The 115,343-nt window shown below is 72.5% G+C and carries 86 protein-coding genes (2 of these 86 only partly in view); 47 read left to right on the top strand and 39 right to left on the bottom strand.

Annotated elements, in window-relative coordinates; genetic code table 11:
- The 6 genes from WMF20_RS31180 to WMF20_RS31155 all read right to left on the bottom strand — a co-directional run.
- A protein-coding gene (locus WMF20_RS31180) for an FkbM family methyltransferase (protein WP_437617189.1) crosses the window boundary here: on the bottom strand, positions 1 to 613 show its start. It extends 830 nt beyond the left edge of the window; the window shows 613 of its 1,443 coding nt (coding positions 1–613); it begins with the start codon at positions 611 to 613; the stop codon falls past the left edge of the window.
- A gap of 16 nt (positions 614 to 629) precedes the next feature.
- A complete protein-coding gene (locus tag WMF20_RS31175; protein WP_437605514.1) occupies positions 630 to 1,904 on the bottom strand; it encodes an alpha/beta fold hydrolase in 1,275 nt (424 codons plus the stop codon).
- On the bottom strand, positions 1,873 to 2,244 hold the full coding sequence (locus WMF20_RS31170; protein ID WP_437605513.1) for a cupin domain-containing protein: 372 nt from the start codon (positions 2,242 to 2,244) through the stop codon (positions 1,873 to 1,875). Before WMF20_RS31170 ends, WMF20_RS31175 begins: the two co-directional genes overlap by 32 nt.
- The gene (locus WMF20_RS31165; RefSeq protein ID WP_129577811.1) at positions 2,241 to 3,230 is read right to left on the bottom strand and encodes a chlorinating enzyme; all 990 of its coding nucleotides are present in this window, start codon (positions 3,228 to 3,230) and stop codon (positions 2,241 to 2,243) included. Before WMF20_RS31165 ends, WMF20_RS31170 begins: the two co-directional genes overlap by 4 nt.
- A gap of 17 nt (positions 3,231 to 3,247) precedes the next feature.
- Entirely contained in the window at positions 3,248 to 5,206 is a 1,959-nt protein-coding gene (locus tag WMF20_RS31160; protein ID WP_437605512.1) for an amino acid adenylation domain-containing protein, read from the bottom strand.
- A 999-nt stretch (positions 5,207 to 6,205) separates the two neighbouring features.
- Positions 6,206 to 6,634, bottom strand: coding sequence for a BON domain-containing protein (locus WMF20_RS31155; protein WP_437605511.1), 429 nt, complete (start codon positions 6,632 to 6,634; stop codon positions 6,206 to 6,208).
- A 96-nt stretch (positions 6,635 to 6,730) separates the two neighbouring features.
- Between WMF20_RS31155 and WMF20_RS31150 the strand changes: the two genes are divergently transcribed.
- Positions 6,731 to 7,987, top strand: coding sequence for a hypothetical protein (locus WMF20_RS31150; protein WP_437605510.1), 1,257 nt, complete (start codon positions 6,731 to 6,733; stop codon positions 7,985 to 7,987).
- Positions 7,988 to 8,542: 555 nt separating this feature from the next.
- Positions 8,543 to 9,331: a class I SAM-dependent methyltransferase gene (locus tag WMF20_RS31145; protein WP_129577809.1), complete on the top strand. Its 789-nt coding sequence runs from the start codon at positions 8,543 to 8,545 to the stop codon at positions 9,329 to 9,331.
- A gap of 68 nt (positions 9,332 to 9,399) precedes the next feature.
- Here WMF20_RS31145 and WMF20_RS31140 read toward each other — a convergent pair whose 3' ends face one another.
- The gene (locus WMF20_RS31140) at positions 9,400 to 9,900 is read right to left on the bottom strand and encodes a hypothetical protein (RefSeq protein ID WP_437605509.1); all 501 of its coding nucleotides are present in this window, start codon (positions 9,898 to 9,900) and stop codon (positions 9,400 to 9,402) included.
- A 150-nt stretch (positions 9,901 to 10,050) separates the two neighbouring features.
- Here WMF20_RS31140 and WMF20_RS31135 point away from each other — a divergent pair, with 150 nt between their 5' ends.
- Entirely contained in the window at positions 10,051 to 11,367 is a 1,317-nt protein-coding gene (locus WMF20_RS31135) for a DUF5690 family protein (protein ID WP_437605508.1), read from the top strand.
- Between the two features lie 80 nt (positions 11,368 to 11,447).
- Here WMF20_RS31135 and WMF20_RS31130 read toward each other — a convergent pair whose 3' ends face one another.
- From WMF20_RS31130 to WMF20_RS31120, 3 genes are all read right to left on the bottom strand, one after another.
- On the bottom strand, positions 11,448 to 12,809 hold the full coding sequence (locus WMF20_RS31130; RefSeq protein ID WP_437605507.1) for a CotH kinase family protein: 1,362 nt from the start codon (positions 12,807 to 12,809) through the stop codon (positions 11,448 to 11,450).
- Positions 12,810 to 12,933: 124 nt separating this feature from the next.
- Positions 12,934 to 13,629, bottom strand: a complete 696-nt coding sequence (locus WMF20_RS31125) for a hypothetical protein (protein WP_437605506.1) — start codon at positions 13,627 to 13,629, stop codon at positions 12,934 to 12,936.
- 199 nt (positions 13,630 to 13,828) lie between these two features.
- Positions 13,829 to 14,911 carry a sigma-70 family RNA polymerase sigma factor gene (locus tag WMF20_RS31120; protein ID WP_437605505.1) on the bottom strand — a complete coding sequence of 361 codons (1,083 nt, stop codon included), beginning with the start codon at positions 14,909 to 14,911 and terminating at the stop codon, positions 13,829 to 13,831.
- Between the two features lie 243 nt (positions 14,912 to 15,154).
- On the opposite strand from WMF20_RS31120, the gene WMF20_RS31115 reads away from it, so the two are divergent.
- The 3 genes from WMF20_RS31115 to WMF20_RS31105 all read left to right on the top strand — a co-directional run bounded on the left by WMF20_RS31115 (position 15,155) and on the right by WMF20_RS31105 (position 19,472).
- On the top strand, positions 15,155 to 16,255 hold the full coding sequence (locus WMF20_RS31115) for a PEGA domain-containing protein (RefSeq protein WP_437605504.1): 1,101 nt from the start codon (positions 15,155 to 15,157) through the stop codon (positions 16,253 to 16,255).
- A 221-nt stretch (positions 16,256 to 16,476) separates the two neighbouring features.
- Positions 16,477 to 17,895: a hypothetical protein gene (locus WMF20_RS31110; protein ID WP_437605503.1), complete on the top strand. Its 1,419-nt coding sequence runs from the start codon at positions 16,477 to 16,479 to the stop codon at positions 17,893 to 17,895.
- Between the two features lie 38 nt (positions 17,896 to 17,933).
- A complete protein-coding gene (locus tag WMF20_RS31105; RefSeq protein WP_437605502.1) occupies positions 17,934 to 19,472 on the top strand; it encodes a hypothetical protein in 1,539 nt (512 codons plus the stop codon).
- A 125-nt stretch (positions 19,473 to 19,597) separates the two neighbouring features.
- Here WMF20_RS31105 and WMF20_RS31100 read toward each other — a convergent pair whose 3' ends face one another.
- From WMF20_RS31100 to WMF20_RS31085, 4 genes are all read right to left on the bottom strand, one after another.
- Complete coding sequence (locus WMF20_RS31100) at positions 19,598 to 20,299, bottom strand: hypothetical protein (protein ID WP_437605501.1); 702 nt, start codon at positions 20,297 to 20,299, stop codon at positions 19,598 to 19,600.
- 163 nt (positions 20,300 to 20,462) lie between these two features.
- Positions 20,463 to 22,136, bottom strand: coding sequence for a glycoside hydrolase family 1 protein (locus WMF20_RS31095; protein WP_437605500.1), 1,674 nt, complete (start codon positions 22,134 to 22,136; stop codon positions 20,463 to 20,465).
- A 14-nt stretch (positions 22,137 to 22,150) separates the two neighbouring features.
- Positions 22,151 to 23,623: a hypothetical protein gene (locus WMF20_RS31090; RefSeq protein WP_437605499.1), complete on the bottom strand. Its 1,473-nt coding sequence runs from the start codon at positions 23,621 to 23,623 to the stop codon at positions 22,151 to 22,153.
- 364 nt (positions 23,624 to 23,987) lie between these two features.
- Positions 23,988 to 24,500 (bottom strand): hotdog fold domain-containing protein, encoded by a 513-nt coding sequence (locus tag WMF20_RS31085; protein WP_129577797.1) that lies wholly within the window; start codon positions 24,498 to 24,500, stop codon positions 23,988 to 23,990.
- Positions 24,501 to 25,170: 670 nt separating this feature from the next.
- On the opposite strand from WMF20_RS31085, the gene WMF20_RS31080 reads away from it, so the two are divergent.
- Positions 25,171 to 26,511: a sigma-70 family RNA polymerase sigma factor gene (locus WMF20_RS31080; protein WP_437605498.1), complete on the top strand. Its 1,341-nt coding sequence runs from the start codon at positions 25,171 to 25,173 to the stop codon at positions 26,509 to 26,511.
- A gap of 72 nt (positions 26,512 to 26,583) precedes the next feature.
- Here WMF20_RS31080 and WMF20_RS31075 read toward each other — a convergent pair whose 3' ends face one another.
- Genes WMF20_RS31075 through WMF20_RS31065 form a run of 3 tightly spaced genes read right to left on the bottom strand, consistent with a single transcriptional unit; the run spans position 26,584 to position 30,400 of the window.
- Positions 26,584 to 28,740 carry a hypothetical protein gene (locus WMF20_RS31075; protein WP_437605497.1) on the bottom strand — a complete coding sequence of 719 codons (2,157 nt, stop codon included), beginning with the start codon at positions 28,738 to 28,740 and terminating at the stop codon, positions 26,584 to 26,586.
- Positions 28,737 to 30,089 (bottom strand): hypothetical protein, encoded by a 1,353-nt coding sequence (locus WMF20_RS31070; RefSeq protein ID WP_437605496.1) that lies wholly within the window; start codon positions 30,087 to 30,089, stop codon positions 28,737 to 28,739. Before WMF20_RS31070 ends, WMF20_RS31075 begins: the two co-directional genes overlap by 4 nt.
- Positions 30,086 to 30,400 carry a hypothetical protein gene (locus tag WMF20_RS31065; protein ID WP_437605495.1) on the bottom strand — a complete coding sequence of 105 codons (315 nt, stop codon included), beginning with the start codon at positions 30,398 to 30,400 and terminating at the stop codon, positions 30,086 to 30,088. Before WMF20_RS31065 ends, WMF20_RS31070 begins: the two co-directional genes overlap by 4 nt.
- A 442-nt stretch (positions 30,401 to 30,842) precedes the next feature.
- On the opposite strand from WMF20_RS31065, the gene WMF20_RS31060 reads away from it, so the two are divergent.
- Positions 30,843 to 34,175, top strand: coding sequence for a protein kinase domain-containing protein (locus tag WMF20_RS31060; RefSeq protein ID WP_437605494.1), 3,333 nt, complete (start codon positions 30,843 to 30,845; stop codon positions 34,173 to 34,175).
- Between the two features lie 39 nt (positions 34,176 to 34,214).
- Here the strand turns inward: WMF20_RS31060 and WMF20_RS31055 are convergent, their stop codons facing one another.
- Positions 34,215 to 35,243 (bottom strand): helix-turn-helix transcriptional regulator, encoded by a 1,029-nt coding sequence (locus WMF20_RS31055; RefSeq protein WP_437605493.1) that lies wholly within the window; start codon positions 35,241 to 35,243, stop codon positions 34,215 to 34,217.
- 164 nt (positions 35,244 to 35,407) lie between these two features.
- Between WMF20_RS31055 and WMF20_RS31050 the strand changes: the two genes are divergently transcribed.
- Positions 35,408 to 35,863 carry a GFA family protein gene (locus WMF20_RS31050; RefSeq protein ID WP_129577790.1) on the top strand — a complete coding sequence of 152 codons (456 nt, stop codon included), beginning with the start codon at positions 35,408 to 35,410 and terminating at the stop codon, positions 35,861 to 35,863.
- Between the two features lie 78 nt (positions 35,864 to 35,941).
- On the opposite strand, the gene WMF20_RS31045 is transcribed toward WMF20_RS31050, so the two are convergent.
- Positions 35,942 to 37,303 carry an SGNH/GDSL hydrolase family protein gene (locus tag WMF20_RS31045; RefSeq protein WP_437605492.1) on the bottom strand — a complete coding sequence of 454 codons (1,362 nt, stop codon included), beginning with the start codon at positions 37,301 to 37,303 and terminating at the stop codon, positions 35,942 to 35,944.
- A 635-nt stretch (positions 37,304 to 37,938) separates the two neighbouring features.
- Between WMF20_RS31045 and WMF20_RS31040 the strand changes: the two genes are divergently transcribed.
- The 5 genes from WMF20_RS31040 to WMF20_RS31020 all read left to right on the top strand — a co-directional run bounded on the left by WMF20_RS31040 (position 37,939) and on the right by WMF20_RS31020 (position 43,588).
- Positions 37,939 to 39,102 (top strand): DUF6602 domain-containing protein, encoded by a 1,164-nt coding sequence (locus WMF20_RS31040; RefSeq protein WP_437605491.1) that lies wholly within the window; start codon positions 37,939 to 37,941, stop codon positions 39,100 to 39,102.
- Positions 39,103 to 39,277: 175 nt separating this feature from the next.
- Positions 39,278 to 40,021, top strand: a complete 744-nt coding sequence (locus tag WMF20_RS31035) for a hypothetical protein (RefSeq protein ID WP_437605490.1) — start codon at positions 39,278 to 39,280, stop codon at positions 40,019 to 40,021.
- Positions 39,985 to 40,560 (top strand): hypothetical protein, encoded by a 576-nt coding sequence (locus tag WMF20_RS31030; protein WP_437605489.1) that lies wholly within the window; start codon positions 39,985 to 39,987, stop codon positions 40,558 to 40,560. Before WMF20_RS31035 ends, WMF20_RS31030 begins: the two co-directional genes overlap by 37 nt.
- Positions 40,553 to 40,918 carry a HEPN domain-containing protein gene (locus WMF20_RS31025; protein ID WP_129577785.1) on the top strand — a complete coding sequence of 122 codons (366 nt, stop codon included), beginning with the start codon at positions 40,553 to 40,555 and terminating at the stop codon, positions 40,916 to 40,918. Before WMF20_RS31030 ends, WMF20_RS31025 begins: the two co-directional genes overlap by 8 nt.
- A 315-nt stretch (positions 40,919 to 41,233) precedes the next feature.
- A complete protein-coding gene (locus WMF20_RS31020; RefSeq protein ID WP_437605488.1) occupies positions 41,234 to 43,588 on the top strand; it encodes a hypothetical protein in 2,355 nt (784 codons plus the stop codon).
- 47 nt (positions 43,589 to 43,635) lie between these two features.
- On the opposite strand, the gene WMF20_RS31015 is transcribed toward WMF20_RS31020, so the two are convergent.
- The gene (locus WMF20_RS31015; RefSeq protein ID WP_437605487.1) at positions 43,636 to 44,574 is read right to left on the bottom strand and encodes a TetR/AcrR family transcriptional regulator C-terminal domain-containing protein; all 939 of its coding nucleotides are present in this window, start codon (positions 44,572 to 44,574) and stop codon (positions 43,636 to 43,638) included.
- 194 nt (positions 44,575 to 44,768) lie between these two features.
- Between WMF20_RS31015 and WMF20_RS31010 the strand changes: the two genes are divergently transcribed.
- Positions 44,769 to 45,983 (top strand): FAD-dependent monooxygenase, encoded by a 1,215-nt coding sequence (locus WMF20_RS31010; RefSeq protein ID WP_437605486.1) that lies wholly within the window; start codon positions 44,769 to 44,771, stop codon positions 45,981 to 45,983.
- 455 nt (positions 45,984 to 46,438) lie between these two features.
- A complete protein-coding gene (locus WMF20_RS31005; protein WP_437605485.1) occupies positions 46,439 to 49,738 on the top strand; it encodes a PKD domain-containing protein in 3,300 nt (1,099 codons plus the stop codon).
- Positions 49,739 to 49,962: 224 nt separating this feature from the next.
- Here the strand turns inward: WMF20_RS31005 and WMF20_RS31000 are convergent, their stop codons facing one another.
- The gene (locus tag WMF20_RS31000) at positions 49,963 to 50,550 is read right to left on the bottom strand and encodes a Uma2 family endonuclease (protein ID WP_129577778.1); all 588 of its coding nucleotides are present in this window, start codon (positions 50,548 to 50,550) and stop codon (positions 49,963 to 49,965) included.
- Positions 50,551 to 50,677: 127 nt separating this feature from the next.
- On the opposite strand from WMF20_RS31000, the gene WMF20_RS30995 reads away from it, so the two are divergent.
- The 10 genes from WMF20_RS30995 to WMF20_RS30950 all read left to right on the top strand — a co-directional run bounded on the left by WMF20_RS30995 (position 50,678) and on the right by WMF20_RS30950 (position 67,169).
- Positions 50,678 to 55,336, top strand: coding sequence for an nSTAND1 domain-containing NTPase (locus WMF20_RS30995; RefSeq protein WP_437605484.1), 4,659 nt, complete (start codon positions 50,678 to 50,680; stop codon positions 55,334 to 55,336).
- Between the two features lie 159 nt (positions 55,337 to 55,495).
- On the top strand, positions 55,496 to 56,005 hold the full coding sequence (locus WMF20_RS30990; protein WP_437605483.1) for a hypothetical protein: 510 nt from the start codon (positions 55,496 to 55,498) through the stop codon (positions 56,003 to 56,005).
- The gene (locus WMF20_RS30985; protein WP_129577775.1) at positions 56,002 to 56,379 is read left to right on the top strand and encodes a hypothetical protein; all 378 of its coding nucleotides are present in this window, start codon (positions 56,002 to 56,004) and stop codon (positions 56,377 to 56,379) included. The genes WMF20_RS30990 and WMF20_RS30985 overlap by 4 nt, the downstream gene beginning before the upstream one ends.
- A 16-nt stretch (positions 56,380 to 56,395) precedes the next feature.
- Positions 56,396 to 58,900, top strand: coding sequence for a SpoIIE family protein phosphatase (locus WMF20_RS30980; RefSeq protein WP_437605482.1), 2,505 nt, complete (start codon positions 56,396 to 56,398; stop codon positions 58,898 to 58,900).
- A gap of 72 nt (positions 58,901 to 58,972) precedes the next feature.
- Positions 58,973 to 59,491 carry a hypothetical protein gene (locus tag WMF20_RS30975; RefSeq protein ID WP_408022444.1) on the top strand — a complete coding sequence of 173 codons (519 nt, stop codon included), beginning with the start codon at positions 58,973 to 58,975 and terminating at the stop codon, positions 59,489 to 59,491.
- Positions 59,472 to 59,849: a hypothetical protein gene (locus tag WMF20_RS30970; protein WP_129577772.1), complete on the top strand. Its 378-nt coding sequence runs from the start codon at positions 59,472 to 59,474 to the stop codon at positions 59,847 to 59,849. Before WMF20_RS30975 ends, WMF20_RS30970 begins: the two co-directional genes overlap by 20 nt.
- Positions 59,850 to 59,865: 16 nt before the next feature.
- On the top strand, positions 59,866 to 62,343 hold the full coding sequence (locus tag WMF20_RS30965; protein WP_437605481.1) for a SpoIIE family protein phosphatase: 2,478 nt from the start codon (positions 59,866 to 59,868) through the stop codon (positions 62,341 to 62,343).
- Positions 62,344 to 62,566: 223 nt separating this feature from the next.
- On the top strand, positions 62,567 to 62,944 hold the full coding sequence (locus WMF20_RS30960) for a hypothetical protein (protein WP_437605480.1): 378 nt from the start codon (positions 62,567 to 62,569) through the stop codon (positions 62,942 to 62,944).
- 17 nt (positions 62,945 to 62,961) lie between these two features.
- Positions 62,962 to 65,436: a SpoIIE family protein phosphatase gene (locus tag WMF20_RS30955; protein ID WP_437605479.1), complete on the top strand. Its 2,475-nt coding sequence runs from the start codon at positions 62,962 to 62,964 to the stop codon at positions 65,434 to 65,436.
- 221 nt (positions 65,437 to 65,657) lie between these two features.
- On the top strand, positions 65,658 to 67,169 hold the full coding sequence (locus WMF20_RS30950) for a pyruvate kinase (RefSeq protein WP_437605478.1): 1,512 nt from the start codon (positions 65,658 to 65,660) through the stop codon (positions 67,167 to 67,169).
- On the opposite strand, the gene WMF20_RS30945 is transcribed toward WMF20_RS30950, so the two are convergent.
- The 5 genes from WMF20_RS30945 to WMF20_RS30925 form a co-directional block, all read right to left on the bottom strand.
- Positions 67,147 to 68,400, bottom strand: coding sequence for an SGNH/GDSL hydrolase family protein (locus WMF20_RS30945; RefSeq protein ID WP_437605477.1), 1,254 nt, complete (start codon positions 68,398 to 68,400; stop codon positions 67,147 to 67,149). The two genes, WMF20_RS30950 and WMF20_RS30945, sit on opposite strands and share 23 nt — an antisense overlap.
- Positions 68,401 to 68,721: 321 nt before the next feature.
- Positions 68,722 to 69,420, bottom strand: a complete 699-nt coding sequence (locus tag WMF20_RS30940) for a DUF4336 domain-containing protein (protein ID WP_129577766.1) — start codon at positions 69,418 to 69,420, stop codon at positions 68,722 to 68,724.
- Positions 69,421 to 70,060: 640 nt separating this feature from the next.
- Positions 70,061 to 70,258, bottom strand: a complete 198-nt coding sequence (locus tag WMF20_RS30935; protein WP_437605476.1) for a hypothetical protein — start codon at positions 70,256 to 70,258, stop codon at positions 70,061 to 70,063.
- A gap of 384 nt (positions 70,259 to 70,642) precedes the next feature.
- Entirely contained in the window at positions 70,643 to 71,305 is a 663-nt protein-coding gene (locus tag WMF20_RS30930) for an SDR family NAD(P)-dependent oxidoreductase (protein WP_437605475.1), read from the bottom strand.
- A gap of 94 nt (positions 71,306 to 71,399) precedes the next feature.
- Positions 71,400 to 72,074 (bottom strand): energy transducer TonB, encoded by a 675-nt coding sequence (locus WMF20_RS30925; protein WP_437605474.1) that lies wholly within the window; start codon positions 72,072 to 72,074, stop codon positions 71,400 to 71,402.
- Positions 72,075 to 72,209: 135 nt separating this feature from the next.
- On the opposite strand from WMF20_RS30925, the gene WMF20_RS30920 reads away from it, so the two are divergent.
- Positions 72,210 to 74,237, top strand: a complete 2,028-nt coding sequence (locus WMF20_RS30920; protein WP_437605473.1) for an ATP-binding cassette domain-containing protein — start codon at positions 72,210 to 72,212, stop codon at positions 74,235 to 74,237.
- 120 nt (positions 74,238 to 74,357) lie between these two features.
- Here the strand turns inward: WMF20_RS30920 and WMF20_RS30915 are convergent, their stop codons facing one another.
- Positions 74,358 to 75,665 carry a hypothetical protein gene (locus tag WMF20_RS30915; RefSeq protein ID WP_437605472.1) on the bottom strand — a complete coding sequence of 436 codons (1,308 nt, stop codon included), beginning with the start codon at positions 75,663 to 75,665 and terminating at the stop codon, positions 74,358 to 74,360.
- Positions 75,666 to 76,216: 551 nt separating this feature from the next.
- Between WMF20_RS30915 and WMF20_RS30910 the strand changes: the two genes are divergently transcribed.
- Positions 76,217 to 76,456 carry a hypothetical protein gene (locus WMF20_RS30910; protein ID WP_437605471.1) on the top strand — a complete coding sequence of 80 codons (240 nt, stop codon included), beginning with the start codon at positions 76,217 to 76,219 and terminating at the stop codon, positions 76,454 to 76,456.
- 656 nt (positions 76,457 to 77,112) lie between these two features.
- Positions 77,113 to 77,316 (top strand): hypothetical protein, encoded by a 204-nt coding sequence (locus tag WMF20_RS30905; RefSeq protein ID WP_437605470.1) that lies wholly within the window; start codon positions 77,113 to 77,115, stop codon positions 77,314 to 77,316.
- Positions 77,317 to 77,430: 114 nt separating this feature from the next.
- On the opposite strand, the gene WMF20_RS30900 is transcribed toward WMF20_RS30905, so the two are convergent.
- The 3 genes from WMF20_RS30900 to WMF20_RS30890 form a co-directional block, all read right to left on the bottom strand.
- A complete protein-coding gene (locus tag WMF20_RS30900) occupies positions 77,431 to 78,201 on the bottom strand; it encodes a YsnF/AvaK domain-containing protein (protein ID WP_437605469.1) in 771 nt (256 codons plus the stop codon).
- Between the two features lie 111 nt (positions 78,202 to 78,312).
- Positions 78,313 to 78,684 (bottom strand): DUF2382 domain-containing protein, encoded by a 372-nt coding sequence (locus WMF20_RS30895; protein ID WP_437605468.1) that lies wholly within the window; start codon positions 78,682 to 78,684, stop codon positions 78,313 to 78,315.
- A 473-nt stretch (positions 78,685 to 79,157) separates the two neighbouring features.
- Entirely contained in the window at positions 79,158 to 79,763 is a 606-nt protein-coding gene (locus WMF20_RS30890; RefSeq protein ID WP_437605467.1) for a hypothetical protein, read from the bottom strand.
- 240 nt (positions 79,764 to 80,003) lie between these two features.
- Between WMF20_RS30890 and WMF20_RS30885 the strand changes: the two genes are divergently transcribed.
- The 3 genes from WMF20_RS30885 to WMF20_RS30875 are packed head-to-tail and all read left to right on the top strand — an operon-like array spanning position 80,004 to position 83,807.
- Entirely contained in the window at positions 80,004 to 81,050 is a 1,047-nt protein-coding gene (locus tag WMF20_RS30885; RefSeq protein WP_437605466.1) for a hypothetical protein, read from the top strand.
- Positions 81,047 to 81,973 (top strand): S8 family peptidase, encoded by a 927-nt coding sequence (locus tag WMF20_RS30880; RefSeq protein WP_437605465.1) that lies wholly within the window; start codon positions 81,047 to 81,049, stop codon positions 81,971 to 81,973. The genes WMF20_RS30885 and WMF20_RS30880 overlap by 4 nt, the downstream gene beginning before the upstream one ends.
- Positions 81,960 to 83,807, top strand: a complete 1,848-nt coding sequence (locus WMF20_RS30875; protein WP_437605464.1) for a hypothetical protein — start codon at positions 81,960 to 81,962, stop codon at positions 83,805 to 83,807. Before WMF20_RS30880 ends, WMF20_RS30875 begins: the two co-directional genes overlap by 14 nt.
- Here the strand turns inward: WMF20_RS30875 and WMF20_RS30870 are convergent.
- From WMF20_RS30870 to WMF20_RS30860, 3 genes are all read right to left on the bottom strand, one after another.
- Entirely contained in the window at positions 83,797 to 84,717 is a 921-nt protein-coding gene (locus WMF20_RS30870; RefSeq protein ID WP_437605463.1) for a transposase, read from the bottom strand. The genes WMF20_RS30875 and WMF20_RS30870 overlap by 11 nt on opposite strands.
- Before the next feature lie 239 nt (positions 84,718 to 84,956).
- Entirely contained in the window at positions 84,957 to 86,132 is a 1,176-nt protein-coding gene (locus tag WMF20_RS30865; protein WP_437605462.1) for a lactonase family protein, read from the bottom strand.
- A gap of 458 nt (positions 86,133 to 86,590) precedes the next feature.
- Positions 86,591 to 87,373, bottom strand: a complete 783-nt coding sequence (locus WMF20_RS30860) for a MerR family transcriptional regulator (protein WP_437605461.1) — start codon at positions 87,371 to 87,373, stop codon at positions 86,591 to 86,593.
- A 98-nt stretch (positions 87,374 to 87,471) separates the two neighbouring features.
- Here WMF20_RS30860 and WMF20_RS30855 point away from each other — a divergent pair, with 98 nt between their 5' ends.
- Positions 87,472 to 87,960, top strand: a complete 489-nt coding sequence (locus WMF20_RS30855) for a GyrI-like domain-containing protein (RefSeq protein ID WP_437605460.1) — start codon at positions 87,472 to 87,474, stop codon at positions 87,958 to 87,960.
- Positions 87,961 to 88,238: 278 nt separating this feature from the next.
- Positions 88,239 to 88,994, top strand: coding sequence for a sensor histidine kinase (locus WMF20_RS30850; RefSeq protein ID WP_437605459.1), 756 nt, complete (start codon positions 88,239 to 88,241; stop codon positions 88,992 to 88,994).
- A 120-nt stretch (positions 88,995 to 89,114) separates the two neighbouring features.
- Here WMF20_RS30850 and WMF20_RS30845 read toward each other — a convergent pair whose 3' ends face one another.
- On the bottom strand, positions 89,115 to 90,938 hold the full coding sequence (locus WMF20_RS30845) for a sigma 54-interacting transcriptional regulator (protein WP_437605458.1): 1,824 nt from the start codon (positions 90,936 to 90,938) through the stop codon (positions 89,115 to 89,117).
- Between the two features lie 255 nt (positions 90,939 to 91,193).
- Here WMF20_RS30845 and WMF20_RS30840 point away from each other — a divergent pair, with 255 nt between their 5' ends.
- Positions 91,194 to 91,463, top strand: a complete 270-nt coding sequence (locus WMF20_RS30840; protein ID WP_437605457.1) for a hypothetical protein — start codon at positions 91,194 to 91,196, stop codon at positions 91,461 to 91,463.
- Positions 91,421 to 92,593: an amidohydrolase family protein gene (locus WMF20_RS30835; RefSeq protein ID WP_437605456.1), complete on the top strand. Its 1,173-nt coding sequence runs from the start codon at positions 91,421 to 91,423 to the stop codon at positions 92,591 to 92,593. Before WMF20_RS30840 ends, WMF20_RS30835 begins: the two co-directional genes overlap by 43 nt.
- A 1-nt stretch (position 92,594) precedes the next feature.
- On the opposite strand, the gene WMF20_RS30830 is transcribed toward WMF20_RS30835, so the two are convergent.
- Together WMF20_RS30830 and WMF20_RS30825 are read right to left on the bottom strand one after the other, a co-directional pair.
- Positions 92,595 to 93,053, bottom strand: a complete 459-nt coding sequence (locus WMF20_RS30830; protein ID WP_437605455.1) for a BMA_0021/BMA_0022 family TOMM bacteriocin — start codon at positions 93,051 to 93,053, stop codon at positions 92,595 to 92,597.
- 111 nt (positions 93,054 to 93,164) lie between these two features.
- Entirely contained in the window at positions 93,165 to 97,394 is a 4,230-nt protein-coding gene (locus WMF20_RS30825) for a TOMM system kinase/cyclase fusion protein (RefSeq protein WP_437605454.1), read from the bottom strand.
- Positions 97,395 to 97,949: 555 nt separating this feature from the next.
- On the opposite strand from WMF20_RS30825, the gene WMF20_RS30820 reads away from it, so the two are divergent.
- Positions 97,950 to 98,756 (top strand): hypothetical protein, encoded by an 807-nt coding sequence (locus WMF20_RS30820; protein WP_437605453.1) that lies wholly within the window; start codon positions 97,950 to 97,952, stop codon positions 98,754 to 98,756.
- Positions 98,757 to 98,823: 67 nt separating this feature from the next.
- On the opposite strand, the gene WMF20_RS30815 is transcribed toward WMF20_RS30820, so the two are convergent.
- Positions 98,824 to 99,825 carry a GDSL-type esterase/lipase family protein gene (locus WMF20_RS30815; protein ID WP_437605452.1) on the bottom strand — a complete coding sequence of 334 codons (1,002 nt, stop codon included), beginning with the start codon at positions 99,823 to 99,825 and terminating at the stop codon, positions 98,824 to 98,826.
- 679 nt (positions 99,826 to 100,504) lie between these two features.
- On the opposite strand from WMF20_RS30815, the gene WMF20_RS30810 reads away from it, so the two are divergent.
- Genes WMF20_RS30810 through WMF20_RS30790 form a run of 5 tightly spaced genes read left to right on the top strand, consistent with a single transcriptional unit; the run spans position 100,505 to position 105,060 of the window.
- The gene (locus tag WMF20_RS30810) at positions 100,505 to 101,089 is read left to right on the top strand and encodes a response regulator (protein WP_437605451.1); all 585 of its coding nucleotides are present in this window, start codon (positions 100,505 to 100,507) and stop codon (positions 101,087 to 101,089) included.
- Positions 101,090 to 101,129: 40 nt separating this feature from the next.
- Complete coding sequence (locus tag WMF20_RS30805) at positions 101,130 to 101,861, top strand: sensor histidine kinase (RefSeq protein ID WP_437605450.1); 732 nt, start codon at positions 101,130 to 101,132, stop codon at positions 101,859 to 101,861.
- On the top strand, positions 101,858 to 102,766 hold the full coding sequence (locus tag WMF20_RS30800; protein ID WP_437605449.1) for a hypothetical protein: 909 nt from the start codon (positions 101,858 to 101,860) through the stop codon (positions 102,764 to 102,766). Before WMF20_RS30805 ends, WMF20_RS30800 begins: the two co-directional genes overlap by 4 nt.
- Complete coding sequence (locus WMF20_RS30795; protein ID WP_437605448.1) at positions 102,763 to 104,298, top strand: sensor histidine kinase; 1,536 nt, start codon at positions 102,763 to 102,765, stop codon at positions 104,296 to 104,298. The genes WMF20_RS30800 and WMF20_RS30795 overlap by 4 nt, the downstream gene beginning before the upstream one ends.
- 27 nt (positions 104,299 to 104,325) lie before the next feature.
- Positions 104,326 to 105,060, top strand: a complete 735-nt coding sequence (locus WMF20_RS30790) for a response regulator (protein WP_437605447.1) — start codon at positions 104,326 to 104,328, stop codon at positions 105,058 to 105,060.
- An 84-nt stretch (positions 105,061 to 105,144) separates the two neighbouring features.
- Here the strand turns inward: WMF20_RS30790 and WMF20_RS30785 are convergent, their stop codons facing one another.
- A complete protein-coding gene (locus WMF20_RS30785) occupies positions 105,145 to 107,823 on the bottom strand; it encodes a serine/threonine-protein kinase (protein ID WP_437605446.1) in 2,679 nt (892 codons plus the stop codon).
- Between the two features lie 746 nt (positions 107,824 to 108,569).
- Between WMF20_RS30785 and WMF20_RS30780 the strand changes: the two genes are divergently transcribed.
- From WMF20_RS30780 to WMF20_RS30770, 3 genes are all read left to right on the top strand, one after another.
- The gene (locus WMF20_RS30780) at positions 108,570 to 109,943 is read left to right on the top strand and encodes a GNAT family N-acetyltransferase (protein WP_437605445.1); all 1,374 of its coding nucleotides are present in this window, start codon (positions 108,570 to 108,572) and stop codon (positions 109,941 to 109,943) included.
- Between the two features lie 241 nt (positions 109,944 to 110,184).
- Entirely contained in the window at positions 110,185 to 110,628 is a 444-nt protein-coding gene (locus WMF20_RS30775; RefSeq protein WP_129577738.1) for a hypothetical protein, read from the top strand.
- 38 nt (positions 110,629 to 110,666) lie between these two features.
- Entirely contained in the window at positions 110,667 to 111,275 is a 609-nt protein-coding gene (locus tag WMF20_RS30770) for an antibiotic biosynthesis monooxygenase family protein (protein ID WP_437605444.1), read from the top strand.
- A 38-nt stretch (positions 111,276 to 111,313) separates the two neighbouring features.
- Here WMF20_RS30770 and WMF20_RS30765 read toward each other — a convergent pair whose 3' ends face one another.
- Positions 111,314 to 112,183, bottom strand: coding sequence for a PAS domain-containing protein (locus WMF20_RS30765; protein ID WP_437605443.1), 870 nt, complete (start codon positions 112,181 to 112,183; stop codon positions 111,314 to 111,316).
- A gap of 830 nt (positions 112,184 to 113,013) precedes the next feature.
- Here WMF20_RS30765 and WMF20_RS30760 point away from each other — a divergent pair.
- Positions 113,014 to 114,255 carry an enolase C-terminal domain-like protein gene (locus WMF20_RS30760; protein WP_129577736.1) on the top strand — a complete coding sequence of 414 codons (1,242 nt, stop codon included), beginning with the start codon at positions 113,014 to 113,016 and terminating at the stop codon, positions 114,253 to 114,255.
- Positions 114,252 to 115,343 carry the 5' portion of a hypothetical protein gene (locus WMF20_RS30755; RefSeq protein WP_437605442.1) on the top strand. Its footprint extends 27 nt past the window's final position, so 1,092 of the gene's 1,119 nt are visible here — the first part of the coding sequence; its start codon is at positions 114,252 to 114,254; the stop codon falls past the right edge of the window. Before WMF20_RS30760 ends, WMF20_RS30755 begins: the two co-directional genes overlap by 4 nt.

The following is a 115,343-nucleotide window of genomic DNA, read 5'->3' as shown; positions in this document are numbered from 1 at the left end:
CCTCGCCCGTGAGCAGGTAGGCACGGAGCACGTCGCGATCCTCCGCGTCGGCGAAGCGGCCCGACATCACGGTGTTGTTGGGGTAGAAGGTGAACTCGGTCCGACCCGCCTCGCTCCCCATGGCGCAGTTCAGCACCGTGATGTCCGCGCGGTGGATCTCGGCGTTGGCGCGCACCGCGCGGCTGAGCTCGGCGATGGGCTCGACCGCGACGATGCGCGCGGTCGGGCAGGTCTTCGCAGCGAACGTGCTGAACATGCCGATGTTGGCGCCCACGTCGATGATGCACGCATGCTCCGGCAGCTCGATCCCGTGCCGCAAATAGGCGTTGTCGAGGAAGATCTCTCGGTATAGGAAGTCGGTCTCCGTGCGATTCCGCTGCGCGACCAAGAGGTCGGCGCTCGGCTCGTGGAGCGACAGCCCCTCGAGGCGGCCGTCTGCCTCGAGCGCGCACGCGCGCCGGATCTCCCCTGCGCGATGGGCATCCGGGACGATGTAAGCGACGAGCGCGCCAGAATCAGAGCCCCCCGACGCCACGACGGCGTCCTCGACCGCGGCATGACCGCGGAGGCAAGAGGTGAGCGCGCAGTTCACATCATTGTCATTGTGGTTCATGTTCCTGCCCGATTCTTCAGTTCGCTTCGCGAGCGATGAACGCAGCGGCCAGATCACCGAGGCGTGATTCGGCTTCGAACAACGACAGGTGATCCCCGTGCTCTCCCATGTACAACTCTGCGCGCCGCAACTTGCCGGCGACGTAGCGCGACCCATCCGGGTGTGCCGTATGGTCGTCATGGCTCGTGGCCACCAGGGCCGGCTGGTCTACCCGGTCGAGCAGCGACCTGCAGTCATGATCCATGATCGCGCCGTTCAGCCGTCCATAGCGGTAGAGGAGCTCGCCGCTCGCGTAGGGATACATCACGTGATGGGCCATGTCGGCGCGAATCTTGGCGAGCACGGACGGTCGCTTGAACATCTTCTGTAGCCCCGCGGCCTTAGCGCGCCCCCTGCCGGCCATCGTCATGAGCGTCTGCACGTCGCGCTGATGTTGCGTCTTCGGCGCGTCTTCGCCGAGCTCGTAGTCACCGTGCCAGAGGCTCAGCGATGAGATGCGCTCCGGCGCCGTCGCCGCCGCGGCGAGCGCGATCACCGCGCCGCCGCACAGCGCCGTGGCGTGGGCGCGCTCGACGCCGAAGTGGTCCATGACGGCGAGCATGTCGCGCGCCTGCGCCGACACGTCGTGCGCCCGCGCGTCAAACTCGTCCGCCGTGCCCATCGCGCCGAAGAGCCCGCGGCTCTCCCACGTGATGACGCGGAATTCCTGAGCCAGGCGACGCATCCACGGTTCGCACAGGCCGATCGGCATGCCGCACGCCTGAACGAGCACGACCGCCTTGCGGTCGCTCGACCCATCGGCGTAGACCCGCAGCCGGGATCCGTCCCAGGACTGCAGCTCCCGATGCTCGAGCGCCGCCTCGACGCCGTGCGCGCGCGTTCCCAGCGCGACGTCGTCCACGACCATGCGCAGCGCGCGGAGCACGTCAGGAGGCAGCTCAAGCATCGACGCGAGCGCCAGGCGATCGCTGACGATGAGCTCGAACGCGGACAGCGGCGCCGCGTCGCGGTGCAGCACAATACGCCGCGCCGTGGCGCCGTCCGCCAGCCGGTCGAGCAACGCCTGGATCTCGTCACCCAGTTCACCGAGCGTGAGGCCTGCGCCCGCGGGCGCGCCGGGCCCCGACACCGCGACGCGCACCGGCGCGTCGAGCGCGTTCACGAGCGGCGCGACGGATGACATCGAGGCCGCCAGGCGCCGCACCGCCGCGCGGGCGGACGCCTGGGGCTCCTCGTCGTCGCCTGCCAGCGCGCGGCGGTCAGATCCATTCACAGTCGGCAGTAAGGGCATGGTTTAGCTCACCCGTGTTCACCGTGCTCTTCGGCTCGAAGAGCAGGACCTGCGCCTCGCCCGCAGCCACTGGAAGGTGGAGGGTGCCGCGCGGCACGATGGCGAACTCTCCTTCGCGGAGGTTGATGTCGCGGCCCTCGAGCTTGAGCGTGAGCTCGCCCTTGATGACCAGGAACATCTCATCCTCGTCGTCGTGCTTGTGCCATACGAACTCGCCGCTGAACTTGGCCAGCTTGACATACTGGCCGTTCAGCTCGCCCACGATCTTCGGGGTCCAGTGCCGGTCAACAAGCGCGAACTTCTCTGCCAGCGACACGCGCGCGGCGGCCCTCTCGTTCATGCGTGCGCTTCCTGCTGCGCGGAAGCGGCCGTGATGTCCCGCGTGACGAAGCGGTGGCCGAGCGTGGTGCTCGTCGCGATCCGGTTGTGGGTGAACTCGTTTCGGCCGCTGACGAGCACGGCGCCGTACTTCTCCAGGCTCACCTTGCCGCCGTACTCCTCGATGACCTCGGTGTCCGGGTAGATCCTCACCGAGGTGGGCACGTAGCGCGAGACAAAGCCGAGCCGCATATCCTTCGTCTTGCCGCTGTGTGGGTGCGACGCGTGCATGAGCGTGGACCAGAACATAATGAACTGGCCTGGCCGCATCACCATCGACACCGCCTTCGACTCGTCCGGCTGCCAGTCCGGATCTTTCTGCAGCTGGCGGTAGTCGTAACCAAAGAAGCCGCGCCGGGTGCTCCCTTTGTCGACGCTGTTGATCAAGCTCGGATCGTAGTGCATCCTCTTGGTCTCGTCGTAGTACATGGTGCGATGGGTGCCCGGGATGAACTGCAGGCAGCCGTTGTCCACCGTGGCCTCGGTGAACGCCGACCACACCGTGATTGTTCCGCCGAACTCCCTGTCCTCCGGCCACACGATCTGGGGCGAACCGGAGGCGTTGGCGAACGTGTCGGCCTGATGCCAGTCCGTCCCCTCGTCGCCCGGATACTTCGGGAAGAACTCGGTGCGCCAGCACAGGACGTTCGGCCCGAGGATGCTCGCGACGCGGTCGACGATCTGCGGCCGGCAGATGTGCGACGCAAGGAAGGCGTTGTCGAGGTGGCGGTCGTAGTTCGCGATGTTCGTCACGCCGGACTTGGCCGCTTCGTCCTGATAGATGGCGGCGCTGCGGTCAAGCATCCTGAGCCGCTCGCGCCGCCACAGCTCCTTCATCTCCTCCGGCTCGTAGAGCGTGAACGGGCCGGCATAGCCGCGTCGGTGAAATTCGCTGGCCTCCTCGGGCGTCAATGAAAAGGTGGAAGCCTTCCCAGAAACAGTGCTCATTGCTTGACTCTCAACGGTTATTTGTTGTTCAGCGCCTTGTCGATGCTGCTGGCGAGCTGCGCGATCGTCGCGCCGTCGCCCATGACGGCGGGATCCAGATCCGTGCCGAACCGGTCGTTTACCCGCCCGAACATGCGGATGAGCGCGAGAGACGTGCCGCCAAGATCGAAGAAGTCATCGTCCTTGCCGACGCGCGGCACGTCGAGGATCTCCCGCCAGAGCGCCTCGACCCACATCTCGGTCGGGCTCGTGGCGCTGACCCCGGTGCTCTCCAGGCGCTGGCCCGCCGCAGGCGCAGGGAGCGCGGCTCGGTCGATCTTTCCATGGGCTGTGAGCGGCAGCGAGGCCATGGCCACATAGGCCGACGGCCTCATGTGGACCGGCAGCGCCGCGGTCGCTCGCGCCTGCAGATCGGCGCCGATCTTGCTCGCCCAGGAGATATCGAGCTGAACGCCGGGCCGTGGCACCAGATAGGCGACGAGCCGGACGTCCCCGTCGCCGTAGTCGTGGGGCACGACGACGCTCGCGAGCACCTCGGGGTGGCCGTTCAGGCACAGCTCGATCTCGCGCGGTTCGATGCGGAATCCGCGCACCTTGATCTGATCGTCGGTGCGCCCGAGATAGGCGTACTCGCCGTTCGGCCTGCGCACGACCCGGTCGCCTGAGCGGTACAGATGCGTGCCGTCGGCGTCCCCGAACGGGCTGCGCAAGAAGCGCTCGGCGGTCAACTCCGGGCGATTCAGGTAGCCGCGCGCCACGCCCGCACCGGCGACGTAAAGCTCGCCCGGCACGCCGTCGGGAACGGGCTGCCCTGCTTCATCCAGGAGGTAAAATCGCAGGTCCGGCAACGGGACGCCGATCGGGCTGATCTCGGGCTCGGCGAGATCTCCTCGGACGACGGGCCGGTACGACGCGTGGACCGTTGTCTCCGTGATCCCGTACATGTTGATCAGCTGCGGGTGCTGGTCGCCGCGGCGCGCCATCCACGGCGCGAGCTGCTGGGTGTCCAGGCGCTCGCCGCCGAAGATCACGAGCCGGAGCGACAGCGCAGCCGGCGAATCGCACGCCAGATCGGCCGCGACGAGCTGACGGAACGCCGACGGCGTCTGGTTCAGGACGGTGACGCGCTTTTCGTGGAGCAGCGCCAGGAACCGCGCCGGAGATCGCGACACGTCGAACGGCACGACGACCAGCCGCCCACCGTAGAGCAGCGCGCCCCAGATCTCCCAGACGGAGAAGTCGAAGCTGATCGAATGGAACATCGTCCATACGTCGCGCTCGTCGAAACCGAACCACGCGTGGGTCTGCTCGAACAGCCGGACGACATTGCGGTGCTCGACCAGCACTCCTTTCGGCTTGCCGGTCGAGCCGGAGGTGTAGATCACGTACGCAACGTTGCCGTCGGAGACGCTCGCCGGCGGCGAGCCGGAAGGCGCCGCTCCGACGGGCGCCGGATCCTGGTCGGCGAAGACGACCTTCGCCTCGCAATCGCGCAGGCCGAGCGATGCGATGCGCGATACGCTGACGATGACGGAGACGGCGCTGTCGCGAATCAGGAGCTGAACTCGCGCCGGCGGGTAGGTCGGATCGATGGGCACGTACGCGCCGCCTGCCTTCAATATGGCGAGCAGCCCGACGATCATGTCGATGCTGCGGTCGACGTAGAGTCCCACGAGTACATCCGGACCCACGCCCAGCGCTCGCAATGTGCACGCGAGCCGGTCGGCGCGCGCGTTCAGCTCGCCATAAGAGATGTCGTCCTCCGGCGTGCTGACGGCCACGCGCTCCGGATGGGCCAGCGCGATCGCCGTGAAGATCTCGTGCAGGCACTTCCCGGGCGACCGCTGAACCTGCTCGCCCAGCGCCCGTCCTCGCGACCCATTATTGGTCTCAAGCATTGGTATTTCCTCTAGAAATTGGCAATGGGCAGCAAGAGGGGCGCTGCCCCGTCGACGCATTGCCGGCGCGCCGCGCAACGCAAGAGGAGCGACGCCCTAAAGGCATTGCAGCGCGATGCGCGTTCACGTCGCGCCGCGAATGCCGATTGGCGTCGGTGTACTCTTGAAGTGCACGAGCCGATGCAAGCGGCGCCGCGGATTGAGCCCGCCCCCCGAGCGTATGGCTATTCCTGTCAGGGACAGTACTAAGTTCGTTGCTCTGGTTGGTCAAGAAACATTTTTTGTGTTCCGGTCGAGCGTGTTGTGGCGTGGGGGTGACGGGCTGGAAAATTGGCGTTGAATCGGAAAATTACAACGGCGCTCGTGACGCATTCGCGCGCTGATCGCGCGAATGCGCGGTGTTTCTGGTGCCCGCGCCGCGTACAGCCCTCGATCGGCGGTAGCACGAACGCGACGCGCGCGGGATCGTCATCGGGGGTGGGATCCATTGGATCGCCGCCATGGAGCATGGGTCGGCCGACGCTGCCGTGAAACCTGCCCGACACATTCGTCCGCTCGCTCAGCTCGGCGCGATTCGGTACGTCTATGCTGAATTCCGTGACCTCCTGGAAGAGCAGGTCGTGGTGAGCGGTGCGCGGACCCGCCCGGCTTCGCGCGTGGCGATGCGAGCGAACGCACTCTTGCGTTCCATGTGCCTGAGTTCCACACGGCGGGACCGCCGACCCCGAGGATGAAACGCGCGGCCTCGACGCGCGCAAAGACACGGTGGCCTGCGCGCGCGTCCTGATCGACGGCAAGGTGGAGCGGTCGTTACGGATGTTCGGGGCCACGGCGAGCGAGGTGTTGGCCCTGGCGGACTGGCTCGACGAGCAGGGCTGCAAGCTCGTGGCCATGGAGGCTACGGGCGTGTACTGGAAGCCGGTCTGGCCCGTGATCGAGGGGCGCTTCGGATCAGCAGAGCGTCGACCAGGCGCTCTGCTCGACGTCGTGCTGCCAGGGTTGCGCCGCGAGCTGCGGGAGGCGACCTACCCGGGCTCGCCGGGGTCGGTCGGAGGACAGATGAAGGGCAGCGTCAGGCTACGAGGCGTTCCGGCGCGACTCGTTGTTCTTCGTCTCCGACGTCGACGTGGCGCCGATCGAGGCCGCGCCGCCGGACGTGCCCGCGGCAGCGCCGGTCGAGCCCGCCGTCGAGCGCTCGCTCGACGACAGCCCGGAGCTCGTCTTCGCCTCGCCCTGCTGCTGCTCGCGGTAGAGTCGGATCTCGTTCCGCACGTCGGTCACGCCCGAGATCCGCTCGGCGAGCATCTCGAGCTGGTGCTTGAAGCGGCGCTCGCGGACGGTGCCGGTGAGGACGACCTCGCCGTTCTGCACCTTCACCTCGACGTCGCTCGCGTCGAGATCCGGGTGATCGGAGATATGGTCGCAGATGTCCTCCCGGATCCGCTCGTCCGAGCGCTTGTATCCCTTGGGCGGACGGCCGCGCGAACCCCCGACGTCTCCGCCCACGGTGCTGAGGAAGCTCCGGCCGCCGGAGCCCTGTCCGCCGGACTGGTAGCCTTGCCCGCCGGACTGGTAGCCCTGTCCGCCGGACTGGTAAGGGGAATGGCCCTGATCGCGGACGCGGGGCTCCTGGCCCTCGTACCCGCGGCGCTCGCTCCAGCCGCGCTCGTCGTCGGCCCACTGCCGGAGGCCGCCCCGGGCTCCGTAGCCTTCGCGCTGGCCGCCGCCGAAGCCTCCCTGACCACCGAAGCCGCCCTGGCCGCCACCAGATCCACCCTGGCCACCGAATCCACCCTGGCCGCCGTGGTAACCCTGGCCGCCATAGCCGCCCTGGCTGCCGCCGAATCCGGCCTGACCGCCATAGCCACCCTGGCCGCCGCCGTAGCCGCCCTGGCCGCCGCCGAAGCTGCCCTGGCCGCCGCCGAATCCGCCTTGCCCGCCGAAGTCGCCCTGGCCGCCATAGCCGCCCCGGCCGCCGCCGAAGTCACGCTCGCCGCCGAAGTGGCCCTGACCGCCAAATCCGCTCTGGCCGCCGCCGTGGCCGCCGAGTCCACCCTGGCCACCGAAGCCGCCCTGGCCGCCATAGCCGCCCTGGCCGCCGCCGAATCCGCTCTGGCCGCCGCCGTAACCGCCTTGGCCGCCGCCGAAGCCGCCTTGGCCGCCGTAGCCGCTCTGGCCGCCGCCGAAGTGACCTTGGCCGCCGTAACCGCCCTGGCCGCCGCCGACGCCGCCCTGGCCGCCACCGAAGCCGCCCTGGCCGCCGCCGTAGCCACGCCTGGAGCCAAGATCGTCGCGACCTCCTCGCTGGAAGTCATCGCGGTAGCCGCCCGACGCCTGGCGCTGGCCTCCGAAGTCCTCGCGCTGGGACCAGCCGCGATCCTGCCGGCCCTCCCAGCCGCGCTCGCCGCCGTAACCGCGCTCGCCGCCGTAGCCGCGCTCGCCGCCCCAGCCGCGCTCACCCTCGTGACCGCGGCCGCCGAGCTCCCGCTGAGCCCATCCGCCGCGGAAGTCCTCTTGGCCACCTCGGGCATGGCGCTGATCGTCTCGCTGGACGACTTGCTCGTAATTGCCACGATGCCCGTAGCTAGCATCGCCGGCGGCTCCGCGCTCGCCTCGATATCCCTCATCGCCTCGCTGCCCCTGGTGTCGCCCAAACCTCTCCTCGTCGCGTCCCCGCTCGTCGTTATGTTCCTCGTCGATCCATCCCTGACGATTCGGCATGACTCCTCCGCCTTTCTTGCGACACAGCAGCGAAACCGCGTCGCCCACGTTCGTGGTCCAGTCGACGCTCGAGGGCACGAGGGGCAACGGCGATCGGGCCGCCTGCTCTGCGCGCCTGTCCGTTGCCGCGTGACCTGAAGAACCGAGGCCTCGATGCCCCAGCGCGGCCCCGCATCGCAAGGGGTATTCCAGAACAGGCAGGGCGGTGTTTCGGTCCGTTTTCAGGAAGAACACGCCCGCCGCGCACGCGCCGAGGTGCAAAGTGCCTCACGTCAGGGCGGCAAAGCGTCCCATCGAGACGTTGTGCCACAGCGACATCGCGAGTTAGGGCTCCCCCCGAGAATGCCTAGGGAGTCCACGGATGCTCTCTCGCGCAGCGGCGCGGGCTCTGTCGATCGAGGCATGGATGGCCGCGGGCGACGACCCCGGGGCAGCTGCCCCGGACACCGATTCGCGCCGTCGACATGCTGTCGAGCTCGGTGTCCGACGCACGTGCTGCCGAGCTCGGCGCCCGATGCAAAGGCTCGGGCTGCCCGGTCACATTTCTAGCTCATTTCTAGCTCATTCCGTGCCGAGCCGCTCTCGCGGTAGAGCCCGGCTGCCGTGCCGGGCACGCCCCGCGACCTTCCGGACCGGGCGCGATGTTGCCGGGGCGTTGACTCCCAGCCGTCCGGACTCGACCATTCCGCGCGCATGAGCCAGCAGCATCGATCGTCGAAGGATGTCCTCGACCGCCGCACCCTCGCGGGCGATCACCGCCGCCTGGCCGAGCTGCTCCGGCCGGGCCAGTCGGTGCTCGACGTCGGCTGCGGGACGGGCGCCATCACCGCGGGCATCGCCGAGGCCGTGCAGCCGGGCGGCGAGGTCCTCGGCCTGGACCGGGACGCGGAGCTCCTCGCGCGGGCGGCGGCGCGCTTCGCCGGCCGGCCCGGCCTGTCCTTCGCGTGCGGCGACGTGCTCGCGTTCGACGCCGAGGCGCGCTTCGACGTGGTGACCGCGGCGCGCGCGCTCCAGTGGGTGCCTCGCCTCGACGAGGCGCTCGCGCGCATGGTGCGGGCGACGAAGCCGGGCGGCCTCGTCGTCGTGCTCGACTACAGCCACGAGCGCCTGCGCTGGGATCCCGAGCCCCCCGCGTCGATGCGGCGGTTCTACGCGGCGTTCCTCGCGTGGCGCGCGGGCCTCGGCCTGGACAACGCGCTCGCCGACGACCTCGCCGGGCGCCTCGCGGCGCACGGGCTCGAGGCCGTCCGCGTCACGGACCAGGACGAGCGCTTCCGGCGGGGCGATCCGGGCTTCGCGGCGGCGCTCGACATCTGGCTCCACGTCATCGACGGCTGCGGCCCCGCGATGATCTCGGCCGGCGCGCTCACCGAGCCCGAGCAGGGCGAGGCGCGGCGCGATTACGCGGACTTCTGCCGCGACGTCGCGGCGGGCCTGGTCATGGTCCTCCGCGCGGTCGAGGGGACGAAGCCGGGCAGGTGAGCGCCCTGAGCCGCCGGCGGTCGCCCGGAGCCCGCCGGCGGTCGCCCGGAGCCCGCAGGCGCCGCCGATCACCTCGGCGCGCGCAGCGCCTCGAGGATCCCGTCGAGCCGCTCGATGATCGCCCGGCCCTGGTCGTCCGCGCCCTGCGGCGCCCCGAGCGCGGAGGCCGCGAGCGCGGGGCCCATCGTCATCGCGAAGGAGGCGATCGCCTTGCCCGCGGCGGTCTGCGCGAGCCGGTCGGCGTAACCGCCGGACACGCAGGTCGAGATGAACAGGACCGCGTCCAGGAAGCTCGCGCACCGCGGGTTCTCGCCGTGCTCGGCCTGGTAGAACAGGGTCGAGCACCCGACGAGCATCACCGCCAGCGCGTCGAGGGGGTCGCGCGTCATCGCGCTCCGGAAGCGCTGCTTCAGCCGGTCGTACGAGAGCTCGCCCGCTCCCCCCGCGGCGAGGCCCAGCGCGAGCAGGGCGACCGCGCCGCGCAGCCGCTCGTCGCGGCCGAGCGGAGGGGCCGCGGCCGCGACGTCCTCCACGATCTTCCTCGCGGCGAGCGCTGATCGATCTCCCAAGGCGTGCCCTCCCGGCCGCGCCGCGGGTCACGGCGCAGGCTCCATGTCTCGCACGGACGCGGGCCGGAGGGAACCGGCCGCTCGCCTCACCGAAAATTCATGCGCGTGACACGCACCCGCGACTACCCTCGCGCCTTCCTCGGAGCTCCCATGCCGGCCCAGAGAAGCGTGACGAGATGGCTCGAACGGGCGCCCGCCCCGGTGTTCACCGCCTTCGCCGTGTTCGCCGCGTTCGCGACCTACTTCTGCATGTACGCCTTCCGCAAGCCGTTCGCGGTGGGGACCTTCAAGGGCGCGGTCGCGCTGCCGCTGCTCCCGGATCTCGATCTGAAGAGCCTCTACATCATCGCGCAGGTGCTCGGGTACTGCGCCTCGAAGTTCCTCGGCATCAAGGTCGTCTCCGAGATGCGGCCCGAGCGGCGCGCCCTCGCGATCCTCGCGTGCATCGGCGTGAGCGAGGCCGCGCTCGTCCTGTTCGGGCTCGCCCCCGCCCCGTACGCGGCGCTCTTCCTCGTGCTGAACGGGCTGCCGCTCGGCATGATCTGGGGGCTCGTCTTCGGCTTCCTCGAGGGCCGCCTCGTGAGCGACCTGCTCGGCGCCGGCCTGTGCGCCAGCTTCATCGTCGCCAGCGGCTTCGTGAAGACCGTCGGCAAGCTCACGCTCGGCTGGGGCGTGCCGGAGGTCTGGATGCCCGCGGTGACGGGGGCGCTCTTCTTCCCGCCGCTGCTCGTCTCGGTGTGGATGCTCGCGCAGATCCCGCCGCCCACGGCGACCGACGAGGCGCACCGGACCCGGCGCGCGCCGATGGATCGCGCCGCGCGGCGCGCGTTCGTGCTGGCGAACGCGGGCGGGCTCGCGACGCTGGTCCTCGGCTACATCGTGCTCACCGCGTACCGCGATTTCCGGGACAACTTCGCCCGCGAGATCTGGGACGCCCTCGGCTACGCCGATCAGCCGGCGATCCTGACGACGGCCGAGATCCCCGTGGCCATGGGCGCGCTCCTCTCGGTGGCGGTGATGATGGGGATCCGGAGCAACCGCAAGGCGCTGCTCGCGGTGCACGGCATCATGCTCGCCGGCGCGCTGCTCGCCGGGGTGAGCACGGCGCTCTACCAGGCGGGCGTCATCGGGCCCGTGGGCTGGATGATCAGCGTCGGGCTCGGGCTCTACGTGGGGTACGTCCCCTACAACTGCGTGCTCTTCGACCGGCTCATCGCGGCGGTGGGCTCGGTGGCGACGGCGGGCTTCCTGATCACCGCGGCCGACGCGTTCGGGTATCTCGGGAGCGTGGTGCTGCTGCTCTACAAGAGCTTCGGCCAGGCGAAGCTCTCGTGGCTCGAGTTCTTCCTCGGCTTCAGCTACGCGACCGCGTTCCTCTGCGCGGCGCTCTTCGCCGCGTCGGCGGGGTACTTCTGGCTGCGCACGCGCGCCCCGGCCGCGGCCCCGCGGCCGGCGCTCGACGCCTGAGGGGGTCGCGGGGTCGCGCCGAACAGCACGGTGCTGGTCCGCGCCGAGACCCGAGGCGCGCCGCCCGCGCGGCGGCCCCTTCAATCGCCGCGCTCGGTGCGCGCCGTGCCGTCGAGGAGGCGCGCCATGCGGCTCCGCAGCTCCGACAGCTCGCTCCTGAGGATCGCGACGTCCTCCTTCCACGTGAGCAGGGAGGGCCCGTGCTCGTCTTGCGCGACGGACGAGCGAATGAGCTCGGCGTAGCGGTCCACCTGCTCCTCGAGGCGCCCTTCGCGGAACGGGCCGTCGAGTAGGTCCCGGACCGCGCTCCGGTAGCCCTCGAGGTCCTGGCTCAGGGCGCTGAACAGCACGTCGCAGCCGGGCGCGCGAACGCGGGCATTGCCGTCCTGGACCGGGACGTCTTCGTCGCATGTGGCCGGCGTCTCCGTCCAGTGGGGCACCGTGCCGAAGAAGCGCGAGCCCCCCACGCTCAAGGTGTTGTCGAGATCCCACGGGACGATGCGGAACTTGCCCGACGAGGGCCCTTCGTAGACGAAGTAGTTGTGGTTTGCGGCGGAGCCGTCCGCGCCGACGTAGAAGGTCGTGATCCCGTCCCAGTTCAAGATGGCGTCGTCGACGGCCATGTAGCGCTGCAGCTCGTGGACATCCATCCACCGCGACAGGGCGGCGAGGCGCTCCGCGCCCTCGGCGGACGCGAGGTCCTCCGCGAACGCGATGAAGCGGTCGTGCGTGGCCTCTTCTTCGTTCGTCGTGATCTTCTCGGCGTAGTACTCGGGGTCGACCGAGACCGGCCAGGCTGCCTCGTACAGGCTGCCGTCCGGATCCTCGGAGAGCTCGTTCTCCGTGAAGCGGCCGTCGACGTCCTCCACCATCGCGAAGAGGCCCAGCGGCTCGCCGTTCACGTGCAGCGTGGCCCACGCGCTCCTCGGGGCGACCACGCCCATGTCCCTGTAGAGACCATAGCCGAGCCGCTCGTGGAGCTTCGTGCGATCGTGAATCATGGCGTGGAAGTTCAGGCGCTTCTGCCGGTAGAAGCGCTTGCCGTCGACGTACTCGTCGAACCTCACCTTCATGCTGAGCTTCGGGCAGGGGAACGGCTGCGGCTCCTCGAAACACAGCTCGAGGGTGCCGTAACCGCCTTTGAAGCGCAGGCCCACGGGGCCCAGGCTGCTCTCCCTGAAGCAGGCCTCCGCCTCGACGTACTCCTCATCGAGCGCGTTCGCCTGGAGCGCTGCCCAGACGTCGTCGCGAAGCCGGAAGTCGAAGCGCGGGACGTCGCTGGCCGCGTACAGCGCGCTCGGGTCGCCGTCGGCCATCGCGGGGTCCGCAGGATAGCATGGCAGCGTCGCCACCCGCCCGCCGTTCTCGGTAGCCTCATCCCCGCAGCCCGCGCCCAGCGTGGAGAGCGCCAGCGCGAGCAAGATGCGATACGTTGGTTTCATCAGTCGCTCCTGCGCCCTTTGACCGGCTTCACGGCGGGTGCGTAACCGAGGACACCGAGCACGTCCGCTGCCTCGGATCTCACGATCACCTCGGCATCACGCAATAAAAAGGGTTGAAGCGGATCTACGCGGCCTTCGCCGGCTTCGGATTCAGCTGGAGGAAGCGGCGCTGGTAGGCGTACGAGCGAAAGCGGATCTGCAGCGGCGGCTCGTTGCCGCTCTTGATCTCGAGCGTCGCGCCGTCGTCGTGCTCGGCGCAGTGCGGGATGCGCAGCGTGTAGCTCGTGCCGCCGCCGGTGCGCACCGCGATGCTCCCGAGCGCGAGCCCGGCCGCGGCGACGGCCACGTTGGTCCCGGTCTGGCCGTCGTGCGCCTTCGCCTCGATGCCGCGAGTCGCCGGCTTCGCGCACACGCAGCAGCCTTCCGGCCAGCGGATCGTCTCGCTCGTCACAGGCACCGGAAAGCCCGGCTTCGGGTGGACGTAGTCGTCGGCGAGCACGGTGAGGACGCGCTTGTCGACGAGGTACGCGGCCTGGCACTTGTCGCAGAACGCCGGGTCCTCGGTGTGGTTGAGCTCGATCTCCGCGAGCGTCGCCTGGCAGCGCGGGCACGTCGCGGTGCCGGCCAGGTCCCTGGCGACGAGGAGCGCCCCGAACGCGAACACCGCGAACCCGAGGCCGCCGACGAGACAGAGCAGCCACAGCGGACCGGAGCGGCCGATCATCGCGCGGAAACAGAGGAACGAGAGGCCGGCGAGCACCGCCGTGATGACGGCATACTTGATGGTGGAGCCCGTGTTGCGGGTCACGGTGGACGTCATGAGCGCGACTTTAGCGCCGGTCGACCCTCGAGCGCGCGCCGAACGCTGTCGCGGAAAGAGGGGACAGGGTAGGAGGGGTGCGCGTCCAAACGCCTTCCGGCAGTGCAGTGCCATCCTGCCTCACATGCCCGTCGACGTCATGCCGGAAGCGCGACGCCGTCTCGATGCGCCGGAAAACTGTCGAGGCGCAGCCGATGTGTCAGCGGATCTGCCTGAGCAGCGCTTCACGCTCGCGGGCGAGCCGGCCTCGCGGGAATTCCCGCGCGTGGGCCTCGAGCAGCCGGCGCGCTTCGAGGTCGGCGATGGCATTGTGCGCGTCCATCGCGCTCCGGGCGTCGCGGATCAAGCTCCACTCGCGCTCGCTGACGGTGCTGCGCGCCTCGCTTCCCGGGGCTGAGGCACGAGGAGCGGTCGCGATCGGCGGCGCGGGCGTCTGGTCGACGGCGGCATGAGCGCGCGCGTCGGCGCGGTACGTTGACGGCGAGATCTCGCGGCCGGCGGGTGCGACGGGCGCGGCGATGGAGCTCGTGCCGCCTTCTTGGGCGGGAGCGGCTCCCTCCTGCCCCATCGGCGCGGTCCCCGGAGCACGCATCGCTGCAGGCAACAGCCACGGCTCCAAGCTGGGCGATACCTCAGCGACGAGCGTGCCGGTCAGGACGACGAGCGCCCCCTGAACGATGATCCGCAGGATCCCGCGGCCCAGCGCGGTCGGCCACGAATCGCGATGGTGCCACCCGAACGCGAGCGGCACGCATGCATCCCCATCCCGCCCGCGCGCACGTTCCTCGGCGATCCAGCGGCGCTTCTCCTCTTTCAAGCGCTCGAGCGCCCGGCGGTGCTGCGTCTTCACCGCCTCCGTCGTGAGGCCCAGCTCGGCGGCGATCTGGGCGAGAGGGATCTCCTCGAGGTCGTGCCTGATCAAGAGGTGCCGGTACTTCGGGTCCACCCGGTCGATCAGGGTGCGCATGCGCGCGCGCCGCTGCCGCCCGCGGAGCAGCTCCTCGGGGTCCGGGAGCTCGGCTCGCGTTTCGCTCTGGTCGAGCGACGTCAGGACCTCTCCTCGACGGCGCGCCCTGCGCACGTGGTCGCGCGCTTGGTTGGCGGCAATCGCGACGCGGTAGGCCGCCGGGGCCCCACCCAGGTCGACCCGCCGGTCCGCTTCGAGCCCGCGCAGCAGCGCGTCTTGCGCGACGTCCTCGGCGTGGCGCGCAGGGACGCCCAGACGCCGTGCGATGCGCCGGAACAGCTCGAAGCCGCTGGAGAGGCTCGCTGGCTTGTCCATGCCGGTAGCACGCCTGAGCCGACCCCTCGGGGTCAGCAAAACGCATGGGCGAGATGACTTTGGTCAGATGATGTAGGTGTCGCTGCTGCCGTCCCTAACCCTGGTTGGCTACGGGATGACCAGCGCCCGGGGACGATCGGATCCCTTCCGCTATCCGTCCAAAAATTCTCGCCCATAGCGCTGCTTTCAGCATTGGGTCTCGGTTGACTGACGGAGCGCGCCCGGCGTAAGTACCGTCTCTACATGCGTTACGGCGGGCACCTGCTGTCCATTCTTCTGGCGTTTGGCGCTTCAACGGGCTTGGCCAGCTCGGCCGACGCGGAGGAACGGCATCCGACGCCGACAAGCACGGATGGATCGACGGTGAAGGACCTTGTTCGACGTGCTCGGAAAGCGCGCAAATCAGGAAAGTTGAACGAGGCCTACGACGCCTACAAGGCGGCTTTCGACGCTGCAGAGGCGGTGCCCAGCGCAAGCCAGGAGCGCGCGGAGATCGCCGGCGAGCTCGGTCTCTGTGAGCTCGCGCTCCGCAAGTACCGTGACGCGGCGGAGCACCTGACGTGGAGCCTCGAGCAGGGCCATGCGCTCACGGACGACGTTCGGACACGATTCGAAGCCGGACAGGCGAAGGCGGCGTTCTACCTCATTCGCGTCCTGCTGTCCGTCGATCCGCCCGACGCCGAGGTGTTCATCGATGGCAAGGCCATCGGTCGGACCGCGCGGACCTACAAGCTGTTCCTCGATCCCGGACGCCACATGGTGCGGGCCCGCGCGCCTGGCCGTGAAGACGCGCTGCATGTGGTCAGCGCCGACGCGGGCACGGAGATCGAGATCGCGATGCAGCTGCCGCGCGTGGCCGTGAGCGGCGCCAAGGAAGCGCCGGCGACGCCGAAGGCCTTGAGCGCTGCGCCGGCTGCGCGCCCGCGGGCCCCGAGCCCGTGGGCGTCCTGGCCGGGGACGCTGCGCATCGCGGGAATCACGGTCGCGACGGCCGGCGTGTCGGTGGGCGCCGTCCTCATGATTCGTGCGGGCAGGCTTGACGACGACCTGAGCGCCCGGCGTGACTTGCTCCTGAGCGAGCCGTCGTCGAGCTCGTCGATGTGCTGGCAAGCGCCTCAGAGCTCGCCGTGCGGCGAGCTGGCGCGCCTGCAGGACGCGCGCAACCTGTCCGGCCGCGCGGGTCTGGCGATGGTCATCGCCGGCGGTGTGGTCGGTGCGGTGACCGCCGCGTCCTTCTTCACGGACCTCTCCTTCCTGGGATCCTCGCCGGGTCGGGATCGGGTCCATGTCTCGCCCGTGGCGAACGGGAACGAAATCGGTGCGCGAATCGAGGGGCTGTGGTGAGCACACGGGGAGCCGGGGGGATGGGGGCGCTGGCACGCCGAGGCGCTGTGACGTCGGTCGCCGCTGTCGCGGTCTGCGTGTGGGGAGCGAGCACGCTGGCAGCTTGCACGTCCTATTCCGATGATTGCGGGGAAAAGCTGGCGTGTCCTCCCGGTCCGGAACTTCCCCCCGACCCGTGCGCGGGAGAGCCCGGCACGGCGCCGGCGCTCGACCAGTGCGGGGTGTTCGTCAGCGAGCGCGGCGACGACAAGAACCGTGGCACGAAGCGCGCGCCGGTGAAGACCTTGCAACACGCGATCGGGCTCGCCGCGAGCGGACGAGGCAAGGGCGAGGCGCCGACGCGACGCGTGTACGCATGCGGCGGGGAGTTCGAGGAGGCGGTCACGCTGCCCTCGGGCGTCGACCTGTGGGGCAGCCTTCGTTGTGAGGCCGGCGAGTGGTCGTACGGGTGGTCGCTCGACGGGCCGAATCACCCGACGACCATCGCTCCTCCGGTGGGGATCCCGCTGCGCGTGATCACGGGAGAGAAGGAGGAGACATCGACGATCCTCGGCGTGCGCGTCGTGGCGGCGGATGCGTCCGCGGTCGATGGGAAGTCGTCGATCGCGATGATCCTCAGCCCGGGAGCCAGGGCAAAGGTGGTGTCGAGCGAGGTCATCGCGGGCAACGGCAAGGACGGGGAGCCCGGGGACGATGCGCCTCAGGAGCGGGCGAAGGATGGCGAGGAGGGGAACCATGGCGCGTCGGCCTGCACGGCGGACTTCACGGTCGGGGCCCGGCCAGCCGTGACGGCGTGCGACGATGGCACCGAGTCCATCGGCGGATACGGCGGCGATGGCGAGCTCGATAGGGGCCGCGACGGTGCTCCAGGACAGCCGGAGCCGGCGGAGAACCCCGAGGGCAACGGCCTGGAAGGCAGCGGCGCGGACAGCTCGAGGTGCACGGACGGCGCACGCGGCGCGAAAGGCGCCGACGGAGGTCGCGCTGCCGGCGCTGTTGGCGCAGGCCAGCTGACCGTCAACGGATGGATCGGGGTCCGGGGTGACGATGGTGAGAGGGGCGGGGTCGGCCAGGGCGGAGGCGGCGGTGGCGGCAGCAAGGGGCGAGGCGACATGCTCGGGTGTCCGACGGGTCGCCCCCAGGGCGGTGCCGCCGGCGGTTCCGGGGGGAGCGGCGGCTGCGGCGGCCAGGGAGGGCAGGGGGGTGGATATGGCGGCGCGAGCATCGGCATCGTGGCGTTGCAGGGGAGCGCGTTGATGCTCGAGGCCACGGTGGTCACGGCGGGACGTGGCGGCCGCGGAGGGGTCGGCGGAACGGGCCAACCGGGCGGCATCGGTCGACCGGGTGGCCTTCACGGGCAGGGCTACGACGGTTCATGGGATGCGTGCGACGGCGGTCTCGGGGGCGACGGCGGCCGCGGCGGTGATGCCGGCGGTGGCCTCGGGGGCCCTTCGTACGGCGTGGCGTCCATGGCTGCCTACGTGAGCTTCGCGCCGGACGCATTTACAACCACCGGAAAAGCTGGGGACGGTGGTCCCGCAGGCAACGCGTCTGCCGGTGACCCCGTGGGCAAGGGAGGCCCTGGCCAGTCCCTGCCCTACGTTCAGTTCGCTGCAGCCGACCCTGGACCGCCCCGCTGAAGAGCCCGAGATACGCCGCGTAACATCGAGGGAAAGCCATGCGAATCACAAGAGCGCGCTACCTGTCCCCTGCGCTGCTGCTCATCGCCGGCGGCTGCGGCACCGCACCGGGCCCCAACGACACCGGCGGAACGGCGTGCGAGGGCGCATCGTCGTGTCAAGGCGAGGCGCCGCCGGAGTCGGTCTGCCTCGAGAGTCTCGCCGCCGGTGTGCTGGAGGACGGCTGCGGGGTGTTCGTCGGCGGCTTCTTCGGCAGCGGGGACGATGCAAACCCCGGCACGAGGGACAAGCCGCTGCGCACGCTGCAGCGCGGCGTGGAGCTCGCCCGTACCGGACGAGGACGCGTCTTTGCATGCAATGACGGGTTCTTCCAGCCCCTCACGTTGCCGTCGGGGGTGGACCTGATCGGGGGATTCCACTGCTTGAACTGGGAGCGCTTCCGCGCGGGGCGCCCGCTGCTTCAGGGTAACGATGAAAACATCCTCCTCACCGTCGTACCTGCGAGTGCCGATGACACGGGCGCCGCGGACGGGGTCTCGACGATCGTCGACATGGGGCTGCAAGCAGCTGGGCCGATAACCATGCTTGTTCAGTCCAACACGGTAGTGGAGTTCATCCGAAGCATGATTCACAGCTCCTCTGCATGGGGTGGCCGCGATGGCGAGGAATGGCCCTGGCCATACCAGGCAGCGACTGGCCTCGATGGCGTGTACGGTGGGGACGCGTGCTCCGCGGCCACCGTGGCCGGCGGGGCCGCAGCGATGCGCTCTTGTGACGATGGGCTTCCGAGCATGGGCGGCAAGGGCGGGGACGGAAAACCCGAGGACCCCGAGCGGGGGGACGACGGCATGCCGATCCCGATGCCGAACCCCACGAACTCCGGACGGGGTGGGAGTGCGGACCGCGAAAACGTTGGCTGCTCCCACGGGTTCGATGGGGCCCCCGGGGATTTGGGAACGCTCGGCGCGGCCGGCGAGGGTATCGGGCGCATCAGCGAGGCGGGATGGGAGGGGGGGCGCGCAGGCGACGGCAGCAGGGGCATGCCGGGCCAGGGCGGCGGCGGAGGCGGCGGCCGTCGAGGCGGTCTCGCCGCGTGCGGCGTGGCCTCGAAGGGAGGCGCGGGCGGCGGGTCCGGAGGCGCCGGCGGCTGCGGCGGGCGGGGCGGCCGAGGGGGCGAGAACGGTTACCCGACGATCGGCATCATTGCGCTGCACGCGAGGCTGACCGTGCGCGACAGCGAGATCATGACGCTCGAGGCGGGTCCGGGCGGCGACGGTGGGGAGCCCGAGCGAGGCGGCAAGGGTGGCCGAGGCCAACTGGGCGGCGCAGTGGGGGACGGCACGTGGTCCTGCTCCGGCGGCGACGGAGGCCCGGGAGGCGAAGGCGGCTACGGCGGTCCTGGGCGCGGCGGCGACTCGATCGGCATCGCCTACCTGGACGAGGACCAGCTCACGCTCGAGAACGTCACCTACGAGCTGGGCCCTCCGGGCAAGGGCGGGACCAGCTGGGATTGGTCCGGTACCATGGTCACGGGGGAGGACGGGATCGCCGTCGAGACGCTTCGTTTCCCTGACTGAATATCGCGCTCCTCACGTGCCCGCCCCGCGTCCTGGCCCTCGGCCAAGGTGCGCTGGCGAGCGGCGCGTCTGCGTGCTCCGTTACGCTGCAGGCCCTTGTTGGGCGGCGTACCTGGGCATCATCGTCATTCGAGAGACGTGTCAGACAGAGCGCCGCTGTGGGGAGCGGTTAGCTCCTCGATCGTGCAATTGCTGCGAAGCCACAGCGCAAACTGGTGGTTCAGCCTGCGCAGCTCTCGTAGGTTTCCCAGGCCGACCCCGCGCAGCTCCGCGATCGCGGTCCGGTCCGAGATGTCTCGCGTCGTGAGGGCGACGATCGGTGGCGTTGACGCCGGCGGCTCGGGCCGATTGACGACGTTCATGAACGTGTGTGTTCCCGGCTCTACCCAACCCATGAGGCTGACGGTCGAGAGCGTCAGTGAGGGCTCCTCGCGGCTCACGACGCAGCTGGCGTATTGCGTGTATACCGAGTGAAACCAGTGCCAAGCATCCTTCTTGCTCCGATCGTCGTCAAGAGGACCAACCGCCTCTTCATAGGCTTTCCACCCTGCGAGGACGACGCGACGCGCGCACGCGTCGAGCATGCTGAAGTCCTCATTCGTGAAGATGGCCCACTTCTGGTAAGGGCTTCCGAGGCTGGAATTCTGAAGGAACGGCTCGGCCAACGTGAGCGGGAAGTAGTCGCCCAGAGCGTGCTCGGCAGCGTTCACCATGTCCCCGAGCAGGTGGTAGACGACGAGCGCCAGCGAGCCGCAAGGACGCTTCCGGGCTACCGTGCTGATGCACATGACGTACTCGGACAGGGTGGGAAGCCCTTCAAGCATCATTCCCTCGCTCCCCGAGGTGCGCCGAGAGAGAGCTCCTCCATGTGCGAATGTGACCCGTGCATCCTTCGGCATTTCCTCCGATGCCCAACGGCTCGGGGCTGTGCACATCCTGCGGAAGCGCAGCTCAGAACACCTCTCGCCCGCCCCGCCCCTGGCCAACGCCTCACCACGTCCCGCCGCACCCCTCGAACCCCTCCGCCTCCGGCTCCGGCGCCATCGCCCCCTCGCCGCCGTACGCCGCCCGCAGCGCCCCCGTGAGCGCTCGCCCCCGCGCGATCTCGCCCAGGACCTCCGCGCCCTCCGTCGCCGTGCGCTCGTAAGACCCGTAATTCACGGTGTAGAGCCCGAACCTCGGCGCGAACCCCTCGGCCCACTCGAAGTTGTCGTAGAGGCTCCAGTGGTAATAGCCCCGCACGTCGACGCCCTCGCCGCGCGCGCGCTCGATCTGCTCGAGGGCCCGCACCACGACCTCGGCCCGCCGCTCGCCCACGCGCGTCGCGATCCCCGACTCGGTGACCACGAGCGGCAGGCCGGGATAGCGCGCGCCGAGGTCCGTGAGCGCGCCGTACAGGCCGGGCGCGTGGTGCTCGTAGCGCATCGCCGGCACGCAGAACGTCGGGTCGACCGGCGGCACGCACGCGCCGAAATCGAGCCCGTTCACGCACGGCGTGAGGTTCAGCACCGGCACGAGGCCGCCGTCGCCCGTCACGCCGGCGCGGAAGTAGTACTGGACCCCGAGCCAGTCGAGCGTGCCCCGCAGGCCAGGCAGCTCCAGATCGGGCGCGCCGTCGAGATCGCTGTCCAGCCTGCCGCTCACGACAGCGTCGACCACGAGATGGTTGTAGACATAGGCCATGCGGTCGCGCGCCGCGACGTCCTCGGGATCGTCGCTCACCCGGTGGCTCCGCGCCGGGACCCACTCGCCGACCGAGAGCGACAGCCCCACGTCCGCCGCGCTGCCGTCTCGGTCGGCGTCGACGACGTCCGCCTCCTTGAGCGCCCGGTACGCCGCCGCGTGCGCGAGCAGGTAGTCGCGCAGCACCGGGACGAACTCGCCGAGCAGGTCGCCGAGCAGGGCCTCCTTCCCCGGGGGAAACACGCCCACGCCGTAGGCGGCGAGCAGGTAGTTGAACGGCTCGTTCAGCGTTCCCCAGTCGTCCACCCGGTCGCCGAAGCGCGCGGCGAGCAGGGCCGCGTGCTCGGCCATCTCCTCGATCACGAGCGGCCCGCCCTCGGGGTGCCCGAGGCCGCAGAGGTTGTCGTCGCCCGGCCCGCCCGCGCAGTCCGTGCGCCGCGGATCGTCGACCCAGACCGGGTTCGAGAAGTGGTGCAGCGTGATCACGGGGCGGATCCCCGCGGCCACGAGCGCGTCGAGGAGCCGGTCGTAATGGGCGAGCGCCTCCTCGTCGATGACGTCCCGCTGCGGCTCGACCCGGGCCCACTCCACGCTGAACCTGTACGAGTCGAGCCCCATCTCCTGGAGCAGCGCGACGTCCTCGATCGCCTTCGAGAAGCCGCGCGAGGCGTCGCCCACGAACTCGGCGCCCCGGCCCAGGCCGCCCTCGGCCCTGGGCAGCGTGAACACGTACCAGTCGGTGGTCGGGTTCCGGTCCTCGATCTGGGTCGCGGCGCTGGCGGCGCCCAGGCGGAAGCTGCCCGCGCCGGGCGCGCCGGCGAGCGGCCCGGGGCCGGCGTACGCGATGTCGGGCAGCGGCGGCGGCGCCGGCGCCACGGCCTCCTCGGACGAGCAGGCCGCGGCGGCGAGCGCCAGCGCGGCGAGGGCGGAGAGGCCGCGGGCGCGGCGGGCGTCGCGAGCGCGCGTGCCGCGGGCGTGCATGGCGAGGACGGGGCTCAGTTGACCGGCGGGATCTCGGTCTTGCAGCCGACGTTGAGCTGGACCTGCCCGCCCGCCTGGAACCGGGTGCAGGTCGCGGGGCACATCACGATCTTCGTCGGCGAGCCGCCGGTCGCGGGGTCGACGTCGTAGTACCAGCCGCCGGCGGCCGCGTCGCAGCGCGCCTCTTCGGCCACGTAGAAGATGGTCGTCGGGGCGCCGCCGTCCGTCGGCGTGTGCTGGACGTTGAGCGTGTCGTAGTCGAGCGTCTGCCCGGAGGACGGCGCCGGGACCTGGTACTCGCACGCCAGGCTCTTGCCGCGGATCGCGGTGAGCGCGTCGAGGAAGGCCTGCGTCACGTCCGAGCTCGTGTCGATGAAGAAGGCCGACTCGGTCCCGCCGCCCACGGCGATGCGGTCCAGCGTGGCCTGGGCGCCGTCGTCGTCGCCGTCGAAGACGCCGATCACGAAGGTGGAGATGCTCGGCGTGCCGTTCAGCGCCCCGGCCGCGAGCCCCGCCAGGCCGTCGGCGTCCTTCGGGCTGCACTCGGTGGGCATGCCGTCGGTGGCGAGGACGGCGACGACCCGGTGGGTCGGGTTCTGCTCGGCGTGGGCGCGGGCCTGCGCGAGCGCGCCGGACAGGGCGCCGGCGGTGGGCGTGCCCCCGACCGGATCCTTCCGGCCGATCGACCGGATGAGCACCTCGGCCGACGTTGCGTCGAGCGGCGTGATGGGCACGGCGGGCGTCGCGTAGTCCTCGACGACGCACGAGTCCGGGTTCGCGCACTGGCTCCGGGTGACCCTCATGCACGTGCCCCCGTTGCCCTCGCAGGCCGCGCCAACGTCCGCGCACAGCCGGTTTCTCCGGGAGCAGACCCCGAGGTCCACGCATGTGTCGCCCGCGGCGCAGTCCGCGTTGGTGACGCAGACCTGGGTCTGCGTGGAGGTGGAGAACGCGTCGTGACAGACCCGGAGCGCGCACGGCCCGTTGTCGCCGCACTCCGCGTTGCTCGAGCAGCTCGAGGGTACGTCGTCGTCCGGCAGCGGGAAGTACTGGAGCCCGACGCCGAGCCCCACCGACTGCTCGTCGGTGAAGAAGGCCTCGAGCGCGTCGGTCACGGCGTCCCACTTGGTGACGCCCCTGCTGAGCGGCTCGTCCATCGACCCCGACGCGTCGAGCATGATGTAGAGGTCGAGCGGCACGAGCTCCGCGGTGCTCGTCTCGCCCGCGCACGAGGCGTCGCCGCCGGCGCCCTCGCCCGCGCCGCTGCTGCTCGCGCCGTTGATCCCTCCCGGCTCGTCGGTGCCGTAACCGGTCGACGAGCTCGGCCCCGAGCCGTTCTCAGAGCTCGTCCCCGAGCCTGCGCCGTCCCCCGTCGACGCGCCCCCGGTCCCGCCGCCGGAGACCGAGCCATCGGCCCCACCGCACGCCGCGAAGATCACGCAGATCCCTGTCGCGGCGAGCGCCACCATCGTTGAGCGGTTCTCCATGAGCAGAATCCAAACACCCTGACCGGTCCTTGTCGAGCGCATCGATCCGACCCTCGTCGGGATTCTGGCCCAATGTGGTGCGGGGTGAGACGTCTTCCGGCGAGGTGCGTGGAACCCCGCAATTCAAGGCTGGTTCAGCGCGCAGGAGAGCTCTGAAGCACGGATGGATCGAGGCCAGCGTGCTTTGGAGCACAGGGGCGCTCTGGCGCAGAGGCGAGCGCCCGAATCGGGGCTGCTCCGGAGCACAGGGGTGCTGTGGAGCGCTGGGCTGCCGCCGGCTCAGGGCTGCTGCCGGCTCAGGGCTGCTGCCGGCTCAGGGCTGCTGTCGGCTCAGGGCTGCTGTCGGCTCAGGGCTGCTGCCGGCTCACGGCTGCTTCTTCGGGCCCACGAGGCTGCGGAGGACGGCGCGGGCGACCTCGGCCCCCGTCGCGTCGAGCAGGCTCACGGGGATCTGGTACTCCCTGCGTTCGCTCGTGTCCGGGACAGGGCACTCGCAGACGGCGCGGATCGTGCCGCGGGCCTTCTTCAGGTACTCGATCGAGAGGCCCGCGACGATGAACCGGGCGTCGTCGGGCAGCGCGTAGGCCAGCGCCGTGTTCGCGGTGAGCTCGGCGAGGTTGACGAGCGCGACGGCGTGCACCGAGCGGAGGTGGTTGCGCAGCCCGGGCAGGTCGCGCATCCACACCTCGGCGCGGCCGCGCTCGAGGACCTCGACGTGGGCCCGGATCGTCCCCGTGTACGGCGCCATCGCGCCGATGAGCCGGCTGAACAGGCGCTTGCCCCCGGGCAGGAGGTGCAGCTTGTCCCAGAGGTCGCGGATGGTGTTGCGGCGCGAGATCGCCGTGATGGATGCGAGAGAGAAGTCGGAGAGGTTCATGCGCTGGACCCGCGTGGCAGCGGCAGAGTGCCTCAAGTCGCCCGCGCACGCACCCGGAATGTTGCTCCCCGGCGCTCCCGCCGCGGAGCTCGGCGACAACCCGTGCGACACGCCACGAACCGCGCAAAGGGGCCACGAGAGCGGCGCACTCGGCGCCACGAACAGCGCCGGCGCCCCGTAATCACGCCACGAGCAGCCCCGCGCCGCGGCGACGCCGCCGCGAGCGTGGTGGGCAGTGCCGCGCTCGAGCGAGCGACCGAGCGGCCGTGGCCGTCCGCCGCGCCCGCTCCGGACGGCGGCCACAAGGCGATCCGGCGGCGCTCGCGGGTCGACGCTCACGTCCCAAAGGCCCCCTTCGGACCGCTGAATCGGGCAGGAGAGAGCAATTCTCCGCGAGAATTGTACTACAAAAACTATTCAAAATTCGGATGGACCACGCGGCGCCTCGGCGCGCAGCCGGCGCGAGGATTCCGCGCGATCTTGAGCTTCCCAGGCGCCGGAGAGCGGCCGACAGGCCCGTGCGCCCGCCGCTCGCGGCCCGCGGCGGGCGGCAACGGCCCATCTGCGCCCGGAATTTTTCTTGTGTATGACGCGACCTCGCCGCCCGGGCCAAGGTGGTCCACCCGAGAAAGAGCGGGCCTTCGAGCTGCTCTTCCGCGAAAAGACATTCATGCTCATCTGGCGCTGGCTGACGCGCCTGGGCGTTCCTTTGCGCGACCGCGGAGACCTCGCGCAGGACGTCCTGCTCTCCGCGTACCTGAGCTTCGACAACTACAAGCCCGAGATCTCCCGGCCGGAGCGCTGGCTGAACCGGATCGCGGTGCACACCGCCGCGCACTACCGGGAGCGGGCCCAGCACCGCTACGAGGAGCTGGTGCCCGAGGAGGAGTTCCCGATCCTCGTCGACCAGTCCAAGACCCCGGACGAGCTGATGATCTCGGACCAGGAGCGCCTCATGGTGCTCGAGCTCCTGCATCACCTCGACGTGGACGCGCACTCGATCCTCGTAGCGCACGACCTCGACGGCATCCCGATGGCGGATCTCGCGCAGCAGCGCGGCATCCCGCTGTCCACGGCGTACAAGTGGCGCGCGCGCGCCCTGGCCATGTTCCACGATGTCGTCGCGAAGCGCCGGCGCGAGGAGCGGAAGAAAGAGGGCCCGCGCTTCGTGCTGCCCCTGGATCTGGCGGCGCTCTTCGCCACCGCCCGGCTCGCGCCGCGCGTGCCCGACGACGTGCGGCTGTCGATCCTCCGCGGCGTGCACGAGTCGGCGCGGGCGCTCAAGGAGGGCAACGTCGGGAAGGCCGCCGCCGGCGTCGGCAAGGCGCTGAACGACGCCGCGGCCTGGCTCAAGGGGGGCGTGAGCCTCGTCCAGCAGCTGCTGCCGACCGTGAACGCGGGCACCGTGGTCGCCGCGCCCGTCGCGGCCATGGCGGCCGCGGGGGCGCTCTGGCTGGCGCTCCAGGCCTCGGACCCGCCGCCGCCGCCGCCGCCGCCGACGACGACGACGGCGAGGCACCTCGCGCCGGCGATCATCAACGCGGTGCCCCCGCCGCCGGCCGCGGAGCCGGCGCCGCCGGCCGCGGAGCCGGCGCCGCCCGCGGCGGTTTCGCCGCCGGACCCGGAGCCCGTGGCGCCGCCGTCGAGGCGCGCCCCGGTCGAGCGGCGAGCGCCCGGCCGGGAGGAGCGCGCGCCGGCGCCGGTCGCGCCCGAAGCGCCCGCGCTCGAGATCGGGGTGCCCGGCGGCAGCCGGGACATCGACCTGTTCGAGGCGTGCAGCGCGGCGCTGCAGCGGCGCGAGCCCGACCGGGCGCTCGCGGCGCTCGAGCGCTACGAGCGCGAGGTGCCGCAGAGCGCCTTCGGGGTGGAGCGGAAGGTGCTCTGGATCCGGGCGCTCGTGCTCGCGAGGCGCTTCCCGGAGGCGCGCGCCCTGCTCGACGAGGCCCGGCTCGAGCCCGCGATGGACCGGCGCCTGCTCGACGAGCTGGACGACTCCATGCCCGATCCGTGAGGGCGCGGCCGGGGCCCGCGGCCGCCGGGGCGCGCGGCCGCCGGGGGTGCGCCGGAGCGGCGCCGCGGCGGCTCAGTCGCCCGCATACGTGCCGAAGCTCGCGCGGCCGCTCGTGGAGACCTGCGGGGCGGCCTGGCCCACCTGCACGACGGCGGAGACGAACGCGGCCGGCTTGAGCCCTTCGTCGGGCCCGGCCTCGTTCGTGATGTACTCCAGCCCGATCCCCGCCAGGAAGCCGAACGACGTGGTGTTGCCGCCCGAGCCGAGGATCGGGACCGTCGGCGCGACGCCCACGTAGCCGAGCAACCCGACCCGCCCCTCGCCGAGCGTCTGCACGAAGCCGCCGAGCTGCGCCGCGACCGGGAAGGCCCGGCGCTCCACCGGATCGTAGCGGTCGATCGCGAGCGCCACGCCGACCGCGCTGAGCACGCTCCGCGTGACGAGGGGCTTCTCGACCCACGGCGCGCGGGTGATCTGGAGGGTCGCGAGCATCGCCGGGACGGTCAGGTAGGCGCGGAAGCAGCTCCCCGCCGCCTCGAGCGTCTCGAAGTTGTCCTCGCCGCACAGCGGGACCGAGTGGATCGCCACCGAGCCCACGAGCCGCCGGGCGCGCTCCGGATCGCCGGGCTCGTTCGAGCGGAGCGAGCTCGCGACGCGGCCGGCGTCGGAGAGGAGCACCACCTTGCCCTGCGGGCTCAGCGGATCGCTGTAGACGGCCAGCCGGAGCCGCGCGTCCCCGTCGAAATCGTCGGCGAGCGGCGGGAGCGGGAACTCCGCGCTGCTCGGCGTAACGATCCACGTGCCGTCCTGGAGGAGCTCGATCGGCGCGCCGCCCCGCATCTGGTCGGTGCGCGTCAGCGAGACGTGCAGCGCGAGCGGCGCCACGAGCCGGTGCTTGGTCTGGCCCGTCAGCCGGATCCGGCAGTTGCCCAGCCGGAGCGGCGACGGCGAGATGACGACCGCGCCGTGCGCGAGCGGCTGCGGTCCGGGGCGCGACGGATCCACGGCGGGCGCCCGCCGCGGCAGGGCGGCGCGCGGCGGCGCCGGGGAGGGGGCCTGCGCCGCGGTTTGCGGCGCCGCCGGGCCCGCGGGCGGGGCGGCGGCGGGCGGGCGAGGCCCGGGCGGGCGGGGGCTCCCCGGCGACGGGGCGCCCCCGGGTTCGGCGCGGGGGGGCGCGATCGGCGTGGGGCCGCAGTCGACCTTCAGGTCGTCGGCGAGCGGATCGGGGAAGAGCAGCCGCGCGGGGTTCGACTCGACAAGGTTCTCGAGCGGCGGGATCGTGACCCGGTACGTCGCGTTGACCACGTTGCCCGCCGCGGGCGCGTGCAGGTTGAAGGCGGTGACGCGGAGCCAGCCGCCGCCCGGGAACACGCGGAGCACCTTGCCGTCGGGGCGCCCGCAGGCGCCGGAGGCGACCTCGAGGACCGGCACCGTGAACGTGCGCTGGAACGGCTGCACCCGGGCGTTGCCGCAGCTGTCGACGATGGCGAGGTAGTGGAAGTCGGCCATCTCCGACTGCTTCGGCCACTGCATGCCCAGCGTGAGCTCGCCCGCGTCGGCCGGCGGCGGCTCGGGCCGGCCGTCGCGGCACGCGTCGACGCGCTCGGGCGGCGGCGCGGCCGGCGCGCCCGAGGGCGACCTCGCGGGATCGACGACCGGCCGGTAGGCGCACACGTGCCGGTACGAGCGGCGGCCGAGGAGCACCGGATCGAAGTCGAGCAGGCGCTGGCCGTCCTCGCTGAGCCGCCCCCAGACCGTGAGTGGGAGGGGCAGCGTCGGGGTCTGGAGCTTGATCGAGCGCAGGATCTGGTCGCCGACGGGGCTCTGCCCGGGGTCGCCGGTCTGCGCCGCGCAGCCGCCGCCGCTGCACAGCCAGCGACCGCCGCGGCGCGCGGCCTCGATCGGGACCGGATCTGTGTCGCGGACGGTCATCCAGACGCGGCGCGCGTCCGGGAAGATCTCCGGCCCGCCCGCCGACGCGGTCGCGGCGCCGACCGCGCCCGCCGGGGCGCGGACGACCTGGAGGCTGCCGCCGAAGTCGGCGGGGACGGCCATGGGCGGCGCGGAGGGAGCGCTCCGCGCCGAGGCCGGCCCCGCCGCGGGCGCGCCGTCCTCGGCCTCGCCGGCGTCCGCCTCGGGCTCGTCCTGCGCCGGCGCGGCGGCGGGCGCCGCCAGCGCGAGCGCGAGCGCGGCGGCCGACAGGAGCATCGCGGGCCTGCGCGCGCTCACGGCGAGCCCTCCTCGTCTCCCGGCTCGGGCTCGGGCTCCGGCGCGACCACGGCGGGCTCCGGCGCGACCACGGTGATGGGCTCGGAGGAGCACTCCGGGCTCGCGAGCAGGCGGGGCGTGACCCGGAGCGCCGTCGTCCCCGGCGCCACGGCGACGCCCTGGATGATCGTCGCCTCGCTGTCCTCGCCGCGCAGGGTCACGGACGCCTCGCCGAGCGCGATCACCCGGTCGTCGCCCACGTCGAGGTCGACGGGGACGGCGATGCGCACGCGCTCGGCGTTGTAGGCGCTCACCTCGAAGAGATCGCCCGGGGTCCCCGCGGTCACGACGCTCCGGAGGGCGCGCACGCGGAGCAGGCGCGGCTCGGGATCGACGGTGAGGGAGGGGTTCGGCTCGAGCGCCTTCTGCCCCGAGCTCACGGCGAGCCTCACCTCCCCGCCGAGGTCGCTGAAGCACAGGGTGAACGGCGGGCTCTCCCCGGTCGCGCCCAGCAGCACGCGCAGGCGCGTGGTCCGCTCGCGGCAATCGGGGGCGAGCGAGAGGGCGGCCTCGCTGTGCAGCGACTCGATGATCACCGGGGCGTGCTCCACCACGCCCGGCGCGTTCTGGGGGGGCGACGCGCGGACGCGCGCCTCGCGCGACCGGATCGCGCCCGGCCGCCAGGTGGCGCCGAGGTCGTCCGGCAGGGGCCCGATCGTGCACGTGAGGGGCACGTACGTCGCGAGCACCCGGTCGCTCTCCCCGAGGCCCCCGGCGATGAGCGCGAAGTTGGTGGCGTCCCCCGGCAAGCCCGCGGGGAGCACCGTGATCGGGAGCTCCTCGGTGCGGTCGGCCCAGGCGACGACGAGGCGCGCCTCGCCGGACCAGTCGCCCTCGGAAGCGGCGGTGAAGCGGGCGTAGCCCTGGGTGCCGGCGGTGCAGCGGAACGCGCCGTCCTTCACGCCGCACGAGGCCCCGTCGCCCTCGGCGCTCTCCGCCGGGCGCAGCGCGAGCGCCTCGCTCGGGGTCACGCGGACCTCGACGTAGGCGCCGTACGCCGGCTCGTTCGCCTCGGTGAGCTTGAGCGAGACCTCGGTGCGCCACGGGCTCTGGCGGGGCAGCACCGGCCGGCCCGCCGCGTCGAGCGTGTCGGCCGCGAACAGCGGCCCGGCGACGTCGGCGCGGAGCTCGACCCGCCCGCTCCCGGCGAGCGGGTAGCCGCGCTCGATGCAGGCGGCGGAGAGGGCGAGCGCGAAGGCGCCGGCCGCGAGGAGCGGCGCTCCCGGTCGGCGACCGCGGCGCGCGCGGCGCGGGGAGGAGCGGGGCGCGCGCGGGGAGGAGCGGGGCGCGGCCGGTCGGGGGGCGCTCACTTCTGGTAGATCTCGGTGTACTCGGTCCCGAGCGGGTGGCGGTGCCAGGCGTAGGCGCTTTGCGGGAATCCGCTCTCGTCCGTGTAGTCGCAGGGGCCGAGCTCCCATTCGGTGTGCCAGACGCTCGCGCCCGTCGCGGGATCGACGGACATCCCGTGGGCGGTCACGTCGTCCTCCGGCTCGCCGGGGTCGTGCACGACGCGCGTACCGCCGTCGACGTAGCGCTCCAGGACCGCGACGGGGACGCGCGCCACGCGCTTGCCGGGCATCGGGATGAGGAACACGTCGCTCTTGTCAACGGTGCTGGTCATGGCGCTCTCTCCTGCGAGCGGCGGGGGCGGCGCTCCGGGGCGCGGGGCGCCGGCTCCCGGCATGCGCGCCGCGCCGGATGGAGCGCGGGCGCTTCCGGGGGCTCGGCGCCGTCCCCTCGCGCTGTCTCGAGCATACCCGCTTCGCGCGGCGCGCGGGAACCTTCCGCAGCGTGGGCGCGCGCGAGCGCCCGCGCTGCCCGCCGCGATCGTGGGCGCGCCCGCGTTCACGCAGAGGCCTGCTTCGCGCAGCGGAGGGCGACCGAGCTCGAGATCCCTCGACCGCTCGACGTCGCGCTCATGATGCGCTCATGATCGCCGCGCCCGCCGACACCTCACGCCTCACCGTCGAGCGGCGGCGGCGGCCGAGGGCGGGGCGCGGGCGCCGTATGGTAAAGTGCCGGCGCCGCGGCCCTCGCGAGATCGTCCCCACCGCGGCCGCCCCATGCGCTCCCCCGATCGCCCGACCGTCCTCGGTGGCCGCTACCGTCTCCTGAGCGAGATCGGCCGGGGCGGCGCGGGCGCGGTCTACATGGCCGATGACCTCGACGGAGGCGGCCGGGTCGCGGTGAAGGTCCTGCTCCGGACGCCGTCGGCCGGCGAGGCGGCGGCCTCCCGCTTCCAGCGCGAGATCCGGGCGATGCGGCTCCTCGACGCGCCCGGGTTCGTGCGCATCCTCGACGCCGGCGTCGCCCCGGAGCTCGACGGCGCGCCCTTCCTGGTGATGGAGCTGCTCCGGGGCCACGACCTCGAGCACCTCGTCGCCACCCACGGCAGGCGCTCGCCCGCCGAGGTGCAGCGCTGGCTCGGCGAGGTCGCCGACGCCCTCGAGGTCGCTCACGCGCAGGGCCTCTTCCACCGCGACCTCAAGCCCGCGAACCTCTTCCTCGCGATCGGCGACGACGGGCGGGAGCGCGTGAAGATCCTCGACCTCGGGCTGGTCAAGGAGCTCGAGCCCGGCGCGCTCGGCGCGTCGGGCGGCCTCACGGCGACGGGCACGGCCATCGGCACGCCCATCTACATGGCGCCCGAGCAGGCGCGCGGGCGCTCGGACCAGCTCGGCCCCGCGGCCGACGTGTGGGCGATCGGGCTCATCGCCGTGCGCCTCCTGACCGGCGACATCTACTGGACCGCGAACAGCATGGCCGAGCTGATGGTGGCGCTGCTCGTCATGCGGCTCTACCCGCCGTCGTCGCGCTGGCGGTGGCTCCCGCCCGCGTTCGACGCGTGGTTCCTGCGGTCGTGCGACCGCGACCCGGCCGCGCGCTTCCCTTCGGTCCGCGAGCAGAGCCTCGCCCTGCGCACCGCGCTCGCGTCGGCCGGCGCGCCCGCCGAGCCGCCCGGCGCGGGGGAGCCGTGGTCGCCGGGAGGCCCCGCGGCCACCGACATGCTCAGCACCACCACGATGGAGCTCGCGGGGACGGTCGAGGCGCCGTCGGAGCCGCTCGCCGGCGGCACGCTCCGCGAGGCCGCCAGCAGCCCCCGGGATCCCGGCCCGCCCTCGCCGGCGCTGGGCGCCTCGCCGCCGCTGGGCGGCTCGCCGGGGACCGAGCGGCCGCGCCACAACCTGCCGGTCCAGCGCACGCCGTTCGTGGGGCGCGCCCGCGAGCGCGCCGAGATCGCCGCGCTCCTGCTCGAGCCGAACGCCGGCCTGCTCACCCTCACCGGCGTCGGCGGCACCGGCAAGACCCGGCTCGCGCTCCAGGTCGCCGAGGACCTCGTCCCCGCGTTCTCCGGCGGCGTGTGCTTCGTCCCCCTCGCGTCGCTGCGCGAGCCGGCGCTCGTCCCCTCGGCCATCGCGCAGGCGCTCAGCCTCGGCGAGGGCGGCGCGCGGCCGGATCTGGAGCGCGTGGCGCACTTCCTCCGCGACCGGCGGCACCTGCTCGTGCTCGACAACCTCGAGCACCTGACCGCCGCGGCGCCGGTGGTCGCGCACCTCGCCGCGAGCTGCCCGCGCCTGTCGCTCCTCGTGACGAGCCGCGCCGCGCTGAACCTCTCGGGCGAGCGGCGCTACGTCGTGCCGCCGCTGGAGGTGCCGGAGCCGCGCGAGATCACCGCCTCTGCGGCGCTGGCCAGCTCCGCGGTGAGCCTGTTCTGCCGCCGGGCCGCGGCGATCAAGCCCGGCTTCCAGCTCGGCCCCGACAACGTCGCCGACGTCGTGGAGATCTGCGCGCGCCTCGACGGCCTGCCGCTCGCGATCGAGCTCGCCGCGTCGCGCCTCAAGGTCCTCACCCCCGCGGCGCTGCTCGCGCGCCTCCGCGACCGCGGCGCGGCCGGCCGCGCCTCGCCCGCCGCGGGCTCGTTCCGCCTGCTCACGGGCGGCGCGCGCGACCTGCCCGAGCGCCAGCAGACCATGCGCGCCGCCATCGACTGGAGCTACGGCCTCCTCTTGCCGGAGGAGCAGCTCGCCTTCCGCACGCTCGCCGTGTTCGCGGGCGGCTTCTCGCTGGCCATGGCGGACCAGATGTGCGCCTTCCGCGACCCGGCGCTCGACACGCTCGCGATCCTCGAGTCGCTGGTCGACAAGAGCCTCCTGCTCCCGGTCGCGGGCGAGGAGCCCCGGTTCCAGATGCTCGCGATCCTCCGCGAGTACGGCCTCGATCGGCTCGCGGAGGAGGGCGCCGCCGCGGCGTGCAACCGGCGCTTCGTGGAGCTCTCGCTCGAGCTCGCCGAGCGCGCGGCCGAGGCGCTCCGCGGGCCCGAGCAGGCCGCGTGGCTCGCGGCCTTCGAGCTCGAGCACGACAACCTCCGCCTCGCCCTGGAGCTCGCGCTCCAGCCGGGCGACGCGGGCGACGCGGGCGCCCCGGTCCGCCTCGCGGCCGCGCTCTCGCGGTTCTGGTACATCCACGGGCACTACCAGGAGGGCCGCGCGTGGCTCGCCCGGGCGCTCGAGGGCGCGGCGGGCGTCGCGCCCGAGCACGTCGCCCCGGCGCTCCGGGGCGCGGGGACGCTCGCGCTCCTCCAGTGCGACTACCGCGAGGCGCGCGCGCTGCTCGAGCGGGGCGCGGCGCTCTACCGCGAGCTCGGGGACGAGCGCGGGCTCGCCTCGGTGGTCCAGATCCTCGGGAGCGTCGCCCGCGAGCAGGGCGACTACGAGCGCGCGCTCGCGCTGCACGGCGAGAGCCTCGCGCTGGCCACGCGCCGCGGCGACACGCTCGAGGCGGCGCGCGCGCTCGGCTACTCGGGGTTCGCGGCGTGGCTCTCGGGCGACACCGCGCGCGCGGAGGGCGCGTGCCGCCTGGCGCTGCCCGAGCTCCGCCGCGCGGGCGATCGCGAGGGGACCGCGACGGCGCTGCTCTACCTCGGCTGCGCGGCGTTCTACCGCGGGGATCTCGACGAGGCGTCCCGCCTCTGCGACGAGAGCGAGGGCCTGTCGCGGGCGGTGAAGTTCAAGGAGGGGATCGCCTGGACGAGCAACATCCTGGGCCTCGTCGCGATCGAGCGCGGCGATCTCGCCCTCGCGGGGCGGCGGCTGCGGGCGAGCCTCAGGCTGCACCGGGAGCTCGGCGATCTCTGGCGATCGGCGAGCGTCCTGGAGGCGCTCGCGCGCGCGGCGGTGCGGGCGGGCAAGCCGGATCGCGGCGCCCGCCTGCTCGGCGGCGCGGCGGCGCTCCGCGAGGCCATCGGCACGCCGGTGCCGCCCATCGAGCGGCCGGCGCTCGCCGCGTGCGCCGAGGCGGCGCGGGCGGCGCTCGGGGCCGCCGTCCACGACGCGCGCTTCGCCGAGGGCCGGGAGGCCGGGCTCGACGCGACGGTGGCGGCGGCGCTCTCGGACTGAGCGGGATCGCGCCGCGCGGGCGAAGAGCGCTTCGCTCCCTCAGCGCGCGCCGGGGTCGTGCGCCTCCGCGCCCGGGTCGTGCGCCGCCGCGCCCGGGTCGTGCGCCGCCGCGGCCCGCCCCGCGGCCCGGCCGAGGCGCTCGGACAGGCGGCGGAGGAGGTCGACGAGCTCCTCCGGCTCGTGCACCTCGAACTCGAACCCCAGGAACCCGAGGTGGAACGCGAGCGCGTCGAGGCTCGCGCCGCCGGTGTGGACCACGCAGCGGTCCGGCCCGAGCGGCTCGACGCGCCACGCCACGCCGGAGAGCTGCGCCGAGGCCACGTCCGCGGCGGCGTGCACCGTCACGCGCGCGCGGAAGCGGTACGCGTCGGTCGAGACCGACTGCGACACGTAGGCGGCCACGTCCTCGGCGGGCAGCGGGCGCGGCTTGAACCGCCCCCCGGCCCTCGGCCTGCCCTGGATGCGATCGACGCGGAACGTCCGCCACTCCGCGCGATCGAGGTCGTACGCGAGGAGGTACCAGCGGTGGCTCGTGTGCACGAGCCGGTAGGGCTCGACGGCGCGCGCGCTCGCCGCGCCGCTGTAGCTCGTGTAGTCGAAGCGCAGGACCTCGGCGTCGCGGCACGCGTTCGCCAGCGCGGCGAGCGCGTCCGCGTCGAACGTGGGCCCGCCGTCGCCGAGCCGCACGCTCACGGCCGAGAGCGCGCTCACCTTGCGCCGGAGCCGCTTCGGGAGCACCTGCTCGAGCTTCGCGAGCGCGCGGACCGCCGCCTCCTCCAGCCCCCGCGCGGGGCCGGTCGCCGCCGCGCGCAGCCCCACGGCCACGGCGACGGCCTCGTCGTCCTCGAGCGGCAGCGGCGGCAGCTCCTTGCCGGCGCCGAGCTGGTAGCCGCCGCCGATCCCCGGGGCCGCGTGCACCGGGTACCCGAGGCTCCGGAGCCGGTCCACGTCGCGCCGGAGGCTGCGCTCGGTGATCTCGAGCGCGCCGGCGAGCTCCCCGCCCGTCCAGAAGCGCCGGGACTGCAGGAGCGACAGCAGCTTCAGCAACCGCGCGGAGGTCTGGATCACGTGCCGCTCCTCATCGTTCGACGTCGCGCAACGTCGCGCAACGTCGCGCAACGTCGCGCGACATTGCGGACCGAATCTGTCCGCAATGGAGTGTAGCTTCCTCTCATCCCGCGGGCGAGGCGCTCGGAGGCGTCCCGCCCCCCAAACCCCCTGGAGCCATCGCCATGAGCAACGCCGCTTCCGCGCACAGCACGACGACCCCCCGCATGGGCACCTACCGGGGGAGCTGCGCCTGCCGTGCGGTTCGCTTCGAGGCCGACTTCGACCCGAGCGCCGGGACGACGCAGTGCAATTGCACCATCTGCGCGAAGACGCGGTGGTGGGGCGTCATCGTGAAGCCGAGCGCCTTCCGCCTCGTCGCCGGCGAGGAGGTCCTCGGCGACTACTCGCGGTCCGAGGCCGGTCACTCCCGGTTCTGCAAGACCTGCGGCATCCGCGTCTTCGGGCACGGAAACCTGCCGGAGCTCGGCGGAGAGTACTGCTCGGTCAACCTGAACTGCCTCGACGGCGTGGACCTCACCGGGGTGCCGGTGATGTATCTCGACGGGCTGCACGACACCTGGGAGCAGCTCGCCATCGCGCCGTACGTGGATCCGGTCACGGCCGCGAAGAGGGCCTGAGTCGGGGGCCGGCGAGCCCCATCCCGCAGATGAGGCGGCTCGCCGGCCTTCGGAGCTGCGGCGCCCGGAAGGGTGACGTTACGGCGAGGTCCCCTTGAGGACGTCGCCGATGATCGCGTCGAGGTTCACCGCGTTCGCCATCGCCTGATACCCGGCGTCGTTCGGATGCAGCTTGTCGGCGTCGTAGGCCGGGAGCAGCCGGCTCGGGTCGGCCGGGTCGCGCACCGCCTTGTCGAAGTCGATCACCCCGTCGAAGGCGCCGCTCGTGCGGATCCAGGTGTTCAGCTTCTGCCGCTCCTGCTCGCCCTTGGCGGTTCCATAATCGCCCTTGTAGGTCCCGGTCGAGCCGGCGAACGGCACCAGGGTGCCGCCGTAGATCTTCAGCCCGGCGGCGCGGGCCGCCTGGATGATCTGCTGGTAGACCGGGATCAGATCCGCGGCCTTGGCGGAGCGATCGCCGATGTCGTTGATGCCGGCGAGCAGGATGACGGCGCGCGCGCCCGGCTGGGTCAGCACGTCGCGCGCGAGGCGGGCCGGGACCGGGTAGCCGAACTGGAGCTGGGGGCGGACGGTGAGCAGCTCGTTGCCGATGATGCCGGCGTTGACCACCGAGAGGGTCTGACCCTTCCGGCTGGCCAGGCGCTGCGCCAGGAAATCGGGGTAGCGCTGGTTTGTGTTCTTGGTCGAGAGGTATCCGTCGGTGATCGAGTCGCCGAGCGCGATCAGGGTGCCGACGACGTTCGGCGGGGCCTTCACGTCGACGCCCGACAGGAACATCCAGCACGAGATCGTCCGCGTGAACTGCTTGTCGGCGCCGGCGCCCGTCTGGTTGCCGGCGGCGAGGAAGCTGTCCTGCGCTGCGAAGTAGTGCTGCGTGGCCGGCCCGGTGTTGGCCGGCAGGTGGATGTTCACCGCCAGCGTCTGGAGGGCCTGCACGTTCATGGCCACGGGGTCGCTCACCGCCTCGCCGCCGGCGGCGATGACGATCGAGGCTTGGCCCGCGAAGCGCAGCGGCTTCGACGACCCGGCGACCGTGGCTGCGCCGCCCGCGGAGGCGGCGATTGACGCCGCGCCCACCCTGAGCGGCTCGCTGCCGCCGGCGTTGGAGATGCGCACGCGCACCGAGCTCCCGCCGGTGCTCAGGCGGACGATGTTCCGGACCGTCTGGCCGGAGAGGCCGACGTCCGAGGGGCAATCCTGCGAGTTGAAGGTGCCGCCCGGCGTCGCGCTGGCGTGCCATGCGGAGACCCATCGCCCGTCGGCCGCCTGATCGGCGGCCAGGGCGGGGCGGCCCCATGCGCCCGTGATCAGGGCGATCACCGCGGCGAGGAAGGAAGCGCGCGGCGGGCGGCCGAGCTTCGGCCTCGGCAGCTTGAGCGAGGTGCGCGCGGTGTTGCGGCGCTCTGGGGTGACTCCGTGGGATGTCTGTCGATCTGCCATCGGTTCTCTCTCGGTGGTTCGCGTGGAACGCGGGAAGCTCTCCCTGGTTCGGGGGGATGCAGGTTCATTCGCCCGGATCTGCACGAGCTGGGTCGGAGGTGTCGCCATGGGCGCGCCCGGGGGGCAGGATGCCGGCGCGGGGAGCAGGAGAGGCACACGTCACGGGGGCGTCAAGCCCGAGCTGGGCGAGCTGCCCTGGGTTGAAAGCACACGCGGTCAGCGACTCGACCTCTCCCATCGGCCTGGAAAAATATCGCCGTATAGAAACTGACCTGCGTATCCAGGGCGCCGCCGTCCACCCGGAAGCTAGCGCCGTCGACGCCGCCGAACCTCGTGGGTAGGGTGAAATCCTACCTTTGTCCACGCTGCGTTCGCGAGTGCATTGCGGTTGGCCGATCGAATTATCACCTTCATGGCCAAAAAACTTCGCCATGCCGCATGGGCCTCGATCGTGACTTACGTCTGAATGCATTGTCTTGTGAGGCGCAGGGTTTCCTAAAAAAGCGCGCGGGGCGATAAAAACATCGCTGGAAAGGGAATGCGCGTGTCTTGTCGGGGCAAGCCCAGCATTTGCGGCTTGCGCTTACAATGGTTCGATGCCTAGATACGCTCACTCTCGGAAGTGAGCGATTCGCGTGAAACGCTACGAGACGGTCACCGGACGGCTGCTTGCCGGCGCGGCCCCGCCGGATCCGCGGTGGCCCAGCGAAGGTACGCTTCGCGCTCCTTTCCGCCCTGAAGAAGCAGCGAAGGAGTGGCTCGGGAAACAGGTCGGGCGTCCCTGGCCATCCGAGGCCGGCCTGGAGGGCCGACGATCGCCAGGGGGCATCGAGGTGGCTCTGCCGATGCCCGACACCGGGCAGAGCTTTCGTCGGGGCACCGTGTCCGGCCTCCGCGATCGCGGAGCCGTCGCGGGCGGCTCGACGGCCGGGTGGAGCCGTTACAACGGCTTTGTCGAAGAGTTCGACCGGCTCCTCGGTTGCAGGCTCGCGAACATCCGCGCCAAGGTAAAGAACAACTTCGAGCTGGGGGACGAGTTCGAGATCGCGCTCTGCCGCGTGCTCCGGGAGCTCTTCCCAGATCGCATCGGCATCTGTCGCGGATATATCGTGGACAGGAACGGCGACTCTGCGGGCGACGACATCATCGTGTTCGATGCAGCACGCTTCCGGACGCCCCTCGCGCCCGAGTCCAAGGAGGAGGTGCCAGCGGAGGTCGTGTTCGCCTACATCGAGGCCAAGTACACCCTCTATGCGCATGCGAAGGTCCGCGCCAGCAACCTGGGCCAGTCCCTGGCGACGGCATGTAGGCAGATCGCCAACGTCAAGCGTCTGGTGCGCGCCGAGGTGCCGCTCGACGCGGTCACGTCGCGGTTCGGCCAGCCAGGGGTGGCTGTCGAGCGGCAGCCAGGGTTCCCCGTGATTCGCAATCCATTCTACGGGGCCGTCTGGGCGTTGAATCTCCAGATGGGCAAACTCCAGAAGAGCGGACGGGCGCATGCCATGTCGCTCCGGCTTCAGGAGATCGAGGACGAGCTGGTGTGGTCGGGGCACCCGCGCGAGCTCCTCCCCGATGCCATCGCCGCGGGCGAGCTCCTGGTGGTGCAGGCGGTCGCCGCACCCGGCGGCGGGCGACAGGTGCGGCCGTTCATCGCGCCTGACACGGAGCGCGCGATCCTCTGCGGCGTGTCCCGGCTCGCCACCGCAGCCGTGCATCTCCGGTGGGCCATCGATCGCATCGTGCTCGGCGAGGAGCCGTGGATGGATGGGTTCGATGCGCAGCTTGCGGCAGCCGACTGACGTCCGACGATCACCTCACGATGAGCTCGGGCGGCGTTCTTGACGCTCACACAGGACCACCTTTTCGGAGGACGTGCCCCGCACTACCACCAAAGGCAGATCGAACGACCGAATTTGGTGCTCCGGGTGGTAATTGCTTGCGGAAAAATACAAAGGCGAGATAGAACACCGCTCCGTGGTGGACGGTTCACCCTTGAAGGGCAACCCCGACGAGCGGCCGGCGCCGAGGGGGGGGCCTCGCGATGCTGGCAATGGCGCGGTTCTCGACTCCTTCGACGCGTGGATCCGCGGGAGGGCGCAGGTCGGGGCGTGGCGTGAGCTGGGTCGAGCGCTCGACAGCCGAGTAGACGCCGGCGCGGAGCGCCGCGGGGAAGAGCTCGACTACACCGCTCGGTTCTTCGCGCTTCCGGCCGCAACGGACCCAGATGGGCTGTTCATCACTGGCCTCCTCGGCCAGGTCGTGGGGGCAGCGCCGGAGGAGGGGGTGCTCCACCTGCGCTGGGAGCGCTTGCGGGACAGCCCGCCACCGCAGTTCATCGTGAGCTCGAGCAACTGGGTCGGAGGGTTGCCGGCGGTGCTGCAGCTCATCGCGGCGCGCTGGCCTGGACAGAAGCAGGTCACGGCGGAGATCAGCGCGACGTACGTGCTCAAGACTGCCGTGTACAAGCTGGGTGCGGGGATGGAGCTCTCGCCGGAGCGGTCGTCGTGGCAGGGATACCACGCGACGCAGACGGCGGCGGAGTGGCGCGTCGAGCCGCCCAGCGGTCCGGTGAGCCGCGTGTCGCTGGCGCGCATCAGCGCGGAGGAGCTCGTCGTCGCGACGTCCGGGGACCATGAGCTGACCCTCGGGTCGAACCTCGGAGCCGAGCTGGAGGGTGCGGTATGGGAGGGGCTGAGACCGCTCCTCGTGTCGCCGTGACGCCGGCGGGCCCCAGGGCCTCGCGCCGTCCGCCGAACGAGTCGTGGCCTGCCCCGAGGTCGACCCCCGGCGCGCCGCGCCGTCGCGACCCGTATTTCTACCTCATCCGCTGGGCGAGCGAGAGGGCCGAGGTCTGGATGGGCAGGGCCCCGCAGCCGCCCCTGGAGGAGTGCGTCCTCGACCTGAAGCGGCAGGTGGAGCGCCTGCAGGGCCAGATCGACCAGCTCGTCCGTGACGACCCGCGGGCCGCCCGGCGCCAGCTCCTCTCCACCTTGATCGCCTATCTGAGGGAGCACGTCGCGCCCCTGGACGAGGTCGACGCCGTCTTCCTCTGGACCGAGACCGAGCCGCTGCGGATCGTGGTCGTGGTCCGCGACCCGGGAGCGACCGAGCAAGAGCTCTACGATCTCTTGACCAAGTGCCTGTTCTCCTTTCCCGAGCTGGATCTGGATTCCACCGTCCTCTACCGGCGGAACATGCCGGATCTCGCGCCTCCCGCGGGCGCCCTGCGCATCACGCAGGAGGGGTGCCATGGCTGACGAGGCGACCCACCTCTTGCAAGCGGCGCACAACGCCGCGTTCCTGGACGCGCTCGACAAGGAGCGATATCCCGACTGGGCCGTCACGGTTGTGTTCTACGTGGCGCTCCACTACCTGGACGCGTTCCTCGCGCGAAAGGGCCGGATCGAGCCCGCGACGCACGAGAACCGCGAGCGGCTCGCGAAGACGTTCAAGGAGCTGAGGCGGGTGGTCCCGCAGTACTTGCGGCTGAAGAGCGCGAGCGTCCGCGCGCGGTACTATGGCGACAAGCCGTCGGCGCAGGACGTCCAGCGTCTGATCGACTCGCCCCTCTCCGAGCTGAGGAGCCATATCGAGGCGCTGCTCCAGCAGCCATGAGCCGGGCCGAGCGTCGCAGCTCGGGAGCGAGGGTCGCAACATCGCCGATGCGCGGGGGTCATTGCCCCTCCTCGAGCGCGAGTTGCTCCGGTGTACAGAGGATGGGCGGCGAAAGCCGCTCTGGCGGGCCGCTGCTGGCCGCGTGTCGACGGGGGGACGACGTCGCGGGCGAGGGCGCGAGGGGCGGGCGCGCTCGAGGAATGTGCCGCGGCGCATTTGCGTTGAATTTGCCGTGGCGCGGTGCGGTAATCGCCCGAAGGGCCCGCCGGGCGCTCGGACGGCGGGGCCCACGGGCATCATCATGGACAGGCACGCGTGACGGGCGCACGAGACAGCGGCGGGGGTCTCCCGGCGGGCGCGAGCCTCCCGCCCGCGGAGAGCCTCCCGCCCGCGGAGAGCCTCCCGCCCGCGGAGAGCCTCCCGCCCCCCGAGGCGAGCGCCCCCGACGGCGCGCCCGGGGCCGAGCTGCGCTCGGTCGCCGCGGGCGGCGCCACGCTCTGGCTCACGCAGTCGCCCGGGTTCTCGCTGTGGCGCGGCGAGGTGGCCGCGCCGGATCGGCTGCGGATCGAGGGGCGCGACGGGTACCTCCACGAGCTCCGGCTCGAGCCGGTCGGCGTGCTGCGGCTCGGCCGCGCGGAGCGCGTCGGCGACGAGCGCAACGAGCTCGTCTACCCCGACGTCGCCTCGCGGCTCGCGGCCACGCTGCGCCACGACGGCGTGCGCTGGTGGCTGCGCCGCCGCGACGAGTGCAGCGTGCCCGTGCAGGTCGGCGCGCGGCACCTCGCGCGCGGGGAGGAGTCGCCGCTCGTGCACGGCACCTTCGTCTGCGTCGGCGGCATGCGCGCGACGTTCTTCGACCGCCGGTACGCCGCGCTGTCGGTCCCCGCCGGCGCGGTCGACCCGGCGACGGGCCTGCTCGCGCGCGCCGGCCTGGAGCAGGAGTGCGCGTCGCTCCTCGCGCGGAAGGGCCAGGGCGCGCTCGTCCTGCTCCGGCCGATCGGGGCGGGCGCGCCCCCGCGCGCCGCGGCCGCGCTGGTCGCCGTGCACCGGCTCTGGCCGGACCTGCCGGTCGGCGACGCGGACGGCACCGCGGTCCTGCTCGCGCGGGGCGGCGCGGCGGAGGCGGCGGCCGCGGCCCGGCGCGCGCTGGAGGCCGTGGAGGCTGCCGGGCTCGGGCCGTTCGCGTGCGGCACCTTCGCGATCGCCGGGGAGGCGGACGTCGCCGGCCGCGAGGTCGAGCTCGGCCTGCACGCCATCGCCTCGCTCGCGGCGGAGCGCGAGCGGAGCGCCCCCGGGGCGTCCACCCCCGTGACGGAGCTCCGCGACGGCGCGGCGAGCGCGCGCTTCGCCGCGCCGATCGAGGTGCTCGAGGCGTCGCGGAGCGGGCGCCGGGCGACGATCCTGTTCGGCATCGAGGAGCAGAGCGCGCTCGCCGGCGTCGGGCCGCACGTCACCGGCGCCCTCGCGCAGGAGCTCGCGGCGGTCGTCGCGAGCCACGCGGGCGCGGGCGCGCTGATCGCGCCGCTCGCGCCCGGCGTGGTCGCCGCGTGCGTGCCCCGGAAGGCGGATCCGGCGGCGATGGCGAGCGCGGTGCAGTGCGACTGGCACGCCCGGCCCCCGATCCTGGACGGCCGGGTCGAGCACGCGCGGACGCTGTCGTGGGAGCTCCTGCACGGCGCCGACGCGGGCGCGCGGGCGGCGGAGATCGCGCGCGAGTGCGGCGATCCTCACGGGGTGCTCTCGGCGCTGAGCGGCGGCCTGCCGTACCCGATCGCGGGGAGGGTGCGGGCGGCGATCGGGGCGTCGAGCGCGATCGAGCGGGTGAAGATGCTGTTCGACGTGCTCGAGGGCACGTGGCGCTTCATCGCGACGGTGCTCGTGTCGGCCTTCTTCAGCGGCGGCAGCGCGCCGTCCGGGTCGGGGCGCGGCGGCGGCGCGGGCGGGGGGCCCGGCGCGGGCGGCGGTGCCGGCGGGTCTCCTCCCGGGTGGGGCGCGGTGCTCGATTTTTACGGCCGCACGCGCACGCGCGACGGCCTCGCGCTCGGCGCGTGGCGCGAGCTCGCGCGCACGGCCGCGCGGGCGTTCGGGGATCGCGACGATCCGATCGGCTCGATGGCGAGGGAGGTGCTCGACGTCAAGCTGTCGCACAACCAGACGTTCGAGACGCTCTCGAACCTGATGCAGGCCGAGCGCAACCAGTTCGCGCACGGCCATTACACCGAGGCGCGCGCGGCCGCGGATCTGCCCGACTTCGAGCAGATGACCCGCGCGCTCCTGCGAGCGCAGCGGCCGCTCTGCGCGTGGACCCTGGTGACGGTCGAGAAGACCGAGCCGGATCTCTATGGCGATCTCCAGACGGTGGAGTTCATCGACCACACGGGGCCGTTCGCGTCGGGGACGCGGCGGCGCATCGGGCTGAACTCGCCGGTGCGGCTGTCGAACGTGGTCTATCTGGCGCGCTTCCGCGAGGGGTTGATGCTGCCGCTCGAGCCGATGGTGCGGAGGACGCTGCACGAGGATCGGTACGACCTCTACTGGATGGATCACCTGCCGCGACAGGGGGTGTGCCAGATGAGCGCGGTGGTGGCGGGAAAGGCGGTGAAGGCGCCGTGCGATGCGCGGCGGATGCCGCCGCTCCTGCGGGCGATGGTGGGCGCGGCCGGCGGGTGAGGGCATGAGGGCCCCGGGGCGACGGTGCGCGACGGGCTCCGCCTGCGTCAGCGCGCGCGGGCTCCCTTCGGCGCGCGCTCGATCACGCGGGCGAACCCGTCGAGCAGGGCGCGCAAGCCGAGGGTGAACAGCTCATCGAAGTCGAGGCGGAAGCCGCCGGTCCCGGCGAACGCGTCGAGGACGCGCGCGAACGCCGGGTAGCGCCCGGACGCCGCGAGGGCATGAAACTGCGCGACCCGCCCCTCCATCCACTCGTCGTCCGTCATCCCCGTCGCGCTCGTTGCGTCGACCTCGGCCTCCAGGTTCGTCGCGATCCCCTGGAGAAAACCGTGGAGGATGATGTGGAGCTTCATCCGCTCCGCGGCGTCGAGGCCGTGGCCTTCGAGCGCCCGGAGGATCCACTCCGCGTGCGCGATGGCGTTCGGGAGCGGCTCGGGCCGGGTCACGTGGATGACGCGCGCGAGCCAGGGGTGCCGGCGGAAGGCGGCCCACTGGACGCGCGCCGAGACCTCGAGCTGGGCCCGCCAGCCGAGCGGCACCGTCGCCGGCAGCGCCGCCTCGCCGAGCACGGCGTCGGTCATGAGCGAGACGAGCTCCTCCTTGCTCGCGACGTGGCGGTAGAGCGACATCACCGGCGCCCCGAGCTTCGCCGCGACGCCGCGGAGCGACAGCGCGCCGAACCCTTCGGCATCGGCGATCGCGATCGCGGCCTCGACGATCCGCGCGCGCGTGAGCTCGTGCTCGCGCGGGGCCCGCTGGCGGACGTGGGCGACGACGGTGCCGACGCGCGCGACGCCGCGGACGAGGCCGGCGTCGGCGAGCTCCTTGAGCGCGTGGGCCGCGGTCGCGGTGGCGACGTGGTGCGCCCGCGCGAGCTCGCGCGTCGACGGCACCCGATCTCCCGGGCGGAGCTCGCCGGATTCGATCCGGCGCCGGAGCTCGGCGGCGATGCGGCGGTACGGAGGCTCGGCGCCTGTTCGTTCCATGGAGCACCTGTTCTAGTACAGACGGGCCGCGCAGGCATGAGCTTCTGCGCGCGAGCGAGCGGTATATCGAGCGCTGATCTAGCACAAATCCTGGAAATCGACGCGTATGCCTCACACGGCGGTGGCGGAGTCGAGGGCGATGCGCACAGTGTACCGGCATTCTGGTACAGCGTACGCATCTTGGAGGAACCCCGATGAACAGGCCCCATGTCCTCATCTCCGGCGCCGGGATCGCCGGCCCCGCCCTCGCGCTCTGTCTCGACCGCTTCGGCTTCGAGGTCACCGTCGTCGAGCGCGCGCCCGCCCTCCGTGAAGGTGGCCAGGCGGTCGACTTCCGCGGCCCGGTCCACCGCGCCGTCCTCGAGCGGCTCGACCTCTGGGAGCCGATCCACGCCCACCGCACCCGAGCGAGCGCGATCGTCCTCCTCGATCGCGCCGCGAGGCCGCGCGTGACCCTGCCCGCGGTGATGGCGTCGGGGGACGTCGAGATCCTGCGCGGCGACCTCGTGCGCATCCTCTACGAGCGCACACGGCGGGCGGTCGACTACCGCTTCGGGGAGCAGATCACCGGCATCGAGGCGCGCGGCGACCTGGTCGCGGTGGAGTTCGAGCGGGGCGCGCCGGCGACGTTCGATCTCGTGATCGGCGCCGACGGTCTCCACTCGAACGTCCGCGCGCTCGCCTTCGGCGACGAGTCGCGCTACCTCCGTCACCACGGCTACCGGATCGCGACGTTCGCGCTGCCGAACGTCCTCGATGGGGCGCGCGAGGCGCAGATCTTCAGCGTCCCCGGGCGCTCGGTCGGGGTATTTCCGACCTCTCCGGAGGAGGCGCGCGCGCTCCTCATCCACGCGGGGGGGCCGCTGACGCGCGCCGAGCGCCGCGACGGCGGCGAGCTGAAGCGGTCGCTCCGCCAGACCTTTGCCGGCATGTCCTGGGTGGTGCCTCGGGTCCTCGACGCGCTCGACCACGCGCCCGATCTCTACGTCGACGGGATCGCCACCGTCCACGTGGAGAGCTATTCCAAGGGGCGAGTCGCGCTGCTCGGCGACGCGGCTTACGGCGGCACGCTCGGCGGACAGGGGACCTCGCTCGCCATCGTCGGCGCGTACGTCCTCGCGGGCGAGCTCGCCCGCGCCGGCGATCCCGGCGCCGCCTTCGCGCGTTACGAATCGATGCTCCGCCCCTACGCGACGGGATGCCAGTCCGGCGCGCGGCGCGCCGGCTCGTTCTTCGCCCCGCGGACCAGCGCCGGCCTGTGGCTCCGCAACACCCTCTATGGCGTGCTCACGGGGCCGCGGTTGGTCGGCCTCTTCGAGCGCCTGGTGAAAGACGCAGCGACCGACTTCGTGCTCCCCGAGGATGCAGTCCGGCAGGCGCCCGGGGGGCGGGCGCTCGCGAGCTCTTGACCGGGCCTTCGGCACCGTCCTGTCGTTCACGTTGGCGATGGGAAGCAACGCGCCCGACCGGGAGGTCGCGGTAGGGGGCGAGCCCGGCGACTACCGCATTGCGTCGCGGAGCGTCGGCGAACCGTGGCCATTCCGGTGAGCGCGTCATCCCCTGCGCGAGCAGGGAACGACGCCGGTCATGGATCGACTCCGGCGTCCGCTCGCCGCCACGCCGCCCCCCCGCGCAGCGTTTTGCGGGATCCGGCAAAACCCTGACGCAAGAACGCGCGACCCCCTTCGCCAACTTGCGTACAACCCGCGCACCAGGCCGGACATTCCCAGGACGTTTCATGGCACACACGGTGCTTTCAGCTGCGCCGGGCGTCCCGGCAGCGACGAAGCCGCCCCGAGCCGCCGCAGCCCCGGGGGACTGCGGCGCTCGTCTTAAGTCGATCATCCTTGGACAAGGAGAGGCCATGGCACAGCGGTTTGATGCACGCGCAGGCGCGTGCGGATCGATGGTCATCGCGCTGGCATTGGGAGCTTCCGCGTGCGACGCGGACAAGGGGGGTTCCACAGCGAGAGAATCGGTCGAGAGCGGATCCATCCAGGCCGCGCTCACCGTCGGCGGCGCGCGGCACGACGTCACCGCCGTCCACTACAAGGTCGTGAGCGCGAGCAGCTCGTGCAGCGATTCGGCCATCGCCGAGACCACGAGCCCCCTCGAAGAGGAAGCGCTCCCCGGCGGCGCGCTCCCCCCGGGCTCGGGCACCCACGCCGGCGCCGACGGCCTGTTCGTGGTGCCGCCCGGCGACTACCGCGTCTGCGCGACCCCGATGGGCAACGCCGGACCGTCCGTCGAGTGCGGGCCCGCCGAGGGGATCGCGACCGTCATCTCCGAGGCCACGACCGAGCTCTTCCTCGTCTCCCAGTGCCTCGGGGCGGGCAACGGCGGGCTCGACCCGGTGGTCGCGCTGAACGATCCGCCGGCGTTCCAGGACCTCGACGTCGTGCCGAGCAAGTTCATCACCCAGTGCGAGACGGCCACGATCACCGCGGTCGCGGAGGATCCCGACGGCGACGCGATCTCGTACACGTGGGAGCTGGCCGCCGGCGCCGGCTCGATCTCCGGCGACGGCAACACCGCGACCTTCTCGCCGGACGGCCCCGGCGACGTCACCGTGCGGGTGAGGGCGACGGACGCGCTGGGCGGCAGCTCCTCGCTGACCTTCCCCATCCACGTCTCGGCCTCGGACTGCGGCTCGACGGACTGCCAGGTCTTCGGCTCCGACGCCTTCGGATACGTCGGCTGCTCGCGCGTCGAGGAGGTCCCGTCGTGCGATGACATCTCGTTCACCGGAAACCTCGCCTGCAACGAGGACGACTGCCTCAGCAGCGTCCCGCTCCCCTTCGCGTTCAATTACTACGGGACCCCGCAGTCGACCGTGAGCATCGTGTCGAACGGCAAGCTCGGCTTCCCGGGCACGACGTCCTACAGCAACAGCTGTACCCTCGAGCCGCAGACCATCGCGCCGTTCTGGGACGACCTTTACCCGCCGATCGGCAACGTCTGGTACGCGACGCTGGGCACGGCCCCGTCGCGCCGCTTCGTCGTGCAGTGGCTGACTCCGCACATCGAGGGCGGCGACCAGCTGGACATCCGCGCGGTGCTGTTCGAGGGCTCGAACGACATCCGCTTCTGCTACGCGAACACCGCGGTCAACAACCCGCCTGTCGATCACGGCGCGAGCGCGACCGCCGGGATCTCGGGCGATACGAGCAGCCTCGTGTACTCGTGCCAGAGCCCGGCGCTCACGAACGGCCTGGCCCTCGAGTTCGATTACCCGAGCGGCTCCGAGACGTGCAGCGACGGTATCCAGAACCAGGGTGAGACCGGCGTCGACTGCGGCGGCCCCTGCGCGCCCTGCGGTGGCACCACGGTCGAGTTCTCGGAGCAGTTCAGACAAGGCGAGTGGCCGACCGACCAGTGCGGCGCCTGGGACACGTTCCGCGCGTCGCTCACGGGCACGTACTCGTCCGTCACGCTCCGCGGCAGCCTGGACCCCGACGGCGTGACCTGCACGGGCGCGGCGGCGAACAGGCTCTGCCAGGCGCTCCACAGCGGGACGCCCACCGGGCCGATCATGTGCGACGGCCGGACCTGGACCGTCGGGACCAACTGCGGCCCCGACGGGGTGGTCGAGCTCACCGCGGACGGCGCGGAGTGCAGCTGCGGCAGCAGGTACGCCGCGCGGCCGTGCATCGGCAACGAGAACTGGGGCGGCGTGGGCAGCGACTCCTGCTTCCCGCCGAGCCAGACGATCTCGGTCGTGTGCGAGGGCGAGGGCGGCGCCGGCCCGACGTGCGACGACGGCATCCAGAACCAGGGCGAGACGGGCGTCGACTGCGGCGGCCCCTGCGCGCCCTGCGGCGGCGCCACGGTCGAGTTCTCGGAGCAGTTCACTCAGGGCTCGACGTCAACCGAGCAGTGCGGCGCCTGGGACGCGTTCCGCGCGTCGCTCACGGGCTCGTACTCGTTCGTGACGATCCGCGGCAGCCAGGACCCGGGGGGGGTGACCTGCACGGGCGCGGCGGCGAACACGCTCTGCCAGGCGCTCCACGACGGGACGCCCACCGGGCCGATCATGTGCGACGGCCGGACCTGGGCGGTCGGCACGGAGTGCGGCCCCCCCGGCGTGGTCGAGATCACCGCGAACGGCGATACGTGCATGTGCAGCGACGGGTACACAGCGCGGCCGTGCATCGGCAACGAGAACTGGGGCGGTGTCGCCGGCGCCACCTGCTGGGCGCCGAGCCAGACGATCTCGGTCCTGTGCGGCGGCGAGGGGGGCGCCGTCCCCACGTGCGATGACGGCATCCAGAACCAGGGCGAGACGGGCGTCGACTGCGGCGGCCCCTGCGCGCCCTGCGGCGGCACCACGGTCGAGTTCTCGGAGCAGTTCACCCAGGGCCAGACGCCGGTCGCGCAGTGCGGCGCCTGGGACGCGTTCCGCGCGTCGCTCACGGGCTCGTACTCGTCCGTCACCCTTCGCGGCAGCAGGGATCCCGACGGGGTGACCTGCACGGGCGCGGCGGCGAACACGCTCTGCCAGGCGCTCCACGACGGGACGCCCACCGGGCCGATCGAGTGCGACGGCCGGACCTGGACCGTCGGCACGGACTGCGGTCCGCCCGGCGCGGTCGAGCTCACCGCGGACGGCTTCGAGTGCAACTGCAGCAGCTCGTACGTCGCGCGTCCGTGCGTCGGCATGGAGGCCTGGGGTGGGGTGGGCACCGACTCCTGCTTCCCGCCGAGCCAGACGATCTCGGTCGTGTGCGCGGGCGAGGGCGGCGCCGCCCCGACGTGCGACGACGGCATCCGGAACCAGGGCGAGACGGGCGTCGACTGCGGCGGCCCCTGCGCGCCCTGCGACAGCGGCCTGTGCGATGCGGCGACCGAGGTCGAGTTTGGCGGGCGCTGCTACTACCTGGATGGCTCGGGCGCGTCGTGCCAGCCCGGCTACACGCTGGCTCCGCAGAGCGTGCTGACCAGCATCGCGGCCCGGTTCGTGGGCAAGACGTACAAGACCCAACCGTCGAGCAACTGCTGCATCGCGCACAGCGAGCAATCGACCGAGCTCCAGGACTGGGGCATGGATTGGGGTGCTTGCAACGCGCCAGGCCCGTTCACGACAGGCCCCATGCTGGGGGGCGCCGGCTGCTCCGACGTGCTGATCGAGAGCTCGACCCAGCTCACGCTGTGCATGAGCCTGTGAGCGGCTCGTGACCGGCTGACGCGCGGCAGAAGGCGGCGCGGGGCCTCCGGGCGCCGCGCCGCTTCCGACGCCGCCGCGCCGATCATCGTTCGGAACGCGACGAACGCATCGACGCGATCATGAAGGGCTCCGGTGAAGGTCGTCTTTGACACGTCGGTGCTCGCCGCGGCCCTGGTCGCCTCGCACCGGGATCATGCGCGCGCCATGGTGTGGCTGAGCTCACCTCAGCGGGCCACGCCGGCGGCCTCGAACACGCCCCGGTACGCCTCGTCCACCCCGATGTCGCACCCCACCGACGAGAGCGCAGCGCGATCGCCGGGGCCATAGACCCGGAGCACCCAGCTCCCGTCGGCCTGGCGCGCGAAGACCTCGATGCGCGGCGCCTTCTGCGACGCGAGGACGACCTCCCGGATCGACGCCACGGTCTGGTAATGCGCGAACTTGTCGCCGCGGTCGTACGCCTCGCTCGAATCGGAGAGCACCTCGATCACGAGGACCGGATTCAGGAGCGTGTCGCGCCGCTCGTCCTCGAACTCGGGGCGGCCGCAGACGACGGACCCGTCCGGGTAGACGTAGCGATCCGCGGAGGGGATCTTGATGCGCATGTCGGAATTCAGCGCGATGCACCCGCCCTCGCCCAGCGCGTTGCCGAGCAGCCGGCCGATGTTCGCGGCGACCGCGCTGTGCTCGAAGGTGCCGCCGGACATCGCGAAGATCTCGCCGCCGGCGTACTCGTGCCTCCCCTCCGATGCGCGCTCGAGCTCGAGGTACTCCTCCGGCGAGAGCTTCCGTCGCGGTGCCGCCACGCCCATGTGCGACAGTGTCGCGTGGCGGGCCGGAGATGTCCACGTGCAGCCGGGCGAGCCGCCGCGGGAGCGCCGGGGCGCAGGGAGCGGGACCGTCCACCTCTCCCGCCGCTTTTGATACCGTCGTTCCGCGATGGACCGCACGCTCGTCGACGAGGGCAGCTCCTCCCGCGATCCGGGCGTCGTGCCGCTGCCCCCGGGCGGGCTCGCGCACGTCCCCGGCGACGTGCTCGACCGCCGCTACCGGCTCCGCGTCCGGCTCGGCCGCGGCGGCTTCGGCGACGTGTGGCGCGCCGAGGAGCTCCTGCCCGACGGCGCCCCGTTCCGCGAGGTCGCCCTCAAGCTCCTCGTCTCGGACTTCGCCGACGCCGCGGACTGGGCCGACGAGGCCAAGCTCCTCGCCTCGTTCCGGCACCCCTCGCTCGTCACGATCTACGCCGCCGGTATCCTCCACGGCGCCCCGAGGACCCCGTTCGTCTCGATGGAGCTCCTCGAGGGCAGGAACCTCGCCGACCTGATCCGCTACCGCCGCCGCATCCCCTGGCGCCGCGTCGTCGCCTGGGCCCGCGACGTCGCCGGCGCGCTCGACGTCATCCACGCGCGCGGCGTCGTCCACCTCGACCTCAAGCCCGCCAACCTGTTCCTCACCCAGGACGGCGCCCTCAAGGTCCTCGACTTCGGCATCTCGCGGCGCGCAGGCCCCTCGCCCGGCGGCCCCCTGTCGCGCGCCCCCGGCGCGCCCCCGGCCGTCAGCGTCGGCGGCGGCAGCGGCCGCGTCGCCGGCAGCGACGGCGCCGGCGGCGGCAGCGGCGGCAGCGGCGGCAGCGACGGCGACCTCGGCACCGCCGCCTTCCTCGCCGAGCGCGACGTCTACGCCTCCACCCGCCGCGCCTTCGTCGGCGCGGACAGCCCCGCCGCCGCGCGCAACGTCATCGGCACGCCCGGCTTCATGGCCCCCGAGGTGCTCGAGATGGCCGAGCCCTCCGCCGCCACCGACGCCTACGCGCTCGCCGTCTGCATCGCGCAGCTCACGACCGGGCGCCTCCCGCACGACGTGCCCGACGAGCCGGCCGACGGCTCCGACGCGGCGAGCGTCTCCGCCTGGTGGACCGAGCTCCGCGCCGCGACCCTGCGCGGCGCCATGCGCGACCTCGCGGCCGACCCGGCGCGCCTGCCGCGCGGCCTGCTCGCGCTCCTCCGGCGCCTGCTCTCGGTCGACCCCGCGCACCGGCGCGTCGCGCCGGGGCGGCTGAAGCAGCTGCTCGACGAGGTCTGGGAGCGCCCCCACGGCGTCCCGGACCGGCCGTACAAGGGGCTCGCCCCCCTCTCGGCCACCGACGAGGGGCTCCTGTTCGGGCGCGACGACGACCTCGCGCGCCTCGGGCGCGAGCTCGAGTTCGAGCCGTGCCTCGTCCTCCAGGGGCCCCGCGGCTCCGGCAAGTCGTCGCTCGCCTCCGCCGGCCTCGTGCCCCGCCTCGCCCGCCGCCACGCCGACCACAAGGACGACTGGATCGAGGCGCGCGTCAGCCCCGAAGGCGACCCGGACGGCGCCCTCGCCCGCGCGCTCGCCGCCGTCTCGCCCGAGCTCGAGACCGCCGACCTCGCCGCGCTCACCCGGTTCTGCATGGCGTCCGCCGTCGGGGTCGCGCTCGTCGTCGACCCGATCGCGCCCCTCGGCGACGGGCGGCTCGCCGCCCTCGTGGGCGCGCTCGCGACCGGCGAGGCCCGGCGCGGGCTCCGGCTCATCGGCGTGCTCGACGAGGCCGACGAGCGCGCCGCCGCCCTCCTCGCCACGCCGGCCGGCGAGGGCCTCCGCGCGGCGCTGCGCTACGTGGGGCTGCCCGCCGCCGCCGCCGTGAAGGACCTCGTCGCCGGCCCCGCCAGGCTCGCCGGCGCCGAGGTGCGCGGCCTCGCCCAGGTCGAGGCCGAGGTGCAGCGCGAGCTCCGGAGCGGCGGCGCCGCCCTGTCGTTCGTGGCGCTCGCCCTCGCGGACTGGTGGGCGACCGCGCGCGACGAGCGCGGCGCCCTCACCGGCGAGGCGTGGCGAGCGCTCGGCGGCGTGCGCGGCGCCCTCGCGCGGCACGCCGACGCCGCCGCCCTGGCCCTCACCCCGGAGGACCGCGCGATCGCCGACGAGGCGCTGCTCCGCCTCGGCGCCGTGGACGGCTCGCGCGTCCGCTGGGTCGAGGCGGAGCTCGTCGAGGCCGTGGGCGCCCCGCCCGCCGACATGGACCGGGTCCTCGGCGCCCTCGAGCGCGCGCGCCTGCTCGTCCGCCGCGACCTTCGGGTCGAGCTCGCCCACGAGGCGCTCGTCGCGGGCTGGCCGCAGCTCGCGTCCACCCGCGCGCTGCACATGGACCGGCTCATCCTGCTCGAGCGCCTCCGCGAGGCCGCCGACGTGTGGGATCGCTCCGGCGAGAACCCCGATTTCCTGCTGCGGCGCGACCTGCTCGACCAGGTGAGCGCGGGCGCCGCCTTCGCCTCGCGGCTGCCGCGGCGCGAGCAGGCCCTCGTGCGCGAGAGCCTCCGGCGCGCCCGCCGCCAGCGCGCCAAGAAGCTCGGCGCGGCCGCGGCGCTCGGGCTCGCCGCCGCGTCGGCGTTCGCGGCGGAGCGGTGGGCCTCGGCGCGCCAGGCGAGCGCCGAGGCGGCGCGCCGCGCGGCCGAGGAGCGCGCCGACCTCGCCGAGCTCATCGGCAAGGCGCGCCGCACCGAGGACCCGTACCACCGCGCCGCGTGGATCGCCGCGGCGCTCTCCCGGCGCGCGGACGACGCGGCGCTGCCGCTCGACCTCGCGACCGCGGCCATGGACCTGCCGCGCGCGCACTTCCTGACGGTCGACACCGTGGTGGGGCCGGCGCTGCCGTGGGACGATCGCTGGGTCGTCGCCGGCGGCCCCGGCGGCGCCCTGCTCGTCGCCGACCTGCGCCCGCCCGACCCGGACGTCATCGACGACGTCGCGCTCGACGTCGACCCGGAGAGCGTCCCGCGCATCAAAACGCCGCGCGTGATCGCGCTCAGGCCGCACGACGCGCCGCACGTCGAGCGCGTGCCGTTCGCGTTCGACACGGCGGTGGCGACGCGCTCGGTCACGGGCGAGGTCCGCGTCTTCCGGCTGCGGGAGGACGGCACGGTCGCGCTCGCCGCCATCGCGCCGGTGCGGTGCAGCAGCGCCGTGCACGCGGCCGAGGCGGCGCCCGTGCTCGCCTGCTCGACCGACGGCGGGATCGCGCGCTGGGACTTGCGGCGCGGCGGCGGCGCCGGCGCGGTCGACCGCCACCCGTTCCGCGGCAACGTGCTCGGCGTCTCGCCCGACGGCGCCCGCGTGGCGGCGGTGCTCGGGCGCCGGGCGCTGCTCTGGGGGCCGGAGGGCGGCGCGGGCGCCGAGATCACCCTGGGCGCGCCCGCCGTGCTCGGGCGCTTCAGCCCGCGCGATCCCGCGATCGCGCTCGTGCAGCAGAGCAGGACGTCGATCTACGCCTTCGACCGGCCCGAGGCGCCGCTGCTCGAGCTCGACACCGACCCGGCGCCCGCGTCGGCGCGCTGGGACGCGGGCGGGCTCGATCTGGGCGTCTGCGGCGGCGGCGGCAGCGTCTGGCACTACCTCCGGAAGGGCGGCCGCGCCCCGGGCGATCCGCCGCCCGAGGGCTCGCCGTGCGAGGCGCCCCCGGGCCAGCGCGCGCCGCGGCCGCTGCGCGCGCGCGGCGAGGCGGCCGACATCGCCGACCGCGGCGTCGGCCCGCACGGGCTCGTCGGCGGGTGGCGGCTGCCGGACCGCCGCGTGCTCACGCGCGACCTCATCCTGTTCAGCCCGGGCCCGCCCGCCGCGGAGCGCTTCCTCCGGTTCGAGGGGCTCGACCCGGCGGGCGGCGCGGAGGTCCGCGAGCCGGGCGCCTCGGCCGCCGCGGTGCTGCGGCGCGGGAGCGCGGTGGCCTTCCAGATCGGCGGCGAGGTGCGCCTCTACGACGAGGGGTCGCGGCGCCGCGCGGGCGCGCAGCGGGGCCACCTGCTGCGCGCCTGCGACGACGGCCGCCTGCTCGCGTACCGCAAGGACGAGGGGGTGTGGACGCTGTTCGACGCGGCGACCGGGGCGACCGTCGAGGCGGTGCCGAGGGCGCCCGCGCTCGTGCTCGGCGTCGACGCCGCCTGCCGGACGCTGTTCACGCAGGAGCTCGACGGCAACCTCGTCGCGATGTCGCTCCGCGACCTCTCGTCGCGCACGATCGCGGTGACCGACGGCTACGTCTACGAGGCGCGCCCGAGCCCCGCGCGCGGCGGCGTCGGCCCGGGGCTGTGGCTCGCGTTCAGCTCGGGCGCGGTGGCGCGCATCGACGAGGCGCGGGGGGAGGTGCGGGTGCTCGGGTACGCGACGCCGCGGGCGACCGCGATCGCCGACGGCCCGCTGCCGGGCGACGTCGCGTTCGCGGACGCGACCGGCGTCGTCCTGGTCCGCCGCGCCGGCCTCGCGGAGCGGGTGCTCGAGGGCATGAGCGGCGCGGAGTGGGAGGACCTCTCCGTGGCGCCGGACGGCAGGACGATGCTGCTCGCGTCGGCGGATCGGATCGCGGTGCTCGACCTGGAGCGGCGCGAGATCGTCGGCGCCATGCCGTCGGACGGCCGTGAGCGGCTCGCGGCGTGGGACGCCGACGGCTCGGTGCTCTCCTGGTCGTTCGGCCGCGTGGGCGGGCCGGTCGGCGTCGTGGTGCCCCGGGGGCTGCCGCTGGCCCAGCGCGTGGGCGAGGCGGTGTCGAACCTCAGGGCCGAGGGCAAGCGGCTCGTGGCGCGCCACGAATGACCGTGACCCGCGTCACGGACGGCACGGATGTCACGGCTGGAGAAGGGGTCTTTGGGACCGCCAAGGCGCCAGCATTGTAGGGCGCGCGCTCACCTCCGGGGCCGCGAGGGAGCAGAAGGGATTGGCTCCCGTCCGCGATCGCCGTACGCTGCGCCCATCGTGCCCGCGTCCGAACCGAGCCAGGATGCTTCGCTTTTCCTCTGCATCACCTTCTTCCCGAGCGAGCGCATGGCCACCGCGGTGCTGCGGCTGGTGTCCAGTTTCTGCGGCATGGTGCTGGACGACGAGAACGTGAGCTCGCGGTTTTACATGGCCGCGCACGAGCTCGCCGAGAATATCACCAAGTATTCGACCGGCCCCCGGGTCAGCCTGGAGCTCGTGATGGAGGAGGCCGAGAGCTCTTATATCCTGAAGATCCGCGCGCGCAACGAGGCCTCTCCGGAGCGGCTGCGCGAGGTGGAGAGGCGGCTCTTCGCGCTGAAGACCGCGAGCGACCCGGTGAAGCACTATGACGATCTCATCAGCGAGACGGCGATGCTCGAGGGGGTGTCGGGGCTCGGCCTCGCCCGGGTGCGCGCCGAGGGCGGGCTCGACGTGGACTACAAGATCGAGGGCAACGAGCTGACGATCATCGCGCACGCGCCGGTCGAGAGATGGAGGGCAGATTGAGCAGCTTGAAGGTCGAGTCGGTCGTTACGGACAGCTTCGGGATCGAGCCGAGCCTGAGGGAGGACACCCTCAGCGTCAAGCTCACCGGCACGGGCGACATGGCGGCCGCCGCGCCGCTCGGCTCCTATTTCAGGACCCTCCAGGCGGAGGTGATACGCCTGTCCGTGAGCGCCGTCGAGTTCGACGTGCGGGCCCTCTACTTCCTGAACTCGAGCTGTCTCAAGGCGTTCATCAGCTTCATCTGCGGGCTCGCCGGCCAGGGGCTCAAGTGCAAGATACAGTTCCTCACGGACGCGAAGCTCGGGTGGCAACGGCGGAGCTTGACGGCGCTCGAGCGCATGTCCCCGGAGCTGGTCTCCATCGCCGATACCTGAGCCGAGAGCCAGAGGCATGAGCAAGAAGCGCCGGACGATCGCCCTCTTGATGGATTACGTACGAGGCGAGTACCAGTCCGAGGTGCGCTTCGGGGTCGAGCGCGCCGCCGAGGCGCACGACGTCAACCTCGTGATCGCCTTCGGCGAGACGCTCGCCCTGCCCGGGTCGTCCGGCGCGGCCCAGAACAGCATCTATCACCTCATCGGCCCGGAGACGGTCGACGGCGTCATCGTCGCCTCGACCACGCTGTGCCATCACGTCGGCGTCGACGGGATGCAGCGGTTCTGCCGGTCCTACGCGCCGCTGCCCGTCTGCAGCATCGGCGTGGCGATCGACGGCGTCCCGAGCCTCGTCGTCGACAACGCCCTCGGGATCGAGATGGCGGTCGGCCACATGGTCGAGCGCCACGGGCTCCGGCGCGTCGCGTACATCGCCGGGCCGGCGAGCAACGAGGAGGCGGACGTGCGCTCCGGCGCCTACTGGCGGGCGCTCGCCGCTCGATCGCTGCCCGCCGACGAGCGCCTGTTCGCGTGCGGCACGTTCTCGATCGACTCCGGGCGCGCCGCCATGCGCGAGATCCTGGATCGCGGGGTGGAGCTCGACGCCGTCATCGTCGCCAACGACGCCATGGCCCTCGGCGCGATCGACGCCCTCCGGGCGCGCGGCCTCGGCGTCCCGGAGGACGTCCTCGTGTGCGGCTTCGACGACGCGGTCATCGCGCGCTTCACGAAGCCGTCGATGTCCACGATCCGCCAGCCGATCAAGCGGCTCGGGGCGCGCGCCGTCGACACGCTGATGCGCATGGTCGACGGCGAGCCGGTCCCGGGCTGCGATCTCTTCCCGGTCGAGCTCACGCTGCGCGAGTCCTGCGGCTGCGGCAACCCGGCGGACGCGGCGGGCGCGCCCCGGAGCAGGGCGTCCGGCGCGGCGCCCCCGCCCGCCGGCGAGCGCGACGAGCTCTCGCGCGCCCTCGAGAAGAGCGTCGCGATCCCGGCGGGCTCGCTCCACGGCTGGGCCGGCGAGCTCCTGTCGGCGCTGGACGACGAGATCGCGGGCCAGGAGGGCCGCTTCCTGCGCGCCCTCGAGGCGCTCCTCGACGCGGCGGTGCGCGAGGGCGCGAACCTGGAGCACTTCCAGGGCGTCGTCACGCTGCTCCGCGAGCGGTTCAGCCGCCGCCTAGACTACCGGCCCGACGCGGCGCTGGAGGAGACCCTCGAGCAGATCTGGCACGCCGCGCGCGTGCTCGTCGCGGGCGCGTCCGTGCGCTCCGAGGGGCAGCAGCGGCTGAGCGTGGAGCTCGCGTCGCTCTACCTCAGCTGGAGCTCGCGGAGCTTCTCCACCTGCCTGAGCCTGCCCGTCCTGCGGCGCATGATGGCGTCGGAGCTGCCGCGGATGCAGTTCTCGCGGGTCGCGGTGTCGCTCTACGACGACCCGCACCGCGCCACCATGGTGCCGCTCTTCTTGATGAAGGACGGCCTCGAGGTCGAGCCGCCTCCCGCGAGCTTCCCGGCCCGCCGCCTCGCGCCCGACGGGTTTCTGGGGGACGGGGAGCGAAGGAGCGTGATCGCGCTGTCGGTCGCGTTCGGCGACACGGAGAAGTTCGGCGTCGCGGTGCTCAACAGCGGCGCGAACGAGCTGGTCTATGACGCGCTGCGGCTCCAGATCGGCTCCGCGGTCAAGGCCGCTGCGCTGCACTGGGAGGTCGTCCGGCAGGTGGAGCTGCGCGAGCGGCTGGAGCAGGAGAAGGTCCGCCAAGAGAGCGCCGTCGCGGCGCGGATCCAGACCACGCTGGTGCCGGCGCAGCTCGCGATCGAGGGGCTCGAGCTCGCCGCGGTCATGAAGCCGGCGGCCACGGTCGGGGGCGACTACTACGATGTCATCGCGACGCCCGAGGGCGGGTGGCTCGGGATCGGCGACGTCGCGGGGCACGGGCTCGCGGCGGGGCTCGTGATGCTGATGATCCAGAGCATGATCTCGGCCCTGACGCGCACCGACCCGAACGCCAGCCCGAGCGACATCCTCTCCGCGGTCAACGCGGCGGTGTACGAGAACGTCCGCAGCCGGCTGAAGCGGGACGAGCACGCGACGCTCCTGCTCCTCCGGTACGAGCGGAGCGGTCGGGTGACGTTCGCGGGGGCGCACGACGACATCATCGTCTACCGCGCGCGCACCCGCCGCTGCGTGTGCATCCAGAGCTCGGGCGTCTGGATCGGCGCGCTGCCCGCCATCGACGCGATGACGCGAGACGCCGAGTTCTCCCTCGAGGACGGCGACATCCTCGTGCTTTACAGCGACGGCGTGACGGAGGCGCGCAACTGCCACCGGGAGCAGTTCGGCCTCGAGCGGCTGTGCTCTACCATCGAGTCTTCCCAGCACGCCCCGTCCGACGTGATCCGCGACCGGATCCTGAGGGAGGTCGAGGGCTGGTGCCCGAGCCCCGATGACGACATCACGGTCGTCGTGGCGAGGTACAGCGCGCCCCGGGCGCTGTCGCTCCAGTCCGCCGGCTTTCCTACATGAGCGCTATCCCGCGCGAGGGCGGAAGGGATTGGATCCGGCCCGAGAACCACGTAGGCTGCGTCAATCGTGCCAGTGTCCGAACCGAGCAGCAGCGGGTCACTGTTCCTGTGCATCACGTTCTATCCGACCGAGCGCATGGCGGGCAGCGTGCTTCGCCTGGTGTCCAGCTTCTGCAGCATGGTGCTCGACGACCCGAACGTGAGCTCGCGGTTCTACATGGCCGCGCACGAACTCGCGGAGAACGTCATCAAGTACTCCTCCGGCCCGCGGGTCAGCCTAGAGCTCGCGCTGGAGGAGAGCGAGAGCGCGTGCGTCATGAAGATCTGCGCGCGCAACGAGGCCTCTCCGGAGCGGCTGCGCGAGGTGGAGCGGCGGCTCTTCGAGCTGAAGACAGCGACTGATCCGGTGAAGCATTATGACGACCTCATCTGTGAGACGGCGATGGTAGAAGGGGTGTCGGGGCTCGGCCTCGCGCGGGTGCGCGCCGAGGGCGGGCTCGACGTGGACTACAAGATCGAGGGCAACGAGCTGACGATCATCGCGCACGCGCCGGTCGGGAGGTGGAGGGGGGATGAGCAACTTAAGGGTTGAGCCCGTCGTCACGGACAGCTTCGGGGCGGAGCCGGTCCTGAGGGAGGACACCCTCAGCGTCAAGCTCACCGGCACGGGCGACATGGCGGCGGTCGCGCCGCTCGGCTTCTTCCTCAAGGAGCTCCAGTCCGAGGCGCTGCGCCTGCGCGTGGGCGCCGTCGCGTTCGACGTGAGGGCCCTTTATTTCCTGAACTCGAGCTGCCTCAAGGCGCTCATCAGCTTCATCTCCGGTCTCGCGGGCCAGGGGCTCAAGTGCAAGGTAGAGTTCCTCACGGACGCGCGGCTCGGGTGGCAGCGGCGGAGCCTGACGGCGCTCGAGCGCATGTCTCCGGAGCTCGTCTCCATCGCCGATGCCTGACCGAGAGCCGCGGGCCATGAGCAAGAAGCGCCGGACGATCGCCCTCCTGATGGACTACGTGGGCGGGGACTACCAGTCCGAGGTGCGCTTCGGGGTCGAGCGCGCCGCCGAGGCGCACGACGTCGATCTCCTGGTCGCCTTCGGCGAGACGCTCGCGCTGCCCGGGGAGACGGCCGCCGCCCAGAACAGCATCTATCACCTCATCGGCTCGCAGACGGTCGACGGCGTCATCATCGCTTCGGCCACCCTGTGCCATCACATCGGCATCGAGGGGATGCGCGAGTTCTGCCGCGCTTACGCGCCGCTGCCGGTCTTCAGCATCGGTATGGCGATAGAGGGTATCCCGAGCCTCATCGTCGACAACGCCTTCGGGATCGAGCTCGCGGTCGCGCACATGGTCGACGCCCACGGGCGCCGGCGCGTCGCCTACATCGGCGGGCCCGCCAACAACGAGGAGGCGAAGGCGCGCGCCGACGCGTACTGGAGCGCGCTCGCGGCGCGCGGCGTGCCGCTCGACGAGCGCCTCTTCGCGCTCGGCGCGTTCACGATCGACAGCGGCAGGACCGCCATGCGCGAGCTGCTCTCGCGCGGGGGCGACCCGGACGCCGTGGTCGCCGCCAACGACAAGATGGCCCTCGGGGCCATGGAGCTGCTCAAGGAGCTCGGGATCCGCGTCCCGCAGGACATCCTCCTGTCCGGCTTCGACGACGCGGTCATCGCCCGCTTCTCCAAGCCGTCGCTCACCACCGTCCGCCAGCCCATGAAGCGGCTCGGGGCCCTCGCGGTGGACAGCCTGGTGCGCATGCTCGACGGCGAGGAGGTCCAGGGCGTGGGGCTCCTGGAGGTCGAGCTGACGTGCCGCGAGTCCTGCGGCTGCGGGGTCCAGGCGAGCGCGTCGCTCCCGCCGCCGGGCAGCTCGACGCGGGGCGGGGCGTCGCTGATCGCCGGACAGCGGGAGTCGCTGGAGCGCGCGCTCCGGCGGAGCGTGTCGATCCCGACCGGCTCGCTCGACGGCTGGCCCGGCGATCTCCTGTCGGCGCTGGAGGACGAGCTCGCGGGCGAGGAGGGCCGCTTCCTGTATGCGCTCGAGGCGCTCCTCGACGCGGCGGGGCGGGCGGGGGCGATCCTCGATCACTTCCAGGGCGCGATCGCGGTGCTCCGCGAGCGGCTCCACCGGCCGGTCGAGGACGGCGGCGCCCTCCACGACACCCTCGAGCGGCTCTGGCACGCCTCGCGCATCGTCATCGGGAGCGCGTCGGTGCGCGTCGAAGGGGAGCGGCGCCTCAACGTGGAGCTCGCGTCGATGTACCTCAGCTGGAGCGCGCGGAGCTTCTCGACCTGCCTGAGCCTGCCGATCCTGAAGCGCGTCATGGCGTCGGAGCTGCCCGCCCTCGGGTTCTCGCGCGTCGCCGTGTCGCTCTATGACAGCGCGCCGGACGCGCTGGAGACCACCATGAAGACGCTCTTCCTCATGGAGGGCGGCCGCGAGGTGGAGCCGCCGCCCGCGAGCTTCCCGGCCTGGCTCCTCGCGCCCGACGGGTTCCTGAGCGGGGGAGAGCGCAAGACCGTGATCGCGCTCCCGGTCGCCTTCGGCGATCTCGAGAAGTTCGGTGTCGCGGTGCTCAACAGCGGCGCGCACGAGCTGGTCTATGACGCGCTGCGCCTCCAGATCGGCTCCGCGGTCAAGGCCGCGGCGCTGCACCGGGAGATGATCCGGCAGGTGGAGCTGCGCGAGCGGCTGGAGCAGGAGAAGATCCGCCAGGAGAGCGTCGTCGCGGCGCGGATCCAGACCACGCTGGTCCCGGATCGGCTCTCGGTCGAGGGGCTCGAGCTCTGCGCCGTCATGAAGCCGGCGGCCGCGGTCGGCGGCGACTACTACGACGTGCTCGCGACCGCCGAGGGCGGGTGGCTCGGGATCGGCGACGTCGCGGGGCACGGGCTCGCGGCGGGGCTCGTGATGCTGATGATCCAGAGCATGGTCTCGGCCCTGACGCGCCGGGACCCGGGGGCGAGCCCGGCCCGGCTGATCTCGGCGATCAACGCGGCGGTGTACGAGAACGTCCGCGGCCGGCTGCTGCGGGACGAGCACGCGACGCTCCTGCTCCTCCGGTACGAGCGGAGCGGTCGGGTGACGTTCGCGGGGGCGCACGACGACATCATCGTGTGCCGCGCGCGCACCCGTCGCTGCGTCTGCATCCAGAGCTCGGGCGTCTGGATCGGCGCGCTGCCCGCCATCGACGCGCTGACCAAAGACGCCGAGTTCTCCCTGGAGGACGGCGACGTCCTCGTGCTGTACAGCGACGGCGTGACGGAGGCGCGCGACGCCCACCATGAGCAGTTCGGCCTCGAGCGGCTCTGCACCGCCGTCGAGTCGGCCCAGTCCGCGCCCGTCTCGGCCATCCGCGATCGGATCTTGAACGAGGTCGAGGGCTGGTGCCCGAGCCCGGACGACGACATCACGATCGTCGTGGCGAGGTACCGCGCGCCCCAGTAGCCCCGGCGCTCGCGGTCGCGGGTTGGGTTACATGGTCGTACGGCGGACCCATGGGGATTGGCTCCAGGGCGAGAACCACGTACGCTGGCCGGGTCGTGTCAGCTCCCGGACCGAGCCAGGGCCGCCCCCCGTTCTCGTGCGTCACGTTCTTTCGGAGTGAACGGATGGCCAGCGCGGTGTCGCGGCCGACCATCGCGCGCGCCGGTCGGGAGACGGAGGGTCGATGAGCAGCTTACGGGTTGAGCCTGTCGTCACGGACAGCTTCGGGATCGAGCCGAGCCTGAGGGGCGACACCCTCGGCGTCAAGCTCAGCGGGACAGGTGACATGGCGGCGGCGCCGCCGCTCGGCATCTGCCTCAAGGAGCTCCAGGCGGAGGTCGTGCGCCTCTCCATCCCCGCCGTCGAGTTCGACGTGAGGCCCCTTTATTTCCTGAACTCGAGCTGCCTGAAGGCGTTCATCAGCTTCATCTGCGCCCTCGCGGGCCAGGGCGCGAAGAGCAAGGTGGTGTTCGTCACGGACGCGCGGCTCGGATGGCAGCGGCGGTGCCTGGCGGCGATCGAGCGCATGTCTCCGGAGCTGGTCTCGATCGTGGACGCCTGAGCCGGGGGCCAGAGGACATGAAGAAGCGCCGGACGATCGCCCTCGTGATGGATTATGTGCGCGGCGAGTACCAATCCGCGATGCGGGTCGCGATCGAGCGCGCGGCCGAGGCGCACGACGTCAATCTCGTGATCGCCGTCGGCGAGGTGCTGACCGGCCACAGCCCCTCCGAGATCGCGCAGAGGACCATCTACCACCTCGTCGGCCCCGAGGCGGTCGACGGCATCGTGATCGCCTCGCCGACGCTCGGCAATTACGTCGGCGTCGAGGGGGTGCAGCGCTTCTGTGAGTATTACGAGCCGCTGCCCGTGTGCAGCATCGGGATCCCGATTCCGGGCGTGCCCAGCATCCTCGTCGACAACGCCCTCGGGATCGAGCTGGCGGCCGGCCATCTGCTCGACGACCACGGCTGCCGGCGCGTCGCCTACATCGGCGGTCCGGACAGCAACGGAGAGGCGCGGCTCCGCGCCGACGCGTTCCGGAGGGCGCTCGCCGCGCGCGAGCTGCTCTGCGACGAGCGCCTCGTCGCGAGCGGCGCGTTCACGATCGAGACCGGCCGGGCCGCGATGGCCGAGATCCTGGCCCGCGGGGCCGAGCTCGACGCGGTGGTCGCCGCGAACGACAACATGGCCCTCGGCGCGATCGAGGTCCTGATGGCGGAGGGCCGCGCCGTCCCGAGGGACGTCCTCGTGTGCGGCTTCGACGACGTCGGCGTGGCGCGCTACGCGAAGCCGTCGCTCACCACGGTGCGCCAGCCGATCAAGCGGCTCGGGGAGCTCGCGCTCGAGACGGTCCTGCGCATGCTCGACGGCGAGCGCGTCCCCGAGCGGACCATGCAGGAGATCGAGCTCACGCGGCGCGAGTCGTGCGGCTGCTCGTACCAGGCCGTCATCTTCATGCGACCGCTCACGGACCCGCCGCCGCGCCTCGGGGCGCTCTCGCTCGGCGGCCGCCGGGACGAGCTGGAGCGCGCGCTGGAGCGCGCCGTGGGCGTCTCGGCGGCCTCGCTCCACGGCTGGTCCGGCGCGCTCCTGTCGGCGCTGGAGGAGGAGCTCGAGGGGGCCGAAGGGCGCTTCTTGCACGTGCTGGAGAGGCTCCTCGACACGGCGGCGCGCGAGGGGGTGTTCCTCGATCTGTTCCAGGGCGTGATCACCCTGCTGCGCGCGCGGCTCCGCCGGACGGCCGTGGACCCGGTCGGGGCCGCCGCGAACGAGACCCTGGAGCAGCTCTGGCACGCGGCCCGCATCCTCATCGGGAGCGCGTCGGTGCGCGCCGAGGGGCGCCATCGCCTCGACGTCGAGGTCGCCTCGATCGGCCTGAACTGGAGCGCGCGGTGGTTCTCGACGTCGCTGAGCCTCCCCCTCTTCCGGCGGATGCTGGCCTCGGAGATGCCGAGGCTGCTCTTCACGCGCGTCGCCGTCTCGCTCTACGACGACGCCCAGCGCGACACCCTGAAGACGCTCTTTCTGATGCAGGACGGCCGCGAGGTGGAGCCGCCCGAGGGGAGCTTCCCGGTGCACGCCCTCGCGCCGCCTGGGTTCCTGAGCTCGGGCGAGCGCAGGAGCACCGTCGTGATGCCGATCATCTTCGGCGACGCCGACTATTTCGGGATCATCGCGCTCAACAGCGGCGTGAACGAGATGGTGTACGACGCGATGCGGCTCCAGGTCGGCTCCGCGGTGAAGACGGTGTCGCTGCACCGGGAGATGGTCCGCCAGGTGGAGCTGCGCGAGCGGCTGGAGAAGGAGAGCGAGCGGCAGGAGACCGCGCTCGCGGCGCGGCTCCAGACCACGCTGGTGCCGGAGCGGCTCGAGGTCGAGGGGCTCGAGCTCGCCGCGGTCATGACGCCGGCCGCCGAGGTGGGGGGCGATTACTACGATGTCATCGCGACGCCCGGGGGCGGGTGGCTCGGGATCGGCGACGTCGCCGGGCACGGGCTCGCGGCGGGGCTCGTGATGCTGATGATCCAGAGCATGGTCTCGGCGCTGACGAGCCGGGAGCCTGGCGCGAGCCCGAGCGAGCTGCTCGCGGCGCTCAACAAGGCGGTGTTCAAGAACGTCCGCGACCGGCTGAAGCGGGACGAGCACGCGACGCTCTTGCTCCTCCGGTACGAGCGGAGCGGGCGGGTGACGTTCGCGGGGGCGCACGACGACATCATCGTGTGCTCCGCGCGGACGCGGCGGTGCGTGTGCATTCCGAGCTCGGGCGTCTGGGTCGGCGTGCTTCCCGCCATCGACGCGGCGACGCGGGACGCCGAGTTCTTCCTGGAGGACGGGGACGTCCTCGTGCTCTACAGCGACGGCGTGACCGAGGCTCGCAACGCGCACCGCGAGCAGTTCGGGGTGGAGCGGCTCTGCGCCGCCATCGAGGCCGCCCAGGCCGCGCCCGTCGAGGCGATCCGCGACCGGATCCTGCGGGAGGTCGAGGGCTGGTGTCCGAGCCCCGACGACGACATCACGGTGGTCGTGGCGCGGTACAGGGCGCCCGCGTAGCGGCCCCGGGGGGGTGCCGCCGCCGCGGCGCTGTCGCCTGGCGAGGGTCCTCTGTGACGGCGCCGCGGAGGGCCGGCGACGTCCCGCGGTCGCCGGCGCCGTGCGGGGTGGCGGCGCTGGACTGGCCGAGGGCGCGGTGCTGGACTCGCGCGGAGCGCCGCGCGGTGCGGCGCGCTGCAGCGGACGCGAGGATCCGCGCACTCTGGCCGAGAGATCGCGACATGGCAACTCCCGACCCGCAGGTAGTTGAGCAGGCCCTCGCCGCCGTGGAGGCGCTGCGCGCGAGCGCCGTCGAGCACGAGCAGCGCTACCGGCCCCTGCTCGAGGCGGTGCACCCGAAGCACCGGGCAGGGGCGACGAACCTGCTCCACTACCTCGCCGTCCGGCAGCAGGACATCCGCGGGCTCCAGCGGCGGCTCGCCGCGCTGGGGCTGAGCTCCCTGGGTCGGCTGGAGAGCTGCGCGCTGGCCTCCCTGGACGCGGTGCTCGGCGCGCTCGACGCGCTCGCGCGGCACCCCGAGCCGCGGGCGCCCGGCGAGTGCCCCACCTCGTTCGATTCGGGGGCCGCGCTGCTCGAGGAGCACGCGCGGGCGCTGCTCGGCGAGGGGAGGCAGGGGCGCCAGACGCGGGTGATGGTCACGCTGCCCGAGGACGCGCGGAAGGGCGAGCTGAAGAGGCTGCTCGAGGGCGGCATGGACATCGCGCGGATCAACTGCTCGAAGGGGGACGCGGACGCGTGGGCGGAGCTCATCGAGCGGCTGCGGAAGGCGGGGCAGGAGGTCGGGGTCGCCTGCAAGGTGCTCTGCGACATCGCCGGGCCCAACCCGCGGGTGAGCAAGATCGGCGGGGGGTCGGCGCGCGTGGCGCTCCCGGAGTCGGGCGAGCGGCCGAGGTTCTGGCTGTGCAAGGACGTGAAGGACGTGAAGAGGGCGCGCGCCGCGGCGGGCGACGCCGACGTCGAGGACGCGCTCGCCGTGAGCTGCACGATCCCGGAGGTCATCGACGATCTCCGGCCCGGGCACCGGGTGTTCTACGACGACGGGCGGCTGGGCGGCACGGTCACGCTGGTGACCGAGGGGGCCGCGCTGGTGGAGGTGGATCTCGCGCGGCAGGGCGGGGTGAAGCTGAAGCCGGGAAAGGGGTTGAACTTTCCGGACAGCGAGCTCGGGATTGCGCCGCTCACGCCGAAGGATCTCGAGGATCTCGATTTCATCGCGCGCCACGCGGACATGGTGGGGCTCTCGTTCGTCAGGGCTCCTTCCGATGTGGAGCGGCTGCAGGAGGAGCTCGCCGCGCGGGGGGCGGCGCACCTCGGGATCGTGCTCAAGATCGAGACGACCCCTGCGTTTCGGCAGTTTCCGCGGCTGCTGCTCGCGGCGATGCGCAGCGAGCACGTGGGGGTGATGCTCGCGCGCGGCGACATGGCCGTCGAGATGGGGTTCGTGCGGTTGGCGGAGGTCCAGGAGGAGCTTTTGTGGCTCTGCGAGGCCGCGCTGGTCCCGGCGATCTGGGCGACGCAGGTGCTCGAGAGCCTGAACAAGACCGGGGTGGCGACGCGCGGGGAGGTGACGGACGCGGCGATGAGCTCGCGGGCGGAGTGCGTGATGCTGAATCAGGGGGAGAACATCGTGGCGACGGTGGCGTTCGTGGTCGACGTGCTGAAGCGGATGCACGAGCACCAGGACAAGAAGCGGGCGCTGATGCGGCCGCTCAGCGTGTCGCGGCTCGATTGAAGATCGAGAGGGGCACGGCGTTCGCCATCGCCTCGTGGCCGGCGTCATTGGGGTGCAGGTGATCGCCGCTGTCGAACGAGGCGAGGATCTTCGCGGGCTGCTCCGGGTCACGCACGGCGGCCTCGAAATCGATGACGCCGTCGTAGGAGGTGTTGCCACGGATCCACGCGTTGACCTCCTGGCGTAGGACCTCCCCCTCGGGCGTATAGTAGGGCGGGAACGCTTCCTCGAACGGCAGGAGCGTGCCGACGAACGCCTTGACCCCCCTCGCTCTCGCCTTGTCGGCGAGCGACTTGAGCCCGTCGATCATCTGGGCGGCGGTCACCTTCTCGGCTTCGCCCAGAAACCCCGGCATCCCGATGTCGTTGATCCCGATCAAGACGATGGCGTGCGTCACGCCCGGCGTCCCCAGCACGTCGCGCTCGAAGCGCGACACGGCGCTCGGACCGATGTTGTCCCGGAGCAGCCTGTTCCCGCCGAGGCCTTGGTTCACGACCGCGATCATCCGCGTCTCCGGATCCGCCTGGAGCCGCGCGAAGAGCCGATCCGAGTAGCGCTTGTCGGCGTCGATCGTCGATGTCGAGCCGTCGGTGATCGAGTCGCCGAACGCGACGACGACCTTCTGGGGCTCGGTGGACTCGACGTCGACGCCCGCGAGCCAGTACGTGGATGTGATGTTGGTCGGTGACGCCAAGGTCTCGCTCGCCGCCTGGTTTCCCGTGGCGACAGCGTGCGTCGTGAAGGAGAACGGGTGCCACGTCGCGGGCTCCGACGTCGCCGCGCTGTAGATGCTCACGAGGAGGCGGTCGCCCGGGCTCACCGCGAGATCCACGCCGTCGCTGACCGCCTCGCTGGCCGGGGGGATCGACGCGCTCGGCTGGCCGGAGAACTGGACCCGTCGGTCGGTGCCCGGCGCCGAGACGAAGGGCGAGGCCTCTTTCGCCACGCGGACCTCGGCGAGCTCCAGCGGCTGGGTCCCGAAGAGGTTCGACAGCCGCAGCCGGACCCGATCGCCGGAGGCGGTGACGACGAGCCTCTGGCGCAAGGTCTCGTCGCTGAAGCTACGCGGCGTCGTGTCGGGGAACGGCGAATCCGCCCCCTGCATCGTCGTCCCCCATGCGGCTGTCCAGCTCGCTACGGGCGCCTCGTCCTCCGCGCCGCAGCCGGCGGCGGCGAGGGCCAACACGAACGCTCCCAGGGTCGCCCGACGGGGCAATCTCAAACCGATCATCACGGATCTCCTCCACACACGAGCACGTCATTAGCATCGGGTTGCGGCTCTTGCCCGCCATGCGCTACGCGAAGCCGGGCTCCCGGGGGCTATCGACCGGGTTGACGACCCTGGCTTCACTGGGGCGACGAACGAGCGCCGGCGGGATCGACAGCGCGAGACATTTTTTCGCGCCCCCTCGCGGCGCACGGCCGGGGCCTGGCCCGGTCGCCACGCTCCCGGCCAGCGGCTCTTGGGACCGTTTCGCTGTAGGTGTACGTAGGTCCCTGGAATCCTGCCTGCCGCGAGGCGCTCTACGCGAGCAGCTCGGACCAGGGGCCGTCACCCCGCGCGCACGAAGCGCCAGGCGTCGAGGAGCTTCTCGGACGGACGGTCTTCGATGGCATCCGTGTGGGCCACGAGGAGACGCTTCAACGGCAGCGCGGCCATGCGATCGATCGATCGCGCCGCAGCGTCGTTGGGCTTCGTCTTCGCCCACACGTCCGGCGGCGTTCGGATTTTGTCATAGCAACCCGTGAGCCGCGCGGCCCAGCGCCAACTCCAATGGTCCCGCGCGCACGCGCTGATCACGACGTCGGCGCCGATGAGCGAGCCCGTGGGACGATGGAAGAACACCGTCTCGTCCAGAAAGGGACAGCCATCGAGCGGGATCGCGTCGAGCTCCTTCACCGCGCCGAGGAACGCGTCGTCCCGCAGCCCCATGTGGAGCTGGATCTGCGGGTTGCGCGCTGTGGCCGAGGGCGGGCCGACCACCTTCGCCGACGCGAAGCGCGCGGCGGTGGCGCGCGCGCCGAGGTGATGGAAGCAGTTCGGCACGACGATCCAGCGAAGCTCGCCCAGCGCGCGGAGCGCCGCGCAGAACTCCTCCGTTGGCTCGGGCGGGCTGTGCACGAGGAGCCCGCCGCCTTCGAGTCGCAGCACCGTACTCCGCGCGCGCAGACGAACCCCGCTAAACCACACCGGCCGCTCGCTCACCCAGATCGCGTTCGGGACGACGACTGACAGCTCGCTTGCATCCATTCAGGGCCTCGCGGTGACCGTGCGTGCTGCCACGGCTCTCTGGGCACTGACGGTAGGGTCCAGCCGACGACCCGTCAATGGTTGAGATTTTGGCGATCACTGTCGCCTCCCATCACCGTAGAGGCCTACGAGGCGAGTGCGGCCCAAATCAGCGTAGGAGCCGGCGGTGAACGGTGAAATCCGGCGATCACGTGGCCGCCATCTTCACCGACCCGACCCGGGATGCGATGATCACCGACACGGCTCAGACCCGGGGTCTGCCCCGCCGGCTTGGTGCCGCTCGTGGAGTTCCGTGGAGCCCCGTACCCTCGCGTCACCCGCTGCGCCGGTTTCCGGTGGTCCAGCATACACCGTTTTCGCCCCAAATTTAGCGGCGTCAAAATTTGTCAGGTTACACGCAGATCACACGCACAAATAAAGACACGGCTCTCGCCGTGTCTTCGTGGTGGAGGCGCCGGAAATCGAACACGCGCCCGGATGCACGACGCGCCCGACCGCTGCCGACGTCTACCGTGACGAACCTGGTCAGGACGCGAGCCCGGCGCCGAGCCGGCTGTCGATGCGCTCGCGGCTCCAGCAGGTCTCGACAGCGCCGAGCATCAAGGTCCCGGCCGCAGAACGGCACGGGCACGGGCGGCGCTCAACGTAGACTTAGCTCTCGTTCCCACCGCTCCTGCTCCGCGATCGCGTCGTCGGCGGCACGCACGCCCTCGACGAAGAGGGCGGCGAACTCCGGGTCGTTCAGGTCGAAGCCGAGCCGGAGCATGATGAGGCGGTCTTTTGGGGGGACGGAGCGGAGGATCGCGGCGGCGGAGCGGGGGCGGCGGGCGGGGCGCATGCTGCGAGCGTACCAGACTGTGCGGGCAGACCGTAACGGCGCGCGGCTGGCTCTAGCCTAGCCCGACACAAACGGACGAGAGCGCGTCCGCGTAAGCGTCCTGTGCCGCGGCCCGGGCGGGCGGTTAACGGGCGGCAAGCGGCGCTGCTCGCCCGGCCGGCTCGGGATCCTTCGGCGGTAGCGCCGTGCTCCTCGGCAAGGCTGATGAGCTCCCGACCCCGCGCTCTACGGAGCTCAGCCCGCGCGACCCTGCCTCTCGCCGCCGGGGCACCTCATCACGCGCCAGCGGCGGAGCGCTTCGCGAAACCGCCTTCTGCCACGGTGGATCCGTCCAAGCGTCCGGTGACCTCGCCGAGCGGCGAGCGGCAGCGGAGCCGTCGTTGCTCATGGGCTCTCCCTGGGAAAGTGGGGACGCAGGGCGGCGGCAAAGAGGCGGTCGAGCGTCCAGTCAGGCAGGATGCGCATCAACGGGAGCAGCGCGGCCTCGCGGCCGATGGTGTAGCGCGTGCGCGGCTTGCGCGCCGTCACCGCCCTGGCGATCACCTTGGCCGCGGCGTCCGCGGGCACGCCCGACTTGGCGTGATACGCGGTCTGCGCGGTGATGGCTTGCACCAGCCCGCCGTAGCGCTGGCTTTGCTCGGGCGTCATGGTCGACGCCAGCTCACGGGCGGTGGCGATCGCCCGGCCGGGCATTTCCCTGCCCACGGCGCCCGGCTCGACCACGACCACCTGGACCCCGAACGGGGCGATTTCGCGTCGCAAGGAGTCGCCGACCGCTTCGAGCGCGAACTTCGTGCCTGCGTAAGGACCGTAGGTGGGCATGGCGATCTCGCCGCCCACGGAGCTGATGTTGACCACACGACCCTTGCTGCGGATCAGGGCCGGCAGGAGCGCTTGGGTAACGGCGATGTGGCCGAAGAGGTTGACCTCGACCAGGCGTCGCCACGCTCGGCCCAGGGCTCGAGCACCAGCTCCCCATCGGCGCCCCGACCATCTCGGCCCAGGGCTCGAGCACCAGCAGACGGCAGACGCCGAGCAAGCGCTCATAGACGCTCTCCGGGCCGTTGGCCGCCTCCTTCGCGGTGGGGCGCCGAGAGACGAGCCAGTCCACGAAGACGGCCCGGTAGAGGGCGCCGACGTGTCAGTCGACCGACGGCACGGTCGCGTCGACCCGGGTCGGCAGCCCGCGCGCGCCCGCCGGCGCGCGGAACGCGGCGCCGGACAGCTCCCGCCGCATGCACGTGGCCGCCTCGTCGTAGCGGGGGTCGGAGGCGCTCCCGATGATCGTCGGCACCACGATGTAGCCCTCGGCGTCGACGTTGAACTCCACCCGGACGGCATCGGGCGGCAGGATCTTGCCGTCCGGGCCGCGGCAGCGCTGCACGAGATCCCAGTAGAGCTGCGCCCGCGCCGCCTTCTCGATCGCGGGGCTCGACATGTCGGCCTGCACCATGGGCGCGCCGATCTCGACGCGCGACCGCGGGGCGGGGGCAGGGGAGGGCGCCGGGGCCGGCGGGGGCGCGGAGGGCGCCGGCAGGCCGGTGCTCGTGCCGATCTTCGCGAGGCTCGCGCGGTCGCCCGGCCTGGGCGCGGCCTGCCGCGCGGCGGCGAGGAGCTCCTCGAGCGCGCCCGGATCGGCGGAGCTCGCCGCCGGCGGCCCGCCCGACCGGGGTTGGGCGCCGCGCTCGCTCAGGGACGCCGCGGCGCTGCGCGTCCAGGGGGTGTGCGCCCCGGCGTCGGCCTCCGCCGGCGGCGCGGGCTCGGGGCGCCCGCAGGACGCGAGCAGCGGGAGCAGGACCACGAGCGCGGTGCGCACCCCGAGAGGGTCGATCGGATGGGCGTCGCGCGCAACGGCGTCGGCGGTGTAGCGTGACCTCGCACGTCGATGCGCGCGCTCCTCGCGATCCTGCGGATCGGTCTTCGCTCGCTGCGCGAGGGGCGCGGGTCGCACATGTCGGAGACGCTGGCCGGGGCGCAGGCGCGGGGGCCGGCAGAGCGCCGCGGCGCCCTCTCCGGAGCCCTGCGCCGCGCGCCCGGGGTGCGCCTGGCCCTCGTCGTGGCGCTCTCCTCGCTCTCGGGCGCCCTGTCCGGCCTCCTGCCGGCCATGGCCGGCGCCGCCCTCGGCGCCGTGGCCGGTCGCGCGGCGTCGCCCGGCGGCGCGGCGCCCTCGAGCGGCCTCGGCGGCGCGCTCGCCCGCCTGCTCGACGGCGCGCCGCCGGCGGCCGTGGTGCTCGCCGCGCTGGGTGCCACGCTCGCCTCCGCCTCCGCGGCGGTGCTGTCGGGCCGGAAGAGCTCCGAGCTCGCCGGCGACCTCACCGCCGCCCTGCGCGTCGCGCTCTTCCGCGCGGCGCTGTCCGCCTCGCCCCGGGACGTCGACGCCGCGGGGCGCGCGCTCCTCGACGCGCACGCCGCGGGACCCGCGGCACCCCGGCCGCCGGCCGGCCCCGGCCCGCGGCCCGCGCCGCCCGCGCGGGGCGCCGAGGTCGTGCGCCTCGCGATCGCGCGCGACGCCGGCCTCGTCGCCGACTTCGGCGTCGCCTTCGCCGCCGGCCTGCCCCAGGCCCTCGCGACGCTCGCGGTGCTCGCCGCGTCGCTCGTCTCGAGCGGCATGGCGCTCGTCCTCGCGGGCGGCGCCGCGCTCTTCGCGATCTCGCGCCTCGCCGCGGACCGGGCCTCGGGCCGCGTGGCGCGCGCCATGCGGGAGATGCAGCACGCCGACACGGCCGTCTTCAGCGCCCTCGGCGAGGCGCTCGCGAGCGCGGAGGACCTGCGCCTGCTCGGCGCCCGCGCCCAGGCGGAGGGCGAGCTCGCCGGGGCGGCCTACCGGGTCGCGGACGCCCGCCGCCGCTTCGGCCAGGCGCTCGCGGTCTCCGGCCAGATCAAGGGGGTGTTCGCGGCGCTCTCGCCGCTGGTCATCGTCGCCGCGATCGCCGCCTCCCGCGGGGACGCCGGCGCGGGCGAGGTCGGCGAGCTCCTGCTCGTGGTGCCGCTCCTGATGGCGCGCCTGGAGGCGCTCGACGCGCTCCGCGCCGGTTTCCTCGAGCGCGCCCCGCTGCTGCAGGCGACCCTCACCCTGCTGCGCCTGCCGGCGTATCCGCCGCCCGCGGAGGACGGCCCCGCGGCCGCGCCCGGTTTCGCCGCGGTGGCTCAGGGGCCGGGCGGCGGCCTCGCGGCCGCTCTGGACGGCGAGGCGAGGCGCCCGCTGGCGATCGAGCTCGAGCGCGTCACGTTCACGCCGAGCGGCGCGACCCGCCCGGTCCTCGACGACGTGTCGCTCTCGATCCCGGCCGGCGCGGTGGTCGGCATCTGCGGCCGATCCGGCAGCGGCAAGTCGATGCTCCTGCGCCTCCTGCTGCGGCTCGACGAGCCGTCGTCCGGCGCGATCGCCGTGGGCGGCGTGGACCTCCGGCGGATCCCGCCCGGCGAGCTCCCGCGGCTCTTCGGCGTGGTGGGCCAGTCGGCGCGGCTGTTCGAGCGGAGCATCCGGGACAACCTCGCGCTCGGCCTCGAGCCGCCGCCGTCCGACGACCGCATGCGGGAGGCGCTCCGCCAGGTGGAGCTCGACGAGCTCGCGGGCTCCGCTCCGGGCGCGGCGCGCGGGCTCGCGACCGAGGTGCGCGCCTCACCGCCGAGCCTGTCGGGCGGCGAGGCGCGGCGGCTGCTGCTCGCGCGGGTGCTGCTGCGCGATCCGCGCGTCTTCGTCCTGGACGAGCCCGAGGCGGGCCTGCCGGGCGCGACCGCCGAGGCGCTCCTGCGCACCGCGTGCGAGGTCGCCGGAGGGCGCACGGCGATCGTGGTGACCCACGCGCCGCACCTCCTCCGGTCGACGTTCAACGTGTTGATGGACGGCGGCAGGGTCGCGGCGGTGGGCACGCACGAGTCGCTCCGCGAGAGCTCGCCGCTGTACCGATCGCTCCTGGCGGAGGCGCTGCAGCGGTCCGCGGCGAGCCCGACGCGCTCGCCGGACGCCGCGCGATGACGACGCCCGGCGACGCCGCGGGGACGGGGCGCGCTCCGCTCCTGGGAGCGCCCCCGCGGCCCGTCCCGCGCGTGTCGCCAGCGCCGATCGATGTCGTTTCCCTTCGGTCTTCGCTACGGATCAGGTCGGGCCCTGGGCGCCGTCCAGGATCCACTTGCGCAAGGTCTCGAGCTGCTGCGGGCTGACGGTCGGCCCGGTCGTGCTGGGCGGCATCACGCCCGAGATGCACTGCGCCATGTCGGTCTGCACGCAGCCCGCGCCTTCCGCCTTGCCAGAGGCCTTGAGGTAGAGCCAGCTGCGGTCGGGATCGCCCGGGACGACGAGCCTGTACTGGCCGCCGCCGATGGAGGGCTGGTTGACCAGGCCCTCGACGATCTTCTTGGAGCTGATGTGGCCGCCGAGCGTCAGCTTCGCGTTGGGACCCGTCTCGGCATGGCAGCCGCTGCACAGGTTGGTCCGACTCTCGAAGATGGGCCGCACCTTCTCGTGGAAGAACCCCGACTCCACGGGCAAAGGCTCGTTGGGATTCACGACGTCGTCGGGATCCAGGTTCTGCTGGATGATCTTGATCTCGGTGTCCATCTCGCGGCACTGCGCCTCGAGATCCTCCTTGAGCTTCCGGTCGTCCGGCGTGAGGCCCTTGGCGCGGCGGTACTTCTCCCACACGTTGTCGATCCAACCGTGGAGCTTCCAGAACATGTAGTTGTCGATGTTCGCGCTGGTGTTGTTCACGCCGTGCGTCGTGTTGCCCGGCCGCGCCCACTTGGCGTGCAGCACGAAGTGGAGGCCCACCCACGGCATGTTGGTCGCCCCCGCGAGCCTCTGGCCCACGTTGCACTGGAGCCAGAAGCCGAGCGTGCCTTCGTCCGGGAACCTCGCGAGGTTCTCGGGCTTGTCGATCTCGTCTCCGATCCTCCCGGCTTCGAGGGCGGCAGAATCCCAGTCCTTCCACTGGTTACGCCACTGGGGCGGCACGTCCTCCGCCTTGGTCGGGAACTTCGCGAAGCCCTCGAACTGCTCGCTATGGTTGGGCCAGAGCTGCTTCAGCGCCTGGATCATGTGGCGGTGGAACACCAGGAACTGATAGCCGTCGCCGGCGGTCTGGCAGTTCTGATCCTTCGGGACCAGGCTGGTGAACGAGCAGATGTTCACCTTGCTCAACCCACCGCCGCCCGGGATGTTACAGGCGCGGATCGCATGCCACTCGACGTGGGCCGCCTGCCAGGAGTGGTCATACATCCACTTCAGGACCTCGGGCTGCACCGTTGTGTCGACGATGTCCGGATCGTTGTTGCCGGGCGGGAAGAAGTCAGCGGGCCCATCCCTCATGGTGGGGCTCGAGTCGCTCGGGTCGGGCATGTAGCCGTTCTTGCAGTGGTCGTACGGATGGTCGTCCGTGCCGCCTGCGCCCGTGCCGCCCGCCCCCACGCTCGCGTGGTCGCCCGCGCCCGCGCCCGCGCCCGAGCCCGAGCTCGCGTGCGAGCTCGAGCTGGCACCGCCTGCTCCGACCGTCGCGCCGGGCCCCCCCGCGCTGCCCTCGGGCTCGCCGGTTAACGAGTTTCCATCGTCACTGCCGCACGCGCTCAGCGACAACGCGGCCAGCGCCGCGAGCGCGGCCAGGCACTGTCGAGATCTACGGCGGTCGGTTGCAGAAACGTGTAGCAGGTCGTTGAATCGCATGTCGCTCTTCGCACTCCGGTAAGCTTGATCCGTTAGGTGCGACCCGCTCCCACATCGGAGCGGGCGACCATACACTGTCAGCGGCATGCCTGCTCCTTCAGAAGAGCGAGCATGCAGCAGGGGTATCGGATGCTACTGTAATTGTATGTTCTCTCGGCCTCTGAACGAGCTCATGCTGGCTGGCGATGGAGCGAAGACGGCCCTTCCGACGTGTAAAGTTGCTGATAGGGTGTCGCTCTTCCAGGAAGGGCGGATCGGGCAAGGCGTCTTCGGAACCTTCGCCTGACCAGTCCCGGTATATGCCCTTCGTCCCTGTATTTGATCTCGAGGGCGAGCTCAGATTCGACGTGAAGGGACGTCTCCGGGACGCGCGCGTGAAGGTGAAGGATGGAGTCGGTGCGCGAAAGCACCTGCCCTCGACGGCTGACGATCAGGTCTCGCCGACGGAGAACGTCGCTTCACCCTCGAGCGAAAAGTACGACGCCTATTTCCTACCAGTGGCCCACGACCGCGGTTTGGAAATAAGCTTGACAATGTGAGGCGGCCATGACGCCCATGCTTCCCCCCCCAGGAGGCAGCGCGGAGATCAGACGGCGGGCCGTCGTCGGCGTCAAGCCGTCAGCGGGGCGGACATCGCGCGGACATCGCATCGATGGGACTCCGCCTATCCGGTTCCGAGCCTGTCAGACTCGGTGCATTCAGCGACGGCGGCCGGTATCATCCCGAGCAGAATTCGCTCCGAGCGCGGCGCGCCGATGAGCCCGAGGCGCTCGCTCGTGCGCGGTGACCGGATTGGCAGGGCGAGCGGCAACGGAAGGCGGGGATCTCAAGGCAGGGCGGGGCGACCTCAACCTGGGTGGGCCGGCGGCGACCTCAACCTGGGTCGGCGGGCTCAACCTGGATCGGGTCGGCGGGGCGACCTCAACCTGGATCGGGTCGGCGGGGCGACCTCAACCTGGGTCGGGTCGGCGGGGCGACCTCAACCTGGGTCGGGTCGGCGGGTCGGGGTCGGGTCGCGCAACCTGACGGGAGCACGATTTCAACCTGGGTCGGGTCATCTGGGCCGCGTCGTGGCTCCGGCGACCTCAACCTGGGTCGGGACGCGGGGGCAGCGGCGCCACCGGGGTCGGGTCGCGGGACGCGGCGCAATGTCGGAACGGAACGCCTCGGGATAGGTTACGCTCCGGGCCGGTCTATGATTCATCATCCCGGACACCGAATCTGCCTCACGTCGTGGGAGCTGCTTCAGGTCTTCCACGGAGCGGTCATCCCTCGCCAGGGAGAGCTGCTGCTCATCGAGAAAGATGGATGCGAGTCGAAGTACCGCGTGGAACGGGTCACGTACAAGATGACCAGCAACCACGAGCTCATCGCCACGGTCTTCGTGGAGCCAGCGTGATACCCTCCGGAGTACGTCGGAGATCGGCAGTGGGCCGTCCCTGATCGCTCGTCTGCTCGACGAGCCAGGCGATCCCACGATGGGAACTCGACGTGCTGCAGGTGAACGAGAGGTCTACGCCTTGCCCGTGACCTTGTCCCAGGCGTGCCGGACCGCGGACTTCATGTGCTCCCAGGTCCCGGGGTTGCGCTCTTCCCAGGCCTTGCCCGCTTCCGCCTCGATGGTCGTCCAGTCGTGTCCCCTGAAGTTCTGGGACGTCCCGAGCTGGTAGCCGAACAGATACGCGGGCGCGACCTGCTCGTAGGCATAGCCGTGCTTGGAGTAAGGGCCCGCGTGGTAGTGCTGCCGGAACTCGGTGTCGTACTGCTCGTACGCCCTCGCCCCATCGCTGCGCTCCGCCGCGCTGACCGGCTCGACGTGGACCTCCGTGTGACGCAAGGTCTCCCGGATCTGCTCGGTCCTCTGGGTCACCGCCTTGCTGACGACGACCTCCTCGATGACGCGCGCCTTCTTCGCGACGACCGCCTCCTCGTCGGTCTCGACGAGCTCCACGGTGCCGGACTGGAACGTGTCGAGCGCCGCCGGCTGAACCGGCCGATCCACCGGGTGCCGCTCGACGTGGACGTGCTCCTCGCGCAGCCTCACCGACTCCTGGACCGGCTGCTCGACCAGCCGGCTCGATACGCGCACGCCGCCGCGGTTCACCTCGCGCTTGCCGACCTGCAGCTCCTCCTCCATCACGGGGACCGCGATCTGCTCCTGCAGGACGTCGGCCCGGAGCTGATCCGTCTTCGCGGTCGAGGTGGCGGTCTTGGCGGTCTGCTGGGACTTGCTCAGCTGCTGAGAACGCTGGGACGGGGACATGGAACGTTCGCCGTGATTCATGATGTGACCTCCATGATGTCGTGGTCCATGTGGACCGTTATCCCCACGCGCCGCGCGCGAAGGTGGGGTTCGTGACTCGAGAGCCGGGCGCCGAAGCCCGTTCGAGCATCCTTATTTCTCGTCGCGATCGCGGGAGGGCACGCGCTCCACCCGCACGTCCTCGCGCCGGAGCGTGACGCGCTCCGGCGGGCTCATCTCGACCGAGCGGACCCGGGTGATGCGGAGCTCCTCCTTCAGCACCAGGCGCTTCTCGATGAAGAGCACCTCCTCGACGACCGGTACAATCAGCGTGTCGCCCTCCTGCCGGGTCGCGGGCGGCTCCGTCACCACCCGATCGACGGCGACGCGCTCCACGACCACGCGCTCGCTCACGAGCGGCTCCTCGACGGCCTCGACCCGCTCGTGAACCTGCTTCGTGATACGGACGCGTCCAGACTCGACCGTACGCTTCGTCACCTCGAGCTCCTGCGCGACGACAGGCACGATGAGCTCGTCGCTGATCTCTGCTCTCCTATCCGCCGGTTCCTGGCTGCTGCTCGAGTCCTGCACGGTGCCCCGGTGCGCGCCCCTCCGCGGGGCGCGGTCGATCGTCGGTTGAGTCGCTCCCCATGAGCGCTCCCCGGCTGGAGCACGGTCCGGGCCAAGCGCGACCGCAGGCGCCGAGATGCGATGGAGCGCGATCTCCTCTGCACGCGCCCGCGCCCTCGCGAGGCATCGCGCCACAGGCCTGCTGCGAAGGAATATTTACAAAGTGCCTGTTGCCGGGGATCGCGACGCCAGAGGTGATGACCAGAAGGCCACAGGTGAGGCCGCAACGCGGTTCAGCTCTGGGCGCATCGTGAGCCGCGTCGATCGCGGATCACTGGGTCGCTCGCCTGTCTGGCCTTTTCGTCGCGCCGATTGGCCGCTTGCCCGGTTTCCTGGCCCGCAGGGCCCGCCCGCACGCCTGTGCGGCCTCACGGGTCGCAGGGGCCGCCCGCCCGTACGGCCTGGCGGGCGAGCTGCTCCGCATCGCGTCCGGCGCGGAGCGCCCCCTCGGGCACGTCCGCCGATATGTCGGGCGGGCGGCCCGCGAGACCCCGCGCGAGGTAGATGAGGATGGACGCGGTCCCCCAGGCCAGCGCGAACGCGACGCCCGCATCGACGATGGCGCGGTACGGCGGGGACATCCGCCGGACAAGCAGGATGAGCGCCACGATGCCCGCGATGAGCACCCACGTCGCGATCAGCCGGCGGCGCGTCGTGTGGAAGAGCGCCATGCAGTAGAGCGGCGCCAGCGCCACGTGCAGCGGCCGACGATGCTCAGCGAGGTAGAGCGCGCGCGCGACCACCCGCGGCGAAAAGCGCTGTTGGAAGCCGCGATATCCCTCGAAATAGGCGATCACGACCGTCCAGGCCGCAAGAAGGAAGAGCTGGCCTGTCGTGAGCTCGTGGGCTGTCAGGAGGCGAGCCGCCGTGGAGCCGAGCCGGTAGATGGCCTCGACCAGGACGGCGACGACGCCGAGGACACCCCAGAGGACGATGGCGAGACGACGCCGAGGCTCGCGGGCGGGCGAGCTCATCGCACCCACGCCGGATCGAGGGGCCTCACGGCCGTGGACCGCGAGCCGTCTGCCGCGTGCGCGGACGATCGCGTCGGACGGTGCGCCGGGCAGCCGAATCGCCGCATGCCCTCGCCATGCTAGGAGAGGAGCGGGGCACGTCAACCGGAACTTCGCAGGGCGGAGGGCGGCCCGCGGTGTCCTGCCGGCTGCGTGGTTGCGGTTCGTTCGGCGGCCGTCCGGCGGTAGCATCGCCGCCCCATGCCGATCGCCGACCGCTCCGCGCCGGGCGCGCCGCCCGCCCCGGCGCGGACCCTCCCGCCCCACCCGCACGCGCTGCGCTCGCCGCTCGCCCCGTTCACCGCGCGCCTGCGCGACCTGCTCTCGACCGTCGAGTCCGCGGCGCTCCTCGGCGCGGTCGAGGCGCGCGTGCGCGGGCTCGGGGAGCACCTGCGCTTCGCCTGCCTCGCGATGCCATGCTCGGAGGCGCTCGTGGCGCTCGAGATGGAGGCGCTCGGGCGGCTCACGGTGCCCGTGGTCGCCAACGCCGGCGGGTACCGCACGGCGGGCGCGGAGCTGCCGCCGAGCGGCACCCCGTTCGCCTACCTGCTCGGCGGCGGCGGGGGGCACGCGGTGGCGCTGGGCGACGGCGACCCGATGATCGCGCCGCTCCGGCCGGTTCTGGCCGCGGCGCCGGCGGCAGCAATTTTTGTGCCGATTCGCGTCGGCGCGGCGACCGTGGGCGGCGCGGCGCTCTTCTCGCACGACGCGCCCCTCGGAGGGCGGGAGCTCGACATGGCCGAGCGGCTCGCCGAGGTCCTCGCGCTCACCGTGGAGTCGTTCCGCACCGAACGGGTGGTCTTCGAGCTCTTCGCCCGCGCGATGCCAGACCTGCTCGGGCAGGCGCCATGCCAGGTTGGGGCGGCGAGCACGAACCAGGTTGGGGCGGCGAGCACGAACCAGGTTGGGGCGGCGAGCACGAACCAGGTTGGGGCGGCGAGCACGAACCAGGTTGGGGCGGCGAGCACGAACCAGGTTGGGGCGGCGGGCCCTGGTCAGCCGCTTCAGGAAGAAGCGGCCCCACCGCCGACCTCGCTTCGCGCCGCCCTGGAGCGGCACATCCATGCGCTCCGCCTCACGCCCGAGTACCGCCGCCGCCTGGAGCTCGCCGCGGTGGTGGGGAGGCTCGCCGAGCACGGCGAGGTCGAGGCTCGCCTCGCCCTCGACCTCCTCGCGCGGATCGACGCCTACGCGCGCGGCGGCGGCGTACAGGGGCCGCTCGGCGAGGGGGAGGGGAGCGCAGCGTGACAGCGCCCTCTCCGGTTCGTCCGGGCGGCGAGCTCCTCCGAGACGCCGCGCGCCGGGACGCGCGCCGCGGCGCGGGCGTACGCGTCGCGCTGGTCGACTCCGGCGTCGACGGCGCGCACCCCGCGCTGCGCTCGGCGGCGCTGCGCCACGTCGCGCTGTGCCGCCGCGGAGCGGCGCACGAGGTCGCGCCGTGCGCGCCAGGAGACGTCAGCGGGCACGGGACGGCGTGCGCGGGCATCGTCCACCGCATGGCGCCCGGGGCCGAGATCACGAGCGTCCGCGCGCTCGGCGAGGACGGACGATGCTCCCGCGACGGGCTCATCGCGGCGCTGCGCTTCTGCGTGCGGGAGCGCTTCTCCGTGGTCAACCTGAGCCTCGGCATCGACATCCCAAAGAGCGCGCCGCTCCGCCCCGGCGACTACCGGTCCCTCGTCGAGCTCTACGAGGTCGCCGACGCGGCCTACACGGCAGAGGTCGTGCTCGTGGCCGCCGGCCCGAACGCGGCGGCGTTCCGCACCTACCCGGGGCGCTTCAAGTCGCTGATCGGCGTCGGTCGAGGGCCCTTCCAGGACCCGGAGGCGCTGCGGAGCGAGCTCACGCACGACCACGAGATCCTCGCGCCCGGCGACGAGGTGCTCGCGCCCGCGCCCGGCGGCGGCGAGCGGCGCTGGACCGGGACCTCGTTCGCGGCGCCCCACGTGACCGCGCACGTCGCACGGATCCGCGCCGCCCGGCCGGAGCTCTCGATCGAGGCGGTGAAGGCGGCGCTGCACGAGCTCGCGCGCGGGGCGGGAAGCGGGGCGGGGAGGAGCGCGGAGGAGGGCGCGACGGAGGTCGGCGCTGGCGCCGCGGCGGCGGGAGGCGGCGCCGCGCCCGGGCGCGCGGCCGCGGAGGCGCCGGAGGATGGCCGTGCGCCCGCTTGACCCGCTCGACGGCGTATCGCCCCTTTCGCGGCTCCTCCAGAGCGCGTCGGGCGCCGAGGTTCGCGCCGAGCTCGATCGCATCGAGGCGCTCCTCGGGGAGGCCGGCGCTCCTGCGGCGGCGGAGGCCGGCGCTCCTGCGGCGGCGCCGGCCGCTCCGCCGCTTCCAGGAGGCCCCCTCCTCACCGCGGCGCTCGGCTTCGGGCGGGGCGCGCTCGCGCTGCGCGAGGGCGCGCTGGACGCCGCGGTCCGGCTCCTCGACGGCGCCGCCGCGGCGTTCGATGCGCAAGGAGCGGCCGAGGCCCGGGACCTCGCCCGGTGCGAGGCGGTGCTCGCGCGCCTGCGCCGCGACGCGCGGTCGGCTTGCGCCTCCGCCGTCGCGGAGCTCGATGCCATCGCGGGCGCAGGCGATGGCGGTCGCCGCGCGGCGGTCGTGGCCGCCCATTACCGCGCCACGGCGGAGCGGATCGCCGGCGACGCGGCGGCCGCGCAGCGCACGCTGCTGTCGGCGCTGCGCGGATCGGAGCCGTTCCTCGACGAGCGGGCGCAGATCCTGAACTCGCTGGGGACGCTTTATGTGACCCTCGGCGCCCACGGGGCGGCCGAGGCGCTGCTGGAGCACGCGGCCGAGCTCCACCGCCGCCGGGGAGACGCCGTGGGCGAGGCGATCGCGTACGGTCAGCTCGGCGCGGCGGCGCTCGGCCTCGGCGCCCTCGAGCGCGCTCGCGCGGCGCTCCAGCGGCAAGAGTGGCTGTGCGCGCGCCTCGGCGATGCGTTCGGCCGCGCCCGCGCGCTCACGTTCCTCTCGGAGCTGGCGCTTGAGCTCGGACGCGCCGACGACGCTCTCGCGCTCGCGACCTCGGCCCGCGACGTCGCGGCGGGCGCCACGCCGCCGCTGCGGACCTGGATTGCCTATGCGGCGCGGGCGATGGGGCGCGCGCGGCGGGATCTTGGCGATCCCGGCGCCGCGGCGGCGCTCGAGGAGGCGGGGGCGCTGTTCCGGGAGCTCGGTCATCCGCTCGGGGAGGCGCTCGCCGCCTGGGACCGCGCCTCGGCCGAGGCGCTCGCGCCCGTGAGGTCCACAACCCCGGTCGCGCCGGTGCAGCCCGCAACCCCGGTCGACTGGTTCTCCGCCGCCTGGGCGCTCGGCTCGCTGGGGCTGCCGTCCCGCGTGGCGCAGCTCCTCCGCGAGCGGATGGAGATTGAGGAGGCCGCGCCCGCACCGCGGACGGCGAACGGCGGGCCGGCGTCGGACGGCGGGATCCGTGAGCGAGCGCTCGCCGCGGCGGCGCAGACCTCGCCGCACGTGGCCGTGCAGCGCGAAGTCGAGCTCGTCTACGACCGGCCGGATGACCTCACCGTGGTTGCCGCGCGCAGGACCGCGGCGCACCGCAACCTGGGTCGCCTCGCAGCGCTGACCCTCGCCCCGCCAGGTCTCGTCGTCGCCGCGATCGCAGCCTCGGGCCTTGGCGTCCGCGGCCTCGTGCTCCCGTCCGAGCGCGCGGCAGCCGCCTGCATCGCCCATCTGCCCGGGCTCGCTGTCTGGCTCTGGCCGTCCGCCATCGCGCCCGCCGCCATCGGCAGCGATCTCGCCGACCTGCGCACGGCGCTCGGCGAGCCGCTGCGCGCCGCGCTCGCGCTCGCGCCGGCCGGACGCGTGGTCTGCCCGCCCTTCGCGGGCGACGTCGGCGCCGAGCTCGAAGCCGTCGAGGTCGGCGCCCTGCTGGCATTGACAGAATCGCTCGCACAGGGCGAGCTGCGTCTGGATGCACAGCTGGGCTGGAACGGGGAGGTCGGCGCGAGCGTTGAGGCCTTGGGGTTCGTCCTCACGCGCTGAGAGCGTCGGCAGCCACGCTCGCGCCGTGGAACGTGCGCATCCACCACGTCCCTAGCGGGAAGACGACACTGCGTATACCGGCACGCCAGCGTTCGAGCGCCGCTCGGTATGACGCGCGAAATGCCCGTACGGCGTCACTGGCGCTTCTCCACGCATCACCCTGATTGCGGCCCACCGCGAACGTCGGATTGCGCTCGCGTAGTGCTTCTGTGCTCGTGGCCCGCTCGTAAGGGGAGACCTTGCTGGCTCGCTCGGCGCCCAGAGCGTGGAGTCCCTGCTGCTGCGCCTTGGCATGTGCCTGCGCTTCCTGTCGCTCGAGCTCGGCGGCGACGTCGCGGCGAAATCCTTCCGCGCTGTCCTGCTCTATGGTTGGGGGCAGCGCGAGCGGGAGCGTGGTTTCCTCGGGCCACTGAGGGTTCTCCGGATCGAGGTATACCGAGGGCCGAACCGCGTGCAGGACGCCGCGGCCGAGCTCGCGCACGTCCACCTTGGCGCCCGGCCATTCGTGCGCATGCCGGACGAGGCCGGCGGCCACGGGGTTTGCGAGGACGTACGCGATCTTCTCTACCAATGCTGCGTGGGTCAGCAGCCGTACCGCGCTTGTGGGCTCGTGGTCCCACACCGGCCCTTCCCATGCGCGTATCACCTTCGTCCCGAGCGCGGCGATCCGATGGAAGAACTGCAGGAAGCGCGGCAGAACGCCATTGACGTCGGTCACGATGAGGTGAAGATGCGTTGACATCGCGCAGAGTGCATGGACCTCGATGCCGTAGCGGCGGCTCGAGACGGCGAGGGCGTAGACCAAGAGCTGGGTGATGGCTGCGTCTGGGCGGAGCAGGTGATGCCGGCGCAGGATGCGGCGGGTGATCAGGTACGTGGCGCCGGGGATGATCGCGCGGGGCTGGCTCATGGCCGTCGCCCATTAACAAATGCTGTGCCAGCGTTCTGGTGCCGGATTTTAAGGGATCGGCGTGCGTCGGGGGGTGGCGGCCGCCAGGTTCTCCGCCACTTGGGCCACCCCAACCTGGGTCGGTTTAGTTCGTCTCCAACCTGGGTCGGTTTAGTTCATCCCCAACCTGGGTCGGCTCAGTTCATTCCCAACGTGGGTCGGTTCATTCCACTTGGGTCGGTTTATTCCGGTTATCCCCCTCACCTTACTGCGATGCCCTGCGCGCCGCTCCCAGGCACCAACTCACCTGCCTCGCCTCGCGGGAGCAGGCTTCCGTCGCGGCTCACCTGGAATGCCGCGATCGTCCCGGTCCCGGCATTAAGGGTATACAGAAATCGCCCGTCGCGCGTCATCGTGAGGTCGATCGGCGCCGTTCCGGCGGGGAACGACGCCGACACGCCGCCGTCGAGCAGCGTCAGCGTGCCGCGCGCGTCGACCTGAAGCCCGGAGACCGTGTCGCTGCCCGTGTTGGCCGTGAAGACATACCGGCTCCCAGGCGCGCTGGCGATCCAGCAGGTCGCCCGTTGGAAGGTGTCGACCGTGTCGCTGATGACGGCGAGGCTGCCATCCGCGCGGATGCCGTACGAGGACACCGCGCTCGTGTCGCCGGTCGCCGGCACGCCGTCGCCGCCGACCTCCGCCACGATGAGGTGTCCGCGCCGGTCGAAGGCGAAATCGAACGGGACGAGACCTCTGGAGATCGTCGTGACCGGAGCGTTGCTGGGCAAGCCGCGGCCGCTCACAGGGAACACGTGGATCTGGTTCGACCCCTTGCCCGCCACGACCAGCACCTCCCCGTCGGGAGTGAACCCGATCTGACCCGGCGTCGCACCGAGCGACGGCGGAATCGTGCCGCCGAGCCCGAGATCGCGGACCGACCCCTTCATCGGGACAAGCTCGCCGCACGGCTCCACCTCGAAGCCGGCGATGTTGCCGTCGCCACCCACGTTGAGGACATAGAGCAGGTCGCCGTGCGACGCGACGCTGACCGGAAAGTCGCCGCCCGAGTCAACCACGTCGAGCAGCGTCAGGCCGTGCGGCCCCACCCGGAACATCGACACCTCGTTGCTGCCCGCGTTCACGGCGAACAGCAGCTTTCCGTCCTCGCTGAGGACGAGCGACCCCTGCGAGCCGAGCGGGTTGATCGGCCGGCTCGGCGCGCCGAGCCCCCCGGTCGCGTACGTGCCTGCGTACGCGAGCGAGCCGTCCGCGGCCCGGTCATACGCCACCACGGCATTGCCATCTCCGGCGTTGGTCATCACGAAGACTTGGCCGTGCCGGTGGACGCCGGCGCCGTGCGCCATGGCGTCGCCGGGCGCGCTCGCGGTGAAGATCCCCAAGCTCAGGGCCGTGATGCTCATCGTGCTGCGAAACATGAGAAAGCTCCTGGGAATGGCGCCGTGAACCCAGCGGCGCGGGCTTGTCGGTGGGTCGATCGTCGAGGCGCATCTCCGTCCTGACGACAGCGCAGGACGCGCCCCGAGCGCCCGGGGCGCGCGTCGCTGCGTGCTCCGTCGGGCGGGGTCATCCGCTGCTACGCGGACGCCCCTCCGCGGTTTCGCGGCTACCTCGACCGGCCCGCTCCGGCGCGCCTCTGCCCCTCACCCGGGCGACGCTCCGCCTGCGCGCGCGCCGCCCGCTGCGGCGTGGCCGACACGCGCTCGTGGCCCCGCCTCTTGCGGCGACGGACGGACGACCGCTCCACCGTGGTTGAGGTCAGCGCCGTGGTTGACCGCTCCACCCTGGTTGAGGTCAGCGCCGTGGTTGACCGCTCCACCGTGGTTGAGGTCAGCGCGGCTCTACCGTGGTTGAGGTCGGCGCGGCCGCCCGGACGTCAGCGCGGCCGCCCGCCGTCGCTGCCGGAAGGCTGGATGCGCCGGACGGCCATCATGAGCAGGTAGCGGTCCGGAGCGCCGGGCAGGTACCGCTCCAGGTGGAGCTCCCCGGGTCGGAAGCCGAGCCCGTGCAGCAAGCGGAACACGCGGTGCGCGGCCTCCTCGTCCCGCGCGGTGCACTCCAGGGTCGCGAACACGGTCGGCGGTACGTCCTGGCGCCGCGCCCCCGGCGGCAGCCGCCGGCCAGGTCGGATCCGGAACCCAACCTCGCCATGAAGCTCACCGTCCTTGAGGTCGAGCGTGCGGACGTACCCGCTGGTCAGGACCGGAACGCGCCGGCGCGCCAGCTCCCGCTTGCGCGCCGCCACGTCCGCGCGAAAGGGCAGCGGGCCCTCCGGCGCCGTCGCCGGGAACCAGACCAGCACCGAGCGCTCCTTCCAGTGCTCGAGGTGCATCGGCAGCTGCGACGACGTCACCCCCCGCAGGTACTGATCCGCGATCTCGAGCGACAGCAGGCGGGCCGTCATCTCCTGCTGCCACGTCGCGAGCATCGCCTCCCGCGCCCGGCCGCTCAGGCGGAGGAACTCGCGGATCGCCGCGATGGGGATCCCCGCCGCCCGCAGGCTGCTGATGCAGCGGGCTTCCTCCACCTGCCCGGGCGCATAGGCGCGGTAGCCGTTCGCGCGCCGGCCGGCCGGCAGCAGGAGGCCCTTGCGCTCATAGAAGCGAAGCGCGCTCGGCGACAGGCCGCTGCGATCCGCGAACTGGGAAATCGTGAGCATGCTGCGGATTTCTCCTTGAGCTTCAACCTGGTTCAAGGTGCAGGGTTCAGGTGCAGGGTTCGAGCGTCGCTTCCAAGGACTTCCAAGGAGAAGAGCCCATGAACGTTTCCGTCGTGACCCGGGGCGAGCTCCGGCTGGCCGGCATCAAGGTGGTGGGCCGCCGCAGTGAGCTCAGCCACCGGGTGCCCCTTGCGTGGCTGGAGCTCGTCGACCGCCTCGACGTCGTCCCCCACCTGGTGGACCGGAGCGTGCTTTACGGCGCCTTCCCGGAGAGCGACCACCGGAAGGCGAGCCACGACGGCGTCTACACCTACTGGGTATGCGCCGAGGTGAGCGCCGGCGGGGCGCTCCCGGAGGGCGTGCTGCCGCTGGTGCTCCCGGCGCAGACCTACGCGGTCGCCCGGGTCGAGGGGACCGCGGAGGCCATCGAGGCGGCCTACCTGGGGTTGTCGCGCTGGATCGATGCCCAGGGCAAGCGCGTCGACGCGCAGGCCTGGTGCCTCGAGCGGTACGACGAGCGGCGGCAGAAGGTGACGCCGCCCTACGAGCGGTTCGACTACGACGTATGGAAGCCGCTGCACGGATGACGCGCCGAAACCCACGCGTCACGCCGGTTGCGCGTCACGCGTTGCTCGATCGCGCAAGCGCCGGCATACCACGAGGCGCGCGTTCCTGTAGACCTTGGAGACGCGCGGCGTGGACGACCCGCGAGCGCGACGCGGCGATCGCGTGCGCTCGACGGCGCCCTCGCTCGGATTCAGGGCGAACGACGCTTCGGCGGGGCGTGGGCACCTGGCATCCCGGATGCTTGGACGTCCAGGAGACGATCTCGAACGACCCTCCATCCTCGAATGGGGCTCTCGCCATGTCCGCTCTGAACCCGCAGCGCACTGGAACCCTCGACGCACGCCGGCCCGCTCGCGCCTCCGAGCACGACGGAGCGGACTGCCTCCGGGACGAGTTCCTCACGCTCGCATCGCATGAGCTAAAGACGCCGCTGACCTCGCTCGCGCTGCAGGTGCAGCGGATGAAGCGCATGAGCGAGCGGCAGGCAGAGGACGCGTCGACGTGGGTCGCCTCGCTCGAGGTCGTCGGCCGCCAGGTCAACCGGCTCGCCCGGCTCTGCGACGACATGCTCCAGGCGATCTCGCTCCGAGCAGGCCAGCTCGCGCCCGAGCGCCAGAGCGTCGATCTCGTGGCGCTCGTCCGGGAGGTGGTCGCCGGGCTCCCGGTCGAGCTCCGCGCCCCGTCCGCCGCCATCTCGGTCGACGCGCCCGAGGGCGTCGTCGGCCTCTGGGACCGCGAGCAGATCGGGCGACTCGTGTTCCACCTGGTCAAGAACGCCATCACGTTCGGCGAAGACCGGCCGGTCTCCGTCGAGGTCAAGGCCTCTGCCGGCGGGGCGCAGCTCCTCGTCCGCGACCGTGGCACGGGCATCGCGGAGGAGGACCAGGAGCGCATCTTCGCGTGCTTCGAGCGCGCGGGCGACGTGGAGCACTTCGGTGGCCTCGGGCTCGGGCTCTACATCGCGCGCGAGATCGTGCACGCCCACGGCGGTCGCATCGGCGTCGAGAGCGCCGTGGGCCGAGGCTCGACGTTCGTCGTCGACCTCCCCCTCTAACCCCGCCCGAAGGCCAGCCGAGCGTCGCGCGCGCGAGCCGCGAGCGCCCGCCGCGCGGAACGCGCAGCGACGGGAGGCCCTGGGCGGCCGGCCCGACCGGCAGGCCGCCCAGGTCCCGCGCTACGGATCGCCGGGCGGCGCGTACCCGAGCCGCTTGATCCCGAGCGCCTTCAGCTTGTAGACGAGCGTGCGCAGCGGCATGCCGAGCGCGCGCGCCGCCTCCGTCTGGTTTCCGCCCGCCTTGCGCAGCGCCTGGACGATCAGCTCGGCCTCACAGCGCTGGAGCCGCGCCTTCAGGAAATCGGCGCCCGGCGGCGCGGACGTGAGCTCCTCGCCGTCGCACGGCAGATCGCGGTCCACCGCCGGCGCGGCCGGGGCCGCCGCCCGCGCGCGCTCGGGCAGATCCTCCTCCGCGATCCACTCGCCCTCGGCGATGACCACCGCCCGCTCGATCGCGTTCCGCAGCTCCCGCGCGTTCCCCGGCCACGCGTACGCCCGGAGGCGCGCGACCGACCCGGCGTCGAAGCCGCGAATGGAGCGGCCGTTCGCCTGGTTCGCCTGATCGAGGAAGCGGCGCGCGAGCGGCTCGATGTCCTCCGGTCGCGCCCGGAGCGGGGGGATCGTCACCGTCATCGCGTTCAGGCGGTACAGGAGATCGCTGCGGAACGCGGCGGACGCGCACATGGCCTCGATGTCGCGGTGGGTCGCCGCGATCACGCGCGCGTCGACGTCGATCGGCTTGTTCGAGCCGACCCGGGTCACCTGCCGGGTCTCCAGGACGCGCAGGAGCGCGGCCTGCGCCGAGGCCGGCAGCTCGCCGATCTCGTCGAGGAAGACCGTCCCCCCGTCCGCCGCCTCGAACACCCCCCGCTGCTGCTGCCACGCGCCCGTGAACGCGCCGCGCTCGTGGCCGAAGAGCGCGCTCTCGACGAGGTGCTGCGGGATCGCCCCGCAGTTGACGCACACCATCGGCTTCCCGCTCCGCGGGCCGCGGTCGTGGATCGCGCGCGCCACCACCTCCTTGCCCGTCCCCGTCTCCCCCAGCAAAAGCACCGGGATCGACGATCGCGAGACCCGCGTGACGATCTCGAAGACGCGCCGCATCGCGGGGCTCACGACGACGGGATCGGTGTTCGGGGCGCCCGCGTGGCTCTTCCACGCCCCGCCCGGCGCCGACCGCACGGGCTGATCCTCCGTCGCGCTGCGCACCGCGTTCCAGCACCGATAGAGCAGGTCCTCCGCCACGGTCCCCGCGTCGGGGAACATCGCGAAGCCCGAGAGCACGACCGGCGCCCCGTCCGCGCCCGGCGCGGCGAGCGCGCGCGCCACATCGAGCGCCGCGTCGGCCCCAACCTCGGGGAGCAGCGCCGCCACCACGTCGGAGCTGTACAGGGCGATCCGGTCCACGGGGCGCAGCAGCGCCCGCACGCGCGGGAACAGGTGGCTCACGTGACCGCCCTGCTGGCGAGCGGGCCGGGCCATGACGATGGCGAAGCTCCGCCCGAAGAACCGCGCGCGCCTCACCTCCTCCTCGAGGGCGACGCGGAGCTGCTCGTGGCTCATCAGGCCCGGCAGCTCGCCCTCGGCCGCCGTGATCGAGCGGACGGCGACGACCACCTTGCCGAGGATCACCTCGTCACCCGGCTTCGCCTCGCCGCGCGCGACGCGCGCCCCGCCGAGCCAGGTGCCGTTGGTCGAGCGCAGATCCTCGATGAGGACGCTGTCGCCGGACACGGTGAAGCGGGCGTGCTCGCGCGAGAGGCTGACGTCGCGGATCTGGACCTGCGACGGCGGCGCGCGGCCGATGACGACCGACGCGCTCGGCCGCAGCACAACGCGCTCGGCGCCGTCGCGGTGATACACGAGCAGGGCCACGCGCCGGTCATCCTGCCTGACACGCTGGATCGCATCGATGAAGCTGCTCGACAGCGGCGTCGTTTCCATGCCGCTGTCCTCGCGAATCACTGACACTCTGTTAACCCCCCTCTCACAAGATCCCGCCCCGGGGTCCCGGCGCCGCGCCCCGCGCGTCCGCGACGCGCACCGGGCGGAGCCCGCCCGCCCGCGGGCAGGCGCTCGCTGACGCTGAATTGCGCACCGCCACGGGCGTCTCCCGCGCGCCGCGGCGCACCAGATGGTTCACCGGGATCGGGTGTTCATGTCGCTCGAGTCGCTCAAGTCGCGCTCAAGTCACACATCTTGCAATTCAAGCACCACCTGCGCGTCGAGCTCGCCGGTGACAAGGACACCGTGTTCCTGAGCGGCGGAGCGCGAGCGCTCCATGCTCCGCGGCCGCCACGCTTCGGGCCGGTGCGGCTCCACGACGCGCCGGTCCGCCTCGGGTGGCTCGACCGGGCGAACCGGGAAGGGGACCTGAGCCCGGTGCCCCTCTGCGTCCAGGCCGCGCTCGGCCGAGGAGACCTCCCATGCGCGACGGCTATCGCATCCTCGACGCGGATCGTCATGTGACCGAGCCGCTCGATCTGTGGCAGGCCCACCTCGAGCCGGAGCTCCGCGATCACGCGCCATACCTCGCGTACGTCGGCGAGGGCGAGCCCCTGGCCGACCGGGTAGCGTATCCCGGACCGGAGGGCCTGCTCGCGCTCCCTCCGCAGCCGATGGTGGACGGGCGGCCGATCCATCGCCCGATGAGCGCGCGGACGTGGCGCGCGGTCGCCTCGGCCCGCCGCCGGCGCGCAGGGCAGCTCGCTCGGCTCGGCCGCCTGGAGCTGCCCCAGACGCACATCGAGGACATGGACCGCGAGGGCATCGACGTGGCCTTCCTGTACCCGACCCTCGCGCTGATGCTCCTCGGCATGTCCCCGCTGGAGCCGGCGCTCGCGGGCGCCTTCGCGCGGGCGTACAACACCTGGCTGCGCGGCTTCTGCGATCACGAGCCCCGGCGCCTCCGGGGCGTCGCGCTGATGAGCCCCCACGATCCCGCGCAGATGGTGCCCGAGCTCGCGCGGGCGGCGGCGCTCGGGTTCCGCGCCGTCGTGCTCCGGCCGAACCCCGTCGCGGGCCGGACGCTGGGCGACCCCGCCTACGAGGCGTTCTGGGCCGAGTGCGAGCGGCGCTCCATCGCGGTCGCCGTCCACGAGGGCGCGCACGCCTCCCTGCCGGCGGCCGGCGCCGATCGCTTCCACAGCCGCTTCGCCCTGCACGCGTGCTCGCACCCGATGGAGCAGATGATGGCGCTGCTCGCGCTGATCGAGGGCGGCGTGCTCGAGCGCCACCCCCGCCTGCGGGTGGCCTTCCTCGAGGCCGGCTGCGGGTGGCTGCCCTACTGGCTCTATCGCCTCGACGAGATCGAGTTCCGCGGCCTGGCCGAGGAGGTCGCGCCGCACGTCCGCCGCGAGCCGTCCGCGTATTTCCGCCGCCAGTGCTTCGTCGAGATCGAGCCGGACGAGCCGCTCCTGGAGCAGGCGATCCCGTGGCTCGGGGAGGGCAGCGCGATCTTCGGGACGGACTTTCCCCATATCGACCACGACGCGGGCATGGCGGAGCGCGCGCTCGCGCTCCGCGGCAGGCTCCCCGGCGACGCGCTCCGCAAGCTCCTCTGGGACAACGCCGCCCGCTTCTACGGGCTCGAGGGATGACTCAACAGATGAGGACCGAGAGCTGCGCGTCGCTCGCGAGCTCGGCCAGCGCGACGGGGCGATCGACAAGCTCCGGCGCCGGCGGGACATGGAGCGTGATGACGCCCGCCGACAGATCCCAGCCCTTGCGCTGCTCGCAAAAGCGCCACCCGGCGCCGCTCGGCGCGCCCGGCTCCCGCGCCTCGCGGACGGTGAGCTCGATCCCCGGCGGCAGCGCGTAGCCGCAACAGGCCATCAAGAACTCCCGCGGATCCCGCTTCAGCCGAGCGAGCTGCGCCGGGTCTTCCCAGCTGAGCGCGACGGCGCGCAGCCACGCCGACTCCAGCTCCTGGAGCACGTCCTCCGCCGCGCCTCGCTCGCCTCCGGCATGCGCCTCGGCGGGTGCGCCGTCGAGCTGCGCGGGGGTGCTCTCGGTCTCCGACGTCCCAGGCGGGTATTGGGAGGGCTGACGGGAAAACATGGCTATCTCCATGGCGGGGCTTCTGGCACGCATGGGTCATGGAGCCGCCGCCCCGCGCCGTCGAGCCCCCTGCGCGGGATTCGAGGGCGCTCGAGAGGGCGCGGCGGCAGCTCAACCGTCGAGCTCCTGGTGCAGCGCTCGCGCCTCGGCGAACTCGGGCAGATCGGCGCACTCGGCGGGCCAGCCGCCGCTCTCCCGGAGCAGGGCGCGCGCCTCGTCGCGCCGGCCCTGCCGCGCGAGCAGGCGACAGAGCGAGAGCGTCGAGCGCAGCTCGATCGTCCGCGCGCCCTGCTCGCGCGCGATCGCGATCGATTGCCGCAGGCAGCGCTCGCCCTCCTGCTCCGCGCCTCCGCCCAAAGCGCGGAGCGACAGCGCCTTCAGGCGGTAAAGCTCCGGGACGTAGTAGACGTCGCCCAGCTCCGCGGCGAGCAGCAAGCAGCCCGCGAGCCGCTCGATCGCGGCCTCGTGCTGCCCGCGCTCGGCCTCGAGCTCCGCCACGAGGGAGAGCCAGTACGGCAATCCCATCTTCTGGCCGGTGTGCCGGATCGCCTCGACGTCCTGCCTCAGCTTCTCGAGGTCGCGCTGCGCCCAGGAGTGCAGCGCCCAACAGAGCTCCTTGAACCAGAGGTGATGGCTCCTCGTCAGCTGCATGAGGGCGTCGGTCAGCGCGGCGACCTTCTCCCGCTGGCGGCCGTAGTGATGGACGCCGGCCAGGTGGAGCAGCGCCATCCCGAGGGTGTTCGGGTGGTCGAGCTCGCGCGCCCACGCCACCGCCGCCTCCCCTTGCGCGAACGCCTCCGCCGGGCAGCCCATCAGGTAGAGCAGCAGCGCGAGCGTGTACTGGCCGCAGGCCTTCGGATCGAAGCCGTACAGGGAGACGTGCCCCCGATCCGCGGGATCGTAGAGCTCGACGCCGCGCGCGAGGTGCGGGCGAGCCTCCGCGAGCTTTCCTTCGAAGAACAAGCAGTTCCCCAGCACCACCATGGACGCGGCCCGCTGGCGGGTGTCCTGCGATCGCGTCGCCATCCCGAGGATCCGCTCCGTCAGCGCGCGCGCCTCGCCGCGATGGCTCCGGAAGTTGTGGTACCAGAACATCGCCCACAGCGTCGGCGCGGTCATCGGGCTGTCCCCGAACGCGTCGATCAGCTCCTCGCAGCGCTTCACCGCCGCCTCGAGCTCCCGGGGCATGTACCCGAGGCGGTCGAGGAGCGCCATGATCAGCAAGCTGTTCAGCCGCAGCTCGGCGAGCGCGCGCTCCCGGTCGTCGGCGATGCCCGGGAGCCAGCCGAGCGCCTGCGTCACGTGGCCGATGGCCTCGGTGTCGTCGGCGTTCGCCGGCCGCTTCAGCGCGCGCTCCGCCGCGATCTCCGCGTAGGCGATCGCCTGCTGCTTCTGCTCGGCGGCGGCGTGGTGGTGCGCGAGCAGATCGGGCCGCGCCGCGACGAGCTCGGGGAAGCGCTCCTCCATCGCCCGGGCCACGCAGGCGTGCAGCCTCCGCCGGCTCCGCTTCGAGAGCGACTCGTAGGCCGCGTCCCGGATGAGCACGTGCTTGAACAGGTACGTCGGGTTGTTCAGCCGGCGCTTCCTGTGGATGAGGTCCGCGGCCATCAGCCGATCGAGATCCTCCTGGACGAGCTCGCCGTCGAGCGTGGTCACGGCGCTCAGCACCTCCAGGCTGAACTCCCGCCCGAGCACCGCGGCGACGCGGGCGGTCTCCTTCGCCCTGCCGAGCCGGTCGAGGCGCGCCATCAAGAGGGCTCGCAGCGTCGAGGGGATCGCCAGCTTCGAGATCGGCTCGGAGAGCGTGTAGTGGTCCCCCTCGTCGACGAGGGCCCCGGACTCGAGCACCATCCGCGTCAGCTCCTCGACGAAGAGGGGGACGCCGTCGGTCCGGTCGACCACCTGCTCCAGCAGCGGCTCGGGCAGCGAGCGGCCGCCGGCGAGCCGCGCGACCATGTGCTCGACGTGCTCGCGATCGAGGCGGCCGAGCTGGATCTGGAGCATGCCCGACGTCGACCAGGGCGGCGAGAACTCCGGCCGCGCGGTGAGCAGCATCATGAGCCGCGCCGAGGGCACATCGACGATCAGCATGCCGAGCCACTCCAGGCTCGTCGGATCGGCCCAATGCAGGTCCTCGACCATGAACAGGACGGGCCGCTCCTCGGCCATGTCGAAGACCATGGTCACGAGCGCGTTGAGCGTCCTCTCCTTCTGCCGCGGCGGCGGGTCCTGAGGCGCGGCGTAGCGCGCGTCGAGGGGGATCGACAGGAGCGCCGCGAACAGCGGCACCGTCTCCGCCAGGTCGAAGCCGCGGCGGGACAGGAGCGCCTCGAGCCGGGCGAGCCGGCGCCCCGGCGCCTCGTCCCGGCCGGGGTCGATCAGCCGATCGAGCAGCTCGATGAGGGGGTGGAGCGCGCTGTTGCGCCGGTCGGGGGTGCAGCGGCACTCCAGGCAGCTGTGGCCGTCGCCGTGGAGCCGCCGCGCGAGCTCCCACGTGAGGCGGGATTTGCCGATCCCGGGCCCGCCGGTGACGAGGACGCTCTGCCCGATGCCCTGCCGGACCTGGCTCCAGCGCTGGAGCAGGAGCTCGAGCTCCTGGCTGCGGCCGATCAGCGGCTCCGTGTCGCGGCCCGCGGTGTCCTGGTCCTGCGTCGGGCGAGGGATCTCGTGCCCCATGCGGTAGATGGCGATCGGCCGGTCCGCGCCCGAGAGGTCGCGCGACGCCATCGGCTCGAACGTGAACCGGCTCCGGAGCAGCCTGAAGGCGTCGCCGCTCACCGCGATCGTGCCCGCGGCCGCGAGCGCGCTCAGCCGGGCCGCGATCCGCGGCGTCGTCCCGAGGTGCTGCGTGTAGCGTTGCGGCTGGCCGGCGACCACGAGGCCGGTGTGGAGCCCGATCCGGACCTCGAGCGCGAGGCCCCGCGTCGCCGCGAGGCGCGCGCTGCGCGCGCGGACGTCCTCCGCGATCTCCAGCGCCGCGCGCGCGGCGCGCCGGGCATCGTCCTCCTGCGCGGACGGATAGCCGAAATACAGCAGGATCTGATCGCCCAGCGCGCCGGCGAAGCGCCCGCGGTGGCGGCGGGCGATCTCGTCGCAGACGTCCTGTTGCTCGCCGAGCAGATCGTCGATCTCCTCGACGTCGGTGTCCTTCAGGCCCGGGCCCGAGGTCGTGAAGGCGCAGCAGACCACGGTGAGGGGCCGCCGCTCGGCGTCGAGGCACCCGGCGCCGCCGGCGCGCTCCCCGTCCAGGGGAGAGGGCGTGTCCTCCAGCCGGGGCGTCGCCGGCGAGGGCAGCGTGTCGGCCGCCGCGCGGCCGCTGGGCGTCGACCTGCCGTCCCGCGGGGGCCGGTCGAGCGGCGTCGTCGCGCTGTCGCCGTAGCCCCACCGGGCCTCGTCCGGCGCGCCGGGGTCCGGCTCCGGCGCCGCCTCCAGCCCTCGCGCGCGCGCCACGAAATCCTCGCGGCTCAGCCCCTCCACGTCGCAGACCTCGAGCTCGCGCAGCAGACCGGAGGCGGTGGCGACGCGCTCGGCCACGTTCTTCAGGGTCGCGCGCCTGAGCAGGGTGCCGAGCGGGTGCCCGAGGAGCGCCGCGGGGATCGGGATCGGCTCGGAGCTGGCCTGTCGGAACAGCACCTCTTGCATCGATCTGCCGGCGATCGCCGGCCGCCCGGTGAGGCACTCCAGGAAGACGAGCCCCCAGGCGTACAGGTCCGATCGCACGCTCACCGGCTGTCCGAGGAGCTGCTCCGGCGCCGCGTAGGCGGGCGTGCAGAGGATCTCGTTGCTCGGGGTGAGCTTCGCGTCGACGCCCTCCATGGCGCCGGCGATGAGCGCGCCGATGCCGAAGTCGAGCACCAGCGCGTTGCGCCGCGCGCCGGTGGAGACGATCATGATGTTGCTGGGCTTGAGGTCGCGGTGGACGACGCTCTGCCCGTGGGCGCAGCCGAGGGCGTCGAGGACCTGGAGCATCAGGTGCCGCGCCTCGGGCGGCTCGAGGGAGGTCTCCTCGGCCAGCACCTCTGCCAGGTTTTTGCCGGGCACGAACTCGAAGATGGTGTAGAGCGTGCCCTCGTCCGTCTGGCCGGCGTCGATGAGCCGGACGATGTTGGGGTGATGGAGCTGCGCGCAGAACCGCGTCTCCTGGTGGAAGCGGGCGCTGCGTCGGGCGACGTCGGCGGGCTTGCCGCCCCGGGCCGGTCGCATGACCTTGATGGCCACCATCTGCCCGGTGGCGAGCTGGCGCCCTTTGTAGACGTCGGCGAACCCGCTCTCCCGCAGCGCGGAGACGATCTCGTAGCGCTCCTGGAACACGGCGCCCGGGGCGAAGGCGGTCGGGGTCATCGCCGCTCCCTCCGCCGGGCGGCGCCGCGAGCCCGGCCGAGCGGGCGCGCCCCGGGAGGCGCGGAGCGCGGCGCCGAGCGGCTCGCCTGGTCGATGAGGCGCTGGCGCACGGCGGCCGTCGACCTCGTCGTTGCGGCTGTCCCACGGCCGACCTCGCTGTTCACGGTAGCTCATATAAGGTGTGGACCCGTGGACGTCCGTCGATGGCCGTCCGGTTCCGGCGCGCCTCCTGAACAAACTCTGCATCTCGCCCGCGCCCGTCCGGCGCCTCGGCGCGGAGTATCGCGAGCGGCGGCAGGCGGAGAGGCGGACCGGAGCGCGCGCGCAGCGCCGCTCGCCCGGCGGCGGTGGAGCTCGTCCGGCGCTGTCCGAGGTCGCTAGAATGTTCTGCTGGAGCTATCGACTCCATCGCTTCGATCAGCAGCGAATTGACCCCTGACGCCGCCGGTGAGAGGGCGATGGCGCCGGCTCCGCCGGCGACCTGTCGCGAGGTGCGCCGCGAGCGCCCCGCGGCCGGTGAGCGACGGCGCGAGGTTCCTTGAAGGAGTGCGAGACATGCTGAGGCAACTGGCGACGAACATCGTTTTGCTCGCGTTCGCGGCGGCTCTTCCGATCGCGTGCTCGGGATCGGGCGACGGCCCTGGGGCCGCCGGCGGCAGCGCCGTCGCGAGCGGGAGCGGCGGCGCGGCGGCGTCCGTCGGGCAGACCTCGGCCAGCAGCGGCGCGGGCGGGGACGGCGGCGCGGGAGGCGGCGCGGACGGGGGCGGCGGCGCGGGCACGGGCACGGGCGGCGCGGGCACGGGCGGCGCGGGCACGGGCGGCACCGGCGGCGCGGGCGGGGGCGAGGGCGGCGCTGGGGCCGGCTGCGTGGGGATGGGCGGGATCACCTACACGCTCGCGATGGCCCCCGCGCCGACCGCAGAGCAGCAGTCCGCGTATGCCATGATCACGAGCGCCATGGATGAAGCGCTGTCGCACTACAACTGTTACACGAGCATCGAGAAGCGCCTGTCGGTGTCCTACGTGCCCTCGGTCGCGACGGCCGACGGCAACGTCAACGGATCCATCCGGTTCGGCGCGCTCAGCTCCATGAACTACATCACCGCCATGCACGAGATCTCCCACACCCTGGGGGTCGGCAGCTTCGAGTTCGGGGCGATGGTGAGGGACGGCGTCTTCACGGGCGAGGCGGCGACGAGCCAGCTCAGGGCGATCACGGGGAACGAGGGCGACGTCGTGCACGCGGACAACCAGCATTTCTGGCCGTACGGTCTCAATTACACGAGCGAGGTCGAGACGACGGACGATCTCGTGAACCACTGCAAGATGGTGATCGCCATCCGCGAGGACATCGGCTACTGAGGCCCCCCGCGCCGCGGTCCGCGCGGCGCGGGGGCGCCTCGGCGCGCTGCGGCGCGCCGGCGCCGATTCACCGGAGGTACGCGGCCAGCCCGAGCCCCTGATCGCGGATGGCGTCGGCGACCACCCTGGCGATCCGCTCCGCGCCGGAGCGCGAGAAGTGCGTGTGATCATCGCAGAAGAACTCGCCGACGGGCCCTCCGGTCGTCGCGCTCACGTCTCCCCCGGGGACCGGGCAGAAGCCGAGCTCGTTGTAGAGCGCGACGCTGTGCTCGTGGAGATCGATCACCGGCGCGCCGTGCTCTTCGCCCGCCTCGTGGGTCGCGGTCACGTACTCCCCGCGCGTCCCCCGGGCCGTGCTGCCGCTGCAGGCGATCGCGCTCACGGGCGTCACGAACACGGGCTGCGCGCCCCGCTCCTGCGCGGCGCGAGCCATCATCCCGTAGCTGCTCTTGAAGGCGTCGAGCCCCACGTGCCGATCGCACGTGCGCGATCCGTCGTTGATGCCGAACTGGATGAATAGATAGTCGCCCGCCTTCATGCCGCCGAGCATCTGAACCCACCTGTCCTGCAGCGCGGGCTCGCCGCTCGCGTCGCGCTCGAGCGCGCACTCTCCCGTGCTGTCCATGGTGCTCTGCACGTGGTAGAGCCACGTGCGCACGCTGCGGCCGCCGACCGCGCTGTTCACCACGGTGACCCGCTCGTCGAAGAGCGCCGCGATCTGGCCGCCCCAGCCCGCCGGGCAAGGGGTTTGTCCGTTGGCGACCGTGGAGTCGCCCGCGATCCAGATCGTGACGTCCTGCAGCGGCTCCATCCCGCCGGACCCGGCGCCGCCGCCTCCGGGGGCGCCGCCCGAGCCCCCCGCGCCGTCGGGCGCGCCGCCGCCGGTGCCGGCGCCGCCAGCAGCGCCCGACGACGCCGCCGTGCTCCCCGCGCCCGCGCTCGCGCTGCTCGCTCCCGGCGGCGGGCCGCCGCCCGCTCCCCCCGTCCCCGCGCCGGTGTCGCCGCCGGAGCCCTCCGCATCCGTGCAACAGGCCAGGGCGAGCAGCGCGACCCCCGACGCGCGGGCCACTCGCCGACGGGCGGCAGATCGTAAGTCCAAGTGCATGAACATGCCTTCCTCCTGCATCCCTGTGTCCGGGACGCCCTCCAATCAATCACGGATGGGCGCTTTTTCCTCGGACCTGCCCACCGAGGCGCGCTCCGGGGGCGTCGTCGCCGCATTTTTGAAGCAATATCGGAATCGAGCCCACGCGAGCGCCGGCGCTCCGCGGCCGCCCCTCGCAACGGACGAACGGTTGCGCTGCGGGGAGAGACGAGGTGAAGAGACGTGAACAGACATCGCGAGCACAAGGGTTCGTTCCCGACGCACGGCGGTGTACGGACGTAAACGGACGTAAACGGACGTGAACGGACGTGAACGGACGTGAACGGATGAAGTCGTTGGCGCTCCGAACGGAAATCCACTCTTCGCCACGAGCCGTAGACGGCAGTATTATGCCGTTGACTGACGCGGAATTTGTCACGTAGCTTTACGAAGAGGTGACGCTGGCCGAAGGGGGGGCGTCGCACGGGACAGCAGGAATCACCCAAGCGCGCTCTCGTACGCCCGCGACGCAGCGGTACGAGGCTCCGCCGCGCGATAGCCAGAGGAGACGGTAGTTGTGCCCATGTCTCTACGAGCTCATCGCACACTCTCGCAAGGGCAAGACGAGAGCGACGTCTATCTCGTCTCACGACGAAGGTATCGAGTGCTCGTCGTCGACGACGACGAGCGGGCGCTGCGCAGCATCGCCGCGGTCCTGTCGGCGGACGTGGACGTCGTGACCTGCTCGTCGGCAGAGCACGCGCTGAAGCTGCTCGAGGCGAGGCGGTTCCACCTCGTCTGCTCCGACTTCTTGATGCCTGGAATGAAGGGAGACGAGCTGCTCCGGCGGGTGTCGGGGATGTCCGTGTACACGAGCTGTCTCCTCGTCACCGGGGCCGACGAGTACATCCGCTCCATGAGCGGCAGCCACAACTATGTCATCCTGAAGCCGTTCGACCCGGACCGCCTCATCGGGATCGTGCTGCAGCTCTCGCGCCTCGCCGAGATGAAGCGGTCGGTCCACTCGATGACCGACTCCCTCGGATCGTCGGGCCCGACGGGGGCGGCTGCCGGGGGCGAGATGGTCTCCTGCGAGGCTCCCGACGCCGGCTCGCCGCCGGACTCCGCGCCGGCGCCCCCCACCTCGAGGCTCGGCGCCCGCGCGGCGGCCGGGTCCACGGCGCGCGGGCCGGAGCTCACGAGGGCCGACCCCGCGGCGCCCGGCGCCCCGGGGCGCTCTTGCCGATGAGGTCGCGCGCGGCGGCGCGGGCGGAGGGACGAGGAGCCGTATGATCAGCTGGGATCCCCTGGGCGCAGCAGAGCAGGCCGCGGTCGCGGACGAGATCCTGTCCGTGCTGCGCCACGACCTGCGCAACCGCTTCGCCATCGTCCGCAACGCGTCGTTCTACATCAAACGAAAGGTCGCGGGAGACGCGGCCTACTCGGCGGATCCGAGGATCGCGGAGTTCTTCGGGATCATCGACGAGGAGGTGATCGCGGCGAGCGCGCGGCTCGACGAGTCGGTCGACGCCGCGCGGCTCTTCACCCGCCGGAGCGCGCGCGTGAGCGCGGCCGATTGCGTGCGGCGCGCGGCGGCGTGCGCGCGCATCGGCGCGTCCGGGGCCCGCGTCGAGCTCTCGGCCGAGGACGGCGACGTCGAGGCGGACCCGATCGAGCTCGCCGTCGCGGTGCGGTGCCTGATCGAGAACGCCGTGGAGTCGACCCCAGAGGACGGCGTGGTCACGGTGCAGGGCGCCGCGAGCGGCGCGCGGTACCTGATCCAGGTCACGGACGCCGGGGGCTCCACCGGCGAGGTGGACGGCGAGGCGCTCCTGCGCCCGTTCTACACGACGAAGCCGGGTCACTTCGGCCTGGGGTTGAACATCGCGAGACGGGTCGCCCGGCGCTACCGCGGCGCGCTCGCCCTCGAGCCGCGGTCGCGCGGCACGTCGGCGATCATCGATCTGCCGCTCGCCGCCCCGCCGGACGCCGGCGGCGCCGGCCCGGAGCCGGCGCCGTGAGCGCGGTTCGACCGCCCCGAGGGCGCCCGAGGCGCCCGCCGGCAGCATGGAACCCGGCGGCGGCGATCGGGGCGCGGCGCGCGCGCCCCGGCAGCGCGCTGGGCCTGCTCCTGGCCGCGTCGACGGCGGCCGCGCCGCCGGAGCAGGAGCGGGCCGAGGCCGCGGGGGAGCCGGCGCGGCCCCCGGTCGAGGAGCTGTTCCTCGGCGAGGCGCCGTTCCCGCAGGAGGCGCTCGAGCTGCAGGTCACGAGCGCGCCGGCGTGGGAGCGCGACGGGCGCCGGGTCCGCTTCGGCGTCCCGCTGCTGCTGGAGCTCGGCATCACCGATCGCCTCCAGGTCGGGGCCGAGCTCCCCCTCGAGCTCGTGCGCCACGACCGGGGGGCGACGGCCGGGCTCGGCGCCGTCCGCGCGGAGGCGATGGTCAACCTCATCGACGGCGGGGCGTTCGGGCTCGCGCTGTCGGCGGGGCTCGAGGCCGCGCTCCCCGCCGGCGCGCGCGAGCTCGGGCCGACGGGCTACGCGCTGGAGCCGTTCGTGAGCCTCGACAAGGCGATCGGCGGCGTCCACGTGGGCCTCTCCGCCTCGGCGGAGGTCCGGCTGCCGGCCGCGCGGCGCGACGCCGCGGAGCTCAGCCCCGGCGTCGCGCTGGCCGTGATCCTGCCGGTCGGCCCCGTGGCGCCGACCGTGGAGCTCGCCGCCGAGCTCGACGAGGCCGCGTCGCTCGCCCTCGCGTCCGGCGTGCTCTGGCACCCGGCGCCCGGCCTCGAGCTCGGCGCCGCGCTCGAGCTCGGGCTCGCCGGGGAGACGCCCGACGTCGGGCTCCTGCTCCTCGTCACGCGGGAGATCGAGCTCGCCGGCGGCGGCGATGAACCCCTGGAGCACGGAAGCAGGAGCCGCTCCCCATGAGCATTCGAGCCAGACTGGCCTCCATCTTCGGCGTCGCGCTGGCAGCGGTCCTCGTCGCCGGGGGAGCGTTCTACTTCACCATCGCGGAGATGCTGATCTTCCAGCGGCGGGCCGAAACGTCCTACGAGGATCTGACGCTGCACGTCACCCTCGCGAGCGACGCCAGCCGCTACATGAACGAGGCGGCGAAGGCCGCGCTCCGCGGCGGCGTCACCGCGGAGCTCGCGGACGCGGCCGAGGCCGCGGCGCGCGACCTGGCCGCCATCGAGGCGCTCAAGCGGCGGATGATCGCCGACGAGGAGATCAGGGAGAGCGACGAGGAATCGACGGAGGAGATCGGCCACATCCGCTTCATGCGAGAGAGCCTCGATCACATCGTCGCGAGCACGGCGGGGATCGCCCGCGTCGCGGACGACCGCGCGGGCGAGCGGCACGCGATGTTCGTGCGGCTCTCCGACGACGAGTACAAGGAGCGGTTCCTCCCGCACATCAACGCGGCGGTCCACGACGCGGAGCGGGACATCGCCAGGATCCTCGCCGACGAGCAACGCCTCCGCGCGCGGGTGGCGGCGATCGGGGCGGCGGCGATCGGCGGAGCGCTGGTCATCCTGGTCGCGCTGCTCGGGAGGCTCCTCCGCGCGATGGATCGCGGCTTCCACGCGCTGATCGAAGGCTCCCGGCGGATCGCGCACGGCGATCTCGAGCTGCGCCTCCCCGAGCTCGATGAGCACGAGTTCGGGCGCCTGAGCGCCGCGTTCAACCACATGGCGCAGAGCCTCCAGGCCGGCCAGGAGGTCAGGATGCGCATGGAGAAGCTCGCGGCGGTCGGGCAGCTCGCGGCGAGCGTCGGGCACGACCTCCGGAACCCGCTCGGCGCCGTCCGCAACGCGAGCCATTACCTCGGTAAGCGCCTCTCCGCGACGGAGCTCGGCAGAGAGCCCCGCGTCGCGCAGTTCCTCTCGATCATCGACAAGGAGCTCGCGGCGTGCAGCCGGATCATCGGCAACCTGCTCGACTTCGCGCGCGAGCGGCGGCCGCTGCTCTCGGCGTGCGCGCTCGGCCCCCTCGTCGACGACGCCATCTCGGTCGTGGAGGTCCCGCCGCACGTGCGCGTCGAGAACGACGTGCCCGCCGCGTTCCCCGTCGTGGAGCTCGACCGGGACCAGTTCCGTCAGGTGCTCGTGAACCTGATCCAGAACGCGGCCGAGGCGATCCCGGCCGGGCGCGAGGGGCGCGTGCGGGTCGCCGCGGCGTGGGGGAGCGACGGGCTGACGCTCTCGGTCGCGGACAACGGGACGGGCATCCCCGCGGACATGCTCGCGCACATCTTCGAGCCGCTCTTCAGCACCAAGCTGAAGGGGACCGGCCTCGGCCTGGCGATCAGCGCCGGTATCGCCCGCCGGCACGGCGGCACGCTCGAGGCGACGAGCGAGCCCGGCGGCGGCGCGACCTTCGTCGTCCGGGTGCCGGCGCGCGAGGCCGCGACGGCCGCGGAGCCCGTCGCTGCGCCCTCCGGGGCGCAGGACACATGACAGGGGGGTCGAGCCATGCAGGGGTCCATGCAGCAGGTCAAACGCGTGCTCGTGGTCGACGACGAGGAGGGGATGCGCATGACGCTCGCCGCCAACCTCGAGCTCGAGGGGTACGAGGTGGTGGAGGCGAGGGACGGCGCCCACGCGCTCGAGCTCGCGGAGCAGCAGGCGTTCACGCTCGTGCTCAGCGACGTCCGCATGCCCGGGCTCAACGGCGTCGAGACGTTCCGGGAGCTCAAGCGGATCCAGCCGGAGCTCACCGTCGTGCTGATGACCGCGTTCGCGCTCGAGCAGCTCATCGAGGAGGCGATCGGGGAGGGCGTCTACACCGTCATCTACAAGCCGTTCTCGATGGATCACCTGGCGCGCGTCGTCGCTCGCGCGGTCGACGCGCCGGACGTCCTCGTGGTGGACGACATCCCGAAGGTCGCCGACTCGATCGTCGCGGTGCTCCGGGCGGCGGGGCTGTCGGCCCACGCCGTCCACGACGGGCGGACCGCGGTCCAGCACGTCCTCGAGCGGCGCGTCGACGTCTGCGTGCTCGATCTCGTCATGCCCGATCAGGACGGCGTCGCGACGTGCGCGCAGATGCGGGGGCTGACGAAGCGCGTCACGGTGATCGCCATGACCGGCCACTCGGTCCCGGAGATGGTCGGCGCGATCATGAGCCAGGGCGGGTACACGTGCCTGCGCAAGCCGTTCGACGCGCGCGAGCTCATCCACACCATCGCCCGCGCCCGGGGCGACGCGGCGCCCGGGTGAGCCGCCGCGGCGCCGGCTGCCGGCCGGCGAGCGGCTCGCCGAGGCGCCGCCGTCGGCTCGGCTCGGCCCGGTCCCACCCTGCGCTCACGCGACGCCCTTGCCGCGGCGGTCGCTCCACCCGAGCGACCGCTCCGGGCGCCTCGGCCCGGTCTCGCGGCTCCGCGCGAGGTGCTCGGCGAGGACCTCGGGCTCCTGCTCGCCGGCCTCGACCAGCCACTCGCCGGCGAGCTTGTGGCCGAGCTCCCGGTCGCGGTCGGTGAGCATCGCGTACGCCGCCTCCCGCAGGAGCGCGCTGCGGAAGGCGAGCTCCTCCTCGCCCGGGAACCGCGAGCTCGGCCGGCGCTCGAGGATCTCGCGATCGAGCAGCTCGGCCCACGCCGCGCGCTCGCTCGGCCCCTGCGCCGGCGCGCCGAGCAGCGCGCGCACGCCCCCCGCCCAGCAGACCTCCCCGAAGACGCTCGCCGCCCGCAGGAGCCGCCGCGCCTCGGGCCCGAGCGCGGCGATGCGCGCCTCCACGAGCCCCAGCGCCGCCTCCGGCGGCGCGCGGCGCCCCTCCGCCGCGGCCCGGATGAGCTCCTCGAGGCAGAACGCGTTGCCCGCGGCCCGCTGCGCGAGCGCGGCGGCCTCCTCGGGCGCGAGCGACGCGCCGAGCGCGCTCCGCACCAGCTGCTCGGCCGCCCGGGCGGGCAGCTCGCGCAGCCGGAGCTCCGACAGCCCCCGCTCGGCCCAGAGCTGCGGGAAGAGCGCGTGGACCTCGGGCCGGGCGAAGGCGAGCACCGCGTAGGGCCGATCGCCGAGCTCCCGCAGCGCCCGGTCGAAGATCCCCACCGAGGGCGCGTCCCCCCCGTGGAGATCCTCGAGCACCACGAGCATGGGGCGCGCGCCCGTCACCGCCCGCGCGTAGTCGACGTACGCGCGCTGGATCTCCTCGGCCATCCGCGCCGGGTCGCGCCGCGCGGCCTCCAGCGCCGCCGGCGCCTCGTCCGGCGGGGCGAGGCCGAGCAGCTCGCCCAGGAACGCGGCGGCCCATCGCCCCTCCTCGCCCGCGAGCAGCGACCCGAGCGCCTGCGCGAGCCTGGCCCGCTGCGCGTCCGGCGCCTCGCCGGGGGCGATCCCGAGCGCGCTCCGCAGCGCGCCGGCGAGCAGCGCGAGCGCGGCGCCCCCGCCGAGGGTGTCGCCGCGAGCGACGCTCAGCGCCACGCCGGGGTGACGCTGGAGCAGCGCGTCGACGGCCTCGCGGCGCAGGCGCGATTTGCCCATGCCCGCCGCCGCGGTCACCAGCGCCGCCGCGGCGCGCCGCTCGGTGAAGCTGTCGCCGACGAGCTCGAGCAGCTGCTGCAGCTCCCGCTCGCGCCCGACGTAGGGGCTCGGCCCGCCGAGGAGCTGGCGCGCTCCCTCGCCGATCTCGCGCTCGGCCTCGAGCCGCGCGAGCCCGCCCTCGGCCACGACCTCGAAGCGCTCGTCGAGCAGGGCCCGCGTCGCCGCGTCGACGAGGACGCCCTCGCGCCGGCCGTCCGCGCGGGCGGGCGCGGCGGCCGCGTCCAGCAGCGCGGCCGCCTGGTCCAGCGCCTCGCCGAACGGCGATCCCCTCATGGGTTCGCCCCGCGCCGTCACCAGCGCGACCGCCGCGCCGGGGAGCAGCGCGCGGACCTGCAGCGCGCAGCGCGCCGCGAGCGCCGCCTGGTCGGCCGCGCTGCCCGCGCTCGCCGCGACGGCCGCCACGACCCCGTCGCCGAGCTCGACAACCTGAGCGCCGAGCGTCAGGGCCGCGCGGCGCACCGCGGCGAGCGTGCCCGGCGGCGGCGCGTGCGCGTCCAGGGACTCGGTCGTCGCGGAGAACGAGGGGTGCGCGGACCGGACCGCGACCACCGAGGCGAGCCGCCTCTCCCGCATGGAGATCGCCGCGGGAGGGGGCAGGGCCGAGGGGGCGCCGCTCCCTTCCAGGGCGCCGAGCGCGTCGACGCAGCGCCCCACGGCCGCGCCGTCCTCGGGTCGCTCCGACGGATCCTTGGCCAGCATCCTCGTGAGGAGCGCGTCGAGGGCCTCGGGCACCTCGGGCCGCAGCTCCCGCGCCCGCGGCGAATCCTCGAGGAGCAGCTTCCACACGACCGACAGGTGCTGCCCGCGGAACGCCCGCTGCCCGGTGAGGCACTCGAACAGCACGCAGCCGAGCGCGAAGACGTCGGCGCGCCCGTCGAGCGCCTCCCGGTCGCCCCGCGCCTGCTCCGGGGCCATGTAGCCCAGCGTGCCCACCACCGCCGACGTCCCGGTCAGGCGCGACGTGGCGTCCGAGAGCAGCGCGATGCCGAAGTCGAGCAGCTTGACCCGATCGAGCGCGCCGTCGACCAGGAAGAGGTTGCTCGGCTTGATGTCGCGGTGCACGATCCCGCGGGCGTGCGCCGCGCCGAGCGCGTCCGCCACCCTCCGGGTGAGGGCGACGCTCTCGTCGACGCGCAGCTCCCGCCGCGCCAGCCGATCCGCGAGGCTCTCGCCGGAGAGCCACTCCATCGCGAGGTACGGCTCCCCCGTCGGCGCCACGCCGTGCGTGACGTACCGCACGATGTGCGGGTGCGAGAGCCGGGACAGCGCCGCGGCCTCGCGGAGGAAGCGCGCCTCGGCGCGCGCGTCGAGCCGGCGCAGCAGCTTGACCGCGACGACCTCGCCGCTCGCGCGATCGAGGGCCCGGTAGACCGTGCCCATCCCTCCGGAGCCGGCGACCTCCGCCAGCTCGAAGCGGTCGTCGAGCAGCCTGCCGGGCAGCATCAGCGGGCAGGATGCACCCTCACCCGAGGGCCTGGCAAGGCGGAGCGGCGGCGCAATCGTGTCGTCGAGCCGGCGCCGCGCGCACGGATTACTTAGTTATGTGTCATTATCAAGGGTATCGCGGGCCGAGGGGCAGCAGGATCTCGCCAGAGCGCGCTGCTCGCCAGGGCGCGCTGCTCGCCAGAGCGCGCTGCTCGCCAGAGCGCGCTGGCGGCGCCTGCGCCGGCCCCGCGGAGGCACCGCGGGGCCGGCAGCGGCTGCTCCGGAGCCCGGCCGCGCAGGACGCCGGCGACATCATCGTTCCGGACAGCGGCCACGCGATCCACGTGAGCGCGGGCGACGTGAGCGCGGGCGACGTGACCACGGGAGCGCGCCTGTTCTACGAACGGATGTTCTCGCGGCCCTCCGACCGAGAGATCTCACGCCGAGGCGCGGACGCATGTCGAGAGCGCATGGCGTCGGCATCGAGAGGCTCGTACCGGAAAGCCGTGCTTTCCCTTGCATGATGTCTGTTCCCGAATAGACTTTCTTGCCTGATCAACATCAGACCTCTGTCATTGGCGATCGACGTAGACGACGTAAACGACGTAAACGACGTAAACGACGTAAACGACGCCAATCGCAGGATTTGCCGCCGCCGAGCGGACGGGGCGCCCTCGACGCGCGCTCGCCGTCGCGACCGGTGCGCGCGCGGGACGTCCGCGCTCGGCGTCGAGTGCTCTGTTGATCCTGGGGAGGGGGACCCTATGCGGTATCAGACACGAATCCTGTGCAGGAGGGCGGAGCTCGCCGAGCTCGCGGCCGTGTGGGAGCGCTGCCGTCGCGCGCGGGCGCGAGGGCAGCTGCATCATCGGCTGGAGCACATCGCCATCGAGGCAGAGGAGATGGCCCGGACGGGCTCGTCGGGGTGGGCGGGAGACGGCATGATGGTCGCGGCCCTGTTCGACCCCGATGAGGGGACGCTGGTCGGCGCGGCGCCGTTCCTGCTCCAGGAATGGACCTGGCGCTGCCGCCTTGGTTACCTGTCCGTGGGCGCGTTCCCGGTCCGGCGGGCGGTGTTCTGCGGGACCGACTGGCTCGGGCCGGACGACCCGGTCGAGCAGGCGGCGCTCCTCCAGGCGATCCTCTCCGCGGAGGTGCCTTACCAGATGATCTTCATCGAGGGATTGCCGGTCGCGTCCGATCTCCTGCGGCTCCTCCGGAGCTCCCCGCAGGTGCGCCGAGAGTTCTGGGTCGACACGCTGGCCGGGGTGACGCCGCGCCGGCTCGTCGATCTGCCGGGGAGCTTCGAGGCGTACCTCGCGAAGTTCAGCGGCCGCACGCGCCGGACGCTGAGGTACAAGGTGAAGCGCCTCCGGGGCGCCATGACCCACGGTTTGAGGCTCCAGTGCGTCACGCGGAAGGAAGAGCTGCCGCGCTTCCTCGAGCAGGCGGGGATCGTCGCGGCGCGGAGCTGGCAGGGCAGGTGCCTCGGGCAATCGGTGGACGAGCAGGCCACGCGGCGCAAGCTGGAGGCGCTCGCGGAGCGCGGCTGGCTGCGCGGTTATCTCCTCTCGGACGGCGACGCTCCCATCGCCTTCGTGGTCGGGCTGCTGGACGAGGGCACCTATCATTACGAGCGCGTGGGCTACGATCCCGCGTGGGCGCCGTATCAGCCCGGCACCGTCCTGCTCCTCATGATCCTCGAGGACCTGTGCGCCGACGGCGTCCCGAGGACGCTCGATTTCGGCTATGGAGACAGCGAGTACAAGCGGCTGTTCTCCACGCGCTCCTACGACGAGCTGACGGTCCGGCTGGTCCGCAAGTCGGCCTCCACGGTCGTCCCGTACGTCACGCACGCGGCCTGCTGGACCGGCGCTGCGCTGATCAGGAAGGGCCTCGATCGCTTCGCGCTGAGGGAGCGGGTGCGGCGGTTCCTTCGGGGAGAGCCGGCCCCGGCGGCGCAGATCGAGGCGGAGGGCGCGGCGGACGAGGCGGAGGCCGCCCACCCCGGCAGGGCCGCGCACCCCGGAGCAGCCGCGCACCCCGGCAGGACCGCGCGCCCCGGAGCGGCCGCGCGCGCGGGCGAGGCCGCCCGCGGCGGCGAGGCCGCGAGCTCCGCGCACGCCGTGGCCCCGTAGCGCGCCGCGCGCCGCGGCGCCTCCCTAGGGCCTCTATCGCCCCGCCGTCACCCCGCGAGCCTTGACCAGCCATCGAGCTTGACGCAATGCGTTGTCGGCCCTCTCGGCTCCTGGGGGGCCGCCATGAGCGAAAGCGCGGCGCCGATTGAACGTTCCGCGGGCGTCCGGGAACGGAGGTTCGTTCGGCCACGCAACGGCGGCCCCGCGGGGGGCGCCGGGGCGCGCCCACAAGGAGTCACCGATGACGCCCGTCTCCTCTGCCCCTCTGGCGCGGAGCTCTGCGCCGCGATCCGCCTTTCGCCGGCTCGTGAAGCCGCTCCTCGGTCTCATGGTCTTCGCGGCGCTCTTCCTCGCGCTCGCGTGGGCGCTGGACGACAGGCCTCGCACGGCGGCGGGGCCCCTCGCGGCGGTGGCCGCGAGCCCGCTCGGCCAGCTCTCCCGGTCCGCCGCCGATCGCGCGCTCCTCGTCGGCCGCGTCGAGGAGCGCCTCCCGGCCGGCTCGTACACCTATTTCGCCGTGCGCGCCGGCGAGGCCCTCACGTGGGCTGTCACGGTCGGCGACGCCCCGCCGCCCGGCACCCCGGTGCAGGTGCGGAGCATGGGACGCAGGACGAACTTCCATTCAAGCCGCCTCGCGCGGACGTTCCCCGAGCTCGTCTTCGGGGTCGTCTCGCGCGCCGACTGAGCCCCCGGGCAGCGCCCGAATCAGAAAGGACCCCGACCATGACCACGACGACACGTACGTTGAACGAGACCCTCGAGCGCTCCTCGCGCGCGCTGGCCGCCGCGGTCCTCGCGGCGCTCCTCTCGGGGTGTGGCTCCGACACCGGCGCGACGCCCTCCGACGCGCCCTCCGACGCGCCCCCCGCCGGGTGCACGGGCGGCGTGCTCGAGGCCGACCTGGAGGCCGACCAGCTGAGCGGGCCTGGCGTCGATCCCGCGACCGGGGCGCTCCTGCCTCCCCCGGAGGGCTCGTCGTACACGGTCAGCGCGACATACGGGATGCCGAGGCCGGGAGAGGCCGTGATGGAGAAATACGTGCAGTACTTCGGCGCGATCCAGGCGCAGCTCGCGTCTCAGCCCGGCCTCGTGGCGATCCAGCTGGCGCAGTCGCCGTCCTGCGGCTCCGGGCGCACGCTGGCCGTCTGGTCGTCGACCGAGGCGATGTACGAGTTCGTCATGAGCCCCGCCCACCTGGCGGCGATGGACGCCGTGAACGAGCTGCTCCTGCCGAACTATGCGGTCACCCACTGGGAGGCCGCCAGGGCCGACGAGGTGACGATGGCGGAGGGGGCCCTCCACATCCAGGCGACCGACGCCAGGACGCGATGAGCTGACGCCGCGTCGGTCGCGCCCGCTACGGTCCAGGGTCAGCGGGCGGGCGCGCTCGCCGCGCGCTGTGCGCCGAGGCGGCTCATCGCGAAGGCGAGCCCGCTCTGGAGCGTGCCCTGCGTGGTGATCCGGCTGAAGTCGATGTCGAGGCTCACCAGCGTCCTGGCGATGTCCGGGCCGACGCCCACCATGACGCTCCGACAGCCGAGCAGCTCCGCCGCCTGCACGGCGCGAATCAGGTGGCGCGCCACGGCGGTGTCGATCACCGGCACGCCGGTGATGTCGAGGATCACGAACTCCGCGCCTCGCTGCCCGATGGCGACCAGCATGCTCTCCAGCGCCTGGGCCGCGCGCCGGTCGTTGATCTCCCCGACCAGCGGCATCAGCAGGATCCCCTGCCAGATCTGGATGACCGGCATCGCCATGCGATCGAGCAGCGCCGCCTGCGCGTCGATGATCGCGCGCTGCTCCCGGTTCTCCGCCGCCATCCGCTCGGCCTCCATGTGCCGCCGCTTCAGATCGGTGATGTCCGTGATGAGCCCGCAGAGGCCGACCACCTCGCCCTGCGCGTTCTTCATGGGGAACTTGCGGGTCCAGATCGTGCGCGTCACCCCGTCCGCGCCCGTGGCGTGCTCCTCGTTCTCGCTCGGCTCACCGGAGTTGAAGACGAGATCGTCGTAGCTCCAGAAGAGATCGGCCTGCTCCTTCGGCCAGTAATCCGGATCGCTCCGGCCGATCAGGTCCTCGTAGCGCTGCCCGATCAGCCGGCAGAAGCCCGGGTTGCACGCGATCCAGCGGTGTTGCCGATCCTTGACGAAGATGGGATCCGGGATGGTGTCGATGACGAGCTGGAGGAGCTCGAATGTCTTCCAGTCCGAGACGTCGAGGCAGGGGAGCGTGAACGCCATGCAGAAACGCCGATCTCCCCCCGGCCAGCCTCTCGTTATCGGCCATCGGGGATGGCTCCGCAAGGACAGAAGCCGCCAGGATCATGCGCCGAATGGCGAAGACGTGTTGGAGCACGCCATGACGGCGTGGACGTACTTCGTCTTTCTAGCCCACGCTACACATTTACGAGAAGGCTCGACGCCGCGCGAGCGCAGCAGGCGCGCGCGGCTCGAGCTCCCGCGCTCGCGTCGAGCGCGCGCAGGAGCCACGCCACGCCGCGCTCGCGTCGGAGGGGCCGAGCCGCGCCGCGCGCTCGCTCGCCGCCGCCGCCGCCGCATCGAGCGCTCGCTCGCGAGCCGCGGCCCCGAGGCGGAGATCGCCCCGGCGCTGGCCGAGCTCGGCATCAGCGCGGCGCTCCACGGCGCCTTCTCGCGGGGGGCTGCTCGCCGGCAGCAAGCCGAAGGGCCGGGCGACGACCGCGCCCGCCTGCGAGCTTGTGTCGCGAGAACCCAGAAATTTCTTCTCGCGGTGTCCTTGGCGATCTCTCTATCGCACCGTCGCAGAGCGCCTCCCGGAGAGCTCCTCGCGCGCTGTCGTCGGCGCTGTGGCGGACCTCGCACGTTTCGGATAGAAGCGTGATCAAACCTCCGAGGTCAGGGAATTCACCGGCGCCTCGCAGCAGGCCTTCGTGAACCACGGGTTCGCTGCAATTTTCGCCTTCATCGCTGCCGATCCAGTCGCTGTACGCTTCAGCCGATCGGGCGATGTTGGGCCATGCAGGTGTCGCTGATTATCGAGAGCTTCTAGTCCAACCCATCAGAACGCTGGGGCCCCGGGAGCCCCGTCCTGCATGAGAATCGTTGACATTCGCGCCACCACCGTCACCGTCCCCCTCGAGGCGCCCCTGCGCCACGCCAACGGCTGCCACTGGGGCCGCTTCGTGCGCACGCTCGTCGAGGTCGAGGCGGATAACGGGCTGATCGGCCTCGGCGAGATGGGCGGCGGCGGCGAGTCGGCCGAGGCCGTGTTCCGCGCCATGAAGGGTTACCTCGCGGGCCACGATCCGGCCCGCCTCGAGGAGATGCGGTTCAAGATCGCGAACCCGACGGCCTCCCTCTACAACAACCGCACCCAGATCCTCGCCGCGCTGGAGTTCGCTTGCCTGGACCTGCTCGGACAGGCCTACGGCGTGCCGGTCTACGATCTGCTCGGCGGCAAGCTGCAAGACGAGGTGCCCTTTGCGTCCTACCTCTTCTTCCGCTACCCGAACGCGGACGGCTCGGGCGAGGTCCGCACCCCGAAGCAGCTGGTCGAGGAGGCGAGGGCGCTGAAGAAGAAGCACGGGTTCACCTCGCACAAGCTCAAGGGCGGCGTGTTCCACCCGGATTACGAGCTCGAGTGCTACCGCGCGGTGGCCGACGCCTTCCCGGACGACCGCGTCCGCTTCGATCCGAACGCCGTCTGGTCGACGGAGCAGGGCATCCGCTTCGGTCAGGCGATCGAGGACCTGAACAACGACTACCTGGAAGATCCCGTCTTCGGCCTGCACGCGATGCGGCGCACCCGAGAGAAGGTGCGGATGCCGCTCGCGACGAACACCGTCGTCGTGAACTTCGAGCAGCTCGCCGCGAACGTGCTGGACACGGCGGTGGACGTCATCCTGCTCGACACGACGTTCTGGGGCGGCATCCGGCCGTGCGTGAAGGCGGCGGGCATCTGCGAGACCTTCGGCCTCGGCGTCGCCGTCCACTCCTCGGGCGAGCTCGGCGTGCAGCTCGCGACGATGCTGCACCTCGGCGCCGTCATCCCGAACCTCTCGTTCGCCGCCGACGCGCATTACCACCACCTGAAAGACGACGTGATCCGCGGAGGCCCGCTCCCCTACCAGAACGGCCGCATCCGCGTGCCCGACGGCCCCGGCCTTGGCGTCCGCCTCGATCGCGAGAAGGTCGCCCGCTACGCCGAGGAATACCGCCGCCTGGGCCCCTATCCCTACGACAAAGATCCCCTGCGCCCGGCCTGGTGCGCGACCGTGCCGAACGAGCGCTGGGCCGATCCAAAGGACGACCGGATCCCCGAGGTGCCGAGATGACCCTCGCCGAGCGCGTTGCCAAGGCGATCGACGCCGCGCCCATCATCGATCTCCACACCCACCTCTTCGCCCCCCAGTTCCAGGCGCTGAACCTCTGGGGCGTCGACGAGCTCCTGACGTATCACTATCTCGTCGCCGAGACCCTGCGCGCCGAGCCGAAGGTCACGCCCGAGGCGTTCTACGCGCGCGACAAGGAGGCGCAGGCCGACCTCGTGTGGGAGGCGCTCTTCGTCCGCCGATCGCCGCTGTCCGAGGCGACCGCGGGGGTCGCCACCGTGCTCGACGCGTTCGGCCTCGACCCCGCCGCGCCCAACCTGCGCGACGCGCGCGCCTTCTTCGCCGGCCGCAAGGCCGAGGATCACCTGGAGGACGTGCTGCGCCTCGCGGGGGTGAGCGCGCTCGCGATGACGAACGACCCGACCGACCCCGCGGAGCGCGCGATCTGGGAGGCGGGCGTCGAGCCCGATCCGCGGTTCTACACGGCGCTGCGCATCGACCGCCTCGTCTCCGCGAACGACCTCGCGGCCGAGCTCGACCGCTGGATCGCCCGCATGCGGCCGCGCTACCTCGCGATCTCCGTCAACGAGGTCGCGGCCCCGCCCCGGGCCGTGCTGGACGCGTGCCGGGCCCACGGCCTGCCGTTCGCGATGATGGTCGGCGTGCGGCGCGCGGTGAACCCCCGCCTCGGCGTGGCCGGCGACGGCGTGAGCACCGTCGACCTCACCCCGCTCGAGCGGCTCGCCGGCGACAACCCCGACGTCCGCTTCCTCGTCACGACGCTCGCGCGCGAGAACACGCACAGCCTCTGCGTCGTGGCGCGCAAGTTCGCCAACGTCCTCCCGTTCGGGTGCTGGTGGTTCATGAACAACCCGAGCCTCATCGAGGAGACGACCTCGATGCGCCTGGAGATGCTGGGGCCGACCTTCGTGCCGCAGCACTCCGACGCGCGCGTCCTGGATCAGCTGATCTACAAGTGGCGCCACTCGCGGCGGTCGATCGCCAATGCGCTTTCGCGACGCTATGGGGCGATGCCCGTCCCGCCGACCGACGCGCAGATCGAGCGCGACGCGCGCGCGCTCCTGGGCGGC

It is taken from the genome of Sorangium sp. So ce834, from assembly GCF_051521425.1.
Lineage (GTDB): Bacteria > Myxococcota_A > Polyangia > Polyangiales > Polyangiaceae > Sorangium > Sorangium cellulosum_D.
This window is presented reverse-complemented; position numbering and strand designations above follow the sequence as displayed.

Bases quoted from the DNA above. Each gene is read 5' to 3' on its own strand.
- WMF20_RS31050 (WP_129577790.1), top strand. From the start codon at position 35,408: ATGAGCAACGCCGCTTCCGCGCACAGCACGACGACCCCCCGCATGGGC.
- WMF20_RS30835 (WP_437605456.1), top strand. From the start codon at position 91,421: ATGCGCGACGGCTATCGCATCCTCGACGCGGATCGTCATGTGACCGAG.
- WMF20_RS31065 (WP_437605495.1), bottom strand. From the start codon at position 30,400: ATGACCAGCACCGTTGACAAGAGCGACGTGTTCCTCATCCCGATGCCC.
- WMF20_RS31030 (WP_437605489.1), top strand. From the start codon at position 39,985: ATGGGAGGGGCTGAGACCGCTCCTCGTGTCGCCGTGACGCCGGCGGGC.
- WMF20_RS31105 (WP_437605502.1), top strand. From the start codon at position 17,934: ATGCGAATCACAAGAGCGCGCTACCTGTCCCCTGCGCTGCTGCTCATC.
- WMF20_RS30790 (WP_437605447.1), top strand. From the start codon at position 104,326: ATGCAGCAGGTCAAACGCGTGCTCGTGGTCGACGACGAGGAGGGGATG.
- WMF20_RS31015 (WP_437605487.1), bottom strand. From the start codon at position 44,574: ATGGAACGAACAGGCGCCGAGCCTCCGTACCGCCGCATCGCCGCCGAG.
- WMF20_RS30780 (WP_437605445.1), top strand. From the start codon at position 108,570: ATGCGGTATCAGACACGAATCCTGTGCAGGAGGGCGGAGCTCGCCGAG.
- WMF20_RS31095 (WP_437605500.1), bottom strand. From the start codon at position 22,136: ATGCACGCCCGCGGCACGCGCGCTCGCGACGCCCGCCGCGCCCGCGGC.
- WMF20_RS30995 (WP_437605484.1), top strand. From the start codon at position 50,678: ATGGACCGCACGCTCGTCGACGAGGGCAGCTCCTCCCGCGATCCGGGC.
- WMF20_RS31150 (WP_437605510.1), top strand. From the start codon at position 6,731: ATGGCCCTGATCGCGGACGCGGGGCTCCTGGCCCTCGTACCCGCGGCG.
- WMF20_RS30795 (WP_437605448.1), top strand. From the start codon at position 102,763: ATGAGCATTCGAGCCAGACTGGCCTCCATCTTCGGCGTCGCGCTGGCA.
- WMF20_RS30970 (WP_129577772.1), top strand. From the start codon at position 59,472: ATGAGCAACTTAAGGGTTGAGCCCGTCGTCACGGACAGCTTCGGGGCG.
- WMF20_RS31145 (WP_129577809.1), top strand. From the start codon at position 8,543: ATGAGCCAGCAGCATCGATCGTCGAAGGATGTCCTCGACCGCCGCACC.
- WMF20_RS31080 (WP_437605498.1), top strand. From the start codon at position 25,171: ATGCTCATCTGGCGCTGGCTGACGCGCCTGGGCGTTCCTTTGCGCGAC.
- WMF20_RS30865 (WP_437605462.1), bottom strand. From the start codon at position 86,132: ATGTTTCGCAGCACGATGAGCATCACGGCCCTGAGCTTGGGGATCTTC.
- WMF20_RS30850 (WP_437605459.1), top strand. From the start codon at position 88,239: ATGTCCGCTCTGAACCCGCAGCGCACTGGAACCCTCGACGCACGCCGG.
- WMF20_RS31090 (WP_437605499.1), bottom strand. From the start codon at position 23,623: ATGGAGAACCGCTCAACGATGGTGGCGCTCGCCGCGACAGGGATCTGC.
- WMF20_RS30905 (WP_437605470.1), top strand. From the start codon at position 77,113: ATGATTCATCATCCCGGACACCGAATCTGCCTCACGTCGTGGGAGCTG.
- WMF20_RS31010 (WP_437605486.1), top strand. From the start codon at position 44,769: ATGAACAGGCCCCATGTCCTCATCTCCGGCGCCGGGATCGCCGGCCCC.
- WMF20_RS31060 (WP_437605494.1), top strand. From the start codon at position 30,843: ATGCGCTCCCCCGATCGCCCGACCGTCCTCGGTGGCCGCTACCGTCTC.
- WMF20_RS30945 (WP_437605477.1), bottom strand. From the start codon at position 68,400: ATGATCGGTTTGAGATTGCCCCGTCGGGCGACCCTGGGAGCGTTCGTG.
- WMF20_RS30760 (WP_129577736.1), top strand. From the start codon at position 113,014: ATGAGAATCGTTGACATTCGCGCCACCACCGTCACCGTCCCCCTCGAG.
- WMF20_RS30940 (WP_129577766.1), bottom strand. From the start codon at position 69,420: ATGGATGCAAGCGAGCTGTCAGTCGTCGTCCCGAACGCGATCTGGGTG.
- WMF20_RS30890 (WP_437605467.1), bottom strand. From the start codon at position 79,763: ATGAGCTCGCCCGCCCGCGAGCCTCGGCGTCGTCTCGCCATCGTCCTC.
- WMF20_RS30955 (WP_437605479.1), top strand. From the start codon at position 62,962: ATGAAGAAGCGCCGGACGATCGCCCTCGTGATGGATTATGTGCGCGGC.
- WMF20_RS30910 (WP_437605471.1), top strand. From the start codon at position 76,217: ATGCCCTTCGTCCCTGTATTTGATCTCGAGGGCGAGCTCAGATTCGAC.
- WMF20_RS31115 (WP_437605504.1), top strand. From the start codon at position 15,155: ATGCGTTACGGCGGGCACCTGCTGTCCATTCTTCTGGCGTTTGGCGCT.
- WMF20_RS30765 (WP_437605443.1), bottom strand. From the start codon at position 112,183: ATGGCGTTCACGCTCCCCTGCCTCGACGTCTCGGACTGGAAGACATTC.
- WMF20_RS30870 (WP_437605463.1), bottom strand. From the start codon at position 84,717: ATGAGCCAGCCCCGCGCGATCATCCCCGGCGCCACGTACCTGATCACC.
- WMF20_RS30845 (WP_437605458.1), bottom strand. From the start codon at position 90,938: ATGGAAACGACGCCGCTGTCGAGCAGCTTCATCGATGCGATCCAGCGT.
- WMF20_RS30900 (WP_437605469.1), bottom strand. From the start codon at position 78,201: ATGAATCACGGCGAACGTTCCATGTCCCCGTCCCAGCGTTCTCAGCAG.
- WMF20_RS30935 (WP_437605476.1), bottom strand. From the start codon at position 70,258: ATGCGCCCCGCCCGCCGCCCCCGCTCCGCCGCCGCGATCCTCCGCTCC.
- WMF20_RS30825 (WP_437605454.1), bottom strand. From the start codon at position 97,394: ATGACCCCGACCGCCTTCGCCCCGGGCGCCGTGTTCCAGGAGCGCTAC.
- WMF20_RS30950 (WP_437605478.1), top strand. From the start codon at position 65,658: ATGGCAACTCCCGACCCGCAGGTAGTTGAGCAGGCCCTCGCCGCCGTG.
- WMF20_RS31120 (WP_437605505.1), bottom strand. From the start codon at position 14,911: ATGGACAAGCCAGCGAGCCTCTCCAGCGGCTTCGAGCTGTTCCGGCGC.
- WMF20_RS31100 (WP_437605501.1), bottom strand. From the start codon at position 20,299: ATGATGCTTGAAGGGCTTCCCACCCTGTCCGAGTACGTCATGTGCATC.
- WMF20_RS31175 (WP_437605514.1), bottom strand. From the start codon at position 1,904: ATGCCCTTACTGCCGACTGTGAATGGATCTGACCGCCGCGCGCTGGCA.
- WMF20_RS30775 (WP_129577738.1), top strand. From the start codon at position 110,185: ATGACGCCCGTCTCCTCTGCCCCTCTGGCGCGGAGCTCTGCGCCGCGA.
- WMF20_RS30785 (WP_437605446.1), bottom strand. From the start codon at position 107,823: ATGCTGCCCGGCAGGCTGCTCGACGACCGCTTCGAGCTGGCGGAGGTC.
- WMF20_RS31135 (WP_437605508.1), top strand. From the start codon at position 10,051: ATGCCGGCCCAGAGAAGCGTGACGAGATGGCTCGAACGGGCGCCCGCC.
- WMF20_RS31130 (WP_437605507.1), bottom strand. From the start codon at position 12,809: ATGAAACCAACGTATCGCATCTTGCTCGCGCTGGCGCTCTCCACGCTG.
- WMF20_RS30965 (WP_437605481.1), top strand. From the start codon at position 59,866: ATGAGCAAGAAGCGCCGGACGATCGCCCTCCTGATGGACTACGTGGGC.
- WMF20_RS30805 (WP_437605450.1), top strand. From the start codon at position 101,130: ATGATCAGCTGGGATCCCCTGGGCGCAGCAGAGCAGGCCGCGGTCGCG.
- WMF20_RS31045 (WP_437605492.1), bottom strand. From the start codon at position 37,303: ATGGCAGATCGACAGACATCCCACGGAGTCACCCCAGAGCGCCGCAAC.
- WMF20_RS31005 (WP_437605485.1), top strand. From the start codon at position 46,439: ATGGCACAGCGGTTTGATGCACGCGCAGGCGCGTGCGGATCGATGGTC.
- WMF20_RS30920 (WP_437605473.1), top strand. From the start codon at position 72,210: ATGTCGGAGACGCTGGCCGGGGCGCAGGCGCGGGGGCCGGCAGAGCGC.
- WMF20_RS31025 (WP_129577785.1), top strand. From the start codon at position 40,553: ATGGCTGACGAGGCGACCCACCTCTTGCAAGCGGCGCACAACGCCGCG.
- WMF20_RS30960 (WP_437605480.1), top strand. From the start codon at position 62,567: ATGAGCAGCTTACGGGTTGAGCCTGTCGTCACGGACAGCTTCGGGATC.
- WMF20_RS31170 (WP_437605513.1), bottom strand. From the start codon at position 2,244: ATGAACGAGAGGGCCGCCGCGCGCGTGTCGCTGGCAGAGAAGTTCGCG.
- WMF20_RS30820 (WP_437605453.1), top strand. From the start codon at position 97,950: ATGCTGAGGCAACTGGCGACGAACATCGTTTTGCTCGCGTTCGCGGCG.
- WMF20_RS31125 (WP_437605506.1), bottom strand. From the start codon at position 13,629: ATGACGTCCACCGTGACCCGCAACACGGGCTCCACCATCAAGTATGCC.
- WMF20_RS30980 (WP_437605482.1), top strand. From the start codon at position 56,396: ATGAGCAAGAAGCGCCGGACGATCGCCCTCTTGATGGATTACGTACGA.
- WMF20_RS30855 (WP_437605460.1), top strand. From the start codon at position 87,472: ATGAACGTTTCCGTCGTGACCCGGGGCGAGCTCCGGCTGGCCGGCATC.
- WMF20_RS30885 (WP_437605466.1), top strand. From the start codon at position 80,004: ATGCCGATCGCCGACCGCTCCGCGCCGGGCGCGCCGCCCGCCCCGGCG.
- WMF20_RS30830 (WP_437605455.1), bottom strand. From the start codon at position 93,053: ATGTTTTCCCGTCAGCCCTCCCAATACCCGCCTGGGACGTCGGAGACC.
- WMF20_RS30860 (WP_437605461.1), bottom strand. From the start codon at position 87,373: ATGCTCACGATTTCCCAGTTCGCGGATCGCAGCGGCCTGTCGCCGAGC.
- WMF20_RS30770 (WP_437605444.1), top strand. From the start codon at position 110,667: ATGACCACGACGACACGTACGTTGAACGAGACCCTCGAGCGCTCCTCG.
- WMF20_RS30930 (WP_437605475.1), bottom strand. From the start codon at position 71,305: ATGAGCGCTTGCTCGGCGTCTGCCGTCTGCTGGTGCTCGAGCCCTGGG.
- WMF20_RS31085 (WP_129577797.1), bottom strand. From the start codon at position 24,500: ATGAACCTCTCCGACTTCTCTCTCGCATCCATCACGGCGATCTCGCGC.
- WMF20_RS31000 (WP_129577778.1), bottom strand. From the start codon at position 50,550: ATGGGCGTGGCGGCACCGCGACGGAAGCTCTCGCCGGAGGAGTACCTC.
- WMF20_RS31165 (WP_129577811.1), bottom strand. From the start codon at position 3,230: ATGAGCACTGTTTCTGGGAAGGCTTCCACCTTTTCATTGACGCCCGAG.